Annotated in this window: 111 protein-coding genes, 1 pseudogene and 1 riboswitch (1 of these 113 running past the window's edge); of the genes and pseudogenes, 73 read left to right on the forward strand and 39 right to left on the reverse strand. The window is 73.1% G+C overall.

All coding sequences use genetic code 11. The features are described 5' to 3' along the window. Positions 1-165: 165 nt before the first annotated feature. On the reverse strand, positions 166-849 hold the full coding sequence (locus ACIP9D_RS26950; protein ID WP_350873941.1) for a hypothetical protein: 684 nt from the start codon (positions 847-849) through the stop codon (positions 166-168). Between the two features lie 69 nt (positions 850-918). Here ACIP9D_RS26950 and ACIP9D_RS26955 point away from each other — a divergent pair, with 69 nt between their 5' ends. Genes ACIP9D_RS26955 through ACIP9D_RS26965 form a run of 3 tightly spaced genes read left to right on the forward strand, consistent with a single transcriptional unit; the run spans position 919 to position 5,224 of the window. Beyond that, complete coding sequence (locus ACIP9D_RS26955; protein ID WP_350873942.1) at positions 919-3,537, forward strand: valine--tRNA ligase; 2,619 nt, start codon at positions 919-921, stop codon at positions 3,535-3,537. Continuing rightward, on the forward strand, positions 3,534-4,868 hold the full coding sequence (locus ACIP9D_RS26960) for a folylpolyglutamate synthase/dihydrofolate synthase family protein (RefSeq protein WP_350873943.1): 1,335 nt from the start codon (positions 3,534-3,536) through the stop codon (positions 4,866-4,868). The genes ACIP9D_RS26955 and ACIP9D_RS26960 overlap by 4 nt, the downstream gene beginning before the upstream one ends. Then, positions 4,865-5,224, forward strand: coding sequence for a DUF4233 domain-containing protein (locus ACIP9D_RS26965; RefSeq protein ID WP_350873945.1), 360 nt, complete (start codon positions 4,865-4,867; stop codon positions 5,222-5,224). The genes ACIP9D_RS26960 and ACIP9D_RS26965 overlap by 4 nt, the downstream gene beginning before the upstream one ends. 433 nt (positions 5,225-5,657) lie before the next feature. Here the strand turns inward: ACIP9D_RS26965 and ACIP9D_RS26970 are convergent, their stop codons facing one another. After that, complete coding sequence (locus ACIP9D_RS26970) at positions 5,658-7,001, reverse strand: VOC family protein (protein ID WP_350873946.1); 1,344 nt, start codon at positions 6,999-7,001, stop codon at positions 5,658-5,660. 143 nt (positions 7,002-7,144) lie between these two features. Between ACIP9D_RS26970 and ndk the strand changes: the two genes are divergently transcribed. After that, positions 7,145-7,567 (forward strand): nucleoside-diphosphate kinase, encoded by a 423-nt coding sequence (ndk, locus tag ACIP9D_RS26975; protein WP_350873947.1) that lies wholly within the window; start codon positions 7,145-7,147, stop codon positions 7,565-7,567. Positions 7,568-7,605: 38 nt separating this feature from the next. On the opposite strand, the gene sigJ is transcribed toward ndk, so the two are convergent. Together sigJ and ACIP9D_RS26985 are read right to left on the reverse strand one after the other, a co-directional pair. Beyond that, positions 7,606-8,484: an RNA polymerase sigma factor SigJ gene (gene sigJ, locus ACIP9D_RS26980; protein WP_350873949.1), complete on the reverse strand. Its 879-nt coding sequence runs from the start codon at positions 8,482-8,484 to the stop codon at positions 7,606-7,608. Next, positions 8,481-8,912 (reverse strand): carboxymuconolactone decarboxylase family protein, encoded by a 432-nt coding sequence (locus ACIP9D_RS26985; protein WP_400451248.1) that lies wholly within the window; start codon positions 8,910-8,912, stop codon positions 8,481-8,483. The genes sigJ and ACIP9D_RS26985 overlap by 4 nt, the downstream gene beginning before the upstream one ends. A 247-nt stretch (positions 8,913-9,159) precedes the next feature. Between ACIP9D_RS26985 and ACIP9D_RS26990 the strand changes: the two genes are divergently transcribed. Then, positions 9,160-9,855 carry a lysophospholipid acyltransferase family protein gene (locus ACIP9D_RS26990; protein ID WP_350873951.1) on the forward strand — a complete coding sequence of 232 codons (696 nt, stop codon included), beginning with the start codon at positions 9,160-9,162 and terminating at the stop codon, positions 9,853-9,855. 48 nt (positions 9,856-9,903) lie between these two features. On the opposite strand, the pseudogene ACIP9D_RS26995 reads toward ACIP9D_RS26990, so the two are convergent. Next, positions 9,904-11,007: pseudogene (locus ACIP9D_RS26995) on the reverse strand (hypothetical protein); the annotation flags it as partial. 433 nt (positions 11,008-11,440) lie between these two features. Between ACIP9D_RS26995 and ACIP9D_RS27000 the strand changes: the two are divergent. The 8 genes from ACIP9D_RS27000 to ACIP9D_RS27035 all read left to right on the forward strand — a co-directional run bounded on the left by ACIP9D_RS27000 (position 11,441) and on the right by ACIP9D_RS27035 (position 20,931). Further along, positions 11,441-13,447: a TIGR03960 family B12-binding radical SAM protein gene (locus ACIP9D_RS27000; RefSeq protein WP_350873953.1), complete on the forward strand. Its 2,007-nt coding sequence runs from the start codon at positions 11,441-11,443 to the stop codon at positions 13,445-13,447. A gap of 183 nt (positions 13,448-13,630) precedes the next feature. Continuing rightward, positions 13,631-14,350 carry a TIGR03936 family radical SAM-associated protein gene (locus tag ACIP9D_RS27005; RefSeq protein ID WP_350874208.1) on the forward strand — a complete coding sequence of 240 codons (720 nt, stop codon included), beginning with the start codon at positions 13,631-13,633 and terminating at the stop codon, positions 14,348-14,350. A 133-nt stretch (positions 14,351-14,483) separates the two neighbouring features. Beyond that, positions 14,484-17,492: an Rne/Rng family ribonuclease gene (locus ACIP9D_RS27010; RefSeq protein ID WP_350873954.1), complete on the forward strand. Its 3,009-nt coding sequence runs from the start codon at positions 14,484-14,486 to the stop codon at positions 17,490-17,492. 133 nt (positions 17,493-17,625) lie between these two features. Further along, a complete protein-coding gene (locus ACIP9D_RS27015; RefSeq protein WP_350873955.1) occupies positions 17,626-18,111 on the forward strand; it encodes a hypothetical protein in 486 nt (161 codons plus the stop codon). A gap of 165 nt (positions 18,112-18,276) precedes the next feature. After that, entirely contained in the window at positions 18,277-18,591 is a 315-nt protein-coding gene (gene rplU, locus ACIP9D_RS27020) for a 50S ribosomal protein L21 (RefSeq protein ID WP_250797382.1), read from the forward strand. A gap of 11 nt (positions 18,592-18,602) precedes the next feature. After that, a complete protein-coding gene (rpmA, locus tag ACIP9D_RS27025; RefSeq protein WP_350873956.1) occupies positions 18,603-18,857 on the forward strand; it encodes a 50S ribosomal protein L27 in 255 nt (84 codons plus the stop codon). A gap of 90 nt (positions 18,858-18,947) precedes the next feature. Next, positions 18,948-20,411 (forward strand): GTPase ObgE, encoded by a 1,464-nt coding sequence (gene obgE / locus ACIP9D_RS27030; protein WP_350873957.1) that lies wholly within the window; start codon positions 18,948-18,950, stop codon positions 20,409-20,411. A gap of 70 nt (positions 20,412-20,481) precedes the next feature. Further along, the gene (locus ACIP9D_RS27035; protein ID WP_350873959.1) at positions 20,482-20,931 is read left to right on the forward strand and encodes a GNAT family N-acetyltransferase; all 450 of its coding nucleotides are present in this window, start codon (positions 20,482-20,484) and stop codon (positions 20,929-20,931) included. A gap of 9 nt (positions 20,932-20,940) precedes the next feature. On the opposite strand, the gene ACIP9D_RS27040 is transcribed toward ACIP9D_RS27035, so the two are convergent. Further along, on the reverse strand, positions 20,941-21,600 hold the full coding sequence (locus ACIP9D_RS27040; RefSeq protein ID WP_350873960.1) for a DUF6766 family protein: 660 nt from the start codon (positions 21,598-21,600) through the stop codon (positions 20,941-20,943). Positions 21,601-21,713: 113 nt separating this feature from the next. Further along, complete coding sequence (locus ACIP9D_RS27045) at positions 21,714-22,196, reverse strand: DUF4383 domain-containing protein (RefSeq protein ID WP_350873962.1); 483 nt, start codon at positions 22,194-22,196, stop codon at positions 21,714-21,716. Positions 22,197-22,386: 190 nt separating this feature from the next. Here ACIP9D_RS27045 and ACIP9D_RS27050 point away from each other — a divergent pair, with 190 nt between their 5' ends. From ACIP9D_RS27050 to ACIP9D_RS27070, 5 genes are all read left to right on the forward strand, one after another. Further along, positions 22,387-23,145 (forward strand): hypothetical protein, encoded by a 759-nt coding sequence (locus tag ACIP9D_RS27050; protein WP_350873963.1) that lies wholly within the window; start codon positions 22,387-22,389, stop codon positions 23,143-23,145. Positions 23,146-23,176: 31 nt separating this feature from the next. Next, the gene (locus ACIP9D_RS27055; RefSeq protein ID WP_350873964.1) at positions 23,177-23,638 is read left to right on the forward strand and encodes a phage holin family protein; all 462 of its coding nucleotides are present in this window, start codon (positions 23,177-23,179) and stop codon (positions 23,636-23,638) included. Next, positions 23,635-24,309, forward strand: coding sequence for a DUF3618 domain-containing protein (locus ACIP9D_RS27060; protein ID WP_350873965.1), 675 nt, complete (start codon positions 23,635-23,637; stop codon positions 24,307-24,309). The genes ACIP9D_RS27055 and ACIP9D_RS27060 overlap by 4 nt, the downstream gene beginning before the upstream one ends. Before the next feature lie 213 nt (positions 24,310-24,522). Next, entirely contained in the window at positions 24,523-25,161 is a 639-nt protein-coding gene (locus tag ACIP9D_RS27065) for a cyclase (RefSeq protein ID WP_350873966.1), read from the forward strand. Continuing rightward, on the forward strand, positions 25,158-26,327 hold the full coding sequence (locus ACIP9D_RS27070) for a zinc-dependent alcohol dehydrogenase (protein ID WP_350873967.1): 1,170 nt from the start codon (positions 25,158-25,160) through the stop codon (positions 26,325-26,327). The genes ACIP9D_RS27065 and ACIP9D_RS27070 overlap by 4 nt, the downstream gene beginning before the upstream one ends. Before the next feature lie 32 nt (positions 26,328-26,359). Here the strand turns inward: ACIP9D_RS27070 and ACIP9D_RS27075 are convergent, their stop codons facing one another. Then, the gene (locus tag ACIP9D_RS27075) at positions 26,360-27,607 is read right to left on the reverse strand and encodes a cytochrome P450 (protein WP_350873968.1); all 1,248 of its coding nucleotides are present in this window, start codon (positions 27,605-27,607) and stop codon (positions 26,360-26,362) included. Between the two features lie 401 nt (positions 27,608-28,008). Here ACIP9D_RS27075 and ACIP9D_RS27080 point away from each other — a divergent pair, with 401 nt between their 5' ends. Further along, positions 28,009-28,272, forward strand: coding sequence for a hypothetical protein (locus ACIP9D_RS27080; protein WP_350873969.1), 264 nt, complete (start codon positions 28,009-28,011; stop codon positions 28,270-28,272). Between the two features lie 11 nt (positions 28,273-28,283). On the opposite strand, the gene ACIP9D_RS27085 is transcribed toward ACIP9D_RS27080, so the two are convergent. After that, the gene (locus ACIP9D_RS27085) at positions 28,284-28,502 is read right to left on the reverse strand and encodes a DUF397 domain-containing protein (protein WP_350873970.1); all 219 of its coding nucleotides are present in this window, start codon (positions 28,500-28,502) and stop codon (positions 28,284-28,286) included. A 68-nt stretch (positions 28,503-28,570) separates the two neighbouring features. Here ACIP9D_RS27085 and pepN point away from each other — a divergent pair, with 68 nt between their 5' ends. Then, positions 28,571-31,087, forward strand: coding sequence for an aminopeptidase N (gene pepN / locus ACIP9D_RS27090; RefSeq protein ID WP_350873971.1), 2,517 nt, complete (start codon positions 28,571-28,573; stop codon positions 31,085-31,087). A 54-nt stretch (positions 31,088-31,141) separates the two neighbouring features. Here pepN and ACIP9D_RS27095 read toward each other — a convergent pair whose 3' ends face one another. Beyond that, positions 31,142-32,347, reverse strand: coding sequence for an NAD(P)/FAD-dependent oxidoreductase (locus ACIP9D_RS27095; protein ID WP_350873972.1), 1,206 nt, complete (start codon positions 32,345-32,347; stop codon positions 31,142-31,144). 157 nt (positions 32,348-32,504) lie between these two features. Then, complete coding sequence (locus ACIP9D_RS27100) at positions 32,505-33,152, reverse strand: PadR family transcriptional regulator (protein ID WP_350873973.1); 648 nt, start codon at positions 33,150-33,152, stop codon at positions 32,505-32,507. A 140-nt stretch (positions 33,153-33,292) separates the two neighbouring features. Between ACIP9D_RS27100 and nadD the strand changes: the two genes are divergently transcribed. The 9 genes from nadD to ACIP9D_RS27145 all read left to right on the forward strand — a co-directional run bounded on the left by nadD (position 33,293) and on the right by ACIP9D_RS27145 (position 42,123). Then, a complete protein-coding gene (gene nadD, locus ACIP9D_RS27105; protein ID WP_350873974.1) occupies positions 33,293-33,889 on the forward strand; it encodes a nicotinate-nucleotide adenylyltransferase in 597 nt (198 codons plus the stop codon). Between the two features lie 109 nt (positions 33,890-33,998). Next, positions 33,999-34,406 carry a ribosome silencing factor gene (rsfS, locus tag ACIP9D_RS27110; protein WP_350873975.1) on the forward strand — a complete coding sequence of 136 codons (408 nt, stop codon included), beginning with the start codon at positions 33,999-34,001 and terminating at the stop codon, positions 34,404-34,406. After that, on the forward strand, positions 34,403-35,032 hold the full coding sequence (locus ACIP9D_RS27115) for a histidine phosphatase family protein (RefSeq protein ID WP_350873976.1): 630 nt from the start codon (positions 34,403-34,405) through the stop codon (positions 35,030-35,032). Before rsfS ends, ACIP9D_RS27115 begins: the two co-directional genes overlap by 4 nt. Positions 35,033-35,076: 44 nt before the next feature. Next, positions 35,077-35,952 carry a DegV family protein gene (locus ACIP9D_RS27120; protein WP_350873977.1) on the forward strand — a complete coding sequence of 292 codons (876 nt, stop codon included), beginning with the start codon at positions 35,077-35,079 and terminating at the stop codon, positions 35,950-35,952. A gap of 84 nt (positions 35,953-36,036) precedes the next feature. Beyond that, a complete protein-coding gene (locus ACIP9D_RS27125; RefSeq protein WP_350873978.1) occupies positions 36,037-36,804 on the forward strand; it encodes an SDR family oxidoreductase in 768 nt (255 codons plus the stop codon). Positions 36,805-37,159: 355 nt separating this feature from the next. After that, a complete protein-coding gene (locus ACIP9D_RS27130; protein WP_400451250.1) occupies positions 37,160-37,978 on the forward strand; it encodes a ComEA family DNA-binding protein in 819 nt (272 codons plus the stop codon). 44 nt (positions 37,979-38,022) lie between these two features. Then, the gene (locus ACIP9D_RS27135) at positions 38,023-40,416 is read left to right on the forward strand and encodes a ComEC/Rec2 family competence protein (protein WP_350873982.1); all 2,394 of its coding nucleotides are present in this window, start codon (positions 38,023-38,025) and stop codon (positions 40,414-40,416) included. Between the two features lie 286 nt (positions 40,417-40,702). After that, positions 40,703-41,683 carry a DNA polymerase III subunit delta gene (gene holA, locus ACIP9D_RS27140; RefSeq protein ID WP_350874209.1) on the forward strand — a complete coding sequence of 327 codons (981 nt, stop codon included), beginning with the start codon at positions 40,703-40,705 and terminating at the stop codon, positions 41,681-41,683. Next, positions 41,680-42,123: a hypothetical protein gene (locus tag ACIP9D_RS27145; RefSeq protein WP_350873983.1), complete on the forward strand. Its 444-nt coding sequence runs from the start codon at positions 41,680-41,682 to the stop codon at positions 42,121-42,123. The genes holA and ACIP9D_RS27145 overlap by 4 nt, the downstream gene beginning before the upstream one ends. A gap of 65 nt (positions 42,124-42,188) precedes the next feature. Here the strand turns inward: ACIP9D_RS27145 and rpsT are convergent, their stop codons facing one another. Next, on the reverse strand, positions 42,189-42,455 hold the full coding sequence (gene rpsT / locus ACIP9D_RS27150; protein WP_350873984.1) for a 30S ribosomal protein S20: 267 nt from the start codon (positions 42,453-42,455) through the stop codon (positions 42,189-42,191). A gap of 175 nt (positions 42,456-42,630) precedes the next feature. After that, complete coding sequence (locus ACIP9D_RS27155) at positions 42,631-43,617, reverse strand: phosphotransferase (protein ID WP_400451163.1); 987 nt, start codon at positions 43,615-43,617, stop codon at positions 42,631-42,633. A 119-nt stretch (positions 43,618-43,736) separates the two neighbouring features. On the opposite strand from ACIP9D_RS27155, the gene ACIP9D_RS27160 reads away from it, so the two are divergent. The 8 genes from ACIP9D_RS27160 to ACIP9D_RS27195 all read left to right on the forward strand — a co-directional run bounded on the left by ACIP9D_RS27160 (position 43,737) and on the right by ACIP9D_RS27195 (position 51,587). Next, positions 43,737-44,273: a DUF4240 domain-containing protein gene (locus ACIP9D_RS27160; protein WP_350873986.1), complete on the forward strand. Its 537-nt coding sequence runs from the start codon at positions 43,737-43,739 to the stop codon at positions 44,271-44,273. Positions 44,274-44,360: 87 nt separating this feature from the next. Further along, complete coding sequence (gene lepA / locus ACIP9D_RS27165; protein ID WP_350873987.1) at positions 44,361-46,238, forward strand: translation elongation factor 4; 1,878 nt, start codon at positions 44,361-44,363, stop codon at positions 46,236-46,238. A gap of 339 nt (positions 46,239-46,577) precedes the next feature. Next, entirely contained in the window at positions 46,578-46,862 is a 285-nt protein-coding gene (locus ACIP9D_RS27170) for a GlsB/YeaQ/YmgE family stress response membrane protein (protein ID WP_350873988.1), read from the forward strand. Between the two features lie 324 nt (positions 46,863-47,186). Continuing rightward, positions 47,187-47,474, forward strand: a complete 288-nt coding sequence (locus tag ACIP9D_RS27175) for a GlsB/YeaQ/YmgE family stress response membrane protein (protein WP_350873989.1) — start codon at positions 47,187-47,189, stop codon at positions 47,472-47,474. Positions 47,475-47,691: 217 nt separating this feature from the next. Beyond that, a complete protein-coding gene (locus ACIP9D_RS27180) occupies positions 47,692-48,981 on the forward strand; it encodes a sugar ABC transporter substrate-binding protein (RefSeq protein WP_350873990.1) in 1,290 nt (429 codons plus the stop codon). Continuing rightward, positions 48,978-49,967 (forward strand): sugar ABC transporter permease, encoded by a 990-nt coding sequence (locus tag ACIP9D_RS27185; RefSeq protein ID WP_350873991.1) that lies wholly within the window; start codon positions 48,978-48,980, stop codon positions 49,965-49,967. Before ACIP9D_RS27180 ends, ACIP9D_RS27185 begins: the two co-directional genes overlap by 4 nt. After that, complete coding sequence (locus ACIP9D_RS27190) at positions 49,964-50,794, forward strand: carbohydrate ABC transporter permease (RefSeq protein ID WP_350873992.1); 831 nt, start codon at positions 49,964-49,966, stop codon at positions 50,792-50,794. The genes ACIP9D_RS27185 and ACIP9D_RS27190 overlap by 4 nt, the downstream gene beginning before the upstream one ends. A gap of 154 nt (positions 50,795-50,948) precedes the next feature. Next, positions 50,949-51,587 (forward strand): MOSC domain-containing protein, encoded by a 639-nt coding sequence (locus ACIP9D_RS27195; protein WP_350873993.1) that lies wholly within the window; start codon positions 50,949-50,951, stop codon positions 51,585-51,587. A gap of 73 nt (positions 51,588-51,660) precedes the next feature. Here ACIP9D_RS27195 and ACIP9D_RS27200 read toward each other — a convergent pair whose 3' ends face one another. Then, on the reverse strand, positions 51,661-52,563 hold the full coding sequence (locus ACIP9D_RS27200; protein WP_350873995.1) for a phytanoyl-CoA dioxygenase family protein: 903 nt from the start codon (positions 52,561-52,563) through the stop codon (positions 51,661-51,663). Positions 52,564-52,783: 220 nt separating this feature from the next. Next, positions 52,784-53,647, reverse strand: coding sequence for a hypothetical protein (locus tag ACIP9D_RS27205; RefSeq protein ID WP_350873997.1), 864 nt, complete (start codon positions 53,645-53,647; stop codon positions 52,784-52,786). Between the two features lie 421 nt (positions 53,648-54,068). Between ACIP9D_RS27205 and ACIP9D_RS27210 the strand changes: the two genes are divergently transcribed. Then, positions 54,069-54,833, forward strand: a complete 765-nt coding sequence (locus ACIP9D_RS27210; protein ID WP_350873999.1) for an SDR family NAD(P)-dependent oxidoreductase — start codon at positions 54,069-54,071, stop codon at positions 54,831-54,833. A 98-nt stretch (positions 54,834-54,931) separates the two neighbouring features. Here ACIP9D_RS27210 and ACIP9D_RS27215 read toward each other — a convergent pair whose 3' ends face one another. After that, a complete protein-coding gene (locus tag ACIP9D_RS27215) occupies positions 54,932-55,741 on the reverse strand; it encodes an enoyl-CoA hydratase-related protein (protein WP_350874000.1) in 810 nt (269 codons plus the stop codon). An 18-nt stretch (positions 55,742-55,759) separates the two neighbouring features. Here ACIP9D_RS27215 and hemW point away from each other — a divergent pair, with 18 nt between their 5' ends. Further along, the gene (gene hemW, locus ACIP9D_RS27220; protein ID WP_350874001.1) at positions 55,760-56,983 is read left to right on the forward strand and encodes a radical SAM family heme chaperone HemW; all 1,224 of its coding nucleotides are present in this window, start codon (positions 55,760-55,762) and stop codon (positions 56,981-56,983) included. A 37-nt stretch (positions 56,984-57,020) separates the two neighbouring features. On the opposite strand, the gene ACIP9D_RS27225 is transcribed toward hemW, so the two are convergent. After that, entirely contained in the window at positions 57,021-57,659 is a 639-nt protein-coding gene (locus ACIP9D_RS27225; protein WP_350874002.1) for a DUF4870 domain-containing protein, read from the reverse strand. Between the two features lie 210 nt (positions 57,660-57,869). Here ACIP9D_RS27225 and hrcA point away from each other — a divergent pair, with 210 nt between their 5' ends. The 3 genes from hrcA (at position 57,870) to ACIP9D_RS27240 (ending at position 60,906) form a co-directional block, all read left to right on the forward strand. Further along, positions 57,870-58,892 (forward strand): heat-inducible transcriptional repressor HrcA, encoded by a 1,023-nt coding sequence (hrcA, locus tag ACIP9D_RS27230; protein ID WP_350874003.1) that lies wholly within the window; start codon positions 57,870-57,872, stop codon positions 58,890-58,892. Positions 58,893-58,972: 80 nt separating this feature from the next. Then, a complete protein-coding gene (dnaJ, locus tag ACIP9D_RS27235) occupies positions 58,973-60,118 on the forward strand; it encodes a molecular chaperone DnaJ (protein WP_350874004.1) in 1,146 nt (381 codons plus the stop codon). A 53-nt stretch (positions 60,119-60,171) separates the two neighbouring features. Then, complete coding sequence (locus ACIP9D_RS27240) at positions 60,172-60,906, forward strand: 16S rRNA (uracil(1498)-N(3))-methyltransferase (RefSeq protein ID WP_350874005.1); 735 nt, start codon at positions 60,172-60,174, stop codon at positions 60,904-60,906. 159 nt (positions 60,907-61,065) lie between these two features. On the opposite strand, the gene ACIP9D_RS27245 is transcribed toward ACIP9D_RS27240, so the two are convergent. Continuing rightward, positions 61,066-61,827, reverse strand: coding sequence for an SDR family oxidoreductase (locus ACIP9D_RS27245; protein WP_350874006.1), 762 nt, complete (start codon positions 61,825-61,827; stop codon positions 61,066-61,068). A 68-nt stretch (positions 61,828-61,895) separates the two neighbouring features. On the opposite strand from ACIP9D_RS27245, the gene ACIP9D_RS27250 reads away from it, so the two are divergent. The 8 genes from ACIP9D_RS27250 to ACIP9D_RS27285 all read left to right on the forward strand — a co-directional run bounded on the left by ACIP9D_RS27250 (position 61,896) and on the right by ACIP9D_RS27285 (position 69,547). Next, on the forward strand, positions 61,896-62,255 hold the full coding sequence (locus ACIP9D_RS27250) for a histidine triad nucleotide-binding protein (protein WP_350874007.1): 360 nt from the start codon (positions 61,896-61,898) through the stop codon (positions 62,253-62,255). After that, a complete protein-coding gene (locus tag ACIP9D_RS27255) occupies positions 62,252-63,628 on the forward strand; it encodes a serine hydrolase domain-containing protein (RefSeq protein ID WP_350874008.1) in 1,377 nt (458 codons plus the stop codon). Before ACIP9D_RS27250 ends, ACIP9D_RS27255 begins: the two co-directional genes overlap by 4 nt. 236 nt (positions 63,629-63,864) lie before the next feature. Next, entirely contained in the window at positions 63,865-64,923 is a 1,059-nt protein-coding gene (locus tag ACIP9D_RS27260) for a PhoH family protein (RefSeq protein WP_350874210.1), read from the forward strand. 15 nt (positions 64,924-64,938) lie between these two features. Then, positions 64,939-65,412: an rRNA maturation RNase YbeY gene (gene ybeY / locus ACIP9D_RS27265; RefSeq protein ID WP_350874009.1), complete on the forward strand. Its 474-nt coding sequence runs from the start codon at positions 64,939-64,941 to the stop codon at positions 65,410-65,412. Further along, positions 65,412-66,803, forward strand: a complete 1,392-nt coding sequence (locus ACIP9D_RS27270; RefSeq protein ID WP_400451253.1) for a hemolysin family protein — start codon at positions 65,412-65,414, stop codon at positions 66,801-66,803. The genes ybeY and ACIP9D_RS27270 overlap by 1 nt, the downstream gene beginning before the upstream one ends. Continuing rightward, on the forward strand, positions 66,796-67,182 hold the full coding sequence (locus tag ACIP9D_RS27275) for a cytidine deaminase (protein WP_350874010.1): 387 nt from the start codon (positions 66,796-66,798) through the stop codon (positions 67,180-67,182). Before ACIP9D_RS27270 ends, ACIP9D_RS27275 begins: the two co-directional genes overlap by 8 nt. Next, the gene (gene era, locus ACIP9D_RS27280; RefSeq protein ID WP_350874011.1) at positions 67,179-68,093 is read left to right on the forward strand and encodes a GTPase Era; all 915 of its coding nucleotides are present in this window, start codon (positions 67,179-67,181) and stop codon (positions 68,091-68,093) included. The genes ACIP9D_RS27275 and era overlap by 4 nt, the downstream gene beginning before the upstream one ends. A gap of 248 nt (positions 68,094-68,341) precedes the next feature. Then, a complete protein-coding gene (locus ACIP9D_RS27285) occupies positions 68,342-69,547 on the forward strand; it encodes an acyltransferase family protein (protein ID WP_350874012.1) in 1,206 nt (401 codons plus the stop codon). A gap of 16 nt (positions 69,548-69,563) precedes the next feature. On the opposite strand, the gene ACIP9D_RS27290 is transcribed toward ACIP9D_RS27285, so the two are convergent. Next, entirely contained in the window at positions 69,564-70,427 is an 864-nt protein-coding gene (locus ACIP9D_RS27290; protein WP_350874013.1) for a DUF4097 family beta strand repeat-containing protein, read from the reverse strand. 102 nt (positions 70,428-70,529) lie between these two features. Between ACIP9D_RS27290 and recO the strand changes: the two genes are divergently transcribed. From recO to ACIP9D_RS27315, 5 genes are all read left to right on the forward strand, one after another. Then, positions 70,530-71,336, forward strand: coding sequence for a DNA repair protein RecO (gene recO, locus ACIP9D_RS27295; RefSeq protein ID WP_350874014.1), 807 nt, complete (start codon positions 70,530-70,532; stop codon positions 71,334-71,336). Further along, a complete protein-coding gene (locus ACIP9D_RS27300) occupies positions 71,333-72,145 on the forward strand; it encodes an isoprenyl transferase (RefSeq protein WP_350874015.1) in 813 nt (270 codons plus the stop codon). Before recO ends, ACIP9D_RS27300 begins: the two co-directional genes overlap by 4 nt. A 70-nt stretch (positions 72,146-72,215) precedes the next feature. Then, a complete protein-coding gene (locus tag ACIP9D_RS27305) occupies positions 72,216-72,401 on the forward strand; it encodes a hypothetical protein (RefSeq protein WP_350874016.1) in 186 nt (61 codons plus the stop codon). A 169-nt stretch (positions 72,402-72,570) separates the two neighbouring features. Beyond that, a complete protein-coding gene (locus tag ACIP9D_RS27310) occupies positions 72,571-72,771 on the forward strand; it encodes a thioredoxin reductase (RefSeq protein WP_350874017.1) in 201 nt (66 codons plus the stop codon). Beyond that, positions 72,768-73,529 (forward strand): pirin family protein, encoded by a 762-nt coding sequence (locus ACIP9D_RS27315; RefSeq protein WP_350874018.1) that lies wholly within the window; start codon positions 72,768-72,770, stop codon positions 73,527-73,529. Before ACIP9D_RS27310 ends, ACIP9D_RS27315 begins: the two co-directional genes overlap by 4 nt. Positions 73,530-73,566: 37 nt before the next feature. Here ACIP9D_RS27315 and gndA read toward each other — a convergent pair whose 3' ends face one another. Next, positions 73,567-75,009 carry an NADP-dependent phosphogluconate dehydrogenase gene (gndA, locus tag ACIP9D_RS27320; RefSeq protein WP_350874212.1) on the reverse strand — a complete coding sequence of 481 codons (1,443 nt, stop codon included), beginning with the start codon at positions 75,007-75,009 and terminating at the stop codon, positions 73,567-73,569. Between the two features lie 238 nt (positions 75,010-75,247). Further along, positions 75,248-75,544: a thiamine-binding protein gene (locus ACIP9D_RS27325; RefSeq protein ID WP_088988093.1), complete on the reverse strand. Its 297-nt coding sequence runs from the start codon at positions 75,542-75,544 to the stop codon at positions 75,248-75,250. A gap of 303 nt (positions 75,545-75,847) precedes the next feature. Here ACIP9D_RS27325 and ACIP9D_RS27330 point away from each other — a divergent pair, with 303 nt between their 5' ends. Further along, positions 75,848-76,102, forward strand: coding sequence for a hypothetical protein (locus tag ACIP9D_RS27330; RefSeq protein WP_350874019.1), 255 nt, complete (start codon positions 75,848-75,850; stop codon positions 76,100-76,102). 93 nt (positions 76,103-76,195) lie between these two features. Here the strand turns inward: ACIP9D_RS27330 and ACIP9D_RS27335 are convergent, their stop codons facing one another. The 5 genes from ACIP9D_RS27335 to ACIP9D_RS27355 form a co-directional block, all read right to left on the reverse strand. Further along, positions 76,196-76,708: a hypothetical protein gene (locus ACIP9D_RS27335; protein ID WP_350874020.1), complete on the reverse strand. Its 513-nt coding sequence runs from the start codon at positions 76,706-76,708 to the stop codon at positions 76,196-76,198. Then, a complete protein-coding gene (locus ACIP9D_RS27340) occupies positions 76,705-78,396 on the reverse strand; it encodes a PHP domain-containing protein (RefSeq protein ID WP_350874021.1) in 1,692 nt (563 codons plus the stop codon). Before ACIP9D_RS27340 ends, ACIP9D_RS27335 begins: the two co-directional genes overlap by 4 nt. Positions 78,397-78,532: 136 nt before the next feature. Then, positions 78,533-79,333 carry an energy-coupling factor transporter transmembrane component T gene (locus tag ACIP9D_RS27345; protein WP_350874022.1) on the reverse strand — a complete coding sequence of 267 codons (801 nt, stop codon included), beginning with the start codon at positions 79,331-79,333 and terminating at the stop codon, positions 78,533-78,535. Continuing rightward, positions 79,330-80,748: an ABC transporter ATP-binding protein gene (locus ACIP9D_RS27350; RefSeq protein ID WP_350874023.1), complete on the reverse strand. Its 1,419-nt coding sequence runs from the start codon at positions 80,746-80,748 to the stop codon at positions 79,330-79,332. Before ACIP9D_RS27350 ends, ACIP9D_RS27345 begins: the two co-directional genes overlap by 4 nt. Before the next feature lie 160 nt (positions 80,749-80,908). Further along, the gene (locus ACIP9D_RS27355) at positions 80,909-81,493 is read right to left on the reverse strand and encodes an ECF transporter S component (RefSeq protein WP_350874024.1); all 585 of its coding nucleotides are present in this window, start codon (positions 81,491-81,493) and stop codon (positions 80,909-80,911) included. 75 nt (positions 81,494-81,568) lie between these two features. After that, a riboswitch (TPP riboswitch) is annotated at positions 81,569-81,675 on the reverse strand. A 73-nt stretch (positions 81,676-81,748) separates the two neighbouring features. Between ACIP9D_RS27355 and ACIP9D_RS27360 the strand changes: the two genes are divergently transcribed. The 4 genes from ACIP9D_RS27360 to ACIP9D_RS27375 all read left to right on the forward strand — a co-directional run bounded on the left by ACIP9D_RS27360 (position 81,749) and on the right by ACIP9D_RS27375 (position 86,170). Next, positions 81,749-82,579 (forward strand): alpha/beta hydrolase, encoded by an 831-nt coding sequence (locus ACIP9D_RS27360; protein ID WP_350874025.1) that lies wholly within the window; start codon positions 81,749-81,751, stop codon positions 82,577-82,579. Between the two features lie 34 nt (positions 82,580-82,613). Beyond that, positions 82,614-83,363 carry an SIS domain-containing protein gene (locus tag ACIP9D_RS27365; RefSeq protein WP_350874026.1) on the forward strand — a complete coding sequence of 250 codons (750 nt, stop codon included), beginning with the start codon at positions 82,614-82,616 and terminating at the stop codon, positions 83,361-83,363. Between the two features lie 174 nt (positions 83,364-83,537). Continuing rightward, on the forward strand, positions 83,538-84,041 hold the full coding sequence (locus ACIP9D_RS27370) for a DUF6328 family protein (RefSeq protein ID WP_350874027.1): 504 nt from the start codon (positions 83,538-83,540) through the stop codon (positions 84,039-84,041). A 116-nt stretch (positions 84,042-84,157) separates the two neighbouring features. Continuing rightward, positions 84,158-86,170 (forward strand): acyl-CoA dehydrogenase family protein, encoded by a 2,013-nt coding sequence (locus tag ACIP9D_RS27375; protein WP_400451173.1) that lies wholly within the window; start codon positions 84,158-84,160, stop codon positions 86,168-86,170. Positions 86,171-86,227: 57 nt separating this feature from the next. On the opposite strand, the gene ACIP9D_RS27380 is transcribed toward ACIP9D_RS27375, so the two are convergent. The 8 genes from ACIP9D_RS27380 to ACIP9D_RS27415 form a co-directional block, all read right to left on the reverse strand. Next, positions 86,228-86,395 carry a hypothetical protein gene (locus ACIP9D_RS27380; protein WP_350874028.1) on the reverse strand — a complete coding sequence of 56 codons (168 nt, stop codon included), beginning with the start codon at positions 86,393-86,395 and terminating at the stop codon, positions 86,228-86,230. A gap of 9 nt (positions 86,396-86,404) precedes the next feature. Beyond that, positions 86,405-87,010: a hypothetical protein gene (locus tag ACIP9D_RS27385; RefSeq protein ID WP_350874029.1), complete on the reverse strand. Its 606-nt coding sequence runs from the start codon at positions 87,008-87,010 to the stop codon at positions 86,405-86,407. Between the two features lie 76 nt (positions 87,011-87,086). Continuing rightward, a complete protein-coding gene (locus tag ACIP9D_RS27390) occupies positions 87,087-87,485 on the reverse strand; it encodes a Fur family transcriptional regulator (protein ID WP_350874030.1) in 399 nt (132 codons plus the stop codon). 28 nt (positions 87,486-87,513) lie between these two features. Further along, positions 87,514-87,813, reverse strand: a complete 300-nt coding sequence (locus ACIP9D_RS27395) for a metalloregulator ArsR/SmtB family transcription factor (RefSeq protein WP_350874031.1) — start codon at positions 87,811-87,813, stop codon at positions 87,514-87,516. Between the two features lie 43 nt (positions 87,814-87,856). Beyond that, positions 87,857-88,723 (reverse strand): metal ABC transporter permease, encoded by an 867-nt coding sequence (locus tag ACIP9D_RS27400; RefSeq protein ID WP_350874032.1) that lies wholly within the window; start codon positions 88,721-88,723, stop codon positions 87,857-87,859. A gap of 3 nt (positions 88,724-88,726) precedes the next feature. Further along, a complete protein-coding gene (locus ACIP9D_RS27405) occupies positions 88,727-89,488 on the reverse strand; it encodes a metal ABC transporter ATP-binding protein (RefSeq protein ID WP_350874033.1) in 762 nt (253 codons plus the stop codon). Continuing rightward, positions 89,485-90,453, reverse strand: a complete 969-nt coding sequence (locus ACIP9D_RS27410) for a metal ABC transporter substrate-binding protein (protein ID WP_350874034.1) — start codon at positions 90,451-90,453, stop codon at positions 89,485-89,487. Before ACIP9D_RS27410 ends, ACIP9D_RS27405 begins: the two co-directional genes overlap by 4 nt. A gap of 54 nt (positions 90,454-90,507) precedes the next feature. After that, on the reverse strand, positions 90,508-90,765 hold the full coding sequence (locus tag ACIP9D_RS27415) for a DUF6703 family protein (protein ID WP_350874035.1): 258 nt from the start codon (positions 90,763-90,765) through the stop codon (positions 90,508-90,510). A gap of 27 nt (positions 90,766-90,792) precedes the next feature. Between ACIP9D_RS27415 and ACIP9D_RS27420 the strand changes: the two genes are divergently transcribed. The 7 genes from ACIP9D_RS27420 (at position 90,793) to dusB (ending at position 97,374) form a co-directional block, all read left to right on the forward strand. After that, a complete protein-coding gene (locus ACIP9D_RS27420; protein WP_350874036.1) occupies positions 90,793-91,134 on the forward strand; it encodes an antibiotic biosynthesis monooxygenase family protein in 342 nt (113 codons plus the stop codon). A gap of 24 nt (positions 91,135-91,158) precedes the next feature. Then, positions 91,159-91,728: a hypothetical protein gene (locus ACIP9D_RS27425; protein WP_350874037.1), complete on the forward strand. Its 570-nt coding sequence runs from the start codon at positions 91,159-91,161 to the stop codon at positions 91,726-91,728. 114 nt (positions 91,729-91,842) lie between these two features. Then, positions 91,843-93,222 carry a glycine--tRNA ligase gene (locus ACIP9D_RS27430; protein ID WP_350874038.1) on the forward strand — a complete coding sequence of 460 codons (1,380 nt, stop codon included), beginning with the start codon at positions 91,843-91,845 and terminating at the stop codon, positions 93,220-93,222. Positions 93,223-93,410: 188 nt separating this feature from the next. Beyond that, a complete protein-coding gene (locus ACIP9D_RS27435; RefSeq protein ID WP_350874039.1) occupies positions 93,411-94,253 on the forward strand; it encodes a hypothetical protein in 843 nt (280 codons plus the stop codon). A gap of 80 nt (positions 94,254-94,333) precedes the next feature. After that, positions 94,334-95,275, forward strand: a complete 942-nt coding sequence (locus ACIP9D_RS27440; protein WP_350874040.1) for a hypothetical protein — start codon at positions 94,334-94,336, stop codon at positions 95,273-95,275. Next, entirely contained in the window at positions 95,268-96,098 is an 831-nt protein-coding gene (locus ACIP9D_RS27445; RefSeq protein WP_350874041.1) for a hypothetical protein, read from the forward strand. Before ACIP9D_RS27440 ends, ACIP9D_RS27445 begins: the two co-directional genes overlap by 8 nt. 103 nt (positions 96,099-96,201) lie before the next feature. Then, positions 96,202-97,374, forward strand: a complete 1,173-nt coding sequence (gene dusB, locus ACIP9D_RS27450) for a tRNA dihydrouridine synthase DusB (RefSeq protein ID WP_350874042.1) — start codon at positions 96,202-96,204, stop codon at positions 97,372-97,374. A gap of 98 nt (positions 97,375-97,472) precedes the next feature. Here the strand turns inward: dusB and ACIP9D_RS27455 are convergent, their stop codons facing one another. Together ACIP9D_RS27455 and ACIP9D_RS27460 are read right to left on the reverse strand one after the other, a co-directional pair. Beyond that, positions 97,473-98,132, reverse strand: a complete 660-nt coding sequence (locus ACIP9D_RS27455; RefSeq protein WP_350874043.1) for a C39 family peptidase — start codon at positions 98,130-98,132, stop codon at positions 97,473-97,475. A gap of 547 nt (positions 98,133-98,679) precedes the next feature. After that, on the reverse strand, positions 98,680-100,449 hold the full coding sequence (locus ACIP9D_RS27460; protein ID WP_400451182.1) for a beta-N-acetylhexosaminidase: 1,770 nt from the start codon (positions 100,447-100,449) through the stop codon (positions 98,680-98,682). 312 nt (positions 100,450-100,761) lie between these two features. Here ACIP9D_RS27460 and ppdK point away from each other — a divergent pair, with 312 nt between their 5' ends. The 4 genes from ppdK to ACIP9D_RS27480 all read left to right on the forward strand — a co-directional run bounded on the left by ppdK (position 100,762) and on the right by ACIP9D_RS27480 (position 106,202). Beyond that, positions 100,762-103,497 (forward strand): pyruvate, phosphate dikinase, encoded by a 2,736-nt coding sequence (gene ppdK, locus ACIP9D_RS27465; protein ID WP_350874044.1) that lies wholly within the window; start codon positions 100,762-100,764, stop codon positions 103,495-103,497. Between the two features lie 215 nt (positions 103,498-103,712). Further along, positions 103,713-104,063 carry a VOC family protein gene (locus ACIP9D_RS27470; RefSeq protein ID WP_350874045.1) on the forward strand — a complete coding sequence of 117 codons (351 nt, stop codon included), beginning with the start codon at positions 103,713-103,715 and terminating at the stop codon, positions 104,061-104,063. Between the two features lie 12 nt (positions 104,064-104,075). Continuing rightward, positions 104,076-105,356 (forward strand): deoxyguanosinetriphosphate triphosphohydrolase, encoded by a 1,281-nt coding sequence (locus ACIP9D_RS27475; RefSeq protein WP_350874046.1) that lies wholly within the window; start codon positions 104,076-104,078, stop codon positions 105,354-105,356. A gap of 15 nt (positions 105,357-105,371) precedes the next feature. Beyond that, entirely contained in the window at positions 105,372-106,202 is an 831-nt protein-coding gene (locus ACIP9D_RS27480; protein ID WP_350874047.1) for a siderophore-interacting protein, read from the forward strand. 42 nt (positions 106,203-106,244) lie between these two features. On the opposite strand, the gene ACIP9D_RS27485 is transcribed toward ACIP9D_RS27480, so the two are convergent. After that, positions 106,245-107,453, reverse strand: coding sequence for a low temperature requirement protein A (locus ACIP9D_RS27485; protein WP_350874048.1), 1,209 nt, complete (start codon positions 107,451-107,453; stop codon positions 106,245-106,247). A 137-nt stretch (positions 107,454-107,590) separates the two neighbouring features. On the opposite strand from ACIP9D_RS27485, the gene dnaG reads away from it, so the two are divergent. After that, on the forward strand, positions 107,591-109,468 hold the full coding sequence (dnaG, locus tag ACIP9D_RS27490; RefSeq protein ID WP_350874049.1) for a DNA primase: 1,878 nt from the start codon (positions 107,591-107,593) through the stop codon (positions 109,466-109,468). Beyond that, positions 109,469-110,005 (forward strand): hypothetical protein, encoded by a 537-nt coding sequence (locus ACIP9D_RS27495; RefSeq protein WP_350874050.1) that lies wholly within the window; start codon positions 109,469-109,471, stop codon positions 110,003-110,005. 55 nt (positions 110,006-110,060) lie between these two features. Here ACIP9D_RS27495 and ACIP9D_RS27500 read toward each other — a convergent pair whose 3' ends face one another. Together ACIP9D_RS27500 and ACIP9D_RS27505 are read right to left on the reverse strand one after the other, a co-directional pair. Beyond that, a complete protein-coding gene (locus ACIP9D_RS27500) occupies positions 110,061-111,071 on the reverse strand; it encodes a TAXI family TRAP transporter solute-binding subunit (RefSeq protein WP_400451255.1) in 1,011 nt (336 codons plus the stop codon). An 11-nt stretch (positions 111,072-111,082) separates the two neighbouring features. After that, positions 111,083-112,784 carry the 3' portion of a TRAP transporter permease gene (locus ACIP9D_RS27505; protein WP_400451258.1) on the reverse strand. It continues 338 nt past the right edge of the window, so the window shows 1,702 of its 2,040 coding nt (coding positions 339-2,040); the start codon falls outside the window, past its right edge — the gene reads right to left on this strand; it ends in the stop codon at positions 111,083-111,085.

The raw sequence follows: 112,784 nt of genomic DNA on the forward strand, positions 1-112,784 counted from the left end.
ACCCGGAAGCTAAGCCCTCCAGCGCCGATGGTACTGCACTCGGGAGGGTGTGGGAGAGTAGGACGCCGCCGGACAATCGTTCCCGTCAGGGCCACTCCAATCTGGGGTGGCCCTGACGGCGTTTCTGCGTCAGGCGAAAGACACCGCGTGAGGCGGCGCCCGCGGTCAGCCGCGGGTCTGGATGCCGGCGCGCAGGTCGCGGAAGAGCGCGCCGGCGTCGTCGACGGCGCGGCCGGGGAACATCCCCATCACCACGCTGCCGTGGTCGGCCCAGCCGCAGACGGCGAAGTCGCCGCCCTCGCCGCTGGTGGTACCGCACTTCATCACGCCACCCAGGTCGCCGGCGGGCACCTCGCGCAGGCCATCCACCTTGCCCGTCTCGTCGGCCATCAGGCCGAAGAGGCTGTCCAGGTCCCGCTCCGGCTGCCAGAGCAGGGTGGTCCCGCCGAAGACGAGGACCGAGCGCTTGTCGTCGGCCGGGTCGCGGTAGACGGTGCCGAAGCTGCGGTCCAGCTCGATGTCGGCGGCGAAGCCGCTGCGCAGGTAGTCGGCGGTGCTGCGGGCCCGCTCGGTGTCGTCGCGGGTCAGCCCGGCCACCCGGTCCGGGGTGGCCAGCCGGGTGTCCTTCTGGTCGGCGATCCGCCAGCCGGCCACGCCGAGGGCGCCGGCGCCCGCGAGTCCGACCGCGAGCGCCACGGCCCAGCCGATCCGCTTCCGCCGCGACCAGGTCGCCCGCGGCTCGGGCGCAGCGCCGGGGTCCCGGTTGCTCAGCTGGATCGGCTCCTCGGTCAGCTCGACGGGCTCCGGTCCGTCGCCGAGCGGACGTTCGGTGAGATGTGCGTCGGACATAGCCGACACCGTACGCGAACCATCGGTGGCGCACGTCAGGTCCGCCGAACCCCTCCGTAGACTTGTCAGGTGACCGAGAGACTGGATGCCCGACGCCCCGACGCCCCCACCCTGCCCGGCCAGTACCAGCCGGGCGAGGTAGAGCAGCGACGGTACGAGCAGTGGGTAGCCGCCGGCCACTTCCGGGCTACCACGCAGAGCGACAAGCCGCCCTTCACCATCGTCATCCCGCCGCCGAACGTGACCGGCTCGCTGCACATGGGCCACGCCCTGGACCACACCGTTCAGGACGCCCTGGTGCGGCGTAAGCGGATGCAGGGCTTCGAGGCGCTCTGGCTGCCCGGCATGGACCACGCCGGCATCGCCACCCAGAACGTCGTCGAGCGGCAGCTCGCCGCCCAGGGGCTGTCCCGCCACGACCTGGGTCGGGAGAAGTTCGTCGAGCGGGTCTGGCAGTGGAAGGCCGAGTCCGGCGGGGCCATCCTCGGCCAGATGCGCCGCCTCGGCGACTCCGTCGACTGGGACCGCGAGCGCTTCACCATGGACGAGGGCCTGTCCCGGGCCGTCCAGACGATCTTCAAGAAGCTGTACGACGACGGCCTCATCTACCGGGCCAACCGGATCATCAACTGGTGCCCGCGCTGCCTGACCGCGCTCTCCGACATCGAGGTCGAGCACACCGAGGACGACGGTGAGCTGATCTCCATCCGGTACAGCGACGAGGTGGTGGTGGCCACCACCCGGGCCGAGACCATGCTCGGCGACACCGCGGTGGCGGTGCACCCCGACGACGAGCGGTACCGGCACCTGATCGGCACCGAGGTCGAGCTGCCGCTCACCGGCCGGCGCATCCCGATCGTGGCCGACGCGCACGTCGACCCGAGCTTCGGCACCGGCATGGTCAAGGTGACGCCGGCGCACGACCCCAACGACTTCGAGATCGGCCAGCGGCACGACCTGCCCTCGCTGACCGTGATGGACGAGCGCGGCGTGATCACCGTGCCCGGGCCGTTCGAGGGGCTGGACCGCTTCGAGGCCCGACCCGCGATCGTCGCCGCCCTGCGGGAGCAGGGACGGATCGTCGCGGAGAAGCGCCCGTACGTGCACGCGGTCGGGCACTGCTCGCGCTGCCGTACGACGGTCGAGCCGCGGCTGTCGTTGCAGTGGTTCGTCAACACCGCCCCGCTGGCCCAGGCCGCCGGTGACGCGGTGCGCGACGGGCGGGTCCGGATCGAGCCGGCCGAGCTGGCCAAGCGCTACTTCGCCTGGGTCGACAACATGCACGACTGGTGCATCTCCCGCCAGCTCTGGTGGGGGCACCGCATCCCGGTCTGGTACGGCCCGGCGGGCGAGATCGTCTGCGTCGGCCCCGACGAGGAGCCGCCGACCGGCGAGGGCTGGCACCAGGACGAGGACGTCCTCGACACCTGGTTCTCCAGCGGCCTGTGGCCGTTCTCCACGCTCGGCTGGCCCGAGCAGACCCCGGAGCTGGCGAAGTTCTACCCGACCAGCGTGCTGGTCACCGGGTACGACATCCTGTTCTTCTGGGTCGCCCGGATGATGATGTTCGGCCTCTACGCGATGGACGGCCGGCCGCCGTTCGACGTGGTCGCCCTGCACGGAATGGTGCGCGACCAGTTCGGCAAGAAGATGTCGAAGTCGTTCGGCAACGTGGTCGACCCGCTGGACTGGATCGACCGGTACGGCGCCGACGCCACCCGGTTCACCCTGGCTCGGGGCGGTAACCCCGGCCAGGACGTGCCGGTCAGCGAGGAGTGGTGCCAGGGCTCCCGCAACTTCTGCAACAAGCTCTGGAACGCCACCCGGTTCGCGCTGATCAACGGCGCCCGGGCGGACGGCCCGCTGCCGGCCGCCGAGGAGCTGTCCACCGTCGACCGGTGGATCCTGTCCCGGCTGGCGCACGTGACCGCCGAGGTGGACGAGCAGTTCGAGGCGTACGAGTTCGCAAAGGTCTGCGACCTGCTCTACCACTTCGCCTGGGACGACGTCTGCGACTGGTACGTAGAGCTGTCCAAGCCGGTGCTCGCCGAGGGCGGGCCGGCGGCCGAGGTCAGCCGCCGGGTCCTCGGCCACGTGCTCGACCAGCTGCTGCGGCTGCTGCACCCGATCATTCCGTTCGTCACCGAGGAGCTCTGGATCGCGCTCACCGGCGGCGAGACGGTGATGCGGGCGCCCTGGCCGGTGGCCGACCGGGCCCGGCTCGACGACGCCGCGGAGGCGGAGGTCGGCGCGGTGCAGCGGGTGGTCACCGAGATCCGGCGGTTCCGTTCCGACCAGGGGCTGCGCCCCACCCAGCGGGTCGCCGCGCGGCTGGACGGCCTCACCACGGCCGGGATCACCGCGCACGAGCCGCTGATCCGGTCGCTGGCCCGGCTCGACCCGGCCGCCGACGGGTTCCAGGCGAGCGCGACGCTGGCGATGCCCGGCGAGGTGAGCGTGGCGCTGGACACCCGCGGCTCGATCGACGTGGCCGCCGAGCGGGCCCGGCTGACCAAGGACCGCGCGGCCGCCGAGAAGGAGGTCGCGCAGGCTCGGGGCAAGCTCGACAACCCGGCCTTCGTCGGCAAGGCGCCCGAACCGGTGGTCGCCAAGATCCGTGACCGGCTCGCCACCGCCGAGGCCGATCTGCTCCGCATCGACGCTGCCCTGGAGGCGCTGCCCTCGTGACCGATCACTCCGACTTCGCCAAGGTCGAGGCCGAACTGGCCGAGCGGGGCTTCACCCGGATGGTCTTCGAACTGGACCGGATCGAGTCCCTGCTCGACCTGCTCGGCAGCCCGCAGCGGGCGTACCCGTCGATCCACCTGACCGGCACCAACGGTAAGACCTCGACCGCCCGGATGATCGACTCGCTGCTGCGGGCGTTCGGGCTGCACACCGGCCGCTACACCAGCCCGCACCTGGAAACCGTGCGCGAGCGGATCAGCCTGGACGGGGAGCCGGTCAGCGAGGAGCGCTTCGCGGCCACCTACCGGGAGATCGCCCCGCTGGCCCGGCTGGTCGACGAGCGCTCGGCCGAGCCGCTGACCTACTTCGACATGACCACCGCGATGGCCTTCGCCACCTTCGCCGACGCCCCGGTCGACGTGGCGGTGGTCGAGGTGGGCCTCGGCGGCGCCGAGGACTCGACGAACGTGCTCCAGGCCGGGGTGGCCGTGATCACCCCGATCGGGTTGGACCACACCGAGTGGCTCGGCGACACCGTCGAGGACATCGCGCTGCACAAGGCCGGCATCATCCACGCCGGCGCCACGGTGATCTCGGCGGCGCAGGAGGAGGAGGCGGCCCGGCCGATCCTGGAGCGCTGCGCCGAGGTCGGCGCGACCATCGCTCGGGAGGGCTCCGAGTTCGGCGTGCTGCGCAAGGCGGTCGCCGTCGGCGGCCAGGTCCTGACCCTGCAGGGGCTGGGCGGTGTCTACGAAGAGGTGTTCATCCCGCTGCACGGTGCCCACCAGGCGCAGAACGCGGCCGTCGCGCTCGCCGCGGTCGAGGCGTTCCTCGGCGCCGGCACCCGCCGCCAGCTCGACATCGAGGCCGTCCGCGAGGGCTTCGCGACGGCCAGTTCGCCCGGTCGCCTGGAGCGGGTACGCAGCGCGCCGACCATCCTGCTCGACGGCGCGCACAACCCCCACGGGATGGCCGCGACCGTCACCGCGCTCCAGGAGGAGTTCGCCTTCAGCAAGCTCGTCGCGGTCGTCGGCGTGCTCGGTGACAAGGACGCCCCGGCCCTGCTGGAGCTGCTGGAGCCGGTGGTCGACCAGCTCGTGGTCACCCGGAACAGCTCGCCGCGGGCGATGCCGACCGCCGAGCTGGCCGAGCTGGCCGCCGAGGTGTTCGGCCCGGACCGGGTCGAGGTGGCCGAGGAGATGCCGGACGCGATCGAGACGGCGGTCGCGTTGGCCGAGGAGGACGTACCCGGCGAGTTGAGTGGGGTAGGCGTGCTGATCACCGGGTCGGTGGTGACCGTGGCCGACGCACGCCGGCTGCTGAAGCGATGAGCGAGCCGGAGCAGCCGCGGCGCTCGGGGCTGCGCAACCCGGAGCGGGCGGTGCGCGGTCTCGGCGCGGGCGCGTTGACCATCGAGGCGCTGGTGCTGCTGCTCGCCATCCAGCCGATCCGGGTGATCGGCGGCGACCTGGGTGGTGCGGCGATCGGCGTGGTGGTGGCGTTGGCCGTGGCGGCGGTGGTGCTGGCCGGCATGATGCGCCGGCCGTGGGCCTGGCACGCGGGCACCGTGCTGCAGGGTCTGCTGATGCTCGCCGGCCTGTTGCACTGGTCGCTGCTCGCGCTCGGCGTCATCTTCGCCCTGGTATGGGCCTACGCCCTGCACGTCCGCCGGGTGATCCTGGGCTGAGGTCCGGGTGGTCCTGGGCTGAGGCGTGGGGTGGCCGGTTTTGTGGAGGTGGCATCCATGCTCCGTGGGCCGGTGCAACCGGACGCTGTCGATCTGCTCCATATCTGAACCACCGGCACCGGCGCCGGCGTTAGCACCCGCACCCGCACCCGCACCGGCACGGCACCAGCACCAGCACCGGCACGGCACGGCACGGCACGGCACGGCACGGCACGGCACGGCACCAGCATCGGCACCGGCACCGGCACCGGCACCGGCACCGGCACCGGCACCGGCACGGGCACCAGCACCGGCACGGGCACCAGCACCAGCACGGGTGCGGGTGCAGGCACGGGGCGGATGTTCATATCTGGAGCAGTTCGACAGCGACGAGCACCGTCAACCCGGGCGGTACATCCGCCACCGGTCACCCGCTGACGACGCGACTGTCGAGTCAGGCCTCGGCGCGTTCGCGCCACTGGGTGAGCGCGATGCCGTGGCCGTCGGGATCCCGGAAGGCGGCGGCCCACACCTCCAGCTTCGTGCCCCGGTTCACCACCCGGGGCGCGTACGTGAAGCGCACGCCCGTGTCGCGCAGCCGCTCGTACGCCGCCTGGATGTCGTCCACCTCGAGGTTGACGTGCACCAGCCGGCGGCTGACCGGGGCGGCCTCGGTCACCTCGCGCAGCACCAGCCGGGTCGTCCCGGAGGCGAGCACGGCGTTTCCGGCGCCCCGGTCGACCTCGGTGAAGCCGAGCCTGCCGCGGTAGAAGTCGAGCGAGCGGGACAGGTCGGTGACCAGCAGGGTCAGCCCGACCCCGCTGATCGGCGCGCCCGCCACGATCGGGTCGGTCGCGGCCGCCTCCGGTTCGTAACCGAAGATCGCCTCGTCCAGCTCCTCCGGGCTGACCTGCGCGTCCCTGGCCGGCTGGCGGGTGGGCGCGGGATCGTCAAGCGGTAGGTCGAGCGGGTCCAGCGGGTCCGGCGGGTCCAGCGGGTCCGCCGGGGCGGTGGGCCCGGCCGCGGCCTCGGCAGGGGCGTCGAACTGCTCCTCGGCCGGCGAGCGCGGGGCCGGGGTGGCCCGGCGGGGCAGCGGGTTGGCCGCCGGCTGCTCGACCAGCGTCCCCTCCAGCACGACCGGGCCGCCCGGGCGCTGGTGCACCACCACCGGCTCGCGCTCCTCGGGCGGGCCGACCGGTTCGTCGCGCACCGGGTCGGGGGCCAGCGGGTCGCGGAAGTCGTCCCGGAAGTCGTCCTCGGCGGAGCGCCCGGCCCACGGCGGGGCGTCCTGCTCGATCAGCATCTCGTCGATCGGCTCGGCCCCGGCGTACTCCGGCGGCAGGTCTGCGCTTGCCGCGGCGGCGGTCTCGGCGTGCGTGGGCACCTCGTCCCAGAGCACCCGGACGTGCCGCTGGTCGTCCAGGGCGACCCGGATCGGCAGGGTCTGGCCGAGCGACGGCCACTTGGCGACCGGCACCCGCGGCTCGATGATCTTCTTGCTCCGCGGCGGCAGCCCGGGCGCGTCGATGACCAGCTGCAGCTCGCACCGGCCGAACGCGTACTGGGTGGGCGGCTCGGACGCGCTGTGCACGTGCCCCTCGCCGACCACCCAGGTGCGCCCGCCGCCCCGGACCGTGGCCAGCGCGATGGCCAGCACCAACAGGGCGACCCCGAGCGCCACGATGGCCCAGCTGGTCATGCCGAGGCCGAAGAGGATCACGAAGGTGGCCACGGTGCCGAGCACCGCGGCGATCAACTTGCGTACCGGCGCGATGGGTCGGCTCCCGCCATTCGCCACTGTGGACCTCCCGGGGGTCAAGGGCCAGGCTAGGCCGCGGCGGCCACCGGGGGAAAGGCCAGCCGCCGCGCCGGTGCCGGGACCGGGTCGCTAGGCTGACCGTACCCAGCCCGACCGTCTTCCGCGCACAGGAGGAACCCAGCGTGTCCAGCACCCCCGACGAGCGCACCCTCGTACTGATCAAGCCCGACGCGGTCCGTCGCGGGCTGGTGGGCGAGGTCATCTCCCGCTTCGAGCGCAAGGGGCTGCGGATCGACGCGATGGTGACCCGGACGATGGACGCCGCGCTGGCCGACGAGCACTACGCCGAGCACGTGGACAAGCCCTTCTACCCGCCGCTGAAGGCCTTCATGACCGGCGGCCCGCTGGTCGCCCTGGTGCTCTCCGGCGACCAGGTCATCGAGGTGGTCCGCGGGCTCGTCGGGGCCACCGACGGACGGCGGGCGACGGCCGGCACCATCCGTGGCGACTTCTCCCTGTCCAACCGGGAGAACCTCGTGCACGCCTCGGACTCCACGGACAGCGCGAAGCGCGAGATCGCGCTCTGGTTCCCCGAGCTGGGCTGAACCCCCACCGCCACCGACGCCGGCGGACGGCGCCCGGTTCAGTCGGTGGGCGGTAGCTTCGCCGGGTTGCCGACCATGTAGATGCCGGTGATCAGGCCGTCGGCCGCGGTGACGCTCAGCGTGTACCGGTTGCCGTCCGCGCGGGTGAGCAGCACGGCGGGCTCCCCGTTGAGCTCCAGCCGGCGCGCCGTCCACCGGCGGTGTGGACCGTAGATCCCGGCGAAGAACCGGGCGATCCGGTCCGCGCCGGTGATCGGGTTGCGGGCGGCCGACACCCGACCACCGCCGTCGCTCCAGGCCGTGGCGTCCCTGGCAACCAGGCCGGTGAGCGTCGCCAGGTCCCCGTCCCGGGCAGCGGCCAGGAACGCGTCCAGCAGCCGTTCCCGTTCGGGTCGGCTGGCGGTGAACCGGCGCTGCTCCTGCCGTACCCGGGTGGCCGCCCGGTGGTGCAGCTGCCGGCAGTCCTCGGGGGTCCGGTCCAGGATCTCGGCGATCTCGGCGTACGGCAGGTCGAAGGCGGTGTGCAGGACGTACACCGCACGCTCCGGCGGGGTGAGCCGCTCCAGCACGTGCAGCAGCGCGGTGGAGAGCGAGTCGCGTAGCTCGGCGCGGTCCAACGGACCGAACGGCGAGGACTCGGTCGGCACCGGCTCCGGCAGCCACGTTCCGACGTACGTCTCGCGTGCCGCCTGCCGGACTCGCAGCCGGTCCAGGGCCAGCCGGGTGACCACCCGGGAGAGGTAGCGCCGGGGCTCCGCCACCGCCGAGCGGTCCACGTCCAGCCAGCGCAGGTACGCCTCCTGGAGCACGTCCTCCGCGTCGTACCGGCTGCCGAGCAGGCGATAGGCGAGGCCGAGCAGCATCGGCCGGTGCGCCTGGAGCGCACCGGCCGCCTCTGCTGCCGAAGCAGTCGTCACACCTGCGCCGGAGGCTCCAACTGCATCGTCACGCCGATCCGATTCCACACGTTGATTGTGGCAATCGCGATGACCAGGTCGGCCAGTTCCTTCTCCGACCAGACCTTCGCGGCGGTGTCCCACACCTCGTCGGGCACGCCGTGCTCACCGAGCTTGGTGACCGCGTCGGTGAGCGCCAGCGCGGCCCGCTCCCGCTCGTCGAAGAACGGTGCCTCGCGCCAGGTGGCCACGGCGAAGAGCCGCCGGCTCGACTCGCCGTTGGCCAGGGCGTCCCGGCTGTGCATGTCCACGCAGTACGCGCACCCGTTCAGCATCGAGGCCCGCAGCTTCACCAACTCCAGCACGGTGTGCTCGACGTTCGCCCGGACGTACTTCTCCATCCCCATGACGGCCTGGTACGCCTGCGGCGCCACCTCGGCGGGGTTCATCCGCTGCACGACTACCTCCCTGATAGATCCGACACCGTCACGACGGATCGGCCGGGGCGTGCCGTGACAACCGGCGGCGTGACGCTGGTCATGCCGTGCCGGGGCAGATCCGCCCTCCCGCCGCCCGGGGCAGCCGAGCAGGATCGCCACGTAGTGCACCCGGATGGTTCGCCACCCGTTCGGGGTGGCGGGGGGTCGTCGGCTACCGTGACACCGCCTGCTTCGTACACGACTCGCCGGAGGACCAGTGCCGCTGCTCTACACCATCGGCAAGCTCACCGTGGGGCCCACGATGAGGCTGGCCTTCCGGCCGACCGTGGAGGGGTTGGAGCACGTGCCGGAGACCGGCGGGGCGATCCTCGCCGGCAACCACCTCTCGGTCGCCGACGAGCTCTTCGTGGGCACGGTGGTGCCGCGGCACCTGGCGTTCTGGGCGAAGTCCGAGTACTTCAAGGGCGTCGGCCTGAAGGGGGCGTTCTCCAAGTTCGTCCTCACCGGGCTCGGTGCGATCCCGGTGGAGCGGGCCGGCGGGCGCGCTGCCCTCACCGCCTTCGACGCGGCCATCCCGGCCCTCAAGGGCGGCGACCTGGTGGTGGTCTACCCGGAGGGGACCCGGTCGCCGGACGGGCGGCTCTACCGGGGGCGCACCGGCGCGGTCCGGCTGGCCATCTCCGCCGGCGTGCCGATCATTCCCGTCGGCATGATCGGCACCGAGAAGGTGCAGCCGATCGGTGCGCGGTTGCCACGCCCGGGCGCGGGCAAGGTCATCGTGCGGTTCGGCAAGCCGCTGGACTTCACCGGCCGGCCGGACGACCGCACCTCGCTGCGCGCGATGACCGACGAGATGATGAGCGAGATCCAGAAGCTCACCGGCCAGGAGTACGTCTCCCGGTACGCCCCGCCGCGCGCCCACCCGGACCCGACCCGCGAGGGCCCGGCCTGACCCGGGCGTCCCGCCGACACGGAGCCGCCCGGCCCGATCGGACCGGCCTCAGTTCCGGCCGGCCGTCACGATCTGTCCGCGCAGGGTGTCGAGCAGGGCCGCGCTGTCCTGCACGGAGAGCCGGGTGAAGACTCCGGTGGCGATGCTGCCGTGGTCGACCGAGGTGCAGACCACCACGTCGGTGCCGTCGGCGCTGCCCACCGCGCAGCGCTCGTGCCGGCCGCGTACGCCAGTGTCGACCTTCTCGGCGGCGTCGAGCTGGTACTGCTCGGTCAGCCGGGTGATCTCGTCGTCCGCGTCGGCCTCCGGGGTCAGCCGGAAGCCGGTCCCGCCGAAGACCGTCACCGGCTTGCCGTCCGCCGTGGTGTAGACGCCGGCGAAGGTGTCCTCGGCGAGCCAGTGCGCCTTGCGTACCTCGGTCTCCAACTGCCGGGCGGCCTGCTCGCTGCGGCTGTCCTCGCGCAGCGACAGGTCGGCCACCCGACCCGGGAGGCTGGCCTTCGCCGGATACTGCGCCGAGATCGGCATGCCGTAGTAGGCCGGGCAGCCGCAGCAGCAGGCGAGGGTGAGCAGCAGCAGCCACGGCCAGCGGCGCCGCTTGCGCACCGGGACGTACCCCTTGGGGGCACGCCAGTCGGGCGGCGGCGCGGCCGGCGGTGGGGCGGGCGACCGTTTCGACCGGCGCTGCTTCGGCGGCGCCGGCGGGGCGGGCGGCGCCGGGCGGGCCGGCACCGGAGGTCGCGCGACCGGCGGGGCCGGTGCCGGATGGCGCGGCGCGACCTGGTGTGGCGGAACGTGGGGCGCCGGCGAGACCGGCGGCGGGGGGACCGGCGCGGGTGGTCCCGAGTACGGGCGGGTCGGCGGGGGCGCCGGATAGGAGACCGTCGGCGGCAGCGGCGGCAGCTCGGCCGAGGGCAGCTCCCAGCCGCCGGTGTCCGCGCCGGCCCACGGGTCGACCGGAACCCGGTGCTCGGGAGGTTCCGGCGGCGCGGGCGGCACCGGGGTCGGCTCGGCCGACTCGCCCCAGGCGCGCCGGCGCGGTGGCGGTGGCGGCACCGGGGCGGAGCCGCTCCACCGTGGCGGTGTCGGATCGCCCGCGGCCTCGGCGACGGGTAGCCGCCGGGTGCCGGAGGGACCGTCCGACGCCGCCCCGTCGTCGCTGGCGGGATCCGCCGGGTCGGCCGCCGGCTCGGTGAGTGGCCGGGTGCCCTCGGGGCCGGCCGACTCGCTCGCCGACTCGCTCGCCGGCTGCGGCTCGGCGGGCCGACGGTCGCCGTCGTCACCAGACGCCGTGCCGGGTTGCGGCTCGAGCGGGGTCGGTGGGCCCGGGTGGGACACGCCCTCCGGCGGTACGGGGGAGGAGGTCCCCTCCCCGGCGACGGTCGGATCGCGGTCCGGCTCCGTGCCCGGGGTCTTCCCGTCGGCCGGCCGGTCTGCGCCCGGCTGCGGCTCCGGCATCGCGGCAATCTCCTCTCGCGCCGGTCCGAGGTTAGTACCGGGGTGCCAGTTTCGGCGATCCGCCCACCGCCGGGATGCCGCGCACTGCGCGCGGCCATTGCCGGACGGGCGCGTACCCTTGGGCTTCATGAGCGTCCCGTCCACGACGCCGCGCCCTGTCGCGGCCAACTCCGTCTGGCCCCGGCTGGAGCCGCTGCTGCCCCAGGTGACCAAGCCCATCCAGTACGTCGGTGGCGAGTTGGGCGCGGTGGTCAAGGACTGGGACGCGGCCACGGTGCGCTGGGCGTTGATGTACCCCGACGCGTACGAGGTCGGTCTGCCCAACCAGGGCGTGCAGATCCTCTACGAGGTGCTCAACGAGCTGCCCGACGTGCTCGCCGAGCGGACGTACGCGGTCTGGCCGGACCTGGAGACGCTGATGCGCGCGAACGGCGTGCCGCAGTTCACCGTCGACGCGCACCGCCGGGTACGCGACTTCGACGTGTTCGGCATCTCCTTCTCCACCGAGCTGGGCTACACCAACCTGCTCACCGCGATCGACCTGGCCGGCATCCCGATGCTGGCGGGCGACCGCACCGACGCCGACCCGGTGATCGTGGCCGGCGGGCACGCGGCGTTCAACCCGGAGCCGATCGCCGACTTCATCGACGCCGCCGTGCTCGGCGACGGCGAGGAGGCGGTCCTCGAGATCACCACGATCGTCCGCGAGTGGAAGGCCGAGGGCTCCCCGGGCGGGCGCGACGAGCTGCTGCTGCGCCTGGCCCGCACCGAGAGCGTCTACGTGCCGCGCTTCTACGACGTGGACTACCTGCCCGACGGCCGGATCCAGCGGGTCGTGCCGAACCGGGCGGACGTGCCGTTCCGGGTGCACAAGCGCACGACGATGGACCTGGACGCCTGGCCGTACCCGAAGAAGCCGCTGGTGCCGCTCGCCGAGACGGTGCACGAGCGGTACGCGGTGGAGATCTTCCGGGGCTGCACCCGGGGCTGCCGGTTCTGCCAGGCCGGCATGATCACCCGACCGGTGCGGGAACGGTCGATCACCACGGTCGGTCAGATGGTCCGCGAGGGCCTGGAGTTCTCCGGCTTCCACGAGGTGGGCCTGCTCTCGCTCTCCTCCGCCGACCACTCCGAGATCGGCGACATGTGCTCGGGCCTCGCCCAGCAGTACGAGGGCACGAACGTCTCGCTGTCGCTGCCGTCGACCCGGGTCGACGCGTTCAACATCGACCTGGCCCAGGAGTTGTCCCGCAACGGGCGGCGGACCGGCCTGACCTTCGCCCCCGAGGGCGGGTCGGAGCGGATCCGCAAGGTGATCAACAAGATGGTGTCCGAGGAGGACCTCATCCGCACCGTCGTCACCGCCTACACCAACGGCTGGCGGCAGGTGAAGCTCTACTTCATGTGCGGCCTGCCCACCGAGACCGACGAGGACGTGCTCCAGATCGCCCGGATGGCCCACGAGGTCATCAAGGCCGGTCGGGCCGCCACCGGGTCGAAGGACATCCGCTGCACGGTCTCCATCGGCGGGTTCGTGCCGAAGCCGCACACCCCGTTCCAGTGGGCGGCGATGGAGCGGCCGGAGGTCATCGACAACCGGCTCAAGATGCTCAAGCAGGAGATCAACTCCGACCGCTCGCTGGGCCGGGCGATCGGCTTCCGCTACCACGACGGCGAGCCGTCGCTGATCGAGGGCCTGCTCAGTCGCGGTGACCGCCGGGTCGGCGCGGTGATCCGCAAGGTCTGGGAGAACGGTGGCCGCTTCGACGGCTGGAGCGAGCACTTCTCCTACCAGCGCTGGGTGGACGCCGCGGCCGAGATGCTGCCGGCGTTCGGGGTGGACCTCGACTGGTACACCACCCGGCAGCGCGACGAGCTTGAGGTGCTGCCCTGGGACCACCTGGACTCCGGGCTGGACAAGGACTGGCTCTGGCAGGACTGGCAGGACTCCCTCTCCGAGTACGAGCAGGACGACTGCCGGTGGACCCCGTGCTTCGACTGCGGCGTCTGCCCCGCCATGGACACCGAGATCCAGATCGGCCCGACCGGGAAGAAACTGCTCCCGTTGACCCCGATCGCCGGTTCCGGCCTCAAGGTCCCCAGCGTCACCCCCGCCACCCCCGCCCACCCCTGACCAGTCCCCGCTGGCCCCCACGCGGGGCCCAGCTGCGTTGATCATGAAGTTGTTGTCACCGGTACGGCGTGTCGCGGACAATAACTTCATGATCAACGCGTGACTGACCGAGCGAGGAGCACGACGATCAGTAAGAGACCACAGCCGGAGGGCGGGCAGGCGCCGGTCGTCCAGCGCGTCCGGATCCGGTACGCCAAGCGCGGGCCGCTGCGATTCACCTCGCACCGGGACTTCGCCCGGGCCTTCGAGCGGGCCGTACGTCGGGCCGGTGTGCCCATCGCCTACTCGCAGGGCTTCACCCCGCACCCCAAGATCTCGTACGCCAGCGCCGCGCCGACCGGCGTGGCGAGCGAGGCGGAGTACCTGGAGATCGGTCTGCAGGCACCGGTCGACCCGGCCGCGCTGCGCGCCGCGCTGGACGCCGCCCTCTCGCCCGGCCTCGACGTGCTGGACGCGGTGGTGGCGACCGGCGGCAGCCTGCCCGACCGGATCGAGGCGTCGGACTGGCGCATCGAGCTGCCGGGAATCGAGCCGGCGACGCTGCGCGCCGCGGTGGAGGCCTTCACCGCCGTCGACGAGGTGCTGGTCGAGCGGATGACCAAGCAGGGACGTCGCACCTTCGACGCGCGGCAGGCGGTCATCGCCATCGATGTGGCGGCGCCGACAGCGACTCCTTCCGGGGGACCGGCCGTACCGTGTGCGATACTCGAAGTGGTCGTGCGGCAGGTCACCCCGTCCGTACGACCCGATGACGTCCTTTCCGGCCTCCGCGTGGTGGCCGACCTGGAGCCGCCGGTTCCACCGCGAGTGACCCGGCTGGCTCAGGGCACGTTGACCGCGCAGGGCGCGATCGTGGATCCGTTGGATGCGGACCGCGACGGGGCAACCATCGGTGGGCACTGACCGACGGTCAGCGCTCGGAAGATAGGCAGACTTCGGCGGTCGCGCACCTCGCGCGCCCGGCGGAAACACTTTGCGGCGACCCTGCGTGGCAGCGCTCACCCGCGCCCGGGGCAGCCAGAACTGGAGAACGTCCATGCTCGAGAACGAGCCCGAGGGCGGCGAACGGACCGGTTCACAGCCGGCCGGCGAAACCGCCGAGCAGCACAACCCCGTCGACGGCGGGGCCGGCGAGAGCCGGGGCGCCGTCGGCGACCGGGGCCCGGAGCCCGCGGTCGAGGCCGGTGGCGAGGTCGCCGAACCCGCGCCCACCCGGCGGACCCGGGTCACCCGCCGCCGGGCCGCGCCGCTGAACCAGCCGGAGCAGGCCGAGGCGCCGGTCGAGGCGCCCGCCGTGAGCACCGGTAGCGACGAGTCCCCGCAGGCGGAGGTGTTGGCGCCGGTCTCCGGTGACCTCGACACCGCCCCGAAGACCACGCGTCGCCGCCGCAAGGCGACGCCCGCCAAGGCCGCCGAGGAGCCGCTGGTCGCGGCGGCGGCCGAGGACGCCTCCCCGGAGGTCGTTCCGCCGGTCAAGGTCACCCGTACCCGGCGGAAGAAGGCCACCCCCGCGGTGGCCGAGCCGGCTGCGGAGGCGCCGGCCGGCGAGCTGCCGGCCGAGGCCGCACCGCCGGCCCCCACCGCTGCGGCGGAGGAGCCGGTGACCGGCGGCATGGCTGAGCCCGGTCGTGGCGCCGAGGCCCCGTCCGGCGAGGTGTCGCCAGGTGTCGCCGTGGCCGGCACCACCGAGCAGTTGAGCGAGCCCGCCGAGGCCGCCGAGCCGGAGCAGCCGCGTACCCGCCGGCGGCGGGCCACGCTCTCCGCGCCCACCGTGCTGTTCATGGCCCCGCAGCCGGAGTCGGTGCCGGTCGTGCAGGTCGAGCCCACCCCCGCCCCGGTCGTCGAGGAGCCGGCCGCCGAGGAGGCGGCCGAGCCGTCGCGCCGTCGGCGGCGCGGGCGCCGCGAGGTCGAGCCGGTGGAGCCGGCCGAGGCGGAGCAGGAGCTGACCGAGGAGGCCGAAGAGGCCGCCGAGGAGACGGACGAGGACGAGGACGAGGAGAGCGCCGCTGCCCGGCGTCGGCGTCGGCGCGGCCGTCGTGGTCGGGGTCGGGGTAAGGGCGGCGCCGACGACTCCGAGGACGAGGAGTCCGAGGAGGCGACGCAGGCCGAGGCGGAGACCGAGGCCGAGGGCGAGGGCGACGAGGACGAGGAGACCGACGGGGACGGGCTGACCCGCCGCCGTCGGCGTCGCCGCCGCCGGGGTGCCGGCGACGTCGAGGGGGGCGCGGACGACGGCGTCCCCACCGTGGTCAAGATCCGCGAGCCGCGCCGCACCGTGGACGAGGTGCAGGGCGTCTCGGGCTCGACCCGGCTGGAGGCCAAGCGCCAGCGCCGCCGGGACGGCCGGGAGCAGCGGCGCACCCGGCCGCCGATCCTCAGCGAGTCGGAGTTCCTGGCCCGCCGGGAGGCGGTCGACCGGGTGATGGCCGTCCGCCAGCGCGGCGACCGTACCCAGATCGCGGTCCTCGAGGACGGCGTGCTGGTCGAGCACTACGTGACCCGCAACTCCTCCGGGACGATGGCCGGCAACGTCTACCTGGGCAAGGTGCAGAACGTCCTGCCCAGCATGGAGGCGGCCTTCGTCGACGTCGGTCGGGGTCGCAACGCGGTCCTCTATGCCGGTGAGGTCAACTGGGACACCAGCGGCCTGGAGGGGCGGGCGCGCTCGATCGAGCAGGCGCTGAAGTCCGGCGACTCGGTGCTGGTGCAGGTCACCAAGGACCCGATCGGGCACAAGGGCGCCCGGCTGACCAGCCACATCGCGCTCTCCGGCCGGCACCTGGTCTACGTGCCCAACGGCAACGCCTCCGGGATCAGCCGCAAGCTGCCCGACACCGAGCGCAAGCGGCTGCGGGACGTGCTGAAGAAGCTGGTCCCGGACGGCGCGGGCGTAATCGTCCGGACGGCCGCCGAGGGCGCCAGCGAGGACGAGCTGGCCCGGGATGTCAAGCGGCTCCAGGCGCAGTGGGAGGACATCCAGGCCAAGGCGGCCGAGGGTGGTGCCCCGGTGCTGCTCTACGAGGAGCCGGACCTGGTGATCCGGGTGGTCCGGGACCTCTTCAACGAGGACTTCCGCGAGCTGGTGATCGAGGGCGAGCAGTCGTACGACATCGTCGAGTCGTACCTGTCGCACGTCTCGCCCGACCTGGTCGCCCGGCTGCGCCGGCACACCGGCACCACCGACGTCTTCGCCGAGTACCGGATCGACGAGCAGATCCTCAAGGGGCTGGACCGCAAGGTCTTCCTCCCCTCCGGCGGGTCGCTGGTGATCGACCGGACCGAGGCGATGACGGTCATCGACGTCAACACCGGCAAGTACACCGGCTCCGGGGGCAACCTGGAGGAGACGGTCACCCGCAACAACCTGGAGGCGGCCGAGGAGATCGTGCGTCAGCTGCGGCTGCGCGACCTCGGCGGCATCGTCGTGATCGACTTCATCGACATGGTCCTGGAGTCGAACCGGGAGCTGGTGCTGCGCCGGCTCACCGAGTGCCTCGGCCGGGACCGCACCAAGCACCAGGTCACCGAGATCACCTCGCTCGGTCTGGTGCAGATGACCCGTAAGCGGATCGGCGCCGGCCTGCTCGAGGCGTTCAGCGAGACCTGCGAGTGCTGCAAGGGCCGCGGCGTGATCATTCACACCGAGCCGGTGCCGGAGAAGCCGCGTACCGGTGGGGCCGGGGAGAAGGTCAAGGCGGTCGCCTCGGCGGTCACCACCCCGGCGGCCGAGCCGACCAGCGGGGCGTCGCGGCGCCGGGCGCGCAAGAGCACGCCGGCGGAGCGCGCGACGGTCGAGATCAGCGAGCCGGCCGTGGCCACCGACACGGAGGCCGACTACCACGACACGATGGGCTACGACCTGTCGCGCTACGCGGCGGACACCGAAGCCGCGCCCGCCGTCGCCGACAGCCAGCAGGGCGAGTCGGCCCGGCTGGCCGCGGCGGACGACCCGGACGCGCTCGGCGAGGACGCCGACGAGGCCGAGGGCACCGCGGGTCGTCGTCGGTCCCGCCGTGGTGGCGCCCGGCGGCGTACCCGTCCGTGAGGGTCTGACCAGGCAGGTGTTTGACAGGGCCCCGGCCCCGGCAATGTGACCGGGGACGGGGCCCTGTCCCGTACCCCGAGCCACCTCGGACCGGATCCGGGTGGCCCGGCCGGAACCGGTCAAGGAGGAGAGAATGCGCCGCCTGCTCACCGTCACCGCGCTGACCGTCGGGCTCTCCTCGACCGCCGGATGCGCGGGCGCCCGACCGGCCGACGCCCCGGCGACCACGGCCGGCAGCGCCCCGGCGGCCGGCACGCCGACCACCGCCGGGAGCGCGGTGGCGGGCGCCGGGAACAGCCCGGCGGTCTGCGCCGCCGCGCAGCAGGCCAGCGTCACCGGGATCCAGACGTACGTCGAAGAGTTGGGCAGGATGCTCGCGGCGGCCGGCGCGAGCGACAGCACGGGGGCTGAGGCTGCCCGGCTGCGGGCCGAGGCGGCCCTCACCGGCTGGCGGAGCGCCCTGCGTGAGCAGGCGGCCCGAGCCACCGATCCGCAGCTGACGACGCTGCTCAGCGACCTGGGCGCGGAGGTCGGCGCGATGGGCGCCGACGTCGACGCGGTCGACGAGACCGAGCTGGACCGCCTCCAGCAGCGCCTGGACCAGCTCTGCCCGCGCTGACCGGCCGGGTCGGTTTGGGTCGCGGGCCGGGCATGGCGTACGCTAACCTGCGGCGCACTTTGGTGTGCCGAGTTCCCGCGTGCCCGCGCCGCCGTGCCACTGCTACCCGGCGAGCCGCCGCGGGGACGACCGCCAGCAGCCTCAACGACAGGGAGTCCGCCTCCGATGTACGCGATCGTCAAGACCGGCGGCAAGCAGTACAAGGTCGCCGAGGGCGACGTGATCGAGGTCGAGAAGCTCACCGGTGCCCCCGGTGACGCGGTGAAGCTCACCGCGGTGCTCCTCGTCGACGGTGACGACCTGGTGACCGACGCGGCGAAGCTTGCCAAGGTCGCGGTGTCCGGCGAGATCGCCGCGCACACCAAGGGCCCGAAGATCAAGATCCACAAGTTCAAGAACAAGACCGGCTACCACAAGCGCCAGGGTCACCGCCAGCCGCTGACCCAGGTCAAGGTGACCGGCATCTCCAGCGGGAAGTAGGTCGTCCTCCAATGGCTCACAAAAAGGGTGCGTCCAGCTCGCGTAACGGCCGTGACTCCGCGGCCCAGCGGCTCGGCGTGAAGCGCTTCGGTGGTCAGGTCGTCAGCGCCGGCGAGATCATCGTCCGGCAGCGTGGCACCAAGTTCCACCCCGGTGACCTGGTCGGCCGTGGCGGCGACGACACGCTCTTCGCGCTGTCCGCCGGTTCGGTCCAGTTCGGCACCAAGCGTGGTCGCAAGACCGTCAGCATCGTGCCGCAGCAGTAACTCGAAGGCTTTGCGGGCCGCGGACCTCCGGGTCCCGGCCCGCTTCGCTTTTTCTCGCGCGGGGCGGTCCCCGCTGGAAGGATTGACGTCGTGACGACGTTCGTTGACCGGGTCGTCCTGCACATGCAGGCCGGCGACGGCGGGCACGGCTGTGTCTCGATCCACCGGGAGAAGTTCAAGCCCTTCGGCGGCCCGGACGGCGGAAACGGCGGGCACGGCGGCAGCGTCTCGCTGGTCGTCGACCCGCAGGTGACCACGCTGCTGGACTTCCACTTCCGTCCGCACATGAAGGCCGAGAACGGCAAGGGTGGCGCCGGCTCGAACCGGGACGGCGCCAACGGCCACGACCTGGTCATCAAGGTGCCGAACGGCACCGTGGTGCAGACTCTCGACGGCACCGTCCTGGCCGACATGGTCGGCGCGGGCACCACCTTCGAGGCGGCCCGTGGCGGTCGGGGCGGTCGCGGCAACGCGTCGCTGGCCAACGCCCGGCGCAAGGCGCCCGGCTTCGCCGAGCTCGGCGAGCCCGGCGACAAGCTGGACGTGGTGCTCGAGCTCAAGAGCGTGGCCGACGTCGGCCTGGTCGGCTTCCCGTCTGCCGGCAAGTCGTCGCTGATCTCGGTGATCTCCGCCGCCAAACCGAAGATCGCCGACTACCCGTTCACCACCCTGGTGCCCAACCTCGGCGTGGTCCGGGTGGACAACCACACCTTCACCGTCGCCGACGTGCCCGGGCTGATCCCCGGCGCGGCCAGCGGCAAGGGTCTGGGCCTGGAGTTCCTGCGGCACATCGAGCGCTGCGCGGTGCTGGTGCACGTCATCGACACCGCGACGCTGGAGCTCGACCGGGACCCGCTGGCCGACATCGACACCATCGAGGCCGAGCTGAACGAGTACGGCGGTCTCGCCGACCGGCCCCGGCTGGTGGCGCTCAACAAGATCGACGTGCCGGACGGCCGGGACCTGGCCGAGATCGTCCGTCCCGACCTCGAGGCGCGCGGTTTCCGGGTGTTCGAGGTCTCCGCCGCCACCCGCGAGGGGCTCAAGGAGCTCATGTACGCGATGGCGGAGCTGGTGGATGCGGCCCGCGCGGCGACCCCGCCGGCCGAGCCGACCCGGATCGTGATCCGGCCGACCGCGGTGGACGACGCCGGGTTCACCATCGAGGCCGAGTCGGACGGCTCGTACACGGTGCGCGGCACCCGCCCGGAGCGCTGGGTCCGGCAGACCAACTTCGACAACGACGAGGCGGTCGGCTACCTGGCCGACCGGCTGGCCCGGCTGGGCGTCGAGGAGAAGCTGGCCAAGACCGGCGCGCAGCCCGGCGACCTGGTCCGGATCGGCGAGCGCGAGTTCGACTGGCAGCCCACCCACTACGCCGACTTCGTCCCACACATCCGGGGCGCCGACGTGCGGTTGGAGGAGAAGTCGAGCCGGGCCAACGCGGCCGAGCGGTTGGCCGCGCGCAAGGCCCGCCGGGTGCGTCCGGAGGACGAGATCGAGGGCGACGGGATCGGCGCCGATGTGGCGGACGACCTCGAGGACGCTGACTAGCCTCGTACCGTCCGTGATCGGGTCGTATCCCGGAAACCTGGGTGAAATCCACCCGGCATACCGTGGGGCGATGCTGATCGAGTCACGTCCCGCCACCGATCCGGAGATCGCCGCCCTGGTGACCGCCCAGCAGCGGGAGCTGCGGGAGGCCGACGGCGGGCTGGACGGGCAGGTCACCGTGACCCATGACGACATCCGCTATCTCGCGGTGGTGGTCAACGGGCGGGCGGTCGCCTGCGGCGGGCTCCAGGCGCTCGACGAGGGCACCGGTGAGATCAAGCGGATGTACGTGCGGCCGGCGTACCGGGGCCGGGGGATCGCCCGTCAGCTGCTGGCCGCGCTGGAGGAGCTGGCCTTCCAGCGCGGGCACGCGGTGCTCTGCCTGGAGACCGGGACGTACCTGCCGGCCGCGATCGGGCTCTACACCTCGTGCGGTTACGCGCGGATCCCGGTCTACGGCCCGTACGTGGACAACCCGTACAGCGTCTGCTTCGCCAAGCAGCTGCTGGTGCCGGCCTGACCGTCGGGCTCAGGCGCCGGTCTCGGCGTGGGCGACGGTGACCGGCTTCGACTCGGGCGAGGCGTGCTGGCGCAGGAAGATGCTCAGCACGACCAGGGTGTCCACCGCGAGGAACTCGCTCTGCCAGTTCTGCATGGACTGGAACCAGAAGTCGCTGGTGCCGAGGAACTGGAGCGCGCCGATCGGCGGCGCGCCACTCTGCAGCGCCTGCTCGGCGTTGTACTGCGCGGTGCCGCCCAGCAGGTGCCCGACGAACGAGCCGGCGAAGATGAGCAGCAGTGCGAGGGAGAGGCTGTTCCGGTAGACGACCAGCGGCAGCCCGCCGACCCGCACCGGCCAGGGTGACTGCGGGGTGGCCCGGCGCTCGTCGTCCTCCGGCCGGTCGTTCTGGCCCTCCGGCTTCGACTCCGCCGACCCCCGCTGCACCAGGTACGCGGTGAGCAGGACGTAGCCACCCATTTGCAGGAACTCCGACTCCCAGTTCTCGAAGACCGCCTCGGCGAAGTGCCCACTGGCCAGGTATGCCGGCCAACCGATCGGGGCGGCCCCAAACTCGGCCAGCTCCTCGTTGTGCGTCTGCCAACCGAACACGCTCTGCAGCACCAGGAAGACGAAGAACGCGCCGAACATGGCGACGGCCAGTGCGTTGTCCCGCAACCAACGTGGCATCTCAATCCCCCTCCGCCCGGTGACCCGGTAACTCTGCGTTGCCCCGCCGGCGGAATCGGCAAACGCCGCACCGGCGCGTCGCCGGCGGAACGGCGGGAGGGTCGAGCCCGAGGTCAGGGCCGGCCGGCGGGGGTGTCCAGCCGGGTGCCCGTGCCGACCTGGTTCGACAGGAGCAGGCCGAGCGCGAGCATGCCGAACCCGAGCCCGAGGTGCAGCCAGTTGTCCGCGTTGTTGACCGGCAGGAAGTTGACCACGCTCTCCTGGTGGATCACGAACCCGTACAGCCAGATGCCGAGGTAGAGGGCGCCGCCGGCACCGAGGAAGACCCGGGAGCCCGCGACGGTGCGGGCCAGCGCCAGGCCGAGCAGGCCGAAGAAGAGGTGCACCGCGTTGTGCAGGATCGACACCTGGAACACGCCGAACAGCAGGGCGCCCGAGTGGTGCGTGGCGGGGCCCAGCTCGTCGTAGCGGGTGGTGACACCCGGGACGAAGCCCAGCGCGCCGATCAGGAGGAAGACCCCGGCCACCGCCGCGGCGGCCAGCTGGACCCGAGGCTTCGGCCCCGCCGGTCGGCCACCGCGTGCGCCCCGTGCCATCGATGCCACCTCCGTGGATCTGTCCCGCCCGCCGGTCCTCCATTGTGAAGTCGCGGCCGACCGCGGCGCAGAGAAATGACGGAACAGGTATGGACGCGGCAACGGAGGGTAGGTGAATCGGCGGCGCCGGGGCGACCCGGCGCCGATCCCCCAGTGCAACCGCGACGGAATTGCGAGCGGAAGGGAAATCATGACTCACGATCTGTCACCCACCTCTTCGACGTACGAGTCCACCAACGGCGGCGGCGTCCGCGAGCAGGCCCGTCAGGTCGGCTCGGAGGCCGCGCACGCCGGCGGCGCGGTCGCCGAGACCGCCAAGGAACAGGGCAAGGAGGTCGGCCGCGAGGCCGCGCAGCAGGCGCGCAACCTCTACGGAGAGGCCCGCACCCAGCTCGCCGCCCAGACCGGCGAGCAGCAGCGTCGGGCCGCCGGCGGGCTCCGGTCGCTGGCCGACGAGATGCGCACGATGGCCGAGCAGGGTGGCCAGGCCGGCCCGGTGAGCGAGCTGGCCCGGCAGGCCGCCGACCGGGTGCACGGCGTCGCCGGCTGGTTGGAGGCGCGCGAGCCCGGTGACCTGGTCACCGAGGTGCGCGACTACGCCCGGCGCAACCCGGGCACCTTCCTGGTCGGCGCGGCCGTGCTCGGTGTGCTCGCCGGTCGGCTGACCCGCAACATCTCCGCCGCCGGTGGCGACTCCGGCCGGCAGGCGTACGACCGGTACGACGACCCCGAGCGCACCGCCGTCATCCCCACCCCGCCGACCCAGCGCCAGGTCCCGGAGCAGGTGCCGCCGGGCGGCTACCTCGACCCGACCCCGGGCGCGTACGCCGACCCGCAGACCACCACCAGCTACGCGGACCCGGCCGGTGGCACCGGCCAGCCGCTGCCGCCGGTGACCCAGACCGACCCGCTGCCCGGTGTCCCGTCGAGCGGGACGGTGCGTCCGTGAGCGACCGAACCATCCGAAGGGAGGCGGCGGCATGAGCATGCCGACGCAGGGGTCCGGACTGGACTCCGGACCCGCCACGGGCGCCCCGCACACCGCGGCGGAGGTCAAGGGAAGTTCCATCGGTGAGCTGATGCGTCAGGTCACCAGCGACCTGTCCACGCTGATGCGGCAGGAGGTGGAGCTGGCGAAGGCCGAGATCCGCCAGGAGGGGCGCAAGGCGGGCAAGGCCGCCGGTCTCTTCGGCGGCGCCGGCTTCGGCGGCTACATGGTGGCCCTCTTCCTCTCGCTGGCGCTCTGGGCCGGGCTGTCCAACGTGATGGACGCCGGCTGGGCGGGGCTGATCGTGGCCGTTCTCTGGGCCGCGATCGCCGCGGTCCTCTACTCCATGGCCAAGAAGAACGCGCAGCGCGTACGCGGCCTCAAGCAGACCAACGACAGCGTGCAGCGGATCCCCGACGCGCTCAAGCCCCACCCGGAGGGAGTCACCCGATGAGCACCGATCCCGACCAGATCCGCCGGGAGATCGAAGCCACCCGAAACAGCCTCAGCTCCGATGTGGACGCGCTGGCGTACAAGGTCAGCCCGAGCCGCATCGTCGACGACCGTAAGCAGCGGGCCCGTACCGCGCTGCAGAATGTGAGGGACAAGGTCATGGGAACCGCGTCGGACCTCGGCCACGGCACCGGCCACGCCGCCCACTCGGTGGGCGACCGCGCCTCGTCGGCGGCGTCCAGCGTCAGTGACGCCGCGCACTCGGCGGCTTCCACGGTCGGCGACGCCGCGCACTCGGCGGCTTCCACGGTCGGCGACGCCGCGCAGCGTGCCCCGCAGGTCATCCGGCAGAAGTCGGAGGGCAACCCGCTCGCCGCCGGCCTGATCGCGTTCGGCGTCGGCTGGTTGGCTTCCTCGCTGATCCCGGCGACCCGCCGCGAGCAGCAGGTGGCGACGCAGATCAAGGAGAAGGCCGGCGAGCACAGCGGCGCGGTGAAGGAGAAGCTGACCGAGGTCGCCAGCGAGCTCCGGGACGAGCTGCGCGAGCCGGCGCAGCAGGCCACGCAGTCCGTGCAGGCGACCGCGCGGGACGCGGTGCACGCGGTCAAGGACGACACCCGCTCGGCCGCGCAGGACGTCAAGGACCAGGCGCAGCAGGCCGCCGGCCGGTGAACTCCTGACCGATCCGGTCAGCGCGTACCCGCCCCGTGATCGGGTAGCGAACCGCCCGACCCCGTTCCGGACCGAGGTCCCGCCGGGGTCGGGTGGGGAAGCGCCCGATCACGGGGCGGAGTGCGTCGGGATCGTTGTTTCGAGCGGTGGGTGCGGGGTAGCGCTGCCGGTACGGGCGTCAGTCCCCGCAGCAGCCCGGACGGAGGAGACGTGATGACCAGCAACGCGACGAGGTGGGCCCTGCTCGGCGCCGGCACCTTGGCCGCCGCCGGGGTGGGCCGGGTGGTGGCCCGCCGGCGGCGCCGGCGGCAACCGGAGCGACGGGACGGCTGGTACGTGGTGCGTCGAGGGGTCACCGTGGACCGGCCCCGGGACGCGGTGATCGGGTTCTGGACCGACCGGGAGCGGCTGGACCGGGCGCTGGCCGAGTGGGCGAGCCTGGAGCAGCTCGACGGCGACCGGTGGCGGTGCGAGTCGATCGATCCGGCCGACGGGAACGGTGGGTGGCGGGCCGAGATCACCGTCGACGGGCCGGGCGTACTGCGCTGGCGGGTCACCGACGGGCCGGTCCCGCAGCAGGGGCGGGTCGAGTTGGTCGACGCCCCGCAGGGCCGGGGCACCGAGATCCGGGCCGAACTGCGCTACCGGGCCACCCCGCTGCGCCGGGCGTTCGGCCTGGCCGCCGGGAACGAGCCGGACCTGGCCTTGCGGGACACCCTGCGCCGGGTGAAGTCACTGATCGAGTGCGGCCAGATCATCGACACCCGGCACGACCCGTCCGGTCGCAGCCCGCGGCAGGAGCGGGCGACCGACCGGGTCCGGGAGAAGTTGAGCGCGGGAGGACGGGCATGAGGGCGCTGTGCTGGGAAGGTGTCGGCAAGCTGGCGGTGCGCGACGTGCCCGAGCCCCGGCTGCGGGCCGACGGCGACATCATCGTCCGGGTGCGCGCGAGCAGCGTCTGCGGTTCGGACCTGCACCTGATCAACGGCTACCTGCCGGCGATGCGTGAGGGTGACGTCCTCGGCCACGAGTTCATGGGCGAGGTGGTGGAGACCGGCCCCGGGGTGCGGCGACTGCGGGTCGGCGACCGGGTGGTGGTCGGCTCGGTGGTGGCCTGCGGCGCCTGCTGGTACTGCCGCACCGAGCAGTACTCGCTCTGCGACAACTCCAACCCGCAGCCGGTCTTCACCGAGAAGCTCTGGGGTCACTCGCCGGCCGGCATCCTCGGCTACTCGCACGCCGCCGGTGGCTACGCCGGCAGTCACGCCGAGTACATCCGGGTCCCCTTCGGCGACATCGGCGCGTTCGCCGTTCCCGAGGGGGTGCCCGACGACGCCGTGGTCTTCACCTCCGACGCGCTGCCCACCGGCTGGATGGCGGCCGACTTCTGCGCCCTGAAGGGCGGCGAGGTGGTGGCCGTCTGGGGCGCCGGTGGGGTCGGCCAGATGGCGGCCCGCAGCGCGCAGATCCTCGGCGCCGATCGGGTCATCGTCATCGACCGGCTGCCGGAGCGGCTGGCCACCGCCGCCGGGCGGCTCGGTGTGGAGACGATCAACTACGCCGAGACCGACGTGCTGGAGGCGCTCCGCGAGATGACCGCCGGGCGGGGTCCGGATGCCTGCATCGAGGCGGTCGGGATGGAGTCGCACGACGTCGGCCCGAGCTACGCGTACGACCGGGTCAAGCAGGCGGCCCGGTTGGAGACCGACCGGTTGGTCTCGGTCCGGCAGGCGATCATGGCCTGTCGCAAGGGCGGCACGGTGAGCATCGTCGGCGTCTACGCGGGCCTGGTCGACAAGTTCCCGCTCGGCGCGGCGATGAACAAGGCGCTGGTGCTGCGGATGGGGCAGATGCACGCCCAGCGCTACATCCCGATGCTGCTGGACCGGGTCGTCACCGGCGAGATCGATCCCGGCTACCTGGCCACCCACCCGCTGCCGCTGGAGCAGGGGGTACGCGGGTACGAGCTGTTCGAGAAGAAGCAGGACGGCTGCCTGCGTACGGTGCTGCACCCCTGACCGGTGGGCCGGGCCGTGGTCCGGCCCGCCGGTCAGGCGGTGCGCCGCACGTTTGTGATCACGAAACCGCTGGGCGGCAGCGTCGGCAACCGATGCAGGCTCACCGCCAGGTCCTGCGGCGGCACGTCGTAGAGCATGCAGCTGGTCAGGTTGGTCACCGCCCGCTTCATCAACTCGATGGTGATCCACTCGCCGGCGCAGCGGTGCCCGGTGGTGTGCTCCCCGCCGCCCTGCGGGATCAGCCCGAACGGATCAGGCCGGCCTCCGGCGTGCCGTTCCGGCCGGAACAGCTCCGGCTCCGGCCAGAGCGCCGGGTGGTGATTGGTGCCGTAGAGGTCGAGCAGCACCCGCCGTCGGCGGGGGAAGTGGTAGCCCTGCCAGTCGAAGGAGCGCCGCACCCGGGCCGCGGCGACCGGAAAGAACGGGTAGTAGCGCCGGACCTCCTGGACGAACCAACCGGTGGCCTCGTCGTCGTCGCGGACCCGCTGTCGCCACGCCGGATGGTCGTGCAGGGCGAGCGCCGCGAAGACGATGAACCGGTCGACCGCGACGGTCGGCCGCAGCACGTTGAGCAGCTCGACCGCGGCGATCCGGCGCGGCAACGGCCGGCCCTGGGTGTCGTGGTGGTCGGCGATGACCCGCAGCGCGCTGCCGGCCGGCGCCGGCAGCGCGCCGGCCCGGACCCGGTCGACGAGGTCGGCCAGCCATCGTTCGCCGCGGCGACGGGCCAGCAGCCCCCGCCAGTGCGTCGGCCCGATGGCCGCCCCGCTGCCGATCATCGCGTGCAGGTCGTCGGTGCGGCGCACGACCTGCCCCTCGGCCAGCGGCACCCCGGCCCAGGCGCAAACCGTCCGGGTGAGCATCCGCCCCAGCTCCCGATAGAGCACCACCGGTCCGGCCCCCTCCCAGACCGGGACCCGGGCCCGCCACTCGTCGTCGAAGAGCTGGGCGAGGTGCCGCACGGCGGTCGGCGTCATCAGCGCCATCAGCATCGTCTTGCGGTCCCGGTGTGCCGCGCCGTCCAGGCCCTGCACCCCACCGCGTCCGGTGAGCGTCCGCTGCACCCGCAGCGGCATCGCGCCGGCCCGCTGGAAGCGTTCCGGGTCGTAGAAGAGTTCGGCGGCGGGCCGGCCGCGCAGGCAGATGGTCCGTCTCAGCAGCAGCCGGGTCTGGAAGATGTCGCTGTCGTACCGGTCGCAGCGCGCGCCGATGAACCGGTAGCCGTCGCGGAGCAGGGCGAGGGTGCTCTCCGGACTGCGGTCGGCCGGGATGGTCGCCATCGGGCCTCCTGAGGCGGGTGACGGGCGTCGCCGCCGGATCTTCCTGACGCCGGACTACCCAGGTCAGCGCCCCTGAACCCCGCCGCCGGGCCGCTCGGGCCAACGCCGAGCGGGCCGGTGGGGGAGGGGCCAGCGGACCGAAGCATCCGCTGGCCCCTCCCAGGGGCCCGGAAACCTGGTTCGCTGCGTGGAGCGGCCCGCGCGGGCAGACGGCCGGAGGGGCCGGCGCGGCGGGGCGGCACGGCATCACCGATCACGGGGAGGGACGAATGCGGGGCAACGGTTCGCCGTACTGGCGGTAGCGGCGGGCGATCGGTGCGCCCGGTGTCGGGCCGGGCGGGGCTGACACCCCGCTGATCGCGCCGCCTCGGCGGTCCACCCGACCGCCGCGTCACTTCACCGTGCACCTGGGCTTCACGGCGGCCGGCCCGGTCGACGCCCGGGAGCTGGCGGTCGCCTACGCCGAGGCGCTGAGCCTGCTCCGCCCCGAGCTGGCGCTCGGCGCGGCCGCCCTGTCACCCGCCGATGCCTGGCACCGGGCCGAGCGGCTCTTCTGCGGCGCGGTCGGCCCCGACGGGGAGCGCTGCGCCGACGTGGCCGGCCACCCCGGCTTCCACCACGCCCCCGGTCCGGGCGGCCTGGGCTGGGGCGACGGCGACTCGTGACGCCGGCCGTCTCAGTCCAGGTCGAACTCGCCGTCCTGGGCGCCCGCGACGAAGGCGTCCCACTCGGCCTGGGTGAAGACCAGCACCGGCCCGTCCGGCTCGGCCGAGTTGCGCATGCCGATCAGGTCGTCGACGAAGGCGACCTCCACGGCGCTCTCGGAAGTGTCGCCGTCGGCCCGCTGCCAGACCGCCCGGGACAGGTCGAAGTCGCCCTTGGGGTGCACAGACATGGTGTTTCCTCCAGTGCCACGCGTCGCGGGGGGAACGTCTCCGGATCCCCATCGGGCAGGATAAGCGGATGCCGAGCCTGACCCGTGTAGAGGCGACCGCGCGTGGCGCGTCGATTACCGTCGAGTCCTACCAGGTGGACCTCGACCTGACCGGCGACGGCGAGCGGTTCCACTCGCACGTCACGATCCGGTTCCGAGCCACCCCCGACACCGCGACCTTCGCCGAGGTCAAACCCGCCAAGCTGCTGGCCGTACGGCTCAACGGCGACGACCTCGACCCCGACGCGCTCGACGACAACCGGCTGCCGCTGACCGGTCTGCGCGCCGAGAACACGCTCGTCGTCGAGGCCGAGATGGCCTACTCCAACACCGGCGAGGGAATGCACCGCTTCGTCGACCCGGCCGACGGCGAGACCTACCTCTACGCCATGTCCTTCCTCGACGACGTGCAGCGCATCTTCGCCGCCTTCGACCAGCCCGACCTCAAGGCGCCGGTCACCCTCGCGGTCACCGCCCCGCCGGAGTGGACAGTCGCCGGCAACGCCGAGGTGGCCGCCAACCCGGCGCCCGGCCGCTGGGAGTTCGCCCCTACCGCGCCGCTGGCCACCTACTTCTTCTCGCTGATCGCCGGGCCCTACCACGTCCGCCGCGACGAGCACGACGGGATCCCGCTGGGCCTCTACTGCCGCCGCTCGCTCGCCGAGCACCTGGACGCCGACGCCGAGGAGATCTTCACCGTCACCAGACAGTGCCTGGACCGGTTCCACCAGCTCTTCACCGAGCGCTACCCGTTCGGCAAGTACGACCAGGCGTTCGTGCCGGAGTTCAACGCCGGCGCGATGGAGAACCCGGGTCTCGTGACGTTCCGCGACGACTACGTGTTCCGTTCGGCGGTGACCGACAGCCAGCGGGAGCTGCGGGCCAGCACCATCGCCCACGAGATGGCGCACATGTGGTTCGGCGACCTGGTCACCATGCGCTGGTGGGACGACCTGTGGCTGAACGAGTCGTTCGCCGAGTACCTGGGCACCCGGGTGACCGCCGAGGCGACCCGGTTCGACCAGGCCTGGACGACCTTCGCCATGCGCCGCAAGGCCTGGGGCTACGCCGCCGACCAGCGTCCCTCCACCCACCCGGTCGCTCCGCAGGAGGTGGCCGACGCCGCCCAGGGCCTGCTCAACTTCGACGGCATCTCCTACGCCAAGGGCGCCAGCGTGCTGCGGCAGCTGGTCGCCTGGCTCGGCGACGAGGCATTCCTCGCCGGTCTCAACGCGCACTTCGCGGCGCACCGCTTCGGCAACGCCACCCTCGACGACCTGCTGGCCAGTCTCTCCACCGCCAGCGGTCGGGACCTCTCCGACTGGGCCGAGCGCTGGCTGCGCCGGGCGCAGGTCAACACGTTGCGCGCCGAGGTCACGGTGGACGCCGACGGCCGCTACAGCGAGGTGGCCGTGGTGCAGACCGCTCCCGAGTCGCATCCGGTGCTGCGCCCGCACCGGATCGGCGTGGGCCGCTACGCCGTCGACGGCACGCGCGACCGGGTCGAGGTCGATCTCGACCCGGGCGCCGACGGCGGCCGGACGGTTCTGCACGAGCTGACCGGCGCACCGGCCGCCCGCCTGCTGCTGCCCAACGACGGTGACCTGACCTTCGCCAAGGTGCGCCTCGATCCGGCCTCGGCCGACGCCGTACCGCTGGTGCTCCCCGGCCTGGCCGATCCGCTGGCCCGGGCGCTGCTCTGGGGTGAGGCGCTGGACGCGGCCACGGACGGCGAGCGTCCGGTCGCCGGCGTGGTCGCGCTGATCGCCGCCGCGCTCCCCGCGGAGACCGAGGTGATCATCACCGAGGACGTGCTCACCCTGAGCCGGTCGCTGGTCGACCGCTACCTCGATCCGGCCACCCGGGAGGCGGCACTGGCCCGGATCAGCGACGCCTGCGCCCGGCTGCTCGCCGACGCCGCGCCCGGCGAGTCGCTGCAGCTCGCCGCCGCCCGAGGGCTGATCGCGGCCACCATCGACGCCGACCTGCTGACCGGTTGGCTGGCCGGCCGCGCGGTGCCCGCCGGGCTGGCCGTCGACGCCGAGCTGCGCTGGGCGGTGCTGCGCCGGCTGGTGGTGCTCGGCGCCGCCGGTGAGGCCGAGATCGCCGCCGAGGAAGCGGCGGACCCGAGCGCGGCCGGTGCCGAACGGGCCGCCCGCTGCCGCGCGGCACTGCCCGACGCGGCGGCGAAGCAGGCGGCCTGGGAGATCATCGTCAGCAACACCGAGCTCTCCAACCGGCTGGTCGAGGCGACCGCGGAGGGCTTCTGGCAGCCCGAGCAGGCCGAGCTGACCGCGGCGTACGTCGAGCGGTACTTCGCCGAGATGCCCGCCGTGGCGCGGCTGCGTACCCCGTGGACCGCCGACCGGGTGGCTAGCCTGGCCTTTCCCCGCTACGCCGTGGCGCAGCCGACCCGGGAGGCCGCCGTGGCGCTGCTGGCCCGCGACGACCTGACGCCCGGCCTGCGCCGGGTGGTCACCGACGCCGACGACGACCTGCGGCGGGCGCTCATCGCCCGCACCGCGGTCGCCGCCGCCGCGGCCTGACCCGACCGCCGGCGCGCGCGGAAAGGCGGCGCGCGCCGGCGGCCCGGTGACGGGTCAGCGCACCGCCGGGTCGGAGGTCACCGGGGCGTCCCAGTCGATGACGTAGCGCTGCTCGTGACCCACCGTCCGCTCCGGATCCATCGCCGTCTTCATCAGCAGCGGCATGAGCAGCGGCATCAGCGTCCGGGCCAGCGCGCCGGGCGCCTTGGCCCGGTTGATCCGGGCCGCCCGGGCGGCGACCTTCTCCACCCGGCCGCGCCGCAGCCGCTCGTAGGCGGCGAACGCTGCGCCGACGTCGGGCAGGTCGCGCAGGCAGCGGGCGAGCTGCACGGCGCTCTCGATGGCCAGCGACGCACCCTGCCCGGAGCTGTTCGACGGCGCGTGCGCCGAGTCGCCCACCAGCACCATCCGTCCACGGTGCCAGCGCGGCACCGGCGGCATGATCAGTAGGGAGCCCACCACCTGCAGGTCGTCGGCGTCGCTGGTCAGCATCAGCTGCCGGCCGGGGTCGTCGTCGCCGTAGGCGGCGCGCAGGACCCGCAGCCACTCGGCGGCCGGCACCGCGCGGGCCTCGGCGAGGGTCATCAGCCGCTGCTGCGGCAGGTTCACCCCCCACCGGGTGCCGCCGCCCGGCTCCGGCCAGTAGAGGTAGTAGCCGCGCCGGCCGAAGGCGAAGGTCATGGTGCCCGGCTCGGCGTCCACCTCGTGCCGGGCCACCGCCTCGAAGCCGAGCAGCCCGGTGGGGCGCGGGCCGGGCGCGTCCGGGTCGATGAGCGTACGGACGGTCGAGCGGATTCCGTCGGCGCCGACGAGGATGTCGGCGGTGGTGGTGCTGCCGTCGGCGAACCGCGCGATGACGCCGGCCGCCGTCTCCCGCGCGTCGACCAGGCGCTTGCCGTACGCGATCGGCACGCCCTCGGCCACGGCCCGGTCGTGCAGCGCGCGGTGCAGGTCGGCGCGGTGCACCACCCGCAGCGGCGGTACGCCGACCAGCCCCGGCAGTTCGAGGTGTTTACGGCCGACGCCCATCGCGGTGCGGTGGATCGGGGTGGCGAGCTCGGTCACCGCGCTCTCCGCGCCAACGGCGCGCAGCGCGGCGACGCCGTTGGGGGCGAGCGCGATGGTGCCGCCGAGGCCGTCGGCGCTGCTCGGGTACGCCTCGTGGACGGTGGCGGTGATGCCGGCGCGGTGCAGCGCCAGCGCGGTCACCGGGCCGGCGATGCCGCCGCCGATGACGATGGCCGTGCGCACTGTGGTCATGGTGGTCTCCCTGGTCGTCGGTGCTCGCGGGTGGCACCGACCTGGGAGGGAGCCCGGCTATCCTCGTGGTTGCCGCTTCGGGCCGGAGCACCTTCCCAGGTGCGGTACCGAGGTAGGGCCCCGGCGTGGTGTTGGCGCACCGCGCCGGGGCCGTCTGTCACTGCGTGGAGCCACCCCCCTCGGCGAGATCGGTCAGCTCCGGCGGCAGCTCGCCGGTCTCGTGGAAGGCCCGCCACTGGTCGAGCCCCGGGTAGGTGCCGGCGCGCAGTTCGGCCAGCAGGGCCCGGATCCAGGTCGCCTCGGCCTCCCGGATGGCCAGGTCGTACTCCGACTCGACCAGGAACAGCCGCGGGATCTGCCGCAGGTGCTCGGTGAGCGCGTCCCGCCCAACCCCGATCCCCTCCTCCAGCAACTCCAGGCGTTGCCGCAGCAGCGCGGCCGCCTCGTCGGGGTGCAGCACGGCGAGTACCGAGAGCCCGGCGCGGAAGCGGGGGTGCTCCGGCTCCGGGGTCGACACCAGCTCGCGCGCCCAGTCGACCAGCTCGGCCCGGCCCGCCTCGGTGATCTGGTAGACGGTGCGCTCGGGGCGCCGGCCGGCGCGGACGCTCTCCACCGCCGTGATCAGGCCGTGTCGGTCCAGGTTGCGGACGACGGTGTAGAAGGAGCCCCACTTGATCTCCATGTCCTGGTCCTTGCCCCAGGCGCGGAGAGTGGTGGCGATCTCGTACGGGTGCATGGGCCGCTGGGCGAGGGCGGAGAGCACGGCCAGGGCCAGTAGGTTGCCGACCTTGCGCTGCCTCGGCATGGCGGCCTCCGCTGCTCGCTGACGATTACTTGCAGACGAGTATATGGGCCGGGCCTTCCCGCGGGTCCACCCCGTCCGGAAGGTCACACGCCGGGCTGGGCCCGAGCTGGCGGCGACGGCGTCCGGCCTACGATCACGGGGTGGAGGAAGATATCCGGCGGATCGGGATCATGGGTGGCACCTTCGACCCGATCCACCACGGGCACCTCGTCGCGGCCAGCGAGGTGGCGGACCGGTTCGGTCTCGACGAGGTGGTCTTCGTCCCCACCGGTCAGCCGTGGCAGAAGGCGGACGAGCCGGTCAGCCCGGCCGAGGACCGCTACCTGATGACGGTGATCGCCACCGCCTCCAACCCCCGCTTCCAGGTCAGCCGGGTCGACATCGACCGGGGCGGCCCCACCTACACCGTCGACACCCTGCGCGATCTGCAGAACGAGTACGGGCCGAAGGTGCAGCTCTACTTCATCACCGGCGCGGACGCGCTGTCGAAGATCCTCTCCTGGAAGGACCTGGACGAGATCTTCGAACTGGCTCACTTCATCGGGGTGACCCGGCCGGGGTTCAAGCTCACCGACGAGCATCTGCCCGCCGACACGGTGAGTCTGGTGCAGGTGCCTGCGATGGCCATCTCGTCCACCAACTGCCGCGACCGGGTCGCCCGGGGTGAGCCGGTCTGGTACCTGGTGCCCGACGGTGTGGTGCAGTACATCGCCAAGCGGCGCCTTTATCAGGCGTGACGACGCCCGCTATGCGGCGTCTGGCCGGGTAATCGACCAGAACTGACAAGTCGGGACGCCGCCGCATGTGAGACGCTTGAAGGGTCGCACGGTTGATCGAAGGAGAACGGTGACAGTTTCTGAACGCGCGTACGAGCTGGCGACCGCCGCGGCCCAGGCCGCCGCCGACAAGAAGGCGCAGGACATCGTCATCATCGATGTAGGCGACCAGCTCGCCATCACCGACGCGTTCCTGCTCGCCGCGGCCCCGAACGAGCGTCAGGTGCTCGCCATCGTCGACGCCATCGAGGAGCGCCTGCTGGAGCTGCCGGAGAAGGCCAAGCCGGTGCGGCGCGAGGGCGAGCGTGGCGGTCGGTGGGTGCTGCTCGACTACGTCGACATCGTGGTGCACGTCCAGCACACCGAGGAGCGCGAGTTCTACGCCCTCGACCGGCTGTGGAAGGACTGCCCGACGATCCCGTTCGTCGACCGCGACCTGGTCGACGCCGAGTCCGGCACGGGTTCCGCCGCGGAATGACCCGCCTGATCATCTGGCGGCACGGCAACACCGACTGGAACGCCGCCAACCGGGTCCAGGGCCAGACCGACGTACCCCTGAACGATCTCGGCCGGGAGCAGGCCCGCGCCGCCGCGCCGCTGCTCGCCGGGCTGCGTCCGGACGCCCTGGTCGCCAGCGACCTCAGCCGGGCCGCGGAGACCGCGGCCGCGCTGGCCGCCCTGACCGGGCTGCCGGTACGCAGCGACGCCCGGCTGCGGGAACGCCACTTCGGGCGCTGGCAGGGGCTCACCCTCACCGAGGTCGCCGAGCAGTTCCCCGCCGAGTACGCCCGCTGGCGGGCCGGCGACCCGGACCCGGGGGCGGACATCGAGACCCTGGACGACCTGGGCAAGCGGGTCGGCGCGGCGCTCACCGAGGCCGCCGACGCCGTGCCCGGTGGCACCGTCGTGGTCGCCACCCACGGCGGCGGCGCCCGGCAGGGCGTCGGGCACCTGCTCGGCTGGGAGTCGGGCGTGCTGCGTACCGTCGGCTCGCTGCAGAACTGCCACTGGACCGAGCTGCGCCACGACGACGTACGGGGCTGGCACCTGCGGTCGCACAACGTCGGGCTGGTCGTCGCGCCGGCCGTCGCCGACGCGGTCTGACGCGGCCTCGTCGGACGGGGTCGGCATCGGCTAGCGTGCCGGGCATGCCCGTCGCGGTCGTCACCGACTCCACCGCCTACCTCCCGCCCGAGCTGGTGCACGCGCATCGGCTGACCGTGGTGCCGCTGACCGTCGTGCTCAACGGCGCGGAGGGGCTGGAGGGGGTGGAGGTCCACCCCACCGACGCGACCCGGGCGCTCAGCGGCCGGCGGGTCTCGGCGAGCACCTCCCGCCCCGCCCCGGAGCAGTTCGCGCAGACGTACCGCAAGCTGCTCGACGCCGGCGCGGAGGGTGTGCTGTCGGTGCACCTGTCGGCGGAGCTCTCCGGCACGGTCGAGGCGGCCCGGCTGGCCGCCGACGAGCTCGGCGGCCGGGTCGCGGTGGTCGACAGCCGCTCCACCGGTCTGGGCCTGGGTTTCCCGGTGCTCGCCGCCGCGGAGGCCGCCGCCGGGGGCGCGGATCTGGCGGGGGTACGTCAGGCCGCGCTCGACGCGGTGGCCCGGACCACCATCTACTTCTACGTGGACACCCTGGAGTTCCTCCGCAAGGGTGGCCGGATCAACGCGGCCGAGGCGCTGCTCGGCACCGCGCTTTCGGTGAAGCCGATCATGCACATGCCGGACGGGGCGATCGTGCTCAAGGACAAGGTCCGCACCGCCAGTCGGGGCGTGGCACGGCTCATCGACCTGGCCGTCGAGGCGGCCGGGGACGCCGAGGTCGACCTGGGCGTGCACCACCTCGCCGCGGCGCAGCGGGCCGAGGCGCTGCGCGCCGCGCTGATCGAGCGGCTCGGCGACCAGGTGCGCGAGACGTATCTGTCGGAGGCCGGCGCGGTGGTCGCCGCGCATGCCGGACCGGGCCTGGCCTGCGTGGTGGTGCACCGCCGTCCGGCGGCGTCCGGCGACCCCGGCCAGAGCTGACGGACGCTGTCGAACTGCCCCATATTTGAGACTGTCGGGCTGAGCGGGCCGGCGTCAGTGTGTGCCGGGAGAGGAGCAGCGGCGGTGTCCTCTGTGGTGACCGGCGGAGGCCGGGGTGTGGGTCGGGCCGTCGTGCAGCGGCTGCTGACCGCCGGCGGCACCGTGGTCGTGGTCGAGCACGACGCCGAGGCGCTCGGATGGCTCCCCGGTCATCCGGCCGCCGACCGCCTGATCGGCGTGGTCGGCGACGCCGGCGACGAGGATGTCACCGCCCGCGCCGCCGATTTCGCCGAGCGGGCCGAGCCGCTGACCGGGTGGGTCAACAACGCCGCGGTGTTCCGGGACGCCTCGGTGCACGCCGCGCCGGTCGGCGAGGTGCTCGACCTGATCGGGGCAAACCTGCGGCCGGCCGTCGCGGGTGCCGCGACGGCGGTCCGCCGGTTCCTCGCCGCCGGCACCGGCGGGGCGATCGTGAACGTCTCCTCCCACCAGGCCACCCGGCCGGTGCCCGGCTGCCTGCCGTACGCCACCGCGAAGGCCGCGGTCGAGGGGCTGACCCGGGCCCTCGCCGTCGAGTACGGGCCGCAGGGGATTCGGACCAACGCGGTCGCGCTGGGCTCGATCGGCACCGAGCGGCACGCCGACTTCCTCGCCGGGCAGGATCCGGCTGAGGCCGCCCGGATCGGCGCGGAGCTGAACCGGCTGCATCCGGTGGGCCGGATCGGTCGGGTCGAGGAGGTGGCGGATGCCGTCGCATGGCTTCTCTCGCCGTCGGCGGGCTTCGTCAACGGGGTGATCCTCCCGGTCGACGGCGGGCGCGCGGCGCTCGGACTTGACCCGGAAGCACACTGACCCGACGCGCCGACCCTGCTAGCACAGACCAGCGTGATCAGGGCGTTTTCCACAGCCTGCTCGGCTGTCCACAGCCGACGCCGGGTGGGGCTGTTCCGGCCGGTAGCGGCCGTAGCGTCACGCCGTGTCACACGACGACGAGACCGTGGTACGGCAACGCCTGCTGCGCCTGACGGCCGCACCGCCCACCGGGCCGGCGCCGGCAGCCGCCTCGTCGTTCGCCGACCCGGTCGCGGCACACCCGACCCACGCCGCCTCGGCGGACCGCGCGCCGCTGCACCGCCCGGCCCCTGGCGCGTCGGTGGACCTCGCGACCTCCAGCGCGCCGCTGAACCTCGCGACGTCGGGTGCTCCGCTGGATCGCCGGGCCGCCGGTGCGCCGCTGGACCGCGCGGCGCCGGCCGCGCTGCCGGCCGGTCTGGCCTCGGGTGCGCCGCTGGACCGTGCGGTCTCCCGGGTGCGGGTCGCCTCGCCCGACGAGGGGGTTGACCGGGCGGCGGCGGGTGAGCCGGCGGCGGGTGCGGTGGCTCGGCTGCCCGGACCGGGCGCGTTCGATCCGGGGCGGCGTGGGGTGCGTGCCCTGGCGGCCGTCGCCGTGGTGGTGGTGCTCGGGGCCGGGCTCTGGGCCTGGCGCTCCAGGCCACGCGCCGAGCCGGTCCCGTCACCGGCGAGCGCCGCCGCCCCCGTCGCGGCCGACGTCACCGAGGCGGGGGCCACCCCGGCCGGTGAGCTGGTGGTGGCCGTCGCGGGCAAGGTACGCCGTCCCGGGCTGGTGCGGCTGCCGCCCGGGGCCCGGCTCGCCGACGCCGTGGCGGCGGCCGGTGGGGCGCTGCCCGGGGTCGACGTGGCCCTGCTCAACCCGGCCCGCAAGGTCGTCGACGGTGAGCTGATCGTGGTCGGGGTGCCCGCGCCGCCCGGCGCCGCCGGCCAGCCGGCGCCCGGTGCGGCACCGCCCGGCGTGGGCGCGGCACCCGGCGCCGGCGGGCCGGTCAACCTCAACACCGCGACCCTGGCGCAGCTCGACGCGCTGCCCGGGGTCGGCCCGGTGCTCGCCCAGCGCATCCTCACCCATCGCGAGCAGCACGGTGGCTTCCGGTCGGTCGGCGACCTGCGGCAGGTCGAGGGAATCGGCGACGCCCGCTACGAACAGCTCAAGGAACTGGTGACGGTGTGAGCAGTCCACCGCGCCCGCCCCACGCCGCCACCGCTCAATCGTCAGTGCCGGAGCAGGCCCCGACCGGCACGTCGCTGTCCGCCGACCCGCCGGACCTGCGGCTGGCCGGGCTGGCGGTGGCGGCCTGGCTCAGCGCCCTGGCCGGGCTCTACCTCGACGCGCCGAGGGCGCTGCTGATGGCAGGGGTGGCGGGCGCGCTGGCGGCCGTCGGTGCGCTGCACCTGTTGGGTCGGCTCGGGCGGCCGCGGGCTGCCGTCCGGCGCTACGGGTGGATCGCCGTCGCGGTGGCGCTCGGCGTCGTCTGCGGCGGCACGGCCACCGCCGCCCGGCTGGCCGTACGGGACGCGCCCGCCGTGCGTGTCCTCGCCGAGCAGCGGGCGAGCGTCACCGCCGAGCTGGTCGTACGGGACGATCCGCGACCGATCCGCGGTGCCCCCGGCCGCCCGGCCACCCTGCTGGTGCCCGCCCGGCTGGTCGGCCTCGTCGGGCCGGACGGCCAGCGGATCAGCGCGTCCGTCCGGGTGCTGGCGCTGGTCAACGACCCGGCCTGGCGTGGACTGCTGCCCGGTCAGCGGCTCACCGCGGAGGGGCGGCTCGGCCTGCCCCGCGGCGGCGACCTCACCGCCGCCGTGTTCAGCGCCGCCGGTCCGCCGCTGCGGCGCGGTCCGCCGTCCTGGCCGCAGCGCGCTGCCGGATCGCTCCGCGACGGGCTGCAACGGGCCTGCGCGCCGCTCCCCGCCGAGCAGGGCGGGCTGTTGCCGGGGCTGGTGGTCGGCGACACCAGCCGGCTGCTGCCCACCGTCGAGGAGGACTTCCGGGCCACCGGCATGACCCATCTCAACGCGGTCTCCGGCTCCAACGTGGCGATCGTCGTGGGTGCGGTGCTCCTGGTCGCCCGCTGGTCCCGGGCCGGGCCGTGGCTCGCGGCCGGCCTCTGCGCGGTGGCCCTGGTGGGCTTCGTCATCCTGGTCCGCCCCTCGCCGAGCGTGGTGCGCGCCGGCACGATGGGCGCGATCGGGCTCGCCGCGCTGGCCGCCGGCCGCCCCCGTGCCGCGCTGCCCGCGCTGGCCGCCGCGGTCACGGTGCTGGTGCTGCTCGACCCCGAGCTGGCCGGCGACCCGGGCTTCGCGCTCTCCGTGCTCGCCACCGGCGGCCTGCTGTTGCTCGCCCCGCGGTGGCGCGACGGGCTGCGCCGGCGGGGCGTGCCGGCCGGGCTGGCCGAGGCGCTGGCCGTGCCCGCGGCCGCCCAGCTGGCCTGCGGACCCGTGGTCGCCGGGCTCTCCGGCACGGTCAGCCTGGTCGCGGTGCCGGCCAACCTGCTCGCAGTGCCGGCCATCGCGCCGGCCACGGTGCTCGGGGTGCTGGCCGCGATGATCTCACCGCTCTGGCCGCCCGGCGCGGAGTTCGTCGCGTGGCTGGCGAGCTGGCCGGCGTTCTGGTTGGTGCTGGTGGCCCGGCACGGCGCCGCGTTGCCGGCGGGCACGCTGCCCTGGATGGGCGGGGTTCCGGGCGCGCTGCTACTGGCGGCGTTGACCGTGGCGCTGCTGGTTGCCATCCGGCGGCCGGTGGTGCGCCGACTCGTGGCGGTGGTGACCGTGGCGGTGGTGCTCGGCACCCTGCCGGTCCGGCTGGTCGCCCGGGGCTGGCCGCCCTCCGGCTGGGTGGTGGTCGTCTGCGCGGTCGGGCAGGGCGACGCGGTGGTGCTTCCGGTCGCGGCCGGGCGAGCGGTGGTGGTCGACGCCGGGCCGGAGCCGGCAGCGGTGGACGGCTGCCTGCGCCGGCTCGGCATCCGTGAGGTGTCGTTGCTGGTGGTGAGCCACTTCCACGCCGACCACGTCGGCGGGGTAGCCGGGGTGTTCCGTGGCCGGCGGGTGAGCGAGGTGCTCACTCCGGGGTGGAGCGAGCCGGAGACCGGGCAGGAACTGGTCCGGGCGGCGGCGGCCGGTGGGCGGGCCCGGCTGGTCACCGCGCCGGCCGGCTGGACGTACCGGGTCGGTGGGGTGGCGCTGGTCGTCCTCGGCCCGCCGTACCCGCTGCGCGGCACCCGGTCTGATCCCAACAACAACTCGCTGGTGCTGCGCGCCACGGTGGCGGGGGTGCGGATCCTGCTCCCGGGTGACGCGGAGTCCGAGGAGCAGCAGGCCCTGCTTGACCGGATGCCGCCGAGCGCGTTCCGGGCCGAGGTGTTGAAGGTGGCGCACCACGGGTCGGGCTATCAGGACGGAGCCTTCCTCGACGCGGTCCGCCCGGCCGTCGCGCTGGTGCCGGTGGGGGCGGGGAACACGTACGGGCATCCGCACCCGGCACTGCTCGCCCGGCTCTCGCGAGGCGGGGTGCGGGTGCTGCGTACCGACACCGACGGAGACGTGGCGGCCGTACGCGGGTACGGCGGCCTCGCGGTGGTGGCGCGGGGCCTCAGCGCCGGGACGCAGCCCTGACGGGGCTGGCGAGGGCGGCCGGACGGTCCACGCTCCACGGGCGACGGGCGACGGGCGACGGGCGACGGGCGACGGGCGACGGGCGGCGCGACCCACCGCGCACTGGCGGGTCCACCGGCCGAGGGCGGTGCACCCCGAATTCACCGGCCAGGTCTACGGCGTCCTGGGTGGCGATTTGTTGGTTTATCTGGGGAATTGAAATAAATGTCTGGATTTGCACTGAGTGCGGGCTCCGCCGCCCGAGCGGCCGATGAGCAGGCACGATCCCACCGTGGGGCGTGCGAATATGGGCGACGTGACCCCCGCCAGCCTCGCCCCCATTCTGCTCGTCCTCGGTGATGAGGAGCTGCTCGCCACGCGCGCGGTGGCCGAAGCCGTCGCGAAGGCGCGCAGCGTCGACCCCGACGTGGACGTACGCGAGTACCAGGCCGGCGCGCTCGCGGTGGGGGAGATCGCCGAGATGCTCAGCCCGTCCCTGTTCGGCGGGCGGCGGGTGCTGGTGCTGCGCTCCGGCCAGGACGCCCGCAAGGACCTGGTGGCGGCGCTGCTGGCGTACGCGAAGAACCCCGACCCGGAGGTGCAGCTGATCGTGCTGCACCTCGGCGCGGCCAAGGGGAAGGCGTTCGCCGAGGGCTTGAAGGCGGCCGGCGCGACGGTGGTGCCCGCGGCGAAGCTCAAGGGGCACCGGGACCGGGTCGCCTTCGTCCGCGACGAGATCCGCCGGGCCGGTGGCAAGTGCACCGACGACGCCGCCGAGGCGTTGATCGCGGCGGTCGGCAACGACCTGCGCGAGCTGGCCGCCGCCTGTTCGCAGCTGATCGCCGACACCGACGGGCGGATCAGCGCGGACACGGTCTCGCGTTACTACCGGGGCCGGGTGGAGGTGAGCGGCTTCACGGTGGCCGACGCCACCATGGTCGGCGACGTGCCGGCCGCGTTGGAGGCCCTGCGCTGGGCGCTGCACGTCGGGGTCGACCCGGTGCCGATCGCCGACGCCCTCGCCGACGGCGTCCGCACCGTGGCCCGGGTGGCCTCCGCCGGCCGGGGCAGCCCCTACCAGCTGGCGAGCAGCCTCGGCATGCCGGCGTGGAAGATCGAGCGGGCGCAGCGGCAGGGCCGCGGCTGGACCCCGGAGGGGCTGGTCCAGGCCATGCAGGTGGCCGCCGAGTGCAACGCGGCGGTCAAGGGCGGCTCCGACGACCGGGCGTACGCCCTGGAGCGGGCCGTCTTCTCGGTGGCGGCGGCCCGCGCGGGTGGCGCCCGGTGACCGGACCGACCCGGATGACCTGGGCCACGCTCCCGGCCGACGAGGAGCAGTACCGCCCGCTCTACGCCCGGGCCCTCGGGCTGCGATTCGTCAATCCGGGCGGGGTGCTCTGCTTCCTCTTCTTCGAGGGCGCCGTCGCGCTGGCCGTGCTGCTCGCCCTCGCCGAGCTGGTCAGCTGGTGGGCCGTGCTGGTGCTGCCGGCGGCCGTCGCGGTCATGGTCAAGCTCAACGACATGGTGGCCGCGGTGGTGGTGCGCTCCGCGGCGCTCGTACCCGAGCAGGAGCGGGACCGGTTCCGCCGGCAGATGGAGCCGGTCGTCGGGCGTGCCCGGGTGGAGTGGGTCACCCACAGCGTGCCCGGGATCGTGGTCTCCACCGAGCCCGCCGCCCGGTCGGACGACGCCGGCGCCGGCCGGCACCGCACCGCCCCGCCGTCCTGACCGTAGACAGCCAGAAGCCCTCGGCGTGGTGCCGAGGGCTTCCGGTGAGTTATGGAACCGCCGGGTCAGGCGGCCAGCGTCACCACGCGCTTGGCGATCGCGGACTTGCGGTTCGCGGCCTGGTTGGCGTGGATCACACCCTTGCTGACCGCCTTGTCGAGCTTGCGCGAGGCGTCCTGCATGAGGGCGGTGGCCTGCTCGACGTCGCCGGTCTCGGCGGCCTCGTTGAACTTGCGGATGGCGGTCTTCAGCGACGACTTGACCGACTTGTTCCGCAGCCGGCGCTTCTCGTTCTGCCGGTTGCGCTTGATCTGGGACTTGATGTTCGCCACGCGACAGCCTCGTCTTGATAGCTCGGGTTGGTCAGCTTGTGCGCGTGACGGAGCATGCGTCGTCGCCGCGCGAAAAGCCAGGTTACCAGGTCGGACCGGGACGAGCCAAAACGGCTCGGGACGACGTCGCCGGGGCGGATCGTCCGGACCATCATGCCCGAGCCGCCGGCGCCGGTCAGGTCCAGCCCCGGCGGGCCGCCAGCCAGGCCAGGGCCTGCTCGCCGCTCCACCGGTTGTGCCGGCGGATCTGCGGGGAGGCGGTCGGCGCAGTCGCGGCCGCGGTGGTGAGGAAGTACCCGGCCAGCGCGGCCAGCGTCACGTCCAGCGCGTCCGCGGGCGCGCCGGCGGTGGTCGGATGGTCGGCGAAGAGCCGGTCCACGTCCAGCCCGCTGGCGTGACCCGTGATCAGCAGGCCCGCCAGGTCGAACCAGGCCGGGCCACGGCACAGCCAGGCCCAGTCGCAGAACCACGCCCGGCCGCCCCGGTCGATGAGCACGTTGTCCAGCCGCAGGTCGCCGTGGATCAACCCGTCCGGTGGGCCGGCGGCGGCGTACCCGGGCAACCGCGACTCCAACGCGACCAGCTCGGGGAGGCGGTCCGCCAGCGCGGCGGGCAGTGCGGGCGGCGGCTCGCGGCCGGCGGCCACCTCACCCCACCAGAGGATGTCCTCACGGGCCAGGTCGGCGAGCCGGGGCGGGTCGAGGGCGAGCAGGTCGGCCGGCGGGTCCGCGAGCGCGGCGGCAACCTCGGTGTATCCGGCGAGGGTGGCGGCGAGCTCCGCCGGCGCCCAGGGCAGCCGCGGGGTGCGGCCGTCCACGGCGTCCAGGCAGATGGCGTACCAGCCGGCGGCGTCGAGGGCCCAGCGCAGCCGGGGGACCGGCAGCCCGGCCGGGAGCCGGGCGAGGACGGCGGCCTCCCGGGCGTACCAGTCGACCAACCGGGGCTGGTCGGCCGACGCCGCCGCCTTGACGAAGGCGGTCGCCCCGTCGGCCGTGGTCAGCACCGCGGCGAAGCCCCGGGTGAAACCGGCCCCGGCGACCCGGACGGCGATGACCGGGCCGCCCAGCCGCGCGGCCAGCGCCGAGCGCAGGCCGGCCGGCAGCTCGTCCCAGCCCGGCCGTACGGCGGTCGCGTGGTACGGCGGTGGCGGGTCGGCGGGCACGCCTCCCATGCTGTCGTACCCGGCGGGCAGGATGCAGCCGTGCACACCGACGACTTCCGGGCCCGCGTCGGGCTCGTCCCGTCGGGCCCGGGCCGGGCGGTCTGCGAGACTGCCAGGCCATGAGGACCGACGACTTCTGGCAGTTGATCGACCGGGCCCGGGCCGGCGGCGGTGGTGAGGCCAGCGCGGTCGCGGCCCGGGCGGTGGCGCTGCTGGCCGAGCGCGACCCGGCCGACATCGTCGGCTACGCCCACCACCAGCGGCGGGTGCTCGCCGCCTCGTTCCGGGTCGACCTGTGGGGCGCCGCCTACCTGATCAACGGGGGCGCTTCCGACGACGGTTTCGAATACTTCCGCGGCTGGCTGATGACCCAGGGCCGGGAGGTCTACGCCCGCGCCGCCGCCGACCCCGACTCGCTGGCCGAGCTGCCCCAGATCCGTGCCGCCGCGCTCACCGGCGAGGAGTTCCAGTCGGAGGACATGCTGGCGGTGCCCTGGGAGGCCTACCGGAAGGCGACCGCGACCGACCTGCCCGCCGACCGCGACCCGGTCACCACGCCCGACCTCAACGACTTCTGGGACTTCGACGACGAAGAGGAGGCCCGACGGCGGCTGCCGCGCCTCGCCGCGCTCTTCGTCGAGCCGCCGGAGGAGTGATCCGACCGCGTCCGGGGCGGCGTGGGAGCATAGAGGGGGCCGGCGTCACGCCGGCCCGCTCACGTCAGCCGACCAGAACGGACAGCTGTGCCACCGACGCTCGATTCCGGCGCGAACGCTCCTGGTGCCACCGACCCGGCGCGGATCAGGAACTTCTGCATCATCGCCCACATCGACCACGGGAAGTCGACCCTGGCCGACCGGATGCTGCAGCTCACCGGCGTGGTCGACCCCCGGCAGATGCGTGCCCAGTACCTCGACCGGATGGACATCGAGCGCGAGCGCGGCATCACCATCAAGAGCCAGGCCGTCCGGATGCCGTGGACCGTGCGGGAGGGCGACCGGGCCGGCGAGCAGGCCGTGCTCAACATGATCGACACCCCCGGTCACGTCGACTTCACCTACGAGGTCTCCCGCTCGCTGGCCGCCTGTGAGGGCGCGATCCTGCTGGTCGACGCCGCCCAGGGCATCGAGGCGCAGACGCTGGCCAACCTCTACCTGGCGCTCGAGAACGACCTGCACGTCATCCCGGTGCTCAACAAGATCGATCTGCCGGCCGCCCAGCCGGAGAAGTACGCCGAGGAGTTGGCCCACCTGATCGGTGGCGACCCGGCCGACTGCATCAAGGTCTCCGGCAAGACCGGCGAAGGGGTGCCCTACCTGCTCGACGAGATCGTCCGGCAGTTCAAGCCGCCGGTCGGCGACCCCGAGGCGCCCGCCCGGGCGATGATCTTCGACTCGGTCTACGACGTCTACCGGGGCGTGGTCACCTACGTCCGGGTGATCGACGGGCGGATCGGCGCCCGCGACCGGATCAAGATGATGTCCACCGCCGCGGTGCACGAACTGCTGGAGATCGGCGTCATCTCGCCCGAGATGGTGAAGGCCGACGCGCTCGGGGTCGGCGAGGTGGGCTACCTGATCACCGGGGTGAAGGACGTCCGGCAGTCCCGGGTCGGCGACACGGTCACCATCAACAGCCGGCCGGCCACGCAGGCGCTGGGCGGCTACAAGGACCCGAAGCCGATGGTCTACTCCGGCCTTTACCCGATCGACGGGTCCGACTACCCCAACCTGCGCGAGGCGCTGGACAAGCTCAAGCTCAACGACGCCGCGCTGGACTACGAGCCGGAGACGTCGGGCGCGCTCGGCTTCGGGTTCCGCTGCGGCTTCCTCGGCCTGCTGCACCTGGAGATCATCCGGGAGCGGCTGGAGCGGGAGTACAACCTCGACCTGATCTCCACCGCGCCGAACGTGGTCTACCGGGCCATCACCGAGGACGGCCAGGAGATCGTGGTCACCAACCCGAGTGAGTACCCCACCGGCAAGATCGCCGAGGTGTACGAGCCGACCGTGCGGGCGACCGTGCTCACCCCGAACGACTACGTGGGCGCGGTGATGGAGCTCTGCCAGGGGCGGCGCGGCAACCTGCTCGGCATGGACTACCTCTCCGCCGACCGGGTGGAGCTGCGCTACACGCTGCCGCTCGCCGAGATCATCTACGACTTCTTCGACCAGCTGAAGAGCCGTACCAAGGGCTACGCCTCGCTGGACTACGAGCCCTCCGGCGAGCAGGCGTCCGATCTGGTCAAGGTGGACATCCTGCTGCACGGCGAGCCGGTGGACGCGTTCAGCGCCATCGTGCACAAGGACAAGGCGTACAACTACGGCGTCACCATCGCCGCGAAGCTGCGCAACCTCATTCCGCGGCAGCAGTTCGAGGTGCCGATCCAGGCGGCGATCGGCAGCCGGGTGATCGCCCGGGAGACCATCCGGGCGATCCGCAAGGACGTGCTCGCCAAGTGCTACGGCGGTGACATCAGCCGCAAGCGCAAGCTGCTGGAGAAGCAGAAGGAGGGCAAGAAGCGGATGAAGATGGTCGGCCGGGTGGAGGTTCCGCAGGAGGCCTTCATCGCCGCGCTCTCGTCCGACAGCGGTGACGGCAAGGCGGCCGGCAAGAAGTAGCCGCCCATCTCTCCGGCGTCGACGACGTACGACGGCCGGCGCCCCGCCCGGGGTCGGGACCGCCAGGTCCCGCCCACCCGGGCCTGGGGCGCCGGCCGTCCGCGTCTCCGGGCGCGGTGGTGGCGGAAATTTTCGCTGCCCGGATTCGGGCCTTCGCCCCAGCAACACCGCCTCCGACCTGCGTGGACAGTGCTCCGGCGGGTGCCGGCGCGGCGGATCGTATCGACTCCCGCCGAATGGTGTCCGCGGTGAACCGGTTTGGCGTTTCGGTGGCCCGGGAACTTAGCGGCCACGACAGGAAGCACACACCGTGTGACACATTCTTGAAGGAGGGCGACCGTGGAGCTGACCGTGTGGGGCATCATCACCGCGCTCATCGTTGGTCTGATCATCGGGGCGCTGGGCCGTCTGGTCGTCCCGGGCCGGCAGGACATGCCGATCTGGCTGCACATGCTGATCGGCGTGGGTGCCGCGCTGCTCGGTACGGTGCTGGCGCGGGCGGTGGGCATCGCCACCGAGACCGCCGGGATCGACTGGGGCGAGCTGCTGGTCCAGGTCGTGCTGGCCGCCATCGCGGTGGCCCTGGTGGCCGGCGTCGGCCGGCGTCGCCGCGTCACGCGGTAACGGCCACGGCATGACCCGGTGACGCCGGCGGACCGGCCGGCGGCCGGTGGCAAGGGAACTCTTCGACGGGCGTCCGATCTCCCAGAGGTCGGGCGCCCGTCCGCGTGTGCCGCGCGGCGCGGCCCGCGCCGAGCGCCGGCAGCCGCGGCCGAGCGCCGCCAGTAGGAGTTGAGCGCCGGCAGCGCGGGGAGAACGTGCCGGTACCGAACGTCCGGCGCCCACTGTGCCGGAAAGTCGGTTTGGTTTCTCGGCCGACCGGGAATCTTGTGGTCACGACAGTAAGCACACAAAACGTGTGAGACGTTTCCTTTGAGGAGGGCGATCGTGGAGCTGACCGTTTGGGGCATCGTCACTGCGCTCGTCGTGGGTCTGATCGTCGGAGCGCTGGGCCGGCTGGTCGTTCCGGGCCGGCAGAACATGCCGATGTGGCTGCACATGCTGATCGGTGTGGGCGCCGCGCTGCTCGGTACGGTGCTGGCCCGCGCGCTGGGCCTCGCGACCGAGACCGCCGGGGTCGACTGGGCCGAGCTGCTGGTGCAGGTCGTGGTGGCCGCCATCGCGGTGGCTCTGGTCGCCGGCGTGGGCCGGCGGCGCAGCGTCAACTACCGGTAATTCGTAGCTCGACCCACGAAGGGGCGCCCGGCCATCGGCCGGGCGCCCCTTCGTCGTGGTACGCCCGGATTCGCCCCGGTGCCACCCCTGCCCCTTCGGCCCGACCTGCGGTACGGTCGCGTCGCTTCCGCCGACCGCCCCACTGTCGTAAAGGATTTTTTCCTACTAAGGTGCGGCGGAGAAGGTTAGTGCCAGGCGGCGCGAGGGGAGATGTGGCGTGAACAGGTGGAAGCGGCTGGCCCCGGTCACCGCCGTGGTGGCCTCGGCCGCGATGGCGCTGGCCGGTTGTGGCGGCTCGAGCGACGACGGCGCGGCCGACACGAGCAAGCTGACGGTCTGGATGATGGGCGAGGGCAGCGACGCCCAGACCAGCTTCCTCGACACCGTCGAGACCGAGTTCCGGCAGAAGCACCCGGACACCGACGTCGTGGTGCAGTACATCCCGTGGCTGGAGGCGCCGAAGAAGTTCCAGGCCGCCCTCGCCGGCGGTGAGGGGCCGGACGTCACCGAGCTGGGCAACACCGAGACCCAGGGCTGGGCGGCGCAGGAGGCGCTGGCCGACCTGAGCGGCCGGATGGGTGGCTGGGCCGACGGCAAGGACATCCTGCCCGACCTGGTGCGCAACGCGCAGCTCGACGGCAAGCAGTACGGCGTGCCCTGGTACGCGGGCGTGCGGGCGATCTACTACCGCACCGACTGGTTCGCCGAGGCCGGCGTCAAGCCGCCGACCACGTGGGACGAGCTGGTGACCGTGGCCAAGACCGTGCAGGCCAAGAAGCCGAACACCTACGGCATCGCCCTGCCCGGCAACTCCGAGCTGCCCTTCTACTCCTTCCTCTGGGGCGCCGGCGGCGAGATCGCCACCGACCAGGGCGGCAGTTGGAAGTCCGGCTACACCACGCCGGAGGCGCAGAAGGCGGTCAAGTTCTGGACCGACCTGGTGACCGTGCACAAGGTCGCCCCGCCGGCCGCCGCCGGGTGGAACGAGATCGACGCCCGGACCCAGTTCGCCACCGGCAAGGCGGCGATGGCGTTCGCCGGCAGCTGGCAGCAGGGCGCGATCAAGAAGGACAACCCCGACATCGAGAAGGTGTGGGGCACCTTCCCGATCCCGGGCCCGGACGGCAAGGCGGCGCCCGGTTTCGCCGGCGGGTCCGACATCGCTCTCTGGAAGGACAGCGAGCGGCAGGATCTCGCCTGGGACTACCTGACCGTGCTGCTGAACAAGAAGAACGCGCAGACCTTCGCCGACAGCCTCGGCTTCTTCCCGGTCTACCAGGACCTGGTCGGCGGCGAGAAGTACACCAATGACAAGATCATGTCGGCGTTCGCGACCACGATGCAGAACACCAAGGTCACGCCGCTCACCCCGAAGTGGGTGGAGGTCAGCCGTACCAAGACGGTGACCCAGGCGATGAACAGCTCGGTCATGAAGGGTCAGAAGACGGTCGAGAAGGCCACCGCCGACGCGGCCGCGGAGATGGAAAGCATCCTCAACGCCAAGTGACCACGCTGACCGAGGCACCGGAGACGTCGGCCGCGCGGGAGACCCCCGCGCGGCGGCGTCGACGGGTCGACAACCTGCTGCCGTACGCGCTGCTCCTGCCCTGTCTGGCCATCATCGGCGTGCTGCTGCTCTGGCCGCTCGGCCAGGTGGTGGTGATGTCGTTCCACCGGCTCAACAACGTCCGCCAGCTGCGGGGCGACCGGGAGTGGCCCTGGGTCGGGCTGGGCAACTACACCCAGATCCTCAGCGATCCGTTCTTCCGGACGGTGCTGCGCAACACCGTGCTCTTCGCGGTGGCCAACGTGGCGCTCACGATGATCCTGGGCACCCTGGTCGGGCTGCTGCTCAACCGGCTCGGCCGCAAGATGGCCACCTTCGTGGCCAGCTGCGTGATGCTGGCCTGGGCGACGCCGGCGCTGACCGGCACCATCGTCTGGAAGTGGATCTTCGACGACACCAGCGGCCTGGTCACCTGGCTGTTCAACGCGCTGCCGGACGGCCTGTCGCAGGGCCTCTTCGGCCGCAGCGACTGGACCGGCTACGGCTGGTTCAACTCGCCGCTGCTCTTCTTCTCGATCCTGACGCTGGTGGTGGTCTGGCACTCGTTCCCGTTCATCGCGGTCAGCGTGCTGGCCGGGCTGAAGAGCGTGCCGAGCGAGCTGCACGAGGCCGCCAGGGTGGACGGCGCCGGGCCGTGGCGGGTGTTCTGGCGGATCACCTTCCCGCTGCTGCGCCCGGTCTTCGGGATCCTGATCGTGCTCTCCACCATCTGGGACTTCAAGGTCTTCACCCAGCAGTTCGTGCTGGCCGGCGGCACCCAGGACCGGCCGACGTTCATGCTCTCCATCTACTCGTACGCCGAGGCGTTCTCGCCACCGCCGAAGTACGGCCTCGGCGCGGCCATCGCGGTGATCCTCACCCTGATCCTGCTCGTGGTGACCGGCCTCTACGTACGGATGGTGCTCAGGCAGGAGGACGAGTCGTGAAGAAGGTCGCGCTCAACGGCGCCGGGCTGCTGGTGGCGCTCTTCGCGGCCTTCCCGGTCTACTGGATGATCGCCACGTCGCTGAAGCCCAGCCGGGAGATCTTCTCGACCACTCCGCAACCGGTGCCCACCCACCCCACGCTGGAGCACTACCGGGAGATCCTGACCGGCAACCTCATCCCCGGCGTGACCTTCGCCGACTTCTTCCTGAACAGCGCGCTGGTCGCGGTCGCGACCGTGCTGCTCAGCGGTCTGGTCGCGCTGCTGGCCGCCACCGCGGTGGCCCGGTTCCGGTTCCGACTGCGCACCAGCATCCTGATCATGCTGCTGGTGGTGCAGATGATCCCGCTGGAGGCCCTGGTCATCCCGCTGTTCCTGATGATCCAGCGGCTCGGGCTCTACAACAACCTGCTCAGCCTGGTCCTGACCTACCTGGGGTTCTCGCTGCCGTTCGCGGTGTGGATGCTGCGCGGCTTCGTCGCCGCCGTGCCGAAGGAGCTGGAGGAGGCGGCGGCGATCGACGGGGCCAGCCGGACCCAGATCTTCCGGCGGATCCTCTTCCCGCTGGTCGCCCCAGGGCTGGTCGCCACCAGCATCTTCTCGTTCATCACCGCCTGGAACGAACTGATCTTCGCGCTCACGTTCATCAACGACCAGGACCGCTACACCCTGCCGGTGGCGATGACCTTCTTCTTCGGTCGGGATGACACCGCCTGGGGGCCGGTGATGGCGGCGTCCACCCTCTTCACCCTGCCGGTGATCGTGTTCTTCCTGCTGGTGCAGCGGCGGATGGTCTCCGGGCTGGTGGCCGGCGCGGTCAAGGGCTGACCAGGCGGCGGCCCGGCCGAACTGGAGTCGACCTTCATCGACTCCAGTTCGCCGATATGGCGATTTCCGGTGCCGGGGGATACCGCACTGCCGCCGACCTGGTGTGGATCTAGCCGTCTCCACTCGCGCGCGGGGCGCGGCTAGGCTGACCGCCATGACGGGCAGGGTGGCAGCGGTGAACCTCGGTGTGGTCACCGAGGCCGAGTGGGCCGGCGACGCGAGCGGCCGTAGCGGAATCGACAAGCGGCCGGTCGACGGGCCGGTGCTGGTCCGCGCCGGCGGGGTGGTCGGCGACTTCATCGGCGAGCGCGCTCACCACGGCGGCCCGGACCAGGCGCTCTACGCCTACGCGGAGGAGGACGCCGGCTGGTGGGCGACCGAGCTGGGCCGCGACCTCGGGCCCGGCAACTTCGGCGAGAACCTCACCACGTACGCGGTCGACGTGACCGGTGCGGTGATCGGCGAGCAGTGGCAGATCGGATCCGCGCTGCTCCAGGTGACCAAGCCCCGGACGCCGTGCACCACCTTCGCCGGCTTCTGGGGAGTTCCCGACCTGATCAAGCGGTTCACCGCCCGGGCCCTGCCCGGGGCGTACCTGCGGGTGCTGCGCGAGGGGGAGATCGGCCCGGGCGACCCGGTCGAGGTGGTGGATCGGCCCACCCACGGCGTGAGCATCGGCGAGGTCTTCCGGGCCACCAGCCTGGAGCCCGAGCTGCTGCCTCGACTGCTGGAGGTCCCCGAGCTGCCGGAGTCGACCCGGGAGAAGGTCCGCCGCCGCCTCGCCGGCCGGTAGCCCGGCTCGCCGGGCACGGAAAAGGGGCCCCTACCGCGCCCGGGGGCGGCGGCGGAGGCCCCTCCTCATCGGCTCAGCGGAGCCAGGGGACGCTGCGGTCCAGCAGGCCGCGCTCCTTGAGCTCCTTGCGCAGCGGGATCTCGTCGTCGACGTAGCCGTCCCAGTTGATGCCCCAGTAGTTCGCGGTGTGGGTGCCCTCACCGATCAGCTGGCGCTGCACCGGCGTGCGGTTGCGGTACCACTCGCCGTCCAGGTCCGGGTGCAGCTCGTCCAGCGGGCGGATCCACCGGTAGGTGTAGCCCACGAAGAGCATCTTGCGGGTGATGTTCGACAGGTTCGTCGAGCGGGAGTGCCACTGCCGGCGGTCGAAGATGAAGGCGTCGCCCGGGTTCGCGGTGATCTCCACCGTGCCCTCCGGGTCGGGGTTGTGCACGCTCAGATCCTTGGGCCGGTCCAGCGAGTTCCACAGGTGGCTGCCCGGGATGACCTTGGTGGCGCCGCGCCCGGTCTCGGAGAGGTCGGAGAGCACGTACGCGACCTTGAGCGAGAACATCGGGCGGGGCAGGTTGGGGTCCATCGTCTCGGGGTCGGAGTTCTGCCGGTACCCGTCCTGGTGCCAACCCCAGTACGGCTTCTCCGGCTCGAGGGCCGGCGGGGTGACGTCCAGGTGGTTGTGGTGCGTGTAGATGTTCCAGCCGGCCAGGCCCCACATGTACGGGAAGGCGATCGGGTGGGTCAGCAGCTCGCCGAAGAGCTCGTCGCGCTCCAGGAAGCCCAGCAGGTGCAGGGTGCCGTCCTTCTTGGTGTTGCCCTTGGCCTGCTCCTCCGCGTAGACGCGGTCGACCGCCGCCTCCAGCGCCGCCCGGTGGTCCTCCGTCAGGACGTTGCGCAGCAGGAGGAAGCCCTGCTCGTGGAACTCCTTGCGGTCAGTGTCGCTGATCGGTTCGTAGCCGGTCCGGTCACCGTAATCGAACACCCGTCGTACCCCTCCCCATGAGGTGGATCCATTTCTGGCACAGGCCGCCGATCGTAACGCGCGCAGTGCCGCGTCGGGGAGGGCGGAGGACGCGCGCTGGCCGGACCCGGACACCCGGCAGCGGGATGACTCCGGTCCGTGTGCGCAGCGGCCAAAAATGCACGGTTTGGGCAGTTTTGACGGATTGTGCGGTAACTGCCGGTAAGGAAATCAGGGCTGGTCAGCCCGCGGCGAACACCTCGGCAACCACCTGCGGGGTGGCCTGGGGATCGCCGCCGGCCGCGCTCCAGGTACCGTCGCGGGCGGTCCACTCCAGGTCGCCGAAGCGGACCCGCTTCACCCCGTGGTCCTGGGCGTGCGAGACCAGCCAGTGGGCGTAGCGCCAGCCGTTGCGCTGGTCGGCCGCGGCGAGGGTGAACCCGGTGACCTCGACCGGGACCGTGCTGCTCGCCAGCCCCCAGTCCAGCGCCAGGTTGCGGGTCAGCGCGGCCGCCGCCGCCTCGCCGCGCATCACCGGGGTGCGGCCCACGGTGCAGGCCACCGCGCCGGTCGCGTCGCCGAGCAGCGCCCGGCTGAGCACCGCCGACTCGTCGGCCCACTTCTGGTACGCCTCGGGAAAGGCCGAGCGCTGCACCCGCTGGGCGGCGTCCGTGACCCGCATCCGCTCCCAGCCGCGCACCTTCTTCAGCGCGGCGTAGAACCGGTCGGACGCGTAGCGGGGGTCGCGGATCTTCTCCGGGGTGCCCCAGCCCTGGCTGGGTCGCTGCTGGAACAGCCCGACGGAGTCCCGGTCGCCACTGGCGAGGTTGCGCAGCCCGGACTCCTGGTAGGCGGTGGCCAGCGCCACCACCACGGCCCGCTCCGGCATGCCCCGCTTGGCGCCGATCGCCGCGATGGTCGCCGCGTTGGCCATCTGGTCGGCGTCGAGTTCCACCCGACCGTCGGCCTGCACGGTGCAGGTCCGGCTGGCCAGCGGCAGGCGCAGATCACTGCCGAGGCGCCGGACGACGAGCAGGACTCCCACCACGGCGAGGAGGACGAGAACGACGCCACCCGCCACGACCGCCCGAGTTCGCACCCACACCCCCTGTTCGACAGTCCGACAAGCGTACGTCCCGCAGCGGCCGATCCGGGTCGTCCGACCGGTTTGGACCGGGCCGGGGCGGCCCGCACCGACCGGGCGTTCCCGCTCCGGCCGCGCTCTCACCTGCGCGTACCGGCCTCCCGTCCGCCCTGGTTCGGCGATAATCGGAGTCTTGGACCCGGCCAGCGGCGTCTGCTGCGGAATGCCCGAAACCGTGACAGAGCACCGTACCTCTCGCCCGGCGACGTGTCAGGAGCGTCACCGCGACGCCCGGAGCCGAAATGTGGTTGACCGGTCAAGCACTTGCATACGATTGACATGTCAATTACAGGGGACCGTCGCCCGACCGGCGACGTCCCGCAGGTGCCCGAACGGCCCGCCACAAGCCGTCCGGACAGGGCAGACACCAAGGAGCAGTTCCATGGGAACGCTGGACGGCAAGGTAGTGCTCATCACCGGCACGGGCGGAGGGCTGGGACGCGTCGCGTCGCTGGCCTTCGCGCGGGAAGGCGCGCGGGTCGTCGGGGCCGACATCCAGGTCGAGGGCAACAACGAGACGGTCGAACTCGTCCGGCGTGCCGGCGGCGAGATGACGGGCATCGCGCCGGTCGACCTCACCGATCCGGAACAGGTGCGCCAGCTGGTCGAGGACGCCGTCGCGGCCTATGGCGGACTCGACGTGGTCTACAACAACGCCGCCTCGCTCCGCTTCGGCCCGATGCCCGACTTCTCCGTCGAGGACTGGCGGGCCACCATCACCGGCGAACTCGACATTCCCTTCTTCGTGTCGAAGTTCGCTTGGACGCACCTGGTCCGGCGCGGCGGCGGCGTCATCATCAGCGCCGCTTCCATGGCCGGCATGATCGGTGGCCACGTCCCGCCGATGGTCGGGCACGCCGCCGCGAACGCGGGCATCATCGGCATGACGCGGCAACTCGCGCTCGAAGGCGCGCCGCACGGGATCCGTGCGGTGGCGATCAGTCCCGGGCCGATCCTGAGCCCGGCCAGTGAGCGCGACCTCGGTGACGACCAGGTGGCCCGGGACGCGATCACCAACAAGACGCTCGTCAAGCGCTTCGCCCGCCCGGAGGAGGTCGCCGAGCTGGTGGTCTTCCTCGCGTCCGACCGGGCGTCGTACATCACCGGCGCGAACTATCCGGTCGACGGCGGCGCGACCGCCTGGTGACCCGGACGGACGCCGGGACGCCGCCGCGCCGCGGCGGCGTCCCGGCGCTGATCCGTCCCAGCCGACCGCCCGGCCGAGCCGAGGCAGATGCCCCGGCGCTAGTCCGCGTGATCGGCGCGACCACCGTCAAGACCGGCCACCCATCGAGTCAATCGCTTCTCCCGGAACGCCGTGACGCCCTCCCGCCCCTCCTCGGAGAGGAAGTAGCCGGTCGACAGCGCGGCCAGCTCGGCGATCTCGGCCCGCAGGTCGCCCGCGGCCGGGCGGCGCAGCAACTGCTTGGCGCCGGCCAACGCGCCCGGCGCCCCGCGCACCAGCGACGCGCAGTACCGCTCCACCGCCGCGTCCAGCCCGTCGGCGGGCACCGCCGCGGTGACCAGCCCGATCTCGGCGGCCCGCCGGCCGTCGAAGGTGTCGCCGGTCAGGTAGAGCTCGGCCGCCGCCCGCGGGTGCAGCCGGGGCAGCACGGTCGCCGAGATCACCGCCGGGATCACGCCGATCCGCACCTCGGTGAAGGCGAAGGTCGCCTCCTCGGCGCAGACCGCCAGGTCCGCCGCCGCGATCAGACCCAGCCCGCCGGCCCGGGCCGGCCCGGCGACCCGGGCGAGTACGGGCTTGGGGCACTCCCAGACCGCGGCGAGGACGTCGCCGAGCTTCCCGGCCGGCACCGTCCCGCTGGCGTACGCGGCGGCGGTCTCCTTCAGGTCCGCGCCGGAGCAGAAGACCGGGCCGGTGTGGTCGAGCACCACCATCCGGACGCCGTCGTCGGCGACAGCGGCGGCCAGCCCGGCGAGCAGCTGCGTCATCAGCGGGGTGGAGAGCGCGTTGCGGTTGTGCGGGCTGTCCAGGGTGAGGGTGGTCACCCCGCGAGCCGTGGCGACCCGCACCAGCGCGTCGGGAGAGGTCATGCGGGCACACTAGTGCTCATGCCCGGCGTGCTTCCAGAAGGCGAGACCGTCCCCGTCGACGGATCGCTACCCTCCACCGCGACCGCCGACGTCGGCGCGCGGGGTTTCGGCGTGTACGTGCACGTGCCCTTCTGCGCCAGCCGCTGCGGCTACTGCGACTTCAACACCTACACCGCCGGCGAGCTGGGCGGTGGGGCGAGCCGGGAGGAGTACGCCGACTCCGTGCTCGCCGAGCTGCGGCTCGCCGCCCGGGTGCTCGGCGACGCCCCGCCGAAGCGGGTGGACACCGTCTTCGTCGGCGGCGGCACCCCGACCCTGCTCCCCGCCGACGACCTGGCCCGGATCCTCGACGCGATCGACCGCACCTGGGGGCTGGCCGCCGACGTCGAGGTGACCACCGAGGCCAACCCGGAGTCGGTCACGCCAGAGTCGCTCAAGACGCTGCGGGCGGCGGGCTACACCCGGATCTCCCTGGGCATGCAGTCCGCCGCGCCGGGGGTGCTGGCGATCCTGGACCGCAAGCACAGCGCGGGTCGGGCCACCGCCGCCGCCCTGGAGGCGCGCGACGCCGGGTTCGACCACGTCAACCTGGACCTGATCTACGGCACGCCGGGGGAGAGCGCCGAGGACTTCGCCCGCTCGCTCGAGCAGGTGGTCGCCGCCGGTGTCGACCACGTCAGCGCGTACGCCCTGATCGTGGAGGACGGCACCAGGCTCGCCGCCCGGATGCGCCGTGGCGAGCTGCCGTACCCGAGCGACGACGTGGCGGCCGACCGCTACCTGGCGGCGGAGGCGGCGCTCGGCGCGGCCGGCTTCTCCTGGTACGAGGTCTCCAACTGGGCCCGGACGCCGGCCGCCCGGTGCCGGCACAACCTGCTCTACTGGGCCGGCGCCGACTGGTGGGGGCTCGGGCCGGGGGCGCACAGCCACGTCGGCGGAGTGCGCTGGTGGAACGTGAAGCACCCCGGGGCGTACGCCCAGCGGCTCGCCGCCGGGACGTCCCCCGGCCTGGCCCGGGAGGTGCTCACGTCCGACGAGGCGCACATGGAGGACGTCATGCTGCGGCTGCGGCTCGCCTCCGGGCTGCCGCTGGAGGTGCTGGACGCCGCCGGCCGGGCCGCCGCCGCGCGGGCGCTGGCCGACGGCCTGCTGGACGCCGGACCGTACGCGGCCGGTCGGGCCGTGCTCACCCTGCGGGGCCGGCTGCTGGCCGACGCCGTCGTCCGCGACCTGCTGCCGTGAGCGGTGCCCGACCGGCCGGGGGAGCGGCCGGCCGGGATCACTTGATGAAGCTCGCCGACATCGGGTAGCGGTAGAGCTGGCCCTCGTTGGCCTTGATCCCGGCGAGGATGCCGAAGACCGTGCCGAGGATGACCGCCGCGGCGACGCCGATGAAACCGATGAGGATGCAGGAGAGCACCCAGCCGATCACGCCGACGATCGACCAGATCAGCTGGAAGTTGAGCGCCGCCACGGCGTGCGCCCGGACCGTCGGGGACTGGTTGCCCCGGGCCAGCATCGCCACCAGCGGGGCGATCCAGCCGAGCACGCCGCCGCTGAGGAACATCCCGGCCGCCCCGCCGAAGTGCGCGACGAGCGTCCAGGTCTTGTCCTCGTTGTTGGCGAACCCGCCGCCGGGAGCGCCGTAGGCCCCGCCGGTCGGATAGCCGACGCCCGGGGGCGGGTAGCCGCCCGGGGGCCCACCTGGGGGTGGGTAGCCGCCTGACGGTGGCAGGTCACCGCCGGGTGGCGGATAGCCGCCGGGCGGGGGATAGCCGCCCGGGCCCGGGGCCCCGGACAGTGGTGCGGTGGGCGGCTCGTCCGCTGCGGACGGGCCGGGAGCTGCGTACGGCGGGTTCGGCTCCGGCGGGTTGCCGCCGGGCTCCCCGGCGCCGGGAGGGCGAGGTGGTTCAGTCATGAACGTCACGGTAGGGGCAGCCGGCAACGCCGCACCAGAGCGCTGTCGTCCGGATCGGCGGGACGTGGGCAGGGCCGCACCCGCGGTCCGTCGTTGATCATCGCGCTGGCGGGCCTGCCGACGTAGACTGGCACTCGCTACAGTCGAGTGCCAGGAGAGCCGCCGGCGGTGCACAGTGCCGCCGGCCGAGGCGCGTAGGAGGTGGGGGGAATGGGTCTCGACGACCGCAAGCTCGCCGTGCTCCGCGCCATCGTCGAGGACTACGTCGCCACGCAGGAGCCGGTCGGCAGCCGCGCGCTGGTCGAGCGACACCAGCTCGGGGTCTCGCCCGCGACGGTCCGCAACGACATGGCCGTGCTCGAGGAAGAGGGCTACATCCGGCAGCCGCACACCAGCGCCGGCCGGGTGCCCACCGACCGCGGCTACCGGCTCTTCGTCGACCGGCTGTCCCGGGTCAAGCCGCTCAGCCCGGCCGAGCGCCGGGCGATCGAGCGCTTCCTGGTCGGCGCGGTCGACCTCGACGACGTGGTGCATCGTACGGTCCGGCTGCTGGCCCAGTTGACCCGGCAGGTCGCCGTCGTGCAGTACCCGAGCCTGGCCCGGTCGTCGGTCCGGCACCTGGAACTGGTGCCGATCTCCACCACCCGACTGATGCTGGTCATGATCGCCGACACCGGACGGGTCGAGCAGCGGCTGGTGGAGATGCCCGCGCCGATCCCCGCCGACGACGTCACCGACCTGCGCCGGTTGGTCAACGAGAAGCTGGCCGGCACCCGGCTCTCCGACACACCGCCGCTGGTGCAGGCGCTGGTCGACGAGGTGCCGACCGAGCTGCGCCCGGCGATGACCACCCTCTCCACCGTGCTGCTGGAGACGCTGGTCGAGCGGCACGAGGAGCGGCTCGCGCTGGCCGGCACCGCCAACCTGACCCGGGGCGGCCTGCTCGACTTCCAGGGCTCGCTGCGGCCGATCCTCGAGGCGCTGGAGGAGGAGGTCGTGCTGCTCAAGCTCATCGGCGAGACGGAGCCGAGCACGACCCGGGTGCTGATCGGCGACGAGAACGAGTTCGACAACCTCCGCGCCGCCTCGGTGGTCAGCACCGGCTACGGCCCGGGCGCCACCATCGTGGGCGGCCTGGGGGTGCTGGGGCCCACCCGGATGGACTACCCCGGGACCATCGCCACGGTGCGCGCCGTGGCACGCTACGTGGGCGAGCTGCTGGCCCAGAACTGACCAGTCAGGGCGCCGACGGCCGGCTCCGGCCGCCGACCGGCGCAACGCAACGCGAGACGAACATGAGGACACGGAACGCAGTGGCCAGGGACTACTACGGCATTCTCGGTGTGAGCCGGGAAGCCTCCGACGACGAGATCAAGCGCGCCTACCGCAAGCTGGCGCGCCAGTTCCACCCGGACGTCAATCCGGATCCGGAGGCTCAGGAGAAGTTCAAGGACATCAACGCCGCGTACGAGGTCCTCTCGGACGACCGGAAACGGCAGATCGTCGACCTGGGCGGTGACCCGCTCGCCCCGGGCGGCGGGGGCGCCGGCGGCCCGGGCGGTCCCGGCGGGGCCGGCCCGTTCGTCGGGTTCCAGGACATCATGGACGCGTTCTTCGGCGGGGCCGCGGGCGGCGCCCGCGGGCCGCGGCCGCGCACCCGGCCGGGCGCCGACGCGATCCTGCGGCTGGAGCTCGACCTGCACGAGACCGCGTTCGGCGTCGAGGCGCCGATCACCGTCGACACCGCCGTGCTCTGCACCACCTGCTCCGGCGCCGGCACCGCCGCCGGCACCCACCTGGCCACCTGTGAGGCCTGCGGTGGTCGCGGCGAGGTGCAGTCCGTGCAGCGCACCTTCCTCGGCCAGGTGGTCTCCGCCCGGCCGTGCACCGTCTGCCAGGGCTACGGCACCACGATCCCGCACCCGTGCCCGACGTGCGCCGGTGACGGGCGGGTGCGTACCCGCCGCTCGCTGACCGTCAAGATCCCGGCCGGGGTCGAGGACGGCATGCGGATCCGGCTGGCCCAGCAGGGTGAGGTCGGCCCCGGCGGCGGCACCGCCGGCGACCTCTACGTCGAGATCCACGAGCGGCCGCACGACGTCTACTCGCGCAAGGGCGACGACCTGCACTGCCGGGTGACCGTGCCGATGACGGCGGCGGCCCTCGGCACCCGGCTGACCATCAAGACGCTGGACAGCGAGGAGACCGTCGACGTCAAGTCCGGCACCCAGCCGGGCAGCACGCTGCGGCTGCGCGCCCGCGGGGTGCCACACCTGCGCGGCACCGGCCGGGGCGACCTCTACGTGCACCTCGACGTGCGTACCCCCACCAAGCTCGACGCCGATCAGGAGAAGATGCTGCGCGACTTCGCCAAGACCCGGGGCGAGGAGGTCGCCGAGCTGACCAAGCAGGGCGGCTTCTTCTCCCGGATGCGGGACGCGTTCAACGGCCACGCCTGAGTCGTAGCCGGGTCAGCCGCCCCGGCCGGTCCGGGGCGGCTAGCCTGTTGATCGTGTCCGCGCCGCTCTTCCTGGTCGATCCGCTGCCCGCCGCCGACTCGCTGACCCTCGGCGGGCCCGAGGGGCACCACGCGGCCACCGTGCAACGGCTGCGGGTGGGCGAGGAGCTGCTGCTCGCCGACGGCCGGGGTGGCACGGCGACCGCCGTGGTCACCGCCGTCGGCCGGGGCAGCCTGGAACTCGACATCACCTCCCGGGGGTACGCCGACGCGGCCGTTCCACGGTTGGTGGTGGTGCAGGGCATCGCCAAGGGCGACCGGGGCGAGCTGGCCGTGCAGGCGATGACCGAGGTCGGGGTGGACGAGATCGTGCCCTGGGCGGCGTCCCGCTCGGTGGCCCAGTGGCGCGGCGACCGGGGGGTACGGGCCCGGGAGAAGTGGGTCGCGACCTCCCGCGAGGCGGCCAAGCAGGCCCGCCGGCCCTGGCTTCCGGTGGTGGCCGGCGCGCCGGACGAGTCGACCGTCCAGGTGGCCCGCCGGATCGCCGGGGCCGCCGCCGCGTTCGTGCTGCACGAGGAGGCCGACGGGCGCCTCACCACCGCCGACCTGCCGGACGCCGGCGAGATCGTGCTGGTGGTCGGCCCCGAGGGCGGCGTCGCCCCGGCCGAGCTGGACGCCTTCGCCGAGGCCGGCGCCCGCCCGGTCCGCCTCGGCGAGTCGGTGCTGCGCACCTCCACCGCCGGCGTGGCCGCCCTCAGCGTTCTCGCCACCCGCCTACTCCGCTGGTAACCCACCCGCCCCCTGCGCCCCCGCACCCCCCGCACCCCCCGCACCCCCCGCCCTCCGCGGCGATCATGCAGTTGTGGTGCCTCACCAAAGGGGCGTAATGCCAGTTACCGGGCACCACAACTGCATGATCGGCCGGGGGGGGGTGGGGTGGGGGCGGGGTTAGGTGCGGAGGTAGGAGGCGCCGTTCAGGTCGACGATGGTGCCGGAGGCCCACTCCGCCTCGGGGGAGGCGAGCCAGTGCACCGCGGCGGCGATCTCCTCGGGGCGGGCCACCCGGTTGAACGGGCTCTGCGCCCGTACGGCCGCGCCCCGTTCGGCCTTCAGGTGCTCGTTGGTCATGTCGGTCGCCACGAAGCCGGGCGCGACCGTGGCCACCGCGATGCCGTACGGGGCCAGCGCCACCGCCAACGACTGGCCGAGCGCGTTCAACCCGGCCTTGCTCGCCCCGTACGCCGGGTTCCCTGGCTCGCCCCGGAACGCGCCACGGGAGGACACGTTGACGATCCGGCCGCCGCGCTCGCGCATGTGCTGGGCGGCGCACCAGGTCGCGTTGGCCGCGCCGAAGAGGTTGGTGTCGAGCACCTCCCGCCAGCGCTGCCGCCACTGTTCGTAGGAGCTTTCGAAGACCGGGTGCGGCGGGTCGGCCGGCCCGAACATGCCGGCGTTGTTGACCAGCACGTCCAGCCCGCCCAGCAGCTCGGCGGCCCGGTCGACCATCGTGCGGACCGCCTCCGGGTCGGCGAGATCGGCCCGCAGGACCACGTGCCCGTCGCCGGGCAGCTGCGCGCGCAACTCCTCGGCGAGGTCCGCCGAGTCCCGGTGGTGGATCGCCACCCGGTCACCGCCGGCCGCGAAGGCCTGGACCACGGCCCGCCCGATGCCGCGCGAGCCCCCCGTCACCAGTACCGCCCGTGAAGTCACGCGGGCCATCATGCCGCAGCGGCCCGGCCTCGCCCATCCGGCCCCGGTGCAGCGCTTAGCATGCCCCGATGGGAAGCGACTGCCTGTTCTGCCGAATCGTCGCCGGGGAGATCCCGGCCACCGTCGTCCGGGAAACCCCCACCACCCTCGCCTTCCGCGACATCGACCCGAAGGCGCCGGTGCACGTGCTGGTCATCCCGAAGGAGCACTACGCCGACGTCGCCACGCTGGCCCAGGGCGACCCGGGGCTCGCCGGCGAGGTGCTGGCCACGGCCGCCGCGGTGGCCGACGACGAGGGCCTGCTCGGCGACGGTTTCCGGCTGATGTTCAACACCGGGGCGTACGGCGGCCAGGAGGTCTTCCACGCGCACGCCCACCTGCTCGGTGGCGCGCCGCTGGGCCCGATGCTGGCCCGGGACCTCGGGTGAGCGAGGTGGCGGACCGGCTGGACCGGATGGTGCGCCAGGTGCAGGCGCAGGCCCGGATCCCGGCGGTGTCGGCCGCGCTGCACCGGGCCGACCGGCCGCTGTGGAGCTGCGCGGTCGGCGGCACCGGCAACGACACCGCCCTCGGCCCGGCGACGCAGTTCCGGATCGGCTCGGTCACCAAGACCTTCACCGCCGTGCTGACCCTGCAGTGCCGCGACGACGGCCTGCTCGACCTGGACGACCCGGTGGGCCGGCATCTGGACCTGCCGGCGCACGGTGAGCTGACCGTGCGCCGGCTGCTCTCGCACACCGCCGGGCTGCAACGCGAGCCGTACGGCGACGTATGGGACAGCCTGCGTGCGCCCGACGCCGACCAGCTCCTGGCCGACCTGGCCCGGGCCGAGCGGGTGCTGCCACCGGCCCGCCGCTACCACTACTCCAACCTGGGCATGGCGCTGCTAGGGCAGCTGGTCGGCCGGTTGCGCGGTGGCACCTGGGCGGAGGTGCTCGCCGAGCGGGTGCTCGTACCGCTGGGGCTGACCGCGACCACCGTGACACCCGGGCCCACCGCCGCCACCGGGTTCCTGGTCGACGCCTACTCCGACGAGGCGCACCCGGAACCGCCGACCGACTTCGGCGCGGTCGGCCCGGCGGCCCAGCTCTGGAGCACCGCCGGGGACATGGCCCGCTGGGCCGCCTTCCTGGCCGACCCGGCGGCGCTCGACCCGGCGGGCGCGGTGCTCGCCCCCACCACCCTGGACGAGATGCGCTGGCCGCTGACGGTGACCGACGAGACGCTCTGGGCCGCCGGCTTCGGGCTCGGCCTGATCCTGGTGCCGCAGGGTGAGCGGGTGGTGCACGTCGGGCACGACGGCGCGATGCCGGGCTTCCTGGCCGGGGTGTACGGCCGGCGCGGCGGCGAGGGCACCCCCGGCGCGATGGGCTGCGCGGTGCTGCTCTCCTCCGGCGGCGCCGCCGCGGCGCTCGACCTGCCGCACCGGCTGCTCGCCGCGGCCGTCGAGCACGACCCGGCGCAGATCGAGCCGTGGCGGCCCGGCCCGCCGGCGCCCGCGCCGCTGCGCGGCCTGCTCGGCCGGTGGTGGGGCGAGGGCTACGAGTACGTCTTCTCCTGGCACGACGGGGCGCTGCGGGCGCGGGGCGCCGACGACCCGGCCGGTCGGCCGCCGGCGGTCTTCGCGCCGCTGCCCGACCAGCCGGACGTGTACCGCACGGTCTCCGGCCGGGAAGCCGGCGAGCTGCTCCGGCTGACCCGGGACGAGCACGGGACGGTGATCCGGATGCACTGGGCCACCTACCGCTTCACCCGCCGCCAGGAGACCTTCGACCGGTACGACTTCCGCCAGGGCGGTTGACCGGCCGGGGCGGGCCGGAGGACGCCGCCGGCCCGCCCCGCCGGCTTGCGCGAGGTGGCCGATCGCCTGGTTCGTCCCGGTCCGTCCCGGCCGGGTGGCCCGGTCTCAGGGCGGGGAAATGCGCACGGTGTCGGCGCTGTTGAACCGATACGATGGGTGGTACGTCGTACGCCGCGCCACCAGGGCCGGCGCCCCGAGATCGAGAGCAGGTGGCACAGGGCCCCTCGGCCCGACCTATGACCGGCACCCCACCTCCCGGCCCGCCCCAGGTGCAGACCAGGATCACGGTCTCCGATCCGAAGATCATGGTCAACCTGCTCGGTGCGGGTGACGAGATCCTGCGACTCGTCGAACGCTCGGTCAACAGTGACGTGCACGTCCGTGGCAACGAGATCACCATCACCGGCGCGCCCGCGGACAACGCCCTCGCCGAGCGCCTCTTCAGTGAGCTGCTCGAACTCATCGAGAAAGGCGAGACCCTGACCACTGACGCCGTCCGGCGTACCGTCGGCATGCTCGAGCAGGGCAGCGCCGAGCGGCCCGCCGAGGTCCTGACGCTCAACATCCTCTCCCGGCGCGGTCGCACCATCCGCCCCAAGACGCTCGGGCAGAAGCGCTACGTCGACGCGATCGACGCGAACACCATCGTCTTCGGCATCGGCCCGGCCGGTACCGGCAAGACCTACCTGGCGATGGCGAAGGCCGTGCAGGCCCTCCAGGCCAAGCAGGTCAGCCGGATCATCCTCACCCGGCCGGCGGTCGAGGCGGGTGAGCGGCTGGGCTTCCTGCCCGGCACGCTCAACGAGAAGATCGACCCCTACCTGCGTCCGCTCTACGACGCGCTGCACGACATGCTCGACCCGGAGTCGATCCCGAAGCTGATGGCCGCCGGGACGATCGAGGTCGCGCCGCTGGCGTACATGCGTGGCCGGACGCTCAACGACGCCTTCATCATTCTCGACGAGGCGCAGAACACCACGCCCGAGCAGATGAAGATGTTCCTCACCCGACTCGGCTTCAATTCCAAGATCGTCGTGACCGGTGACGTGACCCAGGTCGACCTGCCCGGCGGGACGACCAGCGGCCTGCGTATGGTCCGGGAGATCCTGGACGGGGTGGACGACGTGCACTTCGCCCAGCTGTCCAGCTCCGACGTGGTCCGGCACCGGTTGGTCGGGGAGATCGTCGACGCGTACGCCCGCTGGGATGCCGAGCGGGAGAACCAGCAGGCGCAGAGCGTGCACGCCGTACCGGGGCGGGCCGCACAGGGCGGCCGTTCCGGCCGGCGCCGCTAGAGCAGGGGAATCCAGTTGTCCATCGAGATCGCCAACGAGTCCGGTGTCGAGGTCGACACCGACGCCGTGCTCGCCGTCGCCCGGCACGCCCTCGACGAGATGGGGGTCAACCCTCTCGCCGAGCTCTCCGTGCTGCTGGTCGACGTCGACTACATGACCGAGCTCAACCACCGCTGGATGGGTGGCGACGGGCCCACCGACGTGCTCGCGTTCCCCATGGACGAGGGCAGCGTCGATCACGGCCCGGGCGAGAGCGCCCCGGCCGGCGGCGAGCCGGCCCTGCTCGGCGACATCGTGCTCTGCCCCGACGTGGCGGCCAAGCAGGCGGCGACCGCCGGCCACTCCGCCGCCGACGAGCTGCACCTGCTCACCGTGCACGGGGTGCTGCACCTGCTCGGTTACGACCACGCTGAGCCGGAGGAGGAGCGGGAGATGTTCGCCCTCCAGGCCCGACTGCTGTCCAGCTGGCGGTCGAGCCGGTCCCGGTGATACCCCTTCATGCCTCCGCGGCCGGTGCGACCACCGGCCTACCGGACCTGCAACTGCTCGTCTTCGCCGCCGGGCTGGTGGTGCTCGCCGGGCTGATCGCGATGACCGAGGCGGCGCTCGCCGCGGTCTCGCCGGCCCGCGCCGCCGAGTTGACCCGTGACGGCGCACGCGGCGCTCGGGCGCTGCAAGCCGTCGCCGGCGATGTGGTCCGCCACCTCAACCTGCTCCTGCTGCTGCGGCTGCTCGCCGAACTGACCGCCACCACGCTGGTGGCGCTGGTCGCGGTGGACACCTTCGGCGCCGGATGGCGGGCGGCGCTGGTCACCGCCGGCGCGATGACCGTGGTCAGCTTCGTGGTGGTCGGGGTCGCCCCGCGTACCCTCGGCCGGCAGCACGCCTACTCGGTGGGTCGCGCGGTGGCGCCGCTGGTGCGCTGGCTGGGTCGCGCGCTCAACCCGCTCGCCTCGCTGCTGATCCTGATCGGCAACGCGGTGACCCCGGGCCGTGGCTTCCGGGAGGGCCCGTTCGCCACCCAGGTCGAGCTGCGGGAGCTGGTCGACCTGGCCGAGCAGCGGGGTGTCGTGGAGCACGGCGAGCGGCAGATGATCCACTCGGTCTTCGCCCTCGGCGACACCATCGCCCGCGAGGTGATGGTGCCGCGTACCGAGATGGTGTGGATAGAGGAGGGCAAGACCCTTTCCCAGGCGCTGGCGCTCTTCCTCCGCTCCGGTTTCTCCCGGATCCCGGTGATCGGCGAGAGCGTCGACGACGTGCTCGGCGTGCTCTACCTCAAGGACCTGATCCGGCGGGTACGCGGCGACGACCGCTCCGCCGAGCAGTCGCCGGTCTCCGAGCTGATGCGGCCGGCCACCTTCGTGCCCGAGTCCAAGCCGGTCGACGACCTGCTCTCCGAGATGCAGGCGGCCCGTAACCACCTGGTCATCGTCGTCGACGAATACGGCGGCACCGGCGGTCTGGTCACCATCGAGGACATCCTGGAGGAGATCGTCGGCGAGATCACCGACGAGTACGATGTCGAACGCCCGCCCGTCGAACGGCTGGCGGACGGGTCCGTCCGGGTCGCCGCCCGACTCCCGGTCGAGGACCTGGGCGAGCTTTTCGACACCGAACTGCCCACCGACGAGGTGGAGACGGTCGGTGGTCTGCTCGCCCAGTCGCTGGGCCGGGTGCCGATCCCCGGTGCGCTGGTCGAGCTGGCTGGTCTCCGGCTGATCGCCGAGGGCACCGCCGGCCGACGCAACCGGATCGACACCGTGCTGGTGAGTCGGATCGAGCCGACCGACCAGCAGGAGAGCCCGGGGCGCGGCGAGTCCGCCGAGTCCCGGGGCAACCAGAACCGAGCCGAGGAGAGGCAACCCGCCGATGCCTGAGTCGCCCGCCGTGCCAGCCGCCCGGCCCACCCCGTCCGCGCCGGCCGAGCTGAGCGCCGAGGACGGCAAGCTGGTCGTCCTGGCGCGGGGTGCCCGGGCGCGGGTGGCGGCCGTGGAGGGCGCGGCAGTGCGCGACCAGGACGGCCGGACGTACGCGGCGGCGAGCGTCGCGCTGCCGTCGCTGACCCTCACCGCGCTGCAGTTGGCGGTCGCCTCGGCGGTGGCCGCCGGTGCGACCCGGCTGGAGGCCGCGGTGGTGGTCACCGAGGCCTCGACCCTGGACGGCGCCGGGCACGCGGCGGTCCGCGACCTCGCCGCCGAAGCGCCGATCCACGTGGCCGCGCCGAACGGCACCGTTCTCGGCACGGTGCTCCAGTGAGCGCGACCGGCGGTCTACGGGACCCGGAGGAGCGCCCCTACCGGGCCGGCTTCGCCTGTTTCGTGGGGCGGCCCAACGCCGGCAAGTCGACGCTGACCAACGCGATCGTCGGGCAGAAGATCGCCATCACGTCGAACAAGCCGCAGACCACCCGGCACATCATCCGGGCTGTCCTGCACCGGCCGGAGTCGCAGCTCGTCCTCGTGGACACCCCCGGCCTGCACCGCCCGCGTACCCTGCTCGGCGAGCGTCTCAACGACCTGGTCCGTACGACCTGGTCGGAGGTCGACGTGATCGGCCTCTGCATCCCGGCGGACGAGCCGGTGGGCCGGGGCGACCGGTTCATCAGCGGCGAGCTGGCGGAGCTGAAGGCGACCGTGCTGGCCGTGGTGACGAAGACCGACCTGGTCGACAAGAAGCGCCTGGCCGAGCAGTTGCTCGCGGTGAGCGAGCTGGGCGACTTCGCGGCCGTGGTGCCGGTCAGCGCCGTCTCCGGGCACCAGGTGGACACCCTGGTCGACGTGATGACCGACTACCTGCCGCCGTCCCCGCAGCTCTACCCGGACGACATGCTCACCGACGACCCGGAGCAGGTGCTGGTCGCCGAGCTGATCCGGGAGGCGGCGCTGGAGGGCGTCCGCGACGAGCTGCCGCACTCCATCGCGGTGGTGGTGGAGGAGATGCTCCCCGAGGGGAAGCTCACCAAGATCTACGCCGACCTGTACGTCGAGCGCCCCAGCCAGAAGGCGATCGTGATCGGTCACCGGGGCAGCCGGCTCAAGCAGGTCGGCACCGCCGCCCGGCAGCAGATCGAGGAGCTGCTCGGCACCCGCGTCTACCTCGACCTGCACATCCGGGTCGCGAAGGACTGGCAGCGCGACCCGAAGCAGCTGCGCAAGCTCGGCTTCTGACCCGGCCGCAACCTCTGTTCGAGCGCCCGTCCCGGCCCCGGGGCGGGCGCTCGACCGTTGCCGCCCACCCCTGATCGGCAGCGGTCAGCGCACGGGTGGCCCGCTGTGCTGGCCGAAAACCGGCATGATCGGCATCGGTCGGACCTATGGGAACTTTCACTTCTCGACGGGGTGTCGGTCCGTTTGGCCGCGGGCGGGCGGAGGGTAGGAGACATTCGCGCCCGTGCCCCCGACACAGATGCAGGCTGATGCGAAACAGATACCTTGATCTGCTCCGTTTCCTGGCCATCGTTCGAGTCGTCGTCTACCACGTCACCGGCTGGGCCGCGCTGACCCTGATCTTCCCGGCGATGTCGGTGATGTTCGCGCTCGCCGGTTCGCTGATGGCCGCCTCGCTGCACCGGTCCGGGCCGGCGGCGGTGGGCCGCCGGCTGCGTCGGCTGCTGCCCTCACTCTGGGTCCTGGCCGCGATCTTCGTGCCGGCCATGCTGCTCACCGGGTTGCCGTTGACCCCACGGGTGCTGCTCTGGCTGTTCCCGGTCGCCGACCCTCCGGCCAACGACTGGGGCGCGCTGGCGCTGAGTGTCATCTGGTACCTGCGCGACTACCTGTGGTTCGTGCTCGCCTCGCCGGTCGCGCTCTGGCTGTTCCGCCGGGCCCCGCTGCCCACCCTGCTCGCCCCGTACGTCCTGCTCGCGGCGATCGAGTCGGGCATCTGGGCGACGGCGCCCGGGGTGGCTCGGGAGTTCGGCCTCTACTTCGGCGCGTGGTTGCTCGGCTTCGCCCACCACGCCGGGATGCTCCGACGGCTGGCCAACCGGGTGCTGGTTCCGCTGGCGCTGGCGCTCGCCGCCGCCGGGGGCGGTTGGATCCTCACCCACCCCGGTCCCCGCGGCTACGACCTGAACGACATCCACCTCGGCAACGCGCTCTGGTCGGCGGCGTTCATCCTGGTCGTCCTGGGGCGGGGGCCGGCCGGCGCGGCGTGGATCGAGCGCAGCGCGCTGTTCAGCCGGCTGGTGACCGTGTTGAACCGGAGGGCGCTCACCGTCTACCTCTGGCACATGCCGTTCGTGGTCGCCCTCACTCCGCTGGTCGACGTGGTGGGCTGGTCGCACCAGGATCCGCTCGGGCTGGCCATCCGGGTGCTGCTGGTCTTCGCGCTGGTGGGCGCGGTGACGCTGGCGGTGGGCTGGGTGGAGGACCTGGCCGCCCGCCGGCCGGTCGAGCTGATCCCCGGAGTCCGCCGCCCGGTGCCCGCCGGCGTGCCGCCCACCAGCCCACCACCGGCCGGCGCGGTAACCCGGCCGGTGCTCGTCGGCGCTGCCGCTCGTGCCGCCGACGGTGCCCCGTGGTCCGCTGCCGCCCGATCCGACGGCGCGGGCGTGCCGGGCCCGACCGAGGCGGACCCGGACCGGCGCGGTCCGGTGCCGGCGCAGCGCACCGGCCGATAGACGCCCGCGGTCGAGGTCAGCGCTGGGTGATCGAGACGTCGCCGCTGCCGGTGGAGACGTCGAGGACCAGGGACGCGCCGGGGTCGTCGGCGACGCCGAGCTGAGCGTCGCCGGAGCCGGTGTTGGACCGGACCCGGTACCGGCCGGGGGGCACGACCAGGTTGACGTTGCCGCTGGACGCGTGCGCGCGGGCGGAGACCGGCTGGTCCACCTCCACGTCGACGTCGCCGGAGTTGGCCTCGACGTCCACCTGCCCGGAGAGCCGGCGGGCGCTGATGTTGCCGGAGGAGGCCCGCAGGATGACCGGGCCGGTCACCTCGGTCACCTCGATGTCACCCGAGCCGGTCTCGACCCGGACCGCTCCGCTGCCGCCGGCCAGCCGGACGTTGCCCGAGCCGAGCTGCAGCTGCACCGTGCCGACCCGGGTCAGCTCGACGTCCCCGGAGCCGGTCTCGCCCTGCACGGCGACCCCCTCCGGGGCGGTCACCTCGTAGGAGATGCTGCACCGCGACCCGCAGTCGGTGTCCAGCACCAGCTCGTTCTCGTTGATCTGGTACGTCGCGTCGGGCTGGGCGCCCTGGTAGCGCACCACCCGCTTGATCCGTACCTCCGACGCGCCGCCGGTGGCACGCACCACCACGTCGCCCGCCCCGGGCAGCACCCGGATCGTGGTGATCCGGGCCGCCTCGGTGTTGTCGTAGTCGAGCCGGCGGTAGGAGAGGTTGTCACACCCGGCGAGGACGATGAGGGTGGCGGCCAGGCCGAGAGCGACCGCGCCGGTCCGGCGGGCGCCAGGGCGGCGGGCGGCGGGGCGACGGTCGGCAGGGCGACGGGCGTCGCGGTCGTCGGCGCGGCGGCCGATGGTGCGGTGCAGGGCCATGGCGAGCACGCTACGGCTGAAAACGGGCCCCGCGCATCGGGGTTCGTCCGGCCGTCCACCCCGAACCGACCCTGATATCGCACCCCGAGGGAGAATGGCCCGATGGCCGGGTACCGCCGACAGCTCTACCGCGACGACGCGGTGGTGCTGCGCGTGCAGAAGCTCGGCGAGTCCGACCGGATCATCACCCTGCTCACCCGCCGGCACGGCCGCCTGCGCGCGGTGGCCCGGGGCATCCGGCGCACCACCAGCAAGTTCGGCGCCCGGCTCGAGCCGTTCGGGCACGTCGACCTCCAGCTCGCGGGCGACCGCAAGGGCAACCACGGCAGTTCGCTGCACACCGTGAGTCAGGTCGAGGGGATCGACCTCTACGGCAAGCGGTTCCTCGGCGACTACCCGCGCTACACCGCGGCCAGCGCGATCGCCGAGACCGCCGAGCGGCTCACCCCGGTCGAGCGGGAGCCGTCGCTGCGGCTGTTCCAGCTCACCCTGGGCGCGCTGCGCGCGCTCGCCGAGGGCAGCCACGCCACCACCCTGGTGCTCGACGCCTACCTGCTACGGGGGATGGCCCTGGCGGGCTGGGCGCCGGCGTTGATCGCCTGCGCGGTCTGCGGCACGCCGGGTCGGCACCGGGCCTTCTCCGTGCCCGCCGGCGGCGCGGTCTGCCCGGACTGCCGCCCCCCGGGCGCGGCCCATCCCGCACCGGCGACCATCGACCTGATGTCCGCGTTGACGAGCGGAGACTGGCGGGTCGCCGATGCCACCGAGGCCGGCGTACGCCGGGAATGCAGCGGCCTGGTGGCGGCGCACCTGCAGTGGCACCTGGAGCGCGCGCTACGCTCGCTGCCGCTGGTCGACCGGGGTGCCCCGGGGGCCGGCGAGAGCGGGGCGAAGGAGAGAACAGAGTGATTCGCACGAGCAGGGCCGGCCGGCGTACGCCGACGCCACCGACACCGCACCCGTCCGGCGCCCGGCCGCCGGCGCTGCCCGCCGAGGCGCTGCCCCGGCACGTCGCGGTGGTGATGGACGGCAACGGCCGGTGGGCCAAGGACCGCGGGCTGCCCCGCACCAAGGGCCACGAGGCGGGGGAGCACAGCCTCTTCGACACCATCGAGGGCGCCATCGAGCTGGGCATCCCCTATCTCTCGGCGTACGCCTTCTCCACCGAGAACTGGCGGCGCTCGCCGGACGAGGTCCGCTTCCTGATGGGCTTCAACCGCGACGTGATCCGCCGCCGCCGCGACCAGCTGGTCGACCTCGGCGTCCGGGTGGTCTGGTCCGGTCGGGCCGGCCGGCTCTGGAAGAGCGTCATCTCGGAGCTGCAGACCGCCGAGGAGATGTCCCGGGGCAACTCGACGCTGACCCTGCAGTTCTGCGTCAACTACGGCGGCCAGGCCGAGATCGCCGACGCCACGGCGGCGATCGCCCGGGAGGTGGCGGCCGGCCGGCTCGATCCGGACAAGATCACCGAGAAGACCGTGGCGAAGTACCTCTACCACCCCGAGATCCCCGAGGTGGACCTCTTCCTGCGGCCCTCGGGCGAGCAGCGGATCTCCAACTTCCTGCTCTGGCAGACCGCGTACGCCGAGCTGGCCTTCCTCGACACGCTCTGGCCGGATTTCGACCGCCGCCACCTCTGGTACGCCTGCGAGCTCTACGCGCAGCGGGACCGGCGGTTCGGCGGCGCGCTGCCCAACCCGGTCGCCCCGCCGGCCTGATCCGGAGGCTTACCTGGGCGTCACGCTGGGTATCAGTCTGCTCAGGAGCCACTGACGGAGGTGAACCCACATGATCCAGAAGCGCATTGCCCAGTGGGCGGTGATGGCCGTCGCCGTGCCGCTGGCCGCCGCCGGCGCGCGCCGGCTGAGCCACACGCTGGAGGCTCGTCGCGGCCCCTCCGGGGTGTCCCGACTGCTGACCCGGGGTGCCGACATGCTGCGCCCGCAGAAGGCCAAGCGCCGCCGGTTCTGGTGATCGACCCGGATTCTGCGCCGCCCGCCGAGCCGCGGGCGGCGCAGATTCGCGTCTGCGGCGTTGGCCGGTGGGCGGGGGGCGGCCGTGCTTAGGATCGACAGGCGGGGGTGTCGTGGGGGTGCTCCCGTCTTCGGGGGTGGCGATGCGGGAGCTTCGGTACAAAATGATCATGGCGTTGAACGCCGCCGACCTGGGCGACCCGATCTGCGAGCAGGTGGCCGAGATCTGTGCCGAGATCGCCGAGCAGCACTGCGCCGAACTCGGTCACGCGCCGCAGCTGCGCACCGGTGAGATCGGCGAGCTGGCCACCGGCGAACCGGCTCTGACCTGGGCGCCGACCCCCGCCGACAGCGCGCAGCGGGCCTGGTGAGCACGCCCGCGCCGGCGGTCGACGTACGCCGGGCCGACGACCGCTTCCACACCCGGATCTCCTGGCTGGACTCGAAGCACTCGTTCTCCTTCTCCCGGCACTACGACCCGGCCAACACCCACCACGGGCTGCTGCTGGTCAACAACGACGACGTGGTCCGGCCCGGCGCCGGCTTCGAGACCCACCCGCACCAGGACATGGAGATCGTCACCTGGGTGCTCCGCGGCTCGCTGGTCCACCAGGACTCGACCGGGCACTCCGGGGTGATCTATCCGGGGCTGGCCCAGCGGATGAGCGCCGGCACCGGCATCCTGCACTCGGAGAAGAACGACTCCTGGCGGCTCGACGGCCGCAATCCGCACACCGACCCGGTGCACTTCGTGCAGATGTGGGTGCTGCCCGACACCGAGGGCATCGACCCGGGCTACGAGCAGTTGGAGATCGACGACCAGCTGCTGCGCGGCGACCTGGTGCCGGTCGCGTCCGGCATGGAGCGCTACGACGGCGCGTCCGCCATCCGGATCCGAAACCGGTACGCGGCCCTGCACGCCGCCCGCCTCGGCCCGGGCGACGCGGTCACCCTCCCGGACGCGCCCTACCTGCACCTCTACGTGCCCACCGGCGCGGTCACGCTGGAAGGCGTCGGGCCGCTCGGCACCGGCGACGCCGCCCGACTCACCGCCACCGGCGGTCAGCGGGTCAGCGCCACCGAGCCGGCCGAGATCCTGGTCTGGGAGATGCACGCCACCCTCGCCTGACGCCCGCTCGACCGGCAGCCCGCAGGGACCGGGCTCGTCACGCCTCCACTTCGGAACGGTCGCCGGCCCAGAGGGTGTGGAAGGCGCCCTCCCGGTCGACCCGCTGGTAGGTGTGCGCGCCGAAGTTGTCCCGCAGCCCCTGGATCAGCGCGGCCGGGAGCCGCTCCGCCCGCAGCGCGTCGAAGTAGGACAGCGACGAGGCGAACGCGGGCGTCGGCACCCCGGCCCGGGCCGCGTCGGCCACCACCCGTCGCCAGCTCGGCACGCCCGCGCCGACCGTCTCGGCGAACCACGGCGCCACCAGCAGGGTGGGCAGGTCGGGCTGCTCGTCGTAGGCCTTCCGGATGTGGTCCAGGAAGCGGGCCCGGATGATGCAGCCGCCCCGCCAGATGGTCGCGGTGCCGCCCAGGTCGATGTTCCAGTCGTACTCCTGGCTGCCGGCCCGGATGTGGTCGAAGCCCTGGGCGTACGCGACGATCTTGGAGGCCAGCAGCGCCCGGCGGACGTCCTCGACGAACGTGTCGCGGTCGTCCACCTGCCACTTCGCCCCGGCGTCCGGGAAGGCCCGACGGGCCGCCGCACGCTGGTCGACGTGCCCGGAGAGCGACCGGGCGAAGGTAGCCTCGGCGATGCCGGTGATGGGGATGCCCAGGTCGAGCGCGCTCTGCACGGTCCACCGACCGGTGCCCTTCTGCTCCGCCCGGTCCTGCACCACGTCGACGAACGGGCGGCCGCTGGCCGCGTCGGCGTGCGCCAGCACGTCCGCGGTGATCTCGATGAGGAAGGACTCCAGCTCGCCGTCGTTCCAGCCCCGGAAGATCTCCGCGATCTCCGCGGGCTTCGCGCCCAGACCAGCCCGGAGCAGGTCGTACGCCTCGGCGATGAGCTGCATGTCGGCGTACTCGATGCCGTTGTGCACCATCTTCACGAAGTGCCCGGCGCCGTCCGGGCCGACGTGCCGGCAGCACGGCACCCCCTGCACCTGCGCGGCGATCTTCTCGAAGATCGGGCCGAGCTTGCGGTACGAATCGGCGGAGCCGCCGGGCATGATGCTCGGCCCGAGCAGCGCGCCCTCCTCGCCGCCGGAGACGCCGGTGCCGACGAAGTGCAGCCCGTACTCGCGCAGCGACTCCTCCCGCCGGCGGGTGTCGGCGAAGTGGGCATTGCCGCAGTCCACCACGATGTCGCCCGGCTCCAGCAGCGGGACCAGTTCGTCGATCACGGCGTCGGTCGGCGCGCCGGCCTTCACCATGACGATCACCGCCCGGGGGCGTTCCAGCGCCCCGACGAAGTCGGCCAGCGACTCGGCCGGCACGAACGTGCCCTCGTCACCGTGCTCGGCCACCAGGCGCCGGATCCGCTCCGGCGAGCGGTTGTGCACCGCCACCGTGAACCCGTTGCGGGCCAGGTTGCGGGCCAGGTTGCGGCCCATCACCGCCAGCCCGGTCACACCGATCTGCGCCGTCGCCTGCTCCGCCATGCGTGCCGCCACCTCTCGCTCCTGCTGTCCGCGGCTTCGAACCTATCGCGCTGTCCGCCGACCCGCGCCGACGATCGACCGTCGGTGACGGGACGGGTGCGTTCGGCTGCGGGAGGGCGACCGCGACGGCCCGACGCCCGGGTTCGGCGAGCGCGTTTCCCCGCCCGGGGCGTCGCGGGCGGCGCCCGCGTTCCCGGCCGCGCTGCTGGTCGGCTTCGCCTTCGGCGACGGGCGACGGTCAGCCCTCGGCCAGCCGGGCCTCGATCCGCGCGACCTTGCCGGTGAGCGCGTCGGTCACCCCGGGTCGGACGTCGGCCTTGAGCACCACGCTCACCCGCGGCGCCCGCGCGGCGACCACGTCGACCGCCCGCTTGACCACCGCCATCACCTCGTCCCACTCGCCCTCGACGGTGGTGAACATGGCGTCGGTCCGGTTGGGCAGGCCGGACTCGCGGACCACCCGGACGGCCTCGGCGACCAGGTCGCCCACCGAGTCGTCGCCGCCGAGCGGGGTGATCGAGAACGCGATCAGCATGTGCCGATCCTGCCAGCAAATCGGATGCGCGTGCGGCTGGGCATGAGTTACGGTCGGCACATGCGTAACTGACGCCCACCTCCGAGCCGGTCCGCCGCCCTGCGTGCGGTCCGTGCGCTCCCGGGCGTCCGCATTCTCCGCCACCGCCGCGTCGGTGGCCGTCGTGGCCGATCCCGGGACGATCCCCGTCCGCCAGGACCGTGGCTGTCGTCAGCCCGGTTCCCGCCCAGCCGAGACCGCGCCGTTCACGCCGCGACCACGCGTCGCCCGGCCGCCGGCCGGTCCGCCGAGAAGGAGGCCCGGATGCCCACCAAGCGCAACCCGAAGAAGTCCCGTGCCCCTCGACCCGCGCCCGACGTCGCGGAGCTGACGCCGGCCGACCTCGACGTGGTGGTCGCCCCCGTGGTGCCGCCGCTGCCGCTCGATGCGGCGACCGAGCCGGCGACCCGGCCGGTCCCGCCGAAGGCCGGTCCGCCGGTCGGCCACGGTCGGTCCGCCGCCGGCCGGGGAAGTCAGCGGGCCGGCGCGCCCCGCCGGTACGCCTTCCGGCGCAGCTGACCGGCGGAGGCGGGCCCGCTGCGCCTCAACCACCGCTGCACCGGCCGGCACCGGGTGCGGTTCGCCACCATCGGTGACGAACCGCACCCGGGCTCAGTGGTCGGCGCAGCAGGGCGTCGGGTCGGCCACCTCGAACGGGGCGACGGCCCCGGTGTGGTGCGGCATGACCACCAGCACCAGCTCGCCGTCGCGCCACTGGGGACGGACGAAGTCGCGGGTGTCCAGCGGCAGCTCCGGTCCGGCCGTCGCCCCGCCGAGCACCACGACCCGCTCGATCGCGCTGTTCGCGAGCACCTCGCCGACGGTGAGCCTGCCGACCAGCCGGTCCACACCGGGGTAGCGCACGGCCCGGCCGGAGCGGCGTTCGCCGTGTTCGGCCGCCGCCCGCTCGGCCGCCGTCCGCAGCTCCGGCGGGGTGCTGGGCAGCCCGGCCAACCGGTCCGTCGCCGCCGGCACGGCCACGCTGAGCGCCACGTGCGGGTACGGCGCGGCGACCAGGTGGGTGCAGGCGACCAGGTCCGCCAGGTCGAGCGGCACGACGTGGGCGGCCAGCCAGTGCTCGGCCTCCCGGACGGTCCGGTGACCCAGGCTGAGGCCCAGGATCACTGCGGCAGGACCCAGATGGGGTTGGCGTAGAACCACAGGTCCTCCCACGGGTCCGCGGCGCCGGTGACGTCCAGGGCCGGGCCGAACGGGTCGACCGCCGCGCCCATCAGGCCGGGCTGGCTGCGCTTGCCGTCCGTACCCCGGACGCGCAGGTAGAACGGCTCGTCCACCCGTCCGAAGGAGTAGGTGAAGGAGACCTTGCCGGTGCCCTTGGCGACCTCGAAGGACTTCACCACCTTGGTGTCGGGTGCGGTGAAGGCGTCCTTGTCGGCGACCGGGCCGGTCACCCGACCGGCGATCACGTCGACCCGGGCGAGGGTGGGCACGAACTGCGACCAGTTGGGGGTGTCGGCCAGGTCGATGTCGATGGTCACCTCGACCCGGGTACCGCGCTTGACCCGCAGCACGCCACCGAGCGGCGTACCCGACTCCCGACGCCGGTCACCGGCGATCCGGGCGCGGACGTCGAGGGCCTTGATCAGACCGGCGTGGTCCACCCAGACCCGGCCGGCCCGCAGGCCGTCCATGACGGACCGGTAGCTGAAGGAGCTCGCCCCGACGTGGGTACGGCTGTACTGGCCCGGCCAGTAGTCGCCGGCCGTGCTGAGCAGCGGGCCGTACACCGGGTCGTTGTGCTTGCCGTTGAGGTCGAAGTTGCTGTCCGGCCCCCGCTGCGAGGTGTCCAGGTAGTTGACGTGCGAGTCGGAGTTGGCGCTGATCCACCAGGCCCGGCCCTCGGCGAGCAGGCTGTCCCAGAGTCCGCCGACGGTGGAGGTCATCCAGTCGAACCCACCCCACGTGCGGTAGCTCTCCAGTGGGTAGCCGGGGAACGACGCGGCGGACGGGCTGTTGTCGTAGTAACCGCGGTTCCGGCCGCCACCGGGCAGGCCGGCCGCCTGGTGACCGGGAGCGCCCTCCATGCCGATCGCCACGCTCGGGTCGGCGTCGCGCCAGGCGCGGATCTCGTGCGGGGAGTCGATGCCCCGCCGAGCCGGGTGGTTCGCCAGGAAGAGCGCGCCCTCGACGCGTCGCTTGCGGACCGCCTCGCCGAGGAACTTGATGCCGGCGATGGCGAGGGCCTCGTTCGCCGGGGTCGAGTCACCGGCGTTCTTGACGCTGCCGTCGAAGGCGTTCTCGAACTCCTTGAGGACGGCGACCTCGTTGCGCCCCGGGTGGACGAAGACGGTCGCGTGCTCGGCGGCCGGGATGTTCCACTCCAGGCCCTGGTAGATCAGCAGGTCCTTCAGCTGGGCCCGGGCGGCGACGATGTCCGGGTTGACCTTGTCCACGCCGATCTTGGCGTGGGCCACGCTGCCGTGGTCGGTGACGACCATCCAGTCCAGCCCGTACGCCTGGGCGTGCCGGGCCTGGTCAACCACCCGGTACATCGCGTCCGAGCTGTACTGGGTGTGGATGTGGTGGTCGCCGGCGAGCCACTGGAACTCGCCGGTGCGCCCGTGGTCGCCACCGGGGCCGTGGTCATGGCCCGCCGCGTGCGCGGCGGTCCCGCTGGTCAGCACGGTGGCGGCCGCGCCGGCGCCGAGCAGGCCGGCGTTGCGCAGGAAGCCGCGTCGGCTGAGGTCACCGGGCGCCAGTTCGGCGTCCGGGACACCGAGGTCGAGCGCCGGAGGTACGTCGCCGCCGGCGGCGGGATCGTGATCGTGATGGTGCGCGTGGCCGTGGCCCATGTGCTGCTCCAGTCGGATCAGGGGAGTAGTCCGCGGGCCAATCTGGACTGCGCAGGGGAACAGTGCGTGTCACCAGCGCGGCAACCATGCGAACATGCGACTCCGGCCATACCGGCGGGCCAGGTGCGCGGCCTGGTCAGCCGATGAGGGGCCGGAAGGTGCCGAGCAGGATGCTGGCGGTGAGGGCGGCGGCGGCCAGCGTCGCGGCGCCGGCCACCAGGAGGGCGTCCGCGGCGGTGAACCGCTGCCGGCGGGCGACCGTGCGCGGGGTGCCCGCGTCGAAGCCCCGGGCGTCCATCGCCACCGCCAGCCGGGTACCCCGCCGGATCGCGCCGACCAGCAGCGCGAACGCGGTCGAGACGAAGAGCCGCAGCTTCGCCACCGGGTTGCGCCCGGCGTCCACCCCGCGCGCCCGGCGGGCCATGCTGATCATCTGCCACTCCTGGCCGAGCAGCGGCACCAGCCGGAACGCCGCCAGGGCCCCGATGGCGAACCGGGCCGGCGCCTTGGCGTTCTGGACGAGCGCGTCGGCCAGGTCGGTCGGGTCGGTGGTGGCGAACACGATCACGCCGGGCAGCGCCACCGCGAACATCCGCAGCACCAGCCCGAGCGCGGTGAGCAGCACGCCCGAGGTGACCACGACCGGGCCGGCCTCGACCAGCACCCGGCCGGAGCGCTCGGCGGCGAAGAGCACCAGGGTGATCACGATGCCGACCGCGCTGACCAGCAGCGGCCACGCGCGCCGGGCCAGCACCCGGTAACGCACTCCGAAGAGCGGCAGCAGCGCCAGTTCGACCGCGATGGCGATCGCCGGTGCGACCGGGTCGAGGGTGGCGACCAGCACGATCGAGAAGACCAGCGCGGCGGCCAGCTTGGCGACCGGGTTGCGCCGGGCCAGTGGCGCCCCGGGCACGGCGACGGGTTCGAGGCCGATCACGACCGCCGGTCCAGGGTGAGTTGTCGGTCGGCGAGCGCGGCGACGAACTCCGGGTCGTGGGTCACCGTGACCAGGCCGTGCCCGGCGTCGCGCAGCTCGGCGAAGAGGTCGACCAGCTCCAGCCAGGTCCGCCGGTCCTGGCCGAAGGTGGGCTCGTCGCAGACCAGCAGGCGGGGCGCGGTGGCCAGGGCGGTCGCGACGCTCAGCCGCCGCGCCTCGCCACCGGAGAGGGTGTACGGGTTGGCGCCGGCGAGCGCGGTCAGCCGCAGCCGGTCCAGCAGCTCGTCCACCGTGGACCGGATCGCCGCCTCGGGCCGGCCGGTGCGGCGCGGGCCGAGAGCAAGCTCGTCGTGGACGGTGCTCGTGACGAACTGGTGCTCCGGGTCCTGGAAGACCGAGCCGATCCGGTTGGCCAGGGCGGGGGCGCGCCAGCGGTGCGGGGGAGTGCGGGCGTCCCGGCCGGCCAGCTCCGGGCTCGCCGTCACCGCGCCGGTGCCCGGCCGGAGCAGCCCGCCGAGCAGCAGCGCAAGGGTGGACTTGCCCACCCCGTTCGGGCCGAGCACGGCGAGCGCCTCGCCGGCGCGTACCGCCAGGTCGGTGTCGGCCAGCCGGGGTGGCAGACCGAGCCGGTCGGCGGTGAGCAGCAGGTCGCCCGGGGCGGTGGTGGCGCGCCGGGGCGGCACGGTCCGGCCGGGCACCCAGACGCCCTCGGCGGCGAGCGCGTCGCCGTGGGCGCCGAAGACCGCCTCTGGGGTGCCGTCGGCGCGTACGCCGCCGCCGGGTTCGAGCACCACCACCCGGTCGACCAGCGGCAGCGCCTCGGCGACCCGGTGCTCGACCAGGATCAGCGTGGTGTCGGCGTCCAGCGCCCCGGCGACCGCGTCGCGGACCAGCGCGGCGCCGGCCGGGTCGAGGTTGGCGGTCGGCTCGTCGAGCAGCAGCAGGCCGGGGTGAAGGGCCAGCACCCCGGCCAGCGCGAGGCGCTGCTGCTCGCCGCCGGAGAGGGCGGCGGTGGGCCGGTCCCGGTGGTACGGGAAGCCGACCCGGCGCAGCGCCTCGTCGACCCGGGGCCAGATCTCCGCGGCCGGTACGCCCCGGTTCTCCAGCCCGAACGCCACGTCGTCGCCGCAGCGGGCCATCACCAGCTGGCTCTCCGGGTCCTGGAAGACGATGCCGACGCGTTCCCGGTCCTTGCGCGGATCCAACCCGTCGATCTCGACGGTGCCCGCCTGCTCGCCGGAGTCCTCCGGCAGCAGCCCGGCGAGCGCGGCCAGCAGGGTGCTCTTGCCGGCCCCCGACGGGCCGAGCAGCAGCACCCGCTCGCCCCGGGAGATCCGCAGGTCCACGTCGCGCACGGCCCAGCGCTTGCGCCCGGCGTGCCGCCACCCGAACCCCCGCAGCTCAACCCCGCCCACCACACCCCTCCCCCCGCGCCGCTACCGGCCCGCGCCGCTACCGGCCCGCGCCGCTACCGGCCCCGTCGTGTTGATCAAGAGGTTTGCGTCAGAAATCGGGCCGCCGTTGACGCAAACCTCTTGATCAACGGGTCCGGGGGGTGGGGGAGGGGGGTGGGGGTTAGATGGCGGGGCGTTCGCGGGCGGCGGGGAAGCGGTCGAGGACGCCGGTGTTGGCCAGGGCCCGGGTGAGGGCGAGGCTGCCGAAGCCGGCGATCACCAGTGAGCTGGCAGCGGTGATCAGGATGTACGGGAGCCGGAAGCTGACCCACGAGGTCTCCGGGTACCAGACGAAGACGTCGTAGATGGCCGCCGCGAGACCGGCCAGCGTGGCGGCCAGCAGCGCGATGGGCGCCTTGAAGTTGCGGTATCCGAAGGCCGCGAACGCCAGCTCCGCGGCGGCCGCCTCCAGCGGGCCCTGGATGACCAGCGTCCAGCCCCAGCTGCTGCCCAGCGCCACCGAGACCAGCGCCGCGACCGTGAGCGTGAAGAAGGCGGCACCGGGCTTCCGGATGATCAGCCCGCCCAGGACGGCGGGGACCAGCCAGACGCCGTAGAGGACCGCCCGGCCGGGCAGCGGAATGGCGTCGGCGGGACCGTTCCAGAGCAGGCCCCAGGCCCAGAAGATGATGCCGAAGGCGACGGCGATCACCGAGGCCACGATGATGTCGACGGTCCGCCAACGGTTCGTGTCGGGTTGTGTCATGCGAGTGCTCCCAGTTCTGTGGAGGAACCAGGAGAAGACGCACGCCGACGTCCGGTGGAACCGGACGGCGGCGCGGCTGGAGGTCGACCGAACTCCCTGCGCTGGCATTACCCAGATCAGGTTCGAGGGTCTGCGGGCGTGTGCCCGCACTCTCAGCGCTGTGCGCTCCCCTGTCGGATGTGAAGTTGTTCCACAGACGCTAGCACCGCGACCGGGGGCCGGGCGACGCCGGCCGGCCTGGGTAGGCTGCTGATCATGCGGATCGACGCCCGAGGATTCACGTTCGACGTCCGCGCCGGTGGACCGGAGGAAGGCCCGCCCGTTCTGCTGCTGCACGGTTTTCCGCAGCACGGCGGGGAGTTCGACGACCTGACCCCGGCCCTGCACGCCGCCGGCCTGCGCACCTACGCGCCGGACCAGCGCGGCTACTCGCCCGGCGCCCGCCCGGAGGCCGTCGAGGCGTACCAGCTGGCGGAGCTGGTCGCCGACGTGGTGGCGCTGCTCGACGCGCTGGGCGTCGAGGCCGCGCACCTGGTGGGGCACGACTGGGGCGCCGTCGTCGCCTGGGCCGTGGCCGCCGCCCACCCCGGCCGGATCCGTACCCTCACCGCCGTCTCGGTGCCGCACCCCGCCGCGATGGCGTACGCGCTGGCGCACGACGCGCAGCAGAAGGTCCGCTCGTCGTACATGGTGCTGTTCCGGCAGCCCGGCAAGGCGGAGAAGGTGCTGCTCGGGTTGCGGGCGGCGGCGCTGCGCCGGATGCTCGCCGGGGTCGGCGACGAGGACCGGGTGGCGGCGTACGCGGAGCCGATGCGCGCGCCGGGCGCGCTGACCGGGGCGTTGAACTGGTACCGGGCGATGTCGCGGGGTGACCTGGCCGCGGTCGGGCCGGTGACCGTGCCGACCACGTTCGTCTGGAGCGACCGGGACATCGCCATCGGCCGGACCGCCGCCGAGGCGTGCGCGGAGCACGTGTCCGGTGACTACCGCTTCGTCGAGCTGCCCGGGGTGACCCACTGGATTCCGGACGAGGCGCCGGCGGCACTGGCCGAGGCGATCGTCGCCCGGGTGCGGGGCCTGGCCTGAGCCGCGTCCGGCGGTCGTTAGGGATGGAGGAGACATGACGTTGAGCGCCGACGCCTACCTGGCGGTGGTGACCGAGACGATGAACCGGGTCGCCGCGGGCCAGCGGGAGGCGGTGGGTCGGGCCGCGGACCTGCTCGCCGACGCGGTACGCGCCGACGGGGTGGTGCACGCGTTCGGCACCGGGCACTCCGAGGCGCTCTCGATGGAGATCGCTGGCCGGGCCGGCGGGCTGGTGCCGACCAACAAGATCGCGCTGCGGGATCTGGTGCTGCACGGCGGCGCGCCGGCCGATCTGCTCGGGCCGACCCTGGAGCGGGATCCGTCGGTCGCGCACCGCCTCTACGAGCTGGCGCCGGTGCGCCCGGCGGACGTCTTCGTGGTGGCCTCGAACTCGGGCGTGAACGGTGCGATCGTCGAGTTCGCCAGCCTGGTCAAGGAGCGCGGCCACGGGTTGGTGGCGATCACCTCGGCGCAGCACTCGGCGCGGATGACCTCCCGGCACCCGTCCGGGCGCAAGCTCGCCGACCTCGCCGACGTGGTGCTCGACAACGGCGCCCCGTACGGCGACGCGACGTTGCCGCTGCCGGGCGGCGGCGCGGTCGGCGCGGTCTCCTCCATCACCGCGGCGCTGCTCGCGCAGCAGATCACGGTCGAGGTGGTGGCCCGACTGCTCGCCGCGGGGGAGCGGCCCCCGGTCTACCTCTCCGCCAACATCGCCGGCGGCGACGAGCACAATCACGCGCTGGAGGCCCGCTACGCCGGCCGGATCCGCCGCGGCTCCTGACCGTCGCCGGCGGGTGCCGAGCGCGCTCCTGACCGTCTCCGACGGGCTTGCGGCGCGGGCGGCGACCTCGAGCGGGGTCGATCATGAGCTGGTTTCGTGGATTGCGTGATCGGGCATTGGCGTTGCTGCCGGCGGCGGGCCCCGCCGGCAGTAGCGTCTGACCGGAGGTAGCGCGTGTCGAAGGAAACCGAGAAGCAGCGTTGGCAGCGCAACTTCGCCGACCTGCTCCAGGAGCTCCGGGTCGCACAGACCGGGGTGCAGATCCTCTTCGCGTTCCTGCTGACCCTGCCGTTCAGCAACGGCTTCACCAGGACGACCGCGTTCCAGCGGGACGTCTACGTGGTCTCGCTGCTGGCCGCGGCGGCCGCCACCGCGTTGATCATCTCGCCGGTGGCGTTCCACCGGGCGCTGTTCCGCCAGGGGCGCAAGCCGGAGCTGGTCCGCTTCGCCCACCGGATGGCCACCGGCGGGCTCGCCTTCATGCTGATCGCCATGGTCAGCGCGGTGCTGCTGATCACCGACTTCGTGCTGGACCGTCCGATCGCGTTCGTGCTCAGCGCGGTGACCGGGGTCTGGTTCCTCGTCTTCTGGGTGCTGCTGCCGTTCGCCCGCCGCAACTGGGGTGACGACGACATCGACGACGATGACGACGACCCGCACACGGTCACCGGCGACTGACCGGCGATCGCCGAATCTCGATCTTTACAGGCCGCTACCCCTGGGTAACACCCGGGGGTAGCGTGGCATTTGTCGAGCACCGTTGACGCGCCGGACCGAGGTTCGAGGGGGCAGCCGTGACCACGACGCAGAACAGCCGACCCGTGCCGGACGAGCCCGGCGCCGTCCCGGAGCGGCCCGACACCAGCGGCGGCGTCGCCGCCGCGTTGCCGGTCGAGGCGGGGCAGGTCTCCGAGAAGGAGGCGCGCCAGGTCGCCGAGGCGGCCCGGCAGTCCACCTGGGACCGCCCCAGTTTCGGCAAGGAGCTTTTCCTCGGCCGGTTCCGGCTCGACCTGATCGATCCCTGGCCGCGCTCCGACCCGGCGGACGACGCCCGGGCCGAGGAGTTCCTCGACCAGCTCCGGGCGTTCCTCACCACCGAGGTGGACGGCGCCACGATCGAGCGGGACGCCCACATTCCCGACGAGGTGTTTCACGGGCTGGCCCGGCTCGGCGCGTTCGGCATGAAGATCGACCGCTCGTACGGCGGGCTCGGGCTGAGCAACCTGCAGTACTGCCGGGCGTTGATGCTGGCCGGCTCGATCAGCCCGGCCATCGGCGCGCTGCTCTCGGCGCACCAGTCCATCGGCGTGCCGCAGCCGCTCAAGATGTTCGGCACCGCCGAGCAGAAGCAGCTCTTCCTGCCCCGGCTGGCCGCCGGCGAGGTCTCCGCCTTTCTGCTCACCGAGCCGGACGTCGGCTCCGATCCGGCCCGGCTGGCCACCACGGCCGAGCCGAGCGAGGACGGCACCGGCTACCGGCTAAACGGGGTCAAGCTCTGGGCCACCAACGGCACGGTGGCCACCCTGCTGGTGGTGATGGCCCGGGTGCCGGCCGCCGAGGGCCGTCGCGGCGGGATCACCGCGTTCGTCGTGGAGGGCGACGCCGAGGGCATCACCGTGGAGCGGCGCAACGCCTTCATCGGCCTGCGCGGTCTGGAGAACAGCCTCACCCGGTTCCACGACGTCTTCGTCCCGAAGGAGAACGTCATCGGCGGCGAGGGCAAGGGGCTGAAGATCGCCCTGACCACGCTGAACACCGGCCGGCTGTCGCTGCCGGCGATGTGCGTCGGCGCCGGCAAGTGGGCGTTGAACGTGGCCCGGGAGTGGTCCGCCGACCGGGTGCAGTGGGGCCGGGCGGTCGGCGAGCACGAGGCGGTCGCCCAGAAGCTCGCCTTCATGGCCGCCACGACGTACGGCATGGAGACCATGCTGGATCTCTGCTGCCTGCTCGCCGACGACGACCGCAACGACATCCGGATCGAGGCCGCGCTGGTCAAGCTCTACGCCAGCGAGATGGCCTGGCGGATCGCCGACGACCTGATCCAGATCCGTGGCGGTCGTGGCTACGAGACTGCGGATTCGCTGGCGGCCCGGGGCGAGCGGCCGGCCGCCGTCGAGCAGCTGCTGCGCGACCTGCGGATCAACCGGATCTTCGAGGGTTCCACCGAGATCATGCATCTGCTGATCGCCCGGGAGGCGGTCGACGCGCACCTGTCGGTCGCCGGGGACATCATCGACCCGGACGCCGGCCTCGGCCGCAAGGCCAAGGCGGGCGCCCGGGCCGGCGCGTTCTACGCCAGGTGGCTGCCCACCCTCGCCGTCGGTCGTGGCCAGCGGCCAACGGCGTACGGCGAGTTCGGGCCGCTCGCCGGCCACCTGCGGCAGGTGGAGCGTGCCTCGCGCAAGCTGGCCCGGTCGACCTTCTACGCGATGTCCCGGTGGCAGGGAAAGATGGAGCGCAAGCAGGCGTTCCTGGGCCGGGTGGTGGACATCGGCGCGGAGCTGTTCGCGATGTCCGCCGTGTGTGTGCGGGCGCACGCCGAGCGGGACGTCCGGCCGGAGAATCTCGAGCTGGCCGACCTGTTCTGCCGGCAGGCCCGGGTCCGGGTCGACGCGCTCTTCACCGCGCTCTGGGAGAACACCGACTCGGTGGACGTGGCGGCCGCCAAGCGCATCCTCGCCGGCCGGTACGCGGCCCTGGAGGAGGGTGTGGTCACCCCGCCGACGGACGCCCCCTGGGTGGCCCCGTGGTCGCCCGGCCCGTCCACCGCGGCCGACGTCCGCCGCCGGATCCCGCCGCCGCAGTGACCGCCCGGCGGTCGGCGGCGGTGGCCGTCGGGCGCCGGGACCTGGGCGGGCGTCAGCTCAGCGGGCGATCGCCCAGGCCAGGATCGCGGCCAGGATCACGCCGTTGAGCGCGGCGAGACCCAGGTACGCCCCTGGCGGGATCTTCCGCCCCTTGCGGACGAAGTTGACCAGTACGCCGGCATAGCCGAGCAGCAGGACGGCGATCACGACCAGGAAGTAGAACACCCGAAGACCTTAGCGGCCGTCCCTGAGACCCAGTTGGCGCAGCTCCAGTGCGGCGAGCGCGTCGACGATGTCGTCGTCGCCGCGACGCCACGCCTCGGCGACGTCGGGCCCGATCCGGGTCAGCCGACCCAGCGGCTGGGTGGCCAGTGCGCGCAGGGCGAGCAGGTCCCGGCCGGCCGGCGCGGCGGCCAGCTTCGCGGCCGACCCGGCACGGCGCATCCAGCGCAGCCGCAGCGGGAGCCAGCCGAAGAGCACCAGGCCGAGCGGGAAGATCAGCACGGCGACGGCGAGCGCCAGGGCCAGCTGGTCGACCAGCTGCTGCTGGTCCCGGCCGGCCTCGGCGAGCGACCGGGCGGCGTCGGCCGCCCGCTCGAAGGGCGCGGTCAGCTCGTCACCCACCAACGGCACCCGGCCGACCTTGCCGCCGGCGTCGGCCAGGTTGTCGGCGAGCCCGCCGCCGGCCCCCTCCAGCTTCTGGCCGGGGACGGCGAGCTTCTGGACCAGGTCGTGCAGCCACAGCGCGCCGCGGATCGCCCCGTACACCCAGGCGACGACGAGCAGGTCGGTGAGGAGCTGACGGACGGCGGTCGGGAAACGATCGGCGTAGATCTTCACGCCGGACAGCGTGCCACGAACGGCCGAGCCCGGCATCCGCCGCCGGCCGGGTCGACGCCGCCCGTGGGCCGCGGCGTCATTGGGCGCAGGCCGGGCAGGTGCCGAAGATCTCCAGGGTGTGGCTGACGTCGGCGTAGCCGTGCTGCGCGGCCACCCGCTCCGCCCAGCTCTCCACCGTCGGCCCGGCCACCTCCACGGTCCGGCCGCAGGCCCGGCAGACCAGATGGTGGTGGTGCCCCTCGCTGCACCGGCGATAGAGGTGCTCACCGCCGGGCGGGCGCATCACGTCGATCTCGCCGGCGTCGGCCAGCCCCTGCAGCGTCCGGTAGACCGTCGTCAGGCCGACCCGCTCGCCCCGGGCCCGGAGCATCGCGTGCAGCTCCTGCGCGCTGTGGAACCCCTCCACCTCGACGAGCAGCGCGCTGACCGCGCTGCGCTGGCGCGTGTTGCGGACGGCGGTTGCGTTCTCGCTCACGGGGCACCCCCTTCGACCGGTCGCTGTTTCATGATCCCTCGCCGGCGTGACTCACCGCATCCGCGACGATGTGCGCGACGTGCTCGTCGACCAGGGTGTAGGCGATCTCCCGTCCGCGGCGGGCGCCGCGGACCACACCGGCGCCGCGCAGCACCCGCAGGTGTTGGGAGACCAGCGGCTGGGCCGCGCCGAGCTTCTCCACCAGCTCGTGCACGCACCGTTCCCCGTGGGCGAGTTCGCTGACGATGGCCAGCCGGATCGGGGCCGACAAGGCACGTAGCAACTCGCCGGCACCCTCGAAGCCGTCGTAGCCGGATCCGCCGCTCACCCTGTAACGGTAACCAATACCGCTGGCGTCGCGGCGACCAGCATCAGCGGAGCACGACCTCGTGCGGCTCGGGCGCCGGCACGGCCGTCGGCGTCGTGCGGCGGCGCAGCACCCGCCAGGCCCCGGCGGCCAGCGCGACCACCAGGAACGAGGCGATCGCCATCAGCACCACCGAGGCGCCGGGGGCGGTGTCGGCGTTGGCCGCGACCCAGACGCCCGAGCCCGCGGCGAAGAGCCCGAGCGCCATCGCCGCCGTCATGGTGCTGCGGAAGCCCCGGGTGACCTGCTGCGCGGTGGCCACCGGGACCACCATCAGCGCGCTGATCAGCAGCACGCCGACCGCCCGCATGGCGATGGTCACGGTGACCGCCGTGGCGACCGCGATCAGCATGTTCAGCGTGCGCACCGGCAGGCCGGAGACCCGGGCGTACTCCTCGTCGTGGCTGACCGCGAAGAGCGCCGGGCGCAGCGCGATCATGGTCACCAGGATCGCCGCGCCGAGCACCGCGATCGTGGTCAGATCGGCCGGCGAGATGGTGGTGAGCGACCCGAAGAGATACGCGTTGAGGTTGCTGCTGGTGCTGTCGGAGAGCCCGACCAGCATCACGCCGCCGGCGATGCCGCCGTAGAAGAGCAACGCCAGAGCCAGATCGCCGGAGGTCCGCCCGCGAGAGCGGACCAGCTCGATGCCGATCGCGCCGAGGGTGGCCACGATCACCGCGACGAGCACCGGAGAGCGGTTCAGCAGCAGCCCGGCGCCGACGCCGGTCAGCGCCACGTGCCCGACCCCGTCGCCGATCAGCGCCAGCCGGCGCTGCACCAGGTAGATGCCGAGCGCCGGGGCTGCCAGACCGATGATCAGCGCACCGATCAGGGCGCGCTGCATGTACGGGTACTGGAAGAGTTCCATGGGTCAGATGCTCCAGAGCCGGGCGGGCTCGTCGGGACAGTGCGGGTGCACGTGGTCGTGGTCGGGCTCGGCGTGGTGGCCGGCCGGCTCCGGCACCGAGCCGTCGTGGCAGATGCCGCCCTCGTGGACGACGATCGCTCGGCTGATCACCGGCCGCAGCGGCCCCAGCTCGTGCGCCACCAGCAGCACCGTGCCGCCGTCGGCGACGAACTCGCGCAGCGCCCCGGCGAACGCCTCCTGGCTGGCCGCGTCCACCCCGGCGGTCGGCTCGTCGAGCACCAGCAGCTCGGGTCGGCCGGCCAGCGCCCGGGCGATCAGCGTGCGCTGCTGCTGCCCGCCGGAGAGGGTGGCGACGGGGTCGCCGGCCCGGTCGGCGAGCCCGACCGCGCGCAGCGCCAGGTCGACCGCCGCCCGGTCGGCGGCGCCGGGCGGTCGGAGGAACCCGCGTCGGGCGAGCCGGCCGGAGGCCACCACCTCCCGGACGGTGGCCGGTACGCCGCCACCGGCGCCGAGGCGCTGCGGGACGTAACCGACCCGCTCCCACTGCCGGAACCGGCGCAGCGGGCGGTCGAAGAGCGTGACCGACCCACCGGTCAGCGGCACCAGGCCGAGTACGGCCCGGACCAGGGTGGACTTGCCCGAACCGTTGGCGCCGAGGACGGCGACCACCTCGCCGGCGGTCACCCGCAGCGAGACGTCGCGGAGCACGGGGCGGCCGTCATAGCCGACCGCCCCGTGCTCGACGGTGATCACCGGTGGTTTCACGAGCAGCCCAGTGCCGTTCGCAGCGTCTGGAGGTTGGTACGCATGACCGAAAGGTAGTCCGAGCCGCTGCCATCGGCGAGCCCTTCGATCGGGTCCAGCACCGCGGTTTGCGCGCCGACCTGACCGGCGATGGTCTCGGCCACCTTCGGGCTGACCAGCGTCTCGAAGAAGATCGTGGTGGCCTTGTGCTCCCGGGCCTCCTCGATCACCTCGGCGAGCCGCTGCGGGGAGGGCTCGACGTCCGGGCTGAGCCCGGTGATGCCGACCTGCTCGAGCCGGTAGCGCTCGGCGAGGTAGCCGAACGCGGTGTGGCTGGTCACGATCTCCCGCCGCTGGCAGGTGGTCAGCCCGGCGGCGAACTCGCCGTCCAGCTTCTCCAGGTCGGCGTGGAGCGCCCGGGCGCGGCTGGTGAAGTCGGCGGCCCGGTCCGGGTCGACCTTGCCCAGCCGCTCGGCGAGCTGGTCCGCCACGGTGGCGAGCCGGGTCGGGTCGAGCCAGAGGTGCGGGTCCTTGCCGCCGCTCTCCTCCTCGTGGGCCGGCTCCTCCGTCGCCCCGGCCCCCTCGCCCTCGTGCTCGTGGGCGCCGGCGGCGGCGTCCCGCAGCGGCTGGACCGCGGCCACGTCGAAGGCGCGGTCGGCCGCGTTCTGCTCGACCGCCTCGTCCACCGCCGGCTGGAAGCCCTTGAGGTAGACGATCAGCTCGGCCTGGCTGACCTCGCCGACCTGGCCGGGGCTGAGCTCCAGGTCGTGCGGCTCGGCGCCCGGCTTGACCAGGTTGGTGACCTTGACCGCGTCCCCGCCGATCCGCTCGGCGATGAACTGGAGGGGGTAGAAGGCGGCCACCACGTCGACCCGCTGCGGGTCGGCGCCGGCCGGGCCGTCGGTGGAGCAGGCGGCGACTCCGCCCAGGGTGAGCAGGGCGGTGGTGGCGGCGGCCAGGACGCGCGAAGCGGTGCGGTTGTTCATGTCGCCAACTGTCCGTCGTAACGACAATGATTGTCAAAAACGCATGATTGCATGTCAGAGCAGCTTCGCCAGGGCCGCCGTCACCAGCAGGGTCAGCATCAGCAGCCGCACCACCCGGGTCTGCGGCGCCTGCACCGACCAGGTGGTCGACAGCAGCGCGACCAGGGCCGCGGCCAGTGCCAGCAGCAGCACCGCGCCGACCGGGCCGGGGGTGAAGAGGGCCACCAGCACCAGCAGGAGGGTGACCAGGAACACCGACGTCGGGTTCGCCCGGGCCAACCGGGCCAGCAGGGGGCTCTGCGTACGCTGCATCCCACAGACTCTACGAGGAGGAACCCGGTGCTGGTGACCAACCGGTTCGTGGTCGAGGTCGATGTCGCGGACGACTTCACCGAGCGGGCGCACGCCGCCCTCACCGCGCTGGCCGACCGCCCCGGATACCTGCGCGGCCAGCTGGTCCGGGCGCTGGACGACCCCCGGCACTGGTGCCTGGTCACCGAGTGGGAGTCGGTCGGGGCCTACCGTCGGGCGCTCGGCGGCTTCGAGGTCAAGGTGAGCGCCGTCCCACTGCTCGCCGAGTCGGTCGACGAGCCGTCCGTGTACGAGGCGCTGGCCACCGCCGCCCCGGGCGGGGCGGTCGTGATCTCCGCCAGTGATCGGGCCGCTGGTCCTTACCGCTGAGCCGTCGGGCACTACCCTGCTCGTATGACCGCTCCCGGACCGGCAGCCCCACCGCCGTACCCCGCGCCGACCGGGTCGGAGGGCGGGCAGCCGCCCGCCACGCCGGACATCCCGGCGGGAGCCCCCGCCCCGCCGCCCGGCCCGGGTGTGTCGCCGCCCTTCGCCGCGCCACCCACCGAGGGGCGGCGGGCCCGCCTCTGGCTGGGTCTCGGGGTCGGCGCGCTCGCGCTGGTGCTCTGCTGCGGCGGGGGCGGGGCAGCCGTGGTCGGCCTGGCGGTCAGCGGGGTGCAGGCGGTCCGCGAGCAGGGCCGGACGGTCTCCACCGACTACTACCAGGCGCTGGTCGACCGGAACTACGGCGAGGCGTACGACCAGCTCTGCGACGACGCGCAGCGGCGCGAGTCGCGGCCGGAGTTCGAGCGACGGGTGGCCGCGGAGCCGCAGGTGGCCGGGTACCGGGTGGGCGAGGTGGACACCAACAACCTGACCGTGCCGGTGGACGTGACGCTGGAGGGCGGCCAGCACGAGCGGCAGCAGGTCATCCTCGGCCAGGACCAGCAGAACGGTGGCATGGAGGTGTGCGGGATCAACTGACCCGCCCCCGGTATTCTGCTGGGCCCGGGGCGCTGCTGGTCGTACCGTTGTCCCGAACTGTTCGTTCCGTCCCCATCACGTCCCCGCCGACCGCCAGCCGGCGTAGGAGGAAACATGCCAGCCGACCGTATCGACGCCGTTGTCAGCCTCGCCAAGCGCCGAGGCTTCGTCTTCCCCTCCAGCGAGATCTACGGAGGCACCCGGTCGGCGTGGGACTACGGTCCGCTCGGCGTGGAGCTCAAGGAGAACGTCCGCCGGCAGTGGTGGAAGACCATGGTCCAGCAGCGCGACGACGTCGTCGGCCTGGACTCCGCGGTGATCCTGGCCCGCAAGGTCTGGGAGGCCTCCGGCCACATCGCCGAGTTCGTCGACCCGCTGACCGAGTGCCAGTTCTGCCACAAGCGGTTCCGCGCCGACCACCTCGAGGAGGCGTACGCCGAGAAGCACGGCAAGCCGCTGACCTCGCTGTCGGAGCTGAACTGCCCGAACTGCGGCAACAAGGGCACCTTCACCGAGCCGAAGATGTTCAACGGCCTGATGAAGACCTACCTCGGCCCGGTGGAGAGCGACGAGGGGCTGCACTACCTGCGCCCGGAGACCGCCCAGGGCATCTTCGTCAACTACAAGAACGTCGAGACGGTGGCCCGCAAGAAGCCGCCGTTCGGCATCGCGCAGACCGGCAAGTCGTTCCGCAACGAGATCACCCCGGGCAACTTCATCTTCCGGACCCGCGAGTTCGAGCAGATGGAGATGGAGTTCTTCGTCGAGCCGGGCTCGGACGAGCAGTGGCACGAGTACTGGCTCCAGGAGCGCTGGAACTGGTACCTCGACCTCGGCCTCTCCGCCGACAACCTGCGCCTCTTCGAGCACCCGAAGGAGAAGCTGTCCCACTACTCGAAGCGGACGGTGGACATCGAGTACCGCTTCCAGTTCGGCGGCACCGAGTTCGCCGAGCTGGAGGGCATCGCCAACCGGACCGACTTCGACCTCTCCACGCACAGCAAGCACTCCGGCGTCGACCTGTCCTACTTCGACCAGGCCAAGGGCGAGCGCTGGATGCCGTACGTCATCGAGCCGGCGGCCGGCCTGACCCGGGCGGTGCTCGCCTTCCTGCTGGAGGCGTACGACGAGGACGAGGCGCCGAACACCAAGGGCGGCGTGGACAAGCGCACGGTCATGCGCTTCGACCCGCGGCTGGCCCCGGTGAAGGTGGCGGTGCTGCCGCTGTCGCGTAACGAGGCTCTCTCGCCGAAGGCCAAGGACCTGGCGGCCACCCTGCGCAAGCGCTGGGTGGTGGAGTTCGACGACTCGCAGGCGATCGGCCGCCGCTACCGGCGACAGGACGAGATCGGCACCCCGTTCTGCGTGACCGTCGACTTCGACACCCTCGACGACAACGCGGTGACGGTGCGCAACCGCGACACCATGGCGCAGGAGCGGGTCTCCCTCGACCAGGTCGAGCGTTACCTCATCGAGCGGCTGCCCGGCTGCTGACGACCGGTCCCACCCGACGGCCCCGCCCTCCGGCGGGGCCGTCGGCTTTCCGGCCAGGTCTCGGCTCGGATACTTGGGCGAGCCCGGCCAATCGGACCGCAGGTGGGGCGCCGTCGCCGGCCGGCTGTTGAGTCGTTCGTGATCTCGTGCGAGCATTCCCGGCGTTGAATCTCGTCACGGGGGTGTGCATGACGCGCGCGTCGCAACAGGACCACGACCACGACCCGAACCGGCGGCGCCTGCTGCGCCGCGCGGCGACGGTCGCCGCCACCACGGCCGGCGCCGGGGTCGCCGCAGCCGTCGGGATGCCCGCCGCGGCCCAGGCCGCCCCGGGCGACAACCTGGTCATGGGTACGGCGAACGACGCCGGCCCGGCGACCACCGGCCTCACCCACACCGACACTCCGCTGGTGCTGACCAACGGGGCCGGCGCGCCGCTGCGGCTGGTGCCCGGTGAGAGTCTCTACCCGCAGGTGCTCGAGTCCGAGGTGGGCACGCTCGCCGTCGACGACATGGGCGACCTGTTCGTCCGGGCCGGCGCGGACAGCGGCGACAACGGCGTCAACGGCTGGGCCTGGACCAGCGAGTGGGCGACCACCTCGGTCGCCGTGCCGCCCACCCGGGTGCTGGACACCCGTGATCCGAACCTGCGGCGCCTGATCGTCGGCGGCGCGGACAACCCCCTGGACTCCACCGGCCGGCTCCTGCCGGGCAAGCCGATCGTGCTGAGCCTCGACTCGTACGTCCGGGACGGCTACGCGATCAAGGGCAACGTCACCGTGGTCGGGATGACGGGCGCGGGCGTGCTCACCGTCTGGGGCGCGGGCACCAAGCCGACCGCGTCGACGGTGAACTGGTCGACCGCCGGCACCATCCTCTCCAACTTCCTCTTCACCGAGCTGGGCGCGAGCGGGGTCTACCGGAGCGTCCTCACGATCCAGGCGACCTCCTCGCCGACGCATGTGATCGTCGACATGACCAGCCTGCTGGTCGGCCACCCGAGCCAGGTCCTGCTCGGCGGTGGCGCGTAGCCGCCGGGACGGCCGGCGCTCACCCGCCGCCGTCCGGCCCGCCCGCCGTAGACCGTCAACCCACCCAACGGGGGAATGAGATGAGTTCGTCCGAACCCGACCGCTCCGCGTCGCGGCGCAGCCTCCTGCGCAAGGCCGCCGTCACCGGCGGCGCCGCGGTCGCCGCCACCGCGGTGACCGCGGTCAACGCCACGCCGGCCGTCGCCGCCCCCGGCGACCCGGTGGCGCTGGGCCTGCCCAACTCCGGTGGCACCACCACCGTGACCAGCACCGCGCCGGGCGGCGCCGCCACCCTGGCGGTGAAGAACAGCACCGGTGCGACCGTGGAGCTGAAGCGCGGCACGTCCACGACGCCGACGCTGCCCGGCTCCCTCTGGTCGACCAGGAACGGCCTGGGGGTCTCCGGCGCGACCGGCTCCTCCGGCACGCTCGCCCGCTACGACGTGCTGACCACCGCCAACGCGACCATGCTTGTCCCGGTCCCGCCGACCCGGATCCTGGACACCCGCAACGCGGCCGGCCGGGCCCGGCTGCTCGAGGGCGCCGGTCGGGTCGACGCCCAGGGCCGGGTCGTCGCCGACTCCTTCCTGGTGGTTCACCTGGGGGGCATCGCGGAGTACGCCGACGGCATGCTCGGCAACATCACCGTGGCCAACACCGAGAAGGGTGGCTTCGCGACCGTCTTCGGCCGGGGCGACCTGCCGAACGCGTCCACCATCAACTGGTGGAGCGCCGGGCAGTTGCTCTCCAACGGCGTGATCACCCAGCTCGGCGACTACCAGACGGCGAACGGCGACTACTACCCCGACGTGGTGGCCATCTACGTGCAGAAGAGCGCGACCGCGGTGATCCTCGACGTGACCGGCCTGCTGGTGTGGCACCCGGACTCCGCGGTGATCAACGGCACCCGGAGCAGTGCCCGGATGTCGCTCGCCGCGGAGTCGGGCAGCACCGAGGTGCGGGCCCGGGAGATCAAGGCCAACGCCGAGCGGGACGGCCGGGAGGTGCGGGCCGGTGCGTGACCACGGAACCGAGGAGAGCAGCATGACCGCCGAGGAGACCCCCGCGCCGACCCGGCGTCGGATCATCAAGGCCGGCGTGGTCGCCGGCGCCGGTGTGGGCGCGGCCGTGGTGGTCGCCACCCCGGCCAGCGCGGCACCCGGCGACCCGGTGCTGATCGGGCAGACCAACGACGCCGGCGCCACCGAGACCGTGCTGACCGGCGGGTCGTCGGCCAACCCGGCGCTGGCGCTGACCGCCACCGGCGGGCGGCCGCCGCTGGTGCTCGCCCCGACTCCCGACGCGAGCATCCCGCAGGAGCTGCCCACCGGGTCGCTGGCGGTCACCCCCGCCGGTGACCTGGTGATCGGCGGTCGGGGCAACACCAAGGCGTACGTGAACACCTCCCGGTGGGCCAACCGGACGGTGGCCGTGGCGCCGCGGCGGATCCTGGACACCCGGTCGATCGCCAGCTACACCGGCAACGTGGTGAGCGCCACCAGCGTGGTGACCTCGGGCAAGCTCGGCGCCGGCAAGGTCATCCACCTGACGGTGAAGAACGTGCCGCCGGCGCTCGCCGAGAAGGCGACCGCGGCGTACCTGAACATCACCGTGGCGGGCACCGTCGCCGCCGGGGTGCTGACCGCGTACAGCTCGTCGATCAGCAAGCCGGTCAGCTCCTCGCTGAACTGGTGGGGGCCGAACCAGATCCTCTCCAACCTGGTCGAGGTGCAGCTCGGCAGCTACAACGGCAACGCGCTTGCCTTCGCCCTGCACGTGAGCAGCGCCACGTCGGTGATCGTGGACGTCTCCGGCCTGATCCTCTCGGCGCCGGCCACCTTCTGACCGGTACGCCGGTCGCCGTCGCGGTGCGAGTTCGCTCACCCCGACGGCGGCGACCGGCCACCGGCCGGTGGCCCGACGGGGCCGGCGTGGGATTCTTGGGTACGTGACCAGTCCCGCCGCTCCCGCGCTCCGCCCGCTCACCCTCGGGCGGTACCAGGTGTGGCCGCCGGTGGTGCTCGCCCCGATGGCCGGCATCACCAACGTCGGCTTCCGACAGCTCTGCCGGGAGCAGGGCGGCGGCATCTACGTCTGCGAAATGATCACCACCGTCGCGCTGGTCGAGCGGAACCCGAAGACGCTGCGGATGATCGCCTTCGGCGAGCAGGAGCAGCCGCGCAGCCTCCAGCTCTACGGCACCAACCCGGAGACCACCGCCGCCGCGGTGCGGATCGTGGTGGAGCGGAACCTCGCCGACCACATCGACCTGAACTTCGGCTGCCCGGTGCCCAAGGTGACCCGCCGGGGCGGCGGCGCGGCCCTGCCGTGGCGGCGCCGGCTCTTCGCTCGACTGGTGAAGGCCGCGGTGGACGCCGCGTCGCCGGCCGGGGTGCCGGTCACGGTCAAGATGCGCAAGGGCATCGACGACGACCACCTGACGTACGTCGAGGCGGGGCTCGCCGCGCAGGACGCCGGGGTGGCCGCCGTGGCCCTGCACGGCCGGACCGCCGCCCAGCGCTACTCGGGCACCGCCGACTGGGACGCCATCGCCACCCTCAAGCAGGCGCTCGACGTGCCGGTGCTGGGCAACGGCGACATCTGGGAGGCCGACGACGCGCTGCGGATGGTCGCGCACACCGGCGTGGACGGGGTGGTGGTCGGCCGTGGCTGCCTCGGTCGGCCGTGGCTCTTCGCCGACCTGGAGGCCGCGTTCAACGGACGCCCGGAGCGCCGGCTACCCAATCTCGGCGAGGTCGCCGCGACCATGCGCCGGCACGCCGAGCTGTTGGTGGAGCAGTTCACCGTCGGGTCGCGGACGCCGGAGCGGGGCGAGCGGGACGGCTGCACCGACTTCCGTAAGCACGTGGCCTGGTATCTGAAGGGCTTCCCGGTCGGCGGCGAGCTGCGCCGGGAGCTGGCGATGATCGAGAGCCTGACCCAGCTGGACGACCTGCTCGGCAAGCTCGACCCGACCGAGCCCTTCCCGGTCGCCGCCCTGGGCCAGCCGCGTGGCCGGACCAACTCGCCCGGCAAGGTCTTCCTGCCCGAGGGTTGGCTGGCCAGCCGGGACGACGACACCGTCCCCGAGGGCGCCGAGATGGCCGACTCCGGCGGGTGACCCCCGGACCGGCGGCCCGGGTCCGGGGTGACGGAGAGACGACGAAGGGCCGGCCCCGGTGGGGGGCCGGCCCTTCGGTCGGTTGTGGTTGCTCCGGCTCAGTTGGCGGAGTAGCCGCGGGTGGCGATCCAGTCGGCGAGGTTGTCCACGCTCATCCGGTAGGAGGCCATGTTCGGATCGGCCGAGTCGGCGATCGTCACGACCTTGCCGCCGTCGCGGTAGCCGATGACGCTGATGTAGTGCCCGCCCTCGAAGGAGTGGGTGTTGCCATCAGTGTCGGTGGCGGTGCCGGCGATGTTGGCGACCACCGCGCGACCGTCGTCGACGGTGCGGACGATGTCAGCGCGCAGCTTGTCGGTCTGCTTGTCGTCGGCCTTCGGGGTGCTGATCTCGACGCTCCGGTACACGTCCTTACCGGTCTCCTTGTTCAGCACCGGGGTGATGTCGTTGATGGAGTTGGTGCCGGCCTCCGTGGTGCCCATCTCCTTGGCCATGGCGTCGACGTTGATGTCCTTGCCCTGGACCGAGAGAGCGTTACGGGTGGCGGCCGGACCGCAGTAGAAGAAGTTCGGCTGGGCCTCGTAGCGCACACCCAGCTCCCGCTCACCGTGCTTGCGGTCGCCCTGCGACGCCGAGGTGTTGGGCTTGTCGGTGCTCGGGGCGGCGAACGCGGTGGTCACCGGCCCGGCGATGGCGCCGCCGGTGAAGGCGAGCCCGGCAGCGGTCAGAGCGGTCTTGCGGATCAGATCGGTACGCATGATGTGTGCCTCTCTGTTCGGGGGTGCACGACACGCGCCAGGTCAGGGGGCACGTGCCGGTGAGCAAGGGGATTCGTGCGGGAGGCGCCCGGCGATCGTGATCGACCTGCTCGGTGCGCGTCCCGGGATGGTGTAACCGTGCGGCCCGGCCAGCCATTCCGCCGGCGAGGGGCCCGGTGTTGCGTGGTACCGGGGAGTCAACCGACCTGGCCGGCCGGTCATTCCCGGCGGCCGGGGGTTTGACCCGGGGCCGGCGGCGAGGCCGCCCGGCACCCCATGTTCAACGACCCCGACCCGGCCATGATTCCGCCGCCGGAGTGGCCCCGACCACGGGACACGGGAGGCCAGACGCGGGCACCACGCCCAGCCGGCAGCCCGCGAACCGGACAGCCGGCTCAGTCGGGACCGACCCGACGACCGGGCCGGCGGGTTGTGTTCGGGGTGATCGACTCGAGGTCGCCGAAAGTGCGGTGTCCCGGTCGCCCGGATACCGCCAGGTCGGCGAGCTGGAGTCGATCACCCAGCTGGTTCACGTGGTCGGGCGGCCTCAGAGGGGATCGGCGACGACCCCGGAGGCGGGCTGGGCTGGATTGCGCGGATTGTCCGCCGAGGCGGGTTGGGCCGGGATGAGCGGGGTGTCCGCCGGTGCCGGGGTGACCGGTTCCGCCGGCCAGGGGACCTCGGGCGACGGGTGGAAGGTGATGCCGGCGGTGGCCCAGCGCGGGCCGTGCCCGGCCAGCCGCTCCCGGAAGCCGGTCCAGTCGTGACTGTCCCGGGATGACCAGCCCAGCTCGGCCACGGCGGGCAGCCGGGGCAGGAGCAGAAGTTCGATGTCGGCCAGCGTGGTCACCGACTCGGTCCAGAGCGGGGCCTCCACGCCCAGCACGGCCTCGGCCGGCACGCCCGTCACGTGGGTGCCCGGATCCCACTCGTACGCCCGGCGTACGTCGATCAGCCCGGCCCAGTCGTGCCCGATCGGGGTGTCCGGGGCGTACTTCATGTCCAGGTAGGCGTGGTTGCCGGGGGAGAGGATCAGCCGCGCGCCGCGGCCTACCGCCTCGACCGTGGCCGGGTCCTCGCCGTTCGTGCCCCACCACTGGAGCACCCGGCCGTCGGTGTGCGCGGCGGGCGCGATCTGGTGCCAGCCGACCACGGTCTTCCCGGTGTCGGCCACGATGCGCTGCACCCGCTCGACGAAGCCGGTGTAGGCCGCCCCCTTCACCTTGAAGGCCTCGTCGCCGCCGATGTGCAGCAGCGGGCCGGGGGTGAGCGCGGCCAGTTCGCCGAGCACGTCGGCGACGAAGTCGTACGTCCGCTCGTTGGCCGGGTCGACGTAGCTGAAGCCGACCTCGGTGCCGGTGTACGGCGGGGGCGCGATCCCGTCCGGCGCCAGCTCGGGATAGGCGACCAGCGCCGCGTTGGTGTGCCCGGGCAGGTCGATCTCCGGCACCACGGTGACGTGCCGCTCGGCGGCGTACGCGACGATCCGCCGGTAGTCGGCCCGGCTGTAGTGCCCACCCGGGCTGTCGCCGACCGCGCCGACCCCGCCGACGGTGGCGAGCCGGGGCCAGGAGTCGACGGCGATCCGCCAACCCTGGTCGTCGGTGAGGTGCAGGTGCAGGTGGTTGAGCTTGTACCGGGCCAGGTGGTCGATCACCCGGAGCACGTCGGGGACGGCGAAGAAGTGCCGGGCCACGTCGAGCATCGCGCCCCGGTAGGCGAATCGCGGCCGGTCGACGATCGACCCGCCGGGCAGCGCCCAGCGCTCGACCGCCGGGGTGCGGCTCTCGATCGCCGGTGGCAGCAGCTGGCGCAGGGTCTGCACGCCGTGGAAGAGCCCGGTCGCAGCGGCCGCGGCGATCCGTACCCCGTCGCGGGTCACGTCGAGCCGGTAGCCCTCGGCGCCGAGCGCCTCGTCGCCGGTCAGTACCAGCGCGATCCCGCCGGTCGACTCGGGCCGGGCCGTGTCGGTGACCGGCAGCGGATAGCCGGTGGCCGGCCGGAGCAGCTCGGCGAGCTGCTCGGCGACGGCGAGCGCGGCGGGGTCGGCGCTGACCCGGATCACCGCGTCGGCGGTGAGCGCGAAGTCGGCGGCGGGGTCCGGCCGGACCTGCTGCGGTGCGGGTACCACGTCGCCCAGCCCGATCGGGGCGGGCGGGGCCAGCAGCTCCGCGGCGGACCGGCTCGCCTCCCGGGCCAGTTCGGCGGCCGCCGCACCGGTCGCCGTCCTGGGCAACGGTACGGCGGAGCCGGCCGGCCCGGCGGCGCGGTCGGTCGGCGGGTCGAGCGGCTCCGGGGCGGTGCTGGGCAGGGACACGGCGGCGACTCCGGGGTGTATTCGCGGCTGTTATGGCAAAGGTGAGGTTCACCGAAACGCGTGCCGTCAAGGGTACGGCGGACGGCCGCACTGCGTGATCCTGCGCGTGGAAGCGTTCCCAAAAACCGGTACGAACACGGATAGTCGTGATAGCTGTGCCTATTGTCACCGAACGGTCCCAGGTCACCCGATGTTCGCTTAACCTTCGCCCACCGATCGGCGTCGACCACCGGATTACCGGCGGTGCGGCTCGGGGTATGAGAGCAACTGAACCTTCGTTAAGTGTCGGACCGGCGCGCGTGGGAGGCTCTGGTGGCAGCGCAAGAGATGGCGGAGCACAAGTACGTCTACGACTTCACCGAGGGCAACAAGGACCTCAAGGACCTGCTCGGCGGCAAGGGCGCCAACCTGGCCGAGATGACCAATCTCGGCCTGCCCGTTCCACCCGGCTTCACCATCACCACCGAGGCGTGCAAGGCGTACCTCGCCACCGGCGCGGAGCCGGACGGGCTGGCCGGCCAGATCGAGGCGCACCTGGAGTCACTGGAACGCGGGATGGGCAAGCGCCTCGGCGACCCCGATGATCCGCTGCTGGTCTCCGTCCGCTCCGGTGCCAAGTTCTCCATGCCCGGGATGATGGAGACCGTCCTCAACGTCGGCCTCAACGACCGCAGCGTGCGCGGACTCGCCCGACAGGCCGGGAGCTCGGCCGACCGGGCCGGCTCCGACGGCGCGGACCGGTTCGCCTGGGACTCGTACCGACGGCTGATCCAGATGTTCGGCAAGACCGTCTGCGACGTGCCGGGCGACGAGTTCGAGCACGCGCTCGACGACGCCAAGCGCGCCAAGGGCACGTCGAACGACCTGGACCTCGACGCCGACGACCTGCGCGGGTTGGTCGACGCGTACAAGAAGATCTTCCTCAAGCACACCGGGCGAGACTTCCCGCAGGACCCGCGAGAGCAGCTCGACCTGGCGATCCGGGCGGTCTTCGACTCGTGGAACGCCGAGCGGGCGGTGGTCTACCGCCGCCAGGAGCGGATCCCGGCCGACCTGGGCACCGCGGTCAACGTGGTGGCGATGGTCTTCGGCAACCTCGGCCCGGACTCCGGCACCGGGGTCGCCTTCACCCGCGACCCGGCCAGCGGCGCGCAGGGCATCTACGGCGACTACCTGGCCAACGCCCAGGGCGAGGACGTGGTCGCCGGCATCCGCAACACCGTGCCGTTGCAGGAGCTGGAGCGGATCGACAAGACCTCCTACGACGAGCTGCTGAGCTACATGGCCCGGCTGGAGGAGCACTACAAGGACCTCTGCGACATCGAGTTCACCATCGAGCGCGGCAAGCTCTGGATGTTGCAGACCCGGGTCGGCAAGCGCACGGCGGCGGCGGCCTTCGTGATCGCCGGGCAGCTCGTGGACGAGGGCCTGATCGACCTCGACGAGGCGCTGCACCGGGTCAACGGCGCGCAGCTCGCCCAGCTGATGTTCCCGAGGTTCCGGCTCGACCACGAGTTCGAGCCGGTCGCCAAGGGCATCGGCGCCTCGCCGGGCGCCGCGTCCGGCAAGGTGGTCTTCAGCTCCGCCCGGGCGGTCGAGCTGGCCGGGGCTGGGGAGTCGGTGATCCTGGTCCGCCGGGAGACCAACCCCGACGACCTCAACGGCATGATCGCCGCCCAGGGCATCCTCACCTCCCGGGGCGGCAAGACCAGCCACGCCGCCGTGGTGGCCCGGGGCATGGGCAAGACCTGCGTCTCCGGCGCGGACGAGCTGGACGTGAACGTCCCGCAGCGCAGGTTCACCGTCGCCGGGCAGACCGTCAACGAGGGCGACGTGATCTCCATCGACGGCACCACGGGCAAGGTCTACCTCGGCGAGGTGCCGGTGATGCCGTCGGAGGTGGTGCAGTACTTCGAGGGCAGCCTCGATGCGGAACACGTCGACAATCCGCTGGTCCGGGCCGTACACCGAATCATGACGCACGCCGACCAGCGCCGGCGGCTAGCGGTCCGGACGAACGCCGACACCGGCGCGGACGCGGCCCGCGCCCGGCGTTTCGGCGCCGAGGGCATCGGGCTGTGCCGCACCGAGCACATGTTCCTCGGCGACCGGCGTGAGCTGGTGGAGCGGCTGATCCTGGCCCGCAGCGACGACGAGCGGAACGCGGCGCTGGCCGCGCTGCTGCCGTTGCAGCGGGCCGACTTCGAAGAGATCTTCCGGGAGATGGACGGCCTGCCGGTCACCGTCCGGCTGATCGACCCGCCGCTGCACGAGTTCCTGCCCCCGCTGGAGCAGCTCGCGGTCAACGTCGCGGTCGCCCAGGAGCGCGGCGAGGACGTGGCCAAGGAGGAGGCGCTGCTCGCCGCCGTGCGGCGGATGCACGAGGAGAACCCGATGCTCGGACTGCGCGGCGTCCGGCTGGGTCTGGTCATCCCCGGCCTCTTCGCGATGCAGGTCCGGGCGATCGCCGAGGCGGCCGTCACGGTCGCCCGCAGCGGCGCGGTGGCCAAGCCGGAGATCATGGTTCCACTGGTCGGCGCGGTGCAGGAGCTGGAGACGGTACGTGCCGAGGCCGAGAAGATCATCGCCGAGGTGGTCGGGGACAGCGGCGTCGAGGTGCTGATCGGCACGATGATCGAGGTGCCCCGGGCGGCGCTGACCGCCGGGCAGATCGCCGAGGCGGCCGAGTTCTTCTCCTTCGGCACCAACGACCTGACCCAGATGGCGTGGGGCTTCTCCCGCGACGACGTGGAGGGCGCCTTCTTCTGGCGCTACCTGGAGCTGGGCATCTTCGGCATCTCGCCGTTCGAGTCGATCGACCGCGACGGCGTCGGCCGGCTCGTCCGGATCGCCGCCGAGGAGGGTCGGGCGGCCCGGCCGGGGCTGAAGCTCGGCGTCTGCGGCGAGCACGGCGGCGACCCCGACTCGGTGCACTTCTTCCACTCCGTCGGGCTGGACTACGTCTCCTGCTCGCCGTTCCGGGTGCCGGTGGCTCGGCTGGAAGCGGGCCGGGCGGTCGTCGAGACGGACGGCTCGGACAGTCGCTGACCGGGGGGCGGCGGGCCGGAGCACGGTCCGCCGCCCATCTCGGCGCGTACCCGCGTGATCGATCCCGGTCACCGCTGCTCGTCACGATCGACGGCCGGTCGCGGGGCGTCACTGCCGCGCCGCGCCGTGTACCGGAGCCGTCGCCGGCGCGCCGGGACGGCCGTCCGGGCGTAATCTTGGCTCGCTCGTACCCGTCGATGCGGAAGGGTGACTGCATGTCCAGCGTCTGGGAGAACCTGACCGTCGACGCCCGCGACCCGGCCCGGCTGGCCCGCTGGTGGGCCGAGGCCCTCGGCTACCAGGTGGTCAACGAGCGGCCGGACGAGGTGGAGATCCGCCAGTCGGCGCAGCGGCTGCCCGGCATCGTCTTCGTGCCGGCGACCGGCGGCAAGGAGACCAAGAACCGACTGCACATCGACCTGCGCCCGAGCGACCAGGAGGCCGAGGTCGAGCGGCTGGTCGACATGGGCGCCCGGCACGTCGACATCGGCCAGGGTGACGCCGGGTGGACGGTGCTCGCCGACCCGGAGGGCAATGAGTTCTGCGTGCTGTCGCAGCGTGCCTAGGCGGGTGACCGGGTGACCGGTCAGTCGCCCGGCGGCACCGCGCCGGACGCCGAACGACGGGTCGCCGAGCCGCCGAAGGACAGCGGGTACGGCCGTTCGCCGTACGAGCGGGATCGGGCGCGGGTGCTGCACTCGGCGGCGTTCCGCCGGCTCGCCGCGAAGACCCAGGTGCACACCGCGGGCACCGACGACTTCCTGCGTACCCGGCTCACCCACTCGCTGGAGGTCGCCCAGATCGCCCGGGAGATGGGCGCCCGGCTGGGCTGCGACCCGGACGTGGTGGACGTCGCCGGGCTGGCCCACGACCTCGGCCACCCGCCGTTCGGGCACAACGGCGAGGCCGCGCTGGACCTGTTGGCCAGCCCGTGCGGCGGCTTCGAGGGCAACGCCCAGACGCTGCGGGTGCTGACCCGGCTGGAGGCCAAGGTGGTCGCCCCGGACGGCTCGCCCGCCGGGCTGAACCTCACCCGCGCCTCGCTCGACGCGATCGGCAAATATCCCTGGCCGCGCCGCCGGGGCGAGCGCAAGTTCGGGGTGTACGCCGACGACGGCGCGGTGTTCGGCTGGATCCGGGCCGGTGCGCCGCCCGGCGACCGGCGCTGCCTGGAGGCGCAGGTGATGGACTGGGCCGACGACGTGGCGTACTCGGTGCACGACGTCGAGGACGGCATCCACGGCGGGTACGTCGCACTGCGCCCGCTGCTCGACGACGCCGACGAGCGGGCCGCGCTCTGCGCCGACGTGGCGGCCACCTACTCGGGCGAGTCCCCGGACGACCTCGGCGAGGTGCTGGTCGACCTGCTCGCCGACCCGGTGCTCACCCCGCTCGCCGGATACGACGGCAGCCACCGGGCCCAGGCCGCCCTCAAGGCCACCACCAGCGTGCTGACCGGCCGCTTCGTCTCCGCCGCGGTGGCCGCCACCCAGGAGCGGTTCGGCCCCGGGCCGCACCGCCGCTATGCCGCGGACCTGGTGGTGCCCCGACCGGTCCGGGCGCGGTGCGCGCTGCTCAAGGGCATCGCGCTGCGTTACGTGATGCGCCGACCGGGGTCACGCGGGCGTTATGAGCGGCAGCGGCAGATCCTCGCCGAACTGGTCGCCGCCCTGGTCGAGCGGGCGCCGGACGGGCTGGATCCGGTCTTCGCCCCGCTGTGGGCGGCGGCGCCGGACGAGCCCGCCCGGTTGCGGGTGGTGATCGACCAGATCGCCTCGCTGACCGATCCGGCCGCGGTGGCCTGGCACACACGCCTGGTCCGCCGGGGCGTACCGCCGGTCGGTGACCCAGCTAGTTAGGTTAACCTAACCAGCATGACGGAGCGCCGTACGAAGGTCACGTCCGCTCGGGTCCTGCGCACCGGGCGGCCGACCCCGCACCTGATCCGGCTGGTCCTCGGTGGCGAGCAGCTCGCCGGACTGCCGGTGGGTCAGTTCACCGACCACTACATCAAGGTGGTCTTCCCGGCGCACGGCATGACCCTGCCGACCCCGCTCGACCTGGAGGCGATCCGCCGCGAGCGGCCCCGCGAGCAGTGGCCCCGGCTGCGCACGTACACCGTTCGGGCGTGGGATCCGATCGCCGGAGAGCTCACCGTCGACGTGGTCCACCACGGCGACGAGGGGCTGGCCGGCCCGTGGGCGGCCGCGCTGCGCCCGGGCGACCCGGTGCACTTCGTCGGGCCGGGCGGCGGGTACGCCCCGAGCCCGGAGGCCGACTGGCACCTGCTGGTCGGCGACGAGAGCGCGCTGCCGGCGATCGCCGCCGCCCTGGAGCGACTCCCGATCGGCGCTCCGGCCCGGGTGCTGGTCGAGATCAGCGGCCCGGCGGAGGAGCAGCCGCTGCCCAGCCCGGGCGCGGTGGAGCTGACCTGGCTGTACCGGGGCGACCGCCCGGTCGGCGCGGCGCTGGTCGCCGCGGTGCGGGCGCTGGACTTCCCGGCCGGCTCCGTGCACGCGTTCGTGCACGGCGAGGCGACCTTCGTCAAGGAGCTGCGCCGGCTGCTCCGGATCGACCGGGGAGTGGCCCGGGAGCTGCTCTCCATCTCCGGTTACTGGCGGCGGGGCACGGACGACGAGGGCTGGCGGGCCAGCAAGCCCGAGTGGAACCGGCAGGCCGAGGCCGAGGAGACCGTCGCCGCCTGACCACGGGCCCGAGCCGCTGGGCGGCGACGATCGCGACGTCGGTCAGTCGGCGGAGGTGAGCGCCACCCCCTGTTCCGGCCGGTCCCCGCTCAGCAGGGCGGTGAACAGCACCGCGTACCCGGCGATCGCCGCGCTGAGCAACGCCAGGATCAGGAACGGCGAGGAGACGGTCAGGGCGATCGCCCAGATCGAGCCGACGCCGGCCACGGCGATCAGCGTGGCGCGGAGCGAGACCCGGACCGACAGCCAGTACAGGCCGAGCCCACAGACGAGCCAGAGGGAGGCCGAGCCGGCGAGCAGCAACCGAAGCTCATCGGTGAGGTCCGCTTCGGCATGGACCGCCCGGACCACCTGCCCGAGCGCCCACCCGAGCAGCAGCAGGCCGCCGCCGAGCAGGTAGTGCAGGTAGGTGTAGGGCTGACCACCGCGCAGCCGGTGGATCGGGATGCCGCTGGTGACGAAGGTGGCGTAGATCCACCAGATCGCCGCCGGCACGATGAGGGCCAGCGCCGCGGTGAGGGCCATCTTCTGGTCCGGGTGGTCCGGCACCGTGGCGAGCAGGTTCGCCACCGTGCTGCCGAGCACGATGATGATGAACTGGCCGACCCGTTCCGGCAGGTGCCGGACGTCCACCGGCCACCGGCTCAGCCAGCGGTAGCCGACCCAGGGTGTGGCGAGTTCGACCGCAGTTCCGGTGATCCAGAACACCGGCCGCAGATGCCCGGGGACGGCCAGCGAGGCCAGCCAGATCAGCCAGCCGATCCCGAAGCCGATCAGGTAGACGAGGGTGCCCGCCCGCGCCTCCGCGGTGGTGGGGCGGGCCCGCAGGTAGAGCAGGAGCAGCACGCCACGGACGATCAGGTAGCCGACCGGCAGCATCTCGCCGGTGGGCACCTCGTCCACGCCGAGGGTGATCGCCCCGGCGCCGAGCAGCGCGAGCAGCAGCAGTAACCGGTGCGGCAGATCATCGGACTCATACCGGGTGGCGTAGTAGGCATGTCCCACCCAGGCCCACTGCACCACCAGGAAGAGCCCGAACACGGTGATCACGCTCCGCGCGTGGGGGGTCGTGTCCTCGCCGAGCCGGTCCACCACGGCTGCCAGCGCGAAGACGAAGATCACGTCGAAGAAGAGTTCGAACCAGGTGGCGTGCCGGTGACCGGCCTCGTCGACGGTGGCTGTCGGCCGGCGCGCGACCACACGGCCGGCCAGTCGGCCCCACCATGCCGCACCACCCTCTTGCGCCCCCATCTGCCTATGCTCGCCGCAGCGCCTCGGTAGGTGGGACGGAAACGGGCAAGCCGCGCGCGATCCGGCTCACCCGGCGTGCCCCCGTCGGCGCATCGTCGGCCCGGCAGGGCAGGATGTAAGCCGAGGGGGGTGCATCCATGGCTGGCCGGATCCGGGACGAGGACATCGCGCTGGTCCGCGAGCGCACCTCGATCGCGGACGTCATCTCCGAGACGGTGACCCTGAAGTCCGCCGGTGGCGGCAACCTCAAGGGGCTCTGCCCGTTCCACGACGAGAAGAGCCCCTCGTTCAACGTCTCCCCGGCGCGCAACGTCTGGTACTGCTTCGGCTGCGGGGCCGGCGGTGACGCCATCAAGTTCCTGATGGACGCCGACCACCTGAGCTTCGTCGAGTCGGTCGAGCGGCTCGCCGCCCGCGCCGGCATCCAGCTGCGTTACCTGGAGGGCGACACCCCGGCCCCGCGTAGCCGCCCGCAGCAGGGGCAGCGGCAGCGGTTGGTCGCCGCGCACGCCGCCGCGGTCGAGTTCTACCGGTCCCAGCTCACCACCGCCGGCGCCAGGCCGGCCCGGGAGTTCCTCGCGCAGCGCGGCTTCGACCGGGCGGCCGCCGAGCGCTACGGCTGCGGCTTCGCCCCCGACGCCTGGGACCTGCTCACCAAGCACCTGCGCCAGCAGGGCTTCACCCACGACGAGTTGGTCACCGCCGGGCTGTCCCGTCCGGCCCGGTCGGGTTCGCTGATCGACCGGTTCCGCCGGCGGCTGCTCTGGCCGATCCGCGACCTCACCGGCGACGTGATCGGCTTCGGCGCCCGCAAGCTCTTCGACGACGACGACGGCCCGAAATACCTCAACACCCCCGAGACCCCGATCTACAAGAAGTCACACGTCCTCTACGGCATCGACCAGGCAAAGCGCGAGATCGCCAAGCAGGGCAAGGTGGTCGTGGTCGAGGGCTACACCGACGTGATGGCCTGCCACCTGGCCGGGGTGACCACGGCCGTGGCCACCTGCGGCACCGCCTTCGGCGCCGACCACATCGGGGTGCTGCGCCGGCTGCTGCTCGACACCGACGCGGTGGCCGGCGAGATCATCTTCACCTTCGACGGGGACGCCGCCGGGCAGAAGGCCGCCCTGCGCGCCTTCGACGACGACCAGCGCTTCGTCGGGCGTACCTTCATCGCGGTCAGCCCCGACAACATGGACCCGTGCGAGCTGCGGCTGGCGAAGGGTGACCTGGCGGTCCGCGACCTGGTCGCCCGCCGCGAGCCGCTCGTCGACTTCGCGCTGCGGCACATGATCAGCCGCTACGACCTGGACACGGTCGACGGCCGGGTCGAGGCGATGCGCCGGGCCGCGCCGCTGGTGGCCAAGCTCAAGGACCGGGAGAAGCGCCCGGAGTACGTCCGCAAGCTCGCCGGCGACCTCGGCATGGAGATCGAGCCGGTGCAGCGGGCGGTGCTGGCCGCCGCGTCGGCTCCCGCCGGCCGGGAGGCGCCCGCCCCGGTCGCCGCCCGGTCCGTCGCGGTCGCCGAGCCGGCGGTGGAGAGCCCTCAGTCGATGGTCGAGCGGGAGGCGCTGAAGCTGGCCCTCCAGCAGCCGGTGCTGGCCGGGCCGATGTTCGACGCGGTCGAGGCGGCGGAGTACCGGCACCCGGTGCACGTGGCGGTGCGCGAGGCGATCGCGGCGGCCGGCGGAGCCGCGGCGGCCACCGGCGGCGCGGTGTGGATCGAGTCGGTCCGCGACGTCTGCCCCGATCTCGCCGCCCAGGCCCTCGTCGGTGAGCTGGCCGTCGAGCCGTTGCGGATCGACGGCGACCCGGATCCGCGGTACGTCTCGGTGACCATGGCCCGGGTGCAGTGGGGTTCGGTGACCGGCCGGATCCGTGATCTCAAGTCGCGCATCCAGCGGATCAACCCGGTCAACAACAAGGACGAATACTTCGCGCTCTTCGGCGAGCTGCTGTCGTTGGAGCAGCACGCCCGGGCGCTGCGGGAACAGGCCGCGGGAGGGCTCTAGATGGGACTGTTCAACCGTCGGCCCAAGCTGCCCCCGGCCGACCGGCCGCCACTGACCCCCGACGAACGGGTGCTGGCCTGGGCGGCGGCCGGCAACGGCGAGGGCGACGGCGTGCTGGTGGCCAGCAACCTCGGGCTCTGGCTGCCCGGTCGGGGGCACCGGCTGGGCTGGCACGACCTGCTCAAGGCGGTCTGGTCCGGGCGGGAGCTGACCGTCACCCCGGCCGAGCGGGTCGCCGAGCGGGACGGCTACCTGGTCGTCGCCGACGGTCCCGCGGAGACCTACCTGCTGCTCGACCCGGGTGACCTGCCGCACCAGGTGCGGGCCCGGGTCACCCGCTCGGTCGCGTACACCCAGCACCACTCGATGCCCGGCGGCGCCGGCCGGATCGCCGCCCGTCGGGTGTCCGGAGTGGACGGCCTGACCTGGACGGTCCGCTACGACCCGGGCAGCCCGGTGGACGACGCCGAGCTCATCGCCGAGACCGACCGGCTGGTCGCCACCGCGAAGGCCGCGACCGCTCCCGCCGACATCTGACCGGCCGGGGCGGCGCCCGACCGTCGACCGGCGGGAGCGGCCCGCCCGAGTTCGCTCACCGCGCCCCGAGGTCCGCCAGGGCCTTGTCCGCGCCGCGGTGCAGCGGCACCGGGTCGGTCCGGCGGGCGTTCTCCAGGCTGATGCCCTTGGCCGCCGGGTTCGCCTGCGCCAGCGCGTCCTTCTTCTCGAACACCGTCCGGGTGATGGCGCAGGCGACGTCGGCGTCGAGATCCTTGCGCACCAGCAGCACGTTCGGCACCACGATGGTCGGGGTGTCGGCCGCCGTGCGGTACGCGTCCCGACCGATGGTGCCCGCCTGGTAGGCCGGGTTCAGCTCGGCCATCTTCGGCAGCAGCGGCGTGACGTCGAGGAACCGCACCCGGTCGCCGGCAGTGGTGAACAGGTCGGTCACCCCGCCGGTGGGCAGCCCGCCGGACCAGAAGAAGCCGTCGATGCTGCCGTCCTTCATCCCCTCGACCGTCTTGGTGAGGTCGAGCCGCTGCGCCCGGACGTCCTTGGCCGGGTCGAGGCCGGCCGCCTCGAGCAGCCGGTTGGCGATCACCTCGGTGCCGGACTTGGGCGAGCCGGTGGAGATCCGCTTGCCCTTCATGTCGGCGACCGAGGCGATGCCCGCGTCGTTGCGCACGACCACCTGGGTGTAGTTGTCGTAGATCCGGGCCAGTGCCTCGACCGGCTGGGCGGCGGTGAAGCTGCCCTTGCCCTGCACCGCGTTGACGGCGGTGTCGAAGAGCGAGAAGGCCACGTCGTACTGGCCGGCGACCAGTTGCTCGACGTTCTGCACCGAAGCGCCGGTCTCGGCGGCGGTGCCGGTCAGCCTGCCACCGGTGGCGCCGGAGAGCTGGCCGGCCAGGGCGTTGCCGACCACGTAGTAGACGCCCGTCGCGTTGCCGGTCGCGATGCCGACCCGGGTGTCCCGGGTCACCTCGCAGGTGACCTCGCTGGCGGTGTCGTCGCGTGCCGCGCCACCCTGTTTGCCACCGCAGCCCACCGTGCCCGCGGCGACGATGGCGAGCACGCCGACGCCGGCGCCGAGCCGAAGCTTGATTCCGCTCACTGTCATACCTCCCTGAGCTCCGCCGGTGATCCGGCCCGCGGCCCGCCGGTCCGGCCGGCCGATCCGCGTCGTACGAACACCCCCGTCACCGCGAGCGCGGCCAACGCGAGGCCGACCGCTACGGGCACGGGTTCGAGCCAGAGCAGGGTCACCCCGGCGAGCGCGGCGAGCAGGCGTTCCGGCGCCCCGGCCGGGCCCACCCCGGGCAGCCAGCCGCCCGCCGCCACGGCGAGCACGGCGACACTGAGCGCGATGACCACGCCCGCGAGGACGATCCGTTGCGGGCCGCCGATGCCGAGCAGCCCGAGCCCGGCGGGTGTGATCACGAAGGCGATCGGGGTCAGGTACGCCGGCAGCGCGTAGCGCAGGGTCTGCCACATGGTGGGCACCAGCCGCCCGCCGGTCACCGCGGCGGCGGCGACGGCGGCGAGCGCGGTCGGTGGGGACACCTCGGAGAGCGCCGCGAAATAGAAGACGAACATCGCCGCCGCCGGGGTCGCCACCCCCAGGTCGATCAGGGCCGGTCCGATGATCACCCAACCGATCACGAATGAGGCGGTGACCGGCACGGCGAGCCCCAGCAGGCTGAGCGCGACGGCGGCGAGCACCGCGGTCAGTATCAGCACCAGGGTGGGGTCGGAGGTGACCGCCTGGGCGCCGTCCACCAGCAGCGCGGCGGCCTGCGGGCCGAGGCCGGTCTTGGTGGTGGTCGCCGTGATGATTCCGGCGGCTGCGCAGACGGCGGCCACGGCCAGCACCCCGCGTACGCCGGTTACCAGGGCGGTCAGCGCCCGCAACGGGGTGAGCCGGTGGGCGCGGTCCAGGAACGAGAGCACGACCGCCAGGGCCGTGGCGAGGACCACCGCCCGGGTCGCCGAGACGCCCACCGCGAGCAGGGCGATGATGACGAGCAGCGAGGCGAAGTGGTAGCCGAACCGGGCCAGCAGCCGCCACGGCGAGACGGCGTCGAGCAGCACCGGGCGTACGCCGGAGCGCCGGGCGTCGATCTCCACGGAGAGCAGGATGCCGAGGTAGTAGAGGATGGTCGGCACCGTCGCCCAGCCGAGCACCTGCAGGTAGGAGACGCCGAGGTACTCGGCGATGATGAACGCCGCCGCGCCCAGGGTGGGCGGGGAGAGGATCGCGCCGACGCCGGCCGCCGCCAGCATGCCGCCGGCCCGCTCCGGGGGGTAGCCGGCCCGTCGCAGGATCGGCCAGGTGACCGCGCCGATGCTCACGGTGGTCGCGGCCCCGGAGCCGGAGACGGTGCCGAGCAGGAACCCGGAGGCGACCGCGGTCCGTCCGGCGGCGGTGCGCGAGCGGCGGAACGCGGCGGTGGAGAGCGTCACGAAGAACCGGCCGGCGCCGGAGAGGTCGAGCACCGCGCCGTAGATGGTGAAGAGCACGATGTACGAGGCGGCGACGTCGAGCGGTGTGCCGTAGAAGCCGCTGTCGGAGTTGTAGAACGCGTCGACCAGTTGGCTGAAGTCGAGCCCCGCGTGGGCCACCGGCCAGGACTGCGGCAGCAGCCCTCCGTAGTAGCCGTAGGCGAGGAAGAGCAGGCAGACCGCGGGCAGGACCCAGCCGGTGGTCCGCCGGCACGCCTCCAGCAGCAACAACAGCAGCACCGTGCCCATGACCAGGTCCACCGGCGCGAGCAGGCCCTGCCGGTCGAGGAAGGCGTCGTAACCGCCACCACCGGAG

The sequence above is a fragment of the Micromonospora sp. NPDC093243 genome (genome assembly GCF_044753725.1).
Lineage (GTDB): Bacteria > Actinomycetota > Actinomycetes > Mycobacteriales > Micromonosporaceae > Micromonospora.

Excerpts from the sequence above, each read along its gene's own strand:
- ACIP9D_RS26950 (WP_350873941.1), bottom strand. The coding sequence starts at position 849 with ATGTCCGACGCACATCTCACCGAACGTCCGCTCGGCGACGGACCGGAG.
- ACIP9D_RS26965 (WP_350873945.1), top strand. The coding sequence starts at position 4,865 with ATGAGCGAGCCGGAGCAGCCGCGGCGCTCGGGGCTGCGCAACCCGGAG.
- ACIP9D_RS26985 (WP_400451248.1), bottom strand. The coding sequence starts at position 8,912 with ATGAACCCCGCCGAGGTGGCGCCGCAGGCGTACCAGGCCGTCATGGGG.
- ACIP9D_RS27000 (WP_350873953.1), top strand. The coding sequence starts at position 11,441 with ATGAGCGTCCCGTCCACGACGCCGCGCCCTGTCGCGGCCAACTCCGTC.
- ACIP9D_RS27010 (WP_350873954.1), top strand. The coding sequence starts at position 14,484 with ATGCTCGAGAACGAGCCCGAGGGCGGCGAACGGACCGGTTCACAGCCG.
- ACIP9D_RS27015 (WP_350873955.1), top strand. The coding sequence starts at position 17,626 with ATGCGCCGCCTGCTCACCGTCACCGCGCTGACCGTCGGGCTCTCCTCG.
- rplU (WP_250797382.1), top strand. The coding sequence starts at position 18,277 with ATGTACGCGATCGTCAAGACCGGCGGCAAGCAGTACAAGGTCGCCGAG.
- rpmA (WP_350873956.1), top strand. The coding sequence starts at position 18,603 with ATGGCTCACAAAAAGGGTGCGTCCAGCTCGCGTAACGGCCGTGACTCC.
- ACIP9D_RS27035 (WP_350873959.1), top strand. The coding sequence starts at position 20,482 with ATGCTGATCGAGTCACGTCCCGCCACCGATCCGGAGATCGCCGCCCTG.
- ACIP9D_RS27040 (WP_350873960.1), bottom strand. The coding sequence starts at position 21,600 with ATGCCACGTTGGTTGCGGGACAACGCACTGGCCGTCGCCATGTTCGGC.
- ACIP9D_RS27045 (WP_350873962.1), bottom strand. The coding sequence starts at position 22,196 with ATGGCACGGGGCGCACGCGGTGGCCGACCGGCGGGGCCGAAGCCTCGG.
- ACIP9D_RS27050 (WP_350873963.1), top strand. The coding sequence starts at position 22,387 with ATGACTCACGATCTGTCACCCACCTCTTCGACGTACGAGTCCACCAAC.
- ACIP9D_RS27055 (WP_350873964.1), top strand. The coding sequence starts at position 23,177 with ATGAGCATGCCGACGCAGGGGTCCGGACTGGACTCCGGACCCGCCACG.
- ACIP9D_RS27060 (WP_350873965.1), top strand. The coding sequence starts at position 23,635 with ATGAGCACCGATCCCGACCAGATCCGCCGGGAGATCGAAGCCACCCGA.
- ACIP9D_RS27065 (WP_350873966.1), top strand. The coding sequence starts at position 24,523 with ATGACCAGCAACGCGACGAGGTGGGCCCTGCTCGGCGCCGGCACCTTG.
- ACIP9D_RS27070 (WP_350873967.1), top strand. The coding sequence starts at position 25,158 with ATGAGGGCGCTGTGCTGGGAAGGTGTCGGCAAGCTGGCGGTGCGCGAC.
- ACIP9D_RS27075 (WP_350873968.1), bottom strand. The coding sequence starts at position 27,607 with ATGGCGACCATCCCGGCCGACCGCAGTCCGGAGAGCACCCTCGCCCTG.
- ACIP9D_RS27085 (WP_350873970.1), bottom strand. The coding sequence starts at position 28,502 with ATGTCTGTGCACCCCAAGGGCGACTTCGACCTGTCCCGGGCGGTCTGG.
- pepN (WP_350873971.1), top strand. The coding sequence starts at position 28,571 with ATGCCGAGCCTGACCCGTGTAGAGGCGACCGCGCGTGGCGCGTCGATT.
- ACIP9D_RS27095 (WP_350873972.1), bottom strand. The coding sequence starts at position 32,347 with ATGACCACAGTGCGCACGGCCATCGTCATCGGCGGCGGCATCGCCGGC.
- ACIP9D_RS27100 (WP_350873973.1), bottom strand. The coding sequence starts at position 33,152 with ATGCCGAGGCAGCGCAAGGTCGGCAACCTACTGGCCCTGGCCGTGCTC.
- ACIP9D_RS27115 (WP_350873976.1), top strand. The coding sequence starts at position 34,403 with ATGACCCGCCTGATCATCTGGCGGCACGGCAACACCGACTGGAACGCC.
- ACIP9D_RS27120 (WP_350873977.1), top strand. The coding sequence starts at position 35,077 with ATGCCCGTCGCGGTCGTCACCGACTCCACCGCCTACCTCCCGCCCGAG.
- holA (WP_350874209.1), top strand. The coding sequence starts at position 40,703 with ATGGGCGACGTGACCCCCGCCAGCCTCGCCCCCATTCTGCTCGTCCTC.
- ACIP9D_RS27160 (WP_350873986.1), top strand. The coding sequence starts at position 43,737 with ATGAGGACCGACGACTTCTGGCAGTTGATCGACCGGGCCCGGGCCGGC.
- ACIP9D_RS27195 (WP_350873993.1), top strand. The coding sequence starts at position 50,949 with ATGACGGGCAGGGTGGCAGCGGTGAACCTCGGTGTGGTCACCGAGGCC.
- ACIP9D_RS27210 (WP_350873999.1), top strand. The coding sequence starts at position 54,069 with ATGGGAACGCTGGACGGCAAGGTAGTGCTCATCACCGGCACGGGCGGA.
- ACIP9D_RS27215 (WP_350874000.1), bottom strand. The coding sequence starts at position 55,741 with ATGACCTCTCCCGACGCGCTGGTGCGGGTCGCCACGGCTCGCGGGGTG.
- hemW (WP_350874001.1), top strand. The coding sequence starts at position 55,760 with ATGCCCGGCGTGCTTCCAGAAGGCGAGACCGTCCCCGTCGACGGATCG.
- ACIP9D_RS27225 (WP_350874002.1), bottom strand. The coding sequence starts at position 57,659 with ATGACTGAACCACCTCGCCCTCCCGGCGCCGGGGAGCCCGGCGGCAAC.
- hrcA (WP_350874003.1), top strand. The coding sequence starts at position 57,870 with ATGGGTCTCGACGACCGCAAGCTCGCCGTGCTCCGCGCCATCGTCGAG.
- ACIP9D_RS27250 (WP_350874007.1), top strand. The coding sequence starts at position 61,896 with ATGGGAAGCGACTGCCTGTTCTGCCGAATCGTCGCCGGGGAGATCCCG.
- ACIP9D_RS27260 (WP_350874210.1), top strand. The coding sequence starts at position 63,865 with ATGACCGGCACCCCACCTCCCGGCCCGCCCCAGGTGCAGACCAGGATC.
- ACIP9D_RS27275 (WP_350874010.1), top strand. The coding sequence starts at position 66,796 with ATGCCTGAGTCGCCCGCCGTGCCAGCCGCCCGGCCCACCCCGTCCGCG.
- ACIP9D_RS27285 (WP_350874012.1), top strand. The coding sequence starts at position 68,342 with ATGCGAAACAGATACCTTGATCTGCTCCGTTTCCTGGCCATCGTTCGA.
- ACIP9D_RS27290 (WP_350874013.1), bottom strand. The coding sequence starts at position 70,427 with ATGGCCCTGCACCGCACCATCGGCCGCCGCGCCGACGACCGCGACGCC.
- recO (WP_350874014.1), top strand. The coding sequence starts at position 70,530 with ATGGCCGGGTACCGCCGACAGCTCTACCGCGACGACGCGGTGGTGCTG.
- ACIP9D_RS27305 (WP_350874016.1), top strand. The coding sequence starts at position 72,216 with ATGATCCAGAAGCGCATTGCCCAGTGGGCGGTGATGGCCGTCGCCGTG.
- ACIP9D_RS27310 (WP_350874017.1), top strand. The coding sequence starts at position 72,571 with ATGGCGTTGAACGCCGCCGACCTGGGCGACCCGATCTGCGAGCAGGTG.
- gndA (WP_350874212.1), bottom strand. The coding sequence starts at position 75,009 with ATGGCGGAGCAGGCGACGGCGCAGATCGGTGTGACCGGGCTGGCGGTG.
- ACIP9D_RS27325 (WP_088988093.1), bottom strand. The coding sequence starts at position 75,544 with ATGCTGATCGCGTTCTCGATCACCCCGCTCGGCGGCGACGACTCGGTG.
- ACIP9D_RS27330 (WP_350874019.1), top strand. The coding sequence starts at position 75,848 with ATGCCCACCAAGCGCAACCCGAAGAAGTCCCGTGCCCCTCGACCCGCG.
- ACIP9D_RS27340 (WP_350874021.1), bottom strand. The coding sequence starts at position 78,396 with ATGGGCCACGGCCACGCGCACCATCACGATCACGATCCCGCCGCCGGC.
- ACIP9D_RS27355 (WP_350874024.1), bottom strand. The coding sequence starts at position 81,493 with ATGACACAACCCGACACGAACCGTTGGCGGACCGTCGACATCATCGTG.
- ACIP9D_RS27360 (WP_350874025.1), top strand. The coding sequence starts at position 81,749 with ATGCGGATCGACGCCCGAGGATTCACGTTCGACGTCCGCGCCGGTGGA.
- ACIP9D_RS27365 (WP_350874026.1), top strand. The coding sequence starts at position 82,614 with ATGACGTTGAGCGCCGACGCCTACCTGGCGGTGGTGACCGAGACGATG.
- ACIP9D_RS27400 (WP_350874032.1), bottom strand. The coding sequence starts at position 88,723 with ATGGAACTCTTCCAGTACCCGTACATGCAGCGCGCCCTGATCGGTGCG.
- ACIP9D_RS27410 (WP_350874034.1), bottom strand. The coding sequence starts at position 90,453 with ATGAACAACCGCACCGCTTCGCGCGTCCTGGCCGCCGCCACCACCGCC.
- ACIP9D_RS27415 (WP_350874035.1), bottom strand. The coding sequence starts at position 90,765 with ATGCAGCGTACGCAGAGCCCCCTGCTGGCCCGGTTGGCCCGGGCGAAC.
- ACIP9D_RS27425 (WP_350874037.1), top strand. The coding sequence starts at position 91,159 with ATGACCGCTCCCGGACCGGCAGCCCCACCGCCGTACCCCGCGCCGACC.
- ACIP9D_RS27430 (WP_350874038.1), top strand. The coding sequence starts at position 91,843 with ATGCCAGCCGACCGTATCGACGCCGTTGTCAGCCTCGCCAAGCGCCGA.
- ACIP9D_RS27435 (WP_350874039.1), top strand. The coding sequence starts at position 93,411 with ATGACGCGCGCGTCGCAACAGGACCACGACCACGACCCGAACCGGCGG.
- ACIP9D_RS27440 (WP_350874040.1), top strand. The coding sequence starts at position 94,334 with ATGAGTTCGTCCGAACCCGACCGCTCCGCGTCGCGGCGCAGCCTCCTG.
- ACIP9D_RS27455 (WP_350874043.1), bottom strand. The coding sequence starts at position 98,132 with ATGCGTACCGATCTGATCCGCAAGACCGCTCTGACCGCTGCCGGGCTC.
- ACIP9D_RS27470 (WP_350874045.1), top strand. The coding sequence starts at position 103,713 with ATGTCCAGCGTCTGGGAGAACCTGACCGTCGACGCCCGCGACCCGGCC.
- ACIP9D_RS27480 (WP_350874047.1), top strand. The coding sequence starts at position 105,372 with ATGACGGAGCGCCGTACGAAGGTCACGTCCGCTCGGGTCCTGCGCACC.
- ACIP9D_RS27485 (WP_350874048.1), bottom strand. The coding sequence starts at position 107,453 with ATGGGGGCGCAAGAGGGTGGTGCGGCATGGTGGGGCCGACTGGCCGGC.
- dnaG (WP_350874049.1), top strand. The coding sequence starts at position 107,591 with ATGGCTGGCCGGATCCGGGACGAGGACATCGCGCTGGTCCGCGAGCGC.
- ACIP9D_RS27495 (WP_350874050.1), top strand. The coding sequence starts at position 109,469 with ATGGGACTGTTCAACCGTCGGCCCAAGCTGCCCCCGGCCGACCGGCCG.